Genomic DNA, 115,343 nt, shown 5'->3' with positions numbered 1-115,343 from the left:
CCGACGTTGTTAACCGTATGGCGCTCGCTTATCCAAAGGTGCGTTTTAGCTTAACTCACGAACAGAAAACGCTTTTTCAGACCAATGGCAGTGGTAATCTGAGCCATGTACTAGCGGCCATTTACGGTGTTCGCACGGCAAAAGCCGCTTTTTCTTTTTCAGGCGAATCGCTCGACTTTAAGGTGGAGGGCCTTGCGGTGCATCCGCAGATTTCCAGAGCAGGCAGACAGTATGTCTATATTTTCATCAATAACCGTTTTATCAAAAATTATCCGATTTTCAACGGAATCATGGATGGCTACCACACCTTGATGATGATCGGGCGTTATCCGATTTGTGTGCTCCATATCCAGATGGATCCATCGCTTGTCGATGTAAACGTTCATCCGGCTAAGCTGGAGGCCAGAATCAGCAAGGAAAAGGAACTGTGCGCACTGATCAGCGAAACGATTCGGGCAGCTTTTCACCGTGAACGACTCATTCCTTCTGTTTCAGGAAAACCTCATATGGTATCGGATAAACCAAAGAATGAACAGCAAGCCTTAGACTTTTCTCCGGCTGCCGTCACCGGCCCGGAACTTTCTAATAAAGAAGAATGGAAAGATGATGAAACGAACAGTTCCGCTTTTACGGAACACGTGCGTGAACCGGAAGCTGACCATTTCGCGGCTCAATCGGAATTTAATGAGATTGCGGCGGCTTTTCAAACGGAATCAGCAGTTGTGAATGAGGAAAGACCTGTGGACAATGAATCTGACGGTGAACCGAAGAAGCGGATGCCAAAACTGTATCTGATTGGGCAGATGCATGGCACCTATATTTTCGCTCAAAATGAGGATGGGCTGTATATTATTGATCAGCATGCAGCACAAGAACGGATCAAATATGAATACTTTCGTGAAAAAGTCGGTGAAACAGCACGCGAAGTGCAGGAACTGCTCGTCCCGATGACCTTTGAATTCAGTGCATCTGAATACGAAACCGTTATAGAATATCAACAATATCTGCGTGACATTGGCCTGAATTTCGAAGAGTTCGGTGCGCGCAGCTTGATCATCCGTTCCTGCCCAACGTGGATGCCGAAGGGTAAAGAAGAAGAAATGATTAATGATCTTGTTCATCAATTAATTGAAACTGGCAAAGTATCGATCAAGAAACTCCGTGAGAAACTTGCGATGATGATGTCTTGCAAGCGTTCGATCAAAGCCAATCATTATTTGCGCCAGGATGAGATCCAAGCGTTGCTCGACACACTCAGTAAAGCCAAGGATCCGTTCACCTGCCCACATGGTCGTCCGGTTCTCGTTCACTTTACACCCTACGAAATGGAAAAGATGTTCAAACGCGTGCAGTGAAGGGATTTTTAAGGGGGGGGGAAATGGATTTGCCCCCTGTCGGATACTGCAGAAATTGTGCGATGAGTCTTTCGTCAATAGTGATCGTACGGATACTGGACACGGTATTTGGTGGGAACAACCAGTCTTGTCAAGTGAGTTCGTGATCTTGATAGATTTGCGCATCACAGTTCGCGGTTGTATCCATAAAGATTTTGACTCCGTCTTAGCGATTGATACGTTTTAAAACTTATAAAGCACAACATTTCTAATTCAATGGCTTTATTCTTAACCGTGCAGAAGATGGAGTGAATCGACTGTAGGGTTATTTTGTGTGCTTTTTTGAGTCTCTTAATGAATCGCTGATTGTGTCTATGTTATAGTTGCCGACCGGTATCCACCAAGATAAATGATCCGGCATTATCACTTATCACCACGTTTTATGTAATTGACCATAGATTTTCCATATCTGAGGTTATGACCGGGTCGATGAAAATCATGGATGAATATTTCTGTTCGAACTGTAATGAACAAATGAAGTACTGGAATCTATGAACGTCCTGGTTGAATGCTTGATTGTGAGGTCGTGGATGAAACGAATGGAAATGATAGCCACGATGGTAAGTAAACAGACAATGAATGCAATCAGAGAGGAGTGGTAACTATGCGTGAAAAGGAAATTGAACTGAATTCAGATCGAAAATTGGTGACATAAAATATTGAGTCAAATAAGATTCTAGTGCTTGTCCTCGATGGTGTGCAAAACAAAGCGAAAGTAGCCGAAGCTGGTGAACATGGTTTCACAATTATAGAGACAGCAAAGGGAAAGGTTACCAAAATCAAGTATGGGGAAGGGGAATTATTTTATATGGATCTAAAAAAAATAATTAGTTTTAATAATGTGTTACTGTACTGCAATGCCGTGGGTGATCGCGCATCATAGTTGCGGGGGTCACCCACGAAAAGTGCGGATTCATGTGCTAAATAATTTGCTATAATACTACTACCAATATTAGGTAACTTTTTTTATTTGATCGTTGATGAGTGACATGTAATGACGAGTTAGAGCTGTCGATTATCAATAATGGCTTCATTGCCTTCAATTTCACTGAATCTCAAAATAAGAAAGAATGCGCATGGCGCTTACCCAACCTGAGTAGCGCAATCAGACCGGATACTGTATTTTGAAAGACTTCGACAGGTTTAAAGTATTGGTATCCCTGTCGGATTATTAAAAATTGCACAAGGGGTGAACATACAATAAGGATAAGCCAACCCAGCAGATGAAATTTCGTAGTTGCCATTTTTAATTGAATAGAAATTAATCTGGGCATCATCTGCTCCTTTCTTTGTTCTTATCGTAGTTTAGAATTCATGATTCTGTCAATCGTTCTCCATTAAATGCTAAATCTATTTATTGTAATTGAATCCCATAATTTATATATATATTTTTGCGAAAATAGAATAACAGATCTATTCTATCATCATTCCAGAAAATTGGTGTATAATATTCCCGAGGTTTGACGGATGATGTCTGCCTAATTAAAATGGCTGAGTGCCGAAACTGCGGCTGATTTTGCAAAATTCAGACGTTTGATCTTTTCGCTTTTTTAGCAGCCTATCGCCGTTTATACCCGTATTTAAAGTTTGGGGGGAATTACATATGCAAAAGAGATCAAAATGGGCAAAGTATCTGGCGCCGCTCGTCTTTGTCCCCGTGCTGATCCTTTCTTCTTGCTCAGGAGGTGGCTCTTCTGACTCTTCAGGCTCTTCAACTTCTTCAGGCTCTTCAACTTCTTCAGGGAAGACCGGTCTGGCGGCAAAGCAAGTGCTTCGCGTCACGACGACTGCCGATATCCCGACGCTGGACTATACGCAGGCGACGGACACGCAGTCAACCAATACACTGGCGATGGTGAACAGCGGTCTGACGCGGATGCATCTGGATAAGCTCGGGGCTCCAAGTGGTGAAGTGCAGCTGGATCTGGCGAAGAGCGCTAAAGCAAGCGCTGATAAACGGACGTATACGTTTACGCTCAGGAAAGGGATCAAGTGGTCGGACGGAAAACCGGTAACGGCGCAGGATTTTGTCTATGGCTGGCAGCATGAAAACGATCCGAAAGCCAACCCCGCTTATAATTTCCTGTATGCTTCGGCAGGAATCAAGAACGCGGAACAAATTGAAAATCCGAAAGATCCGTTGTATGGCAAGTATAAAAAACTCGGTATCAAAGCGATTGGAACCCATAAAGTTCAGGTCACCTTTGCAAAACCGGCACCGCCGTTCTTCCTAAGCCTGCTTTCGACGCCAGCCTTTTATCCGCAGCGCCAGGATTTTATTACCAAGCAAGGCAAAAAGTATGCCATGGGTCCGAAAAATCTATTATATAATGGGCCGTTTAAACTGCATGCCTGGAATAAAGGTAGCGGCTGGACGTATGTGAAGAACAACAGTTATTGGAATGCCAAAAAAATTCATCTGACGAAGATAACTGTTCGTGTCATCAAGGAAGAAGCGACACAGGTGAACCTGTATAAGGCGGGGGAGACCGACATGATTGAAAGTATCTCCGGTGATCAGGCCAAACAGCTCAAAAATAAGATTCCCGATCAGCTCTATTACGGCCTGACCTCGACAACCCGTTTCCTTTATGTGAATCAAAAAAATAAGTATTTGAAAAATGCTGCCCTGCGTAAAGCGCTCAGCGAATCGATCGACCGTCATGCATATTCATTTGTCGTAAAGCTGATGAAGGGCTCATTATTGCCTTCGAACTTTGTGGTTCCGAAATTCTTCGTCAGAGGTCCTCACGAGGAGGATTTCCGTGCCGGGACAGAAAATGGTTATCCGCTGGGCAGTACGGAACAGGCGCAAAAGGATTGGGCAACGGCCAAAAGAGAATTGAACATTAAAACACTCAATCTCAATTTCCTGACGCCGGATGGCGATCAGCTGAAGAATTACAATCAATATCTGGCTTCACAGTTCGAAAAACTCAAAGGCGTTCATGTGACGATCAATCAGCAGCCCTTTGCCAATTTCTTAAAACTACGGACAGACTTCAAATTTGATCTTTCATACGCCAGCCGGGCACCGGATTATCAGGACCCGATGACCTATCTGGATATGTTCACGACCGGACATCCGGAAAATTCGTCAGCCTGGTCAAACAAAACGTATGATAAACTGATTACCTCAGCAGAAAATGAGGCCAATGAGACCAAACGTTGGGATGACCTGGAAGCAGCAGAAAAAATTCTGATTCAGGATACGGGGATCATTCCGCTGGAACAGGACGGCCAGATTTGGATGCAGAAGCCCTATGTCAAGGGATTACAGTATCCGGTTTACGGACCGCGGGTTGACTTTACCGGCGTCTACATTAAAAAGCACTAAAAAATGAAATGAACAAAAAAGCCGAGCTAACATGATCAGTAAGCTCTGGAGGGCAGCATTCAGAACATTGTGCCTAGTTTCTGAACGTTCGACCAGATTCTGAAGTTCACTTCTTGTCAAATGGCGGGTGCCATCGCAATAGACTGTTTTATCTTTTTCCATTGCTGTTCTCCCAAGTATCAGTCGAAAGAACATTATATATATCGCGGTCGAAACCGTTTGACAATAATATAGGTTTGCGTTCATGTTATTTTTAAGTAATATTACTTTTGAGTAATAAAAAAAGGTACCTTATATTTTAGGCACCTTTTTTTATTATCGATTCTGGATATACTCCGATTGAACGGCGTCCGGCCAGCCACTTTTCATTGATCTCCATGAAGACTGAGCCCATGAGGCGAGTCACTGACTCACGTTTGGAAAAATGCGAATGAGTACCCCATCCCATGCGACGAAATTCTTCATTCAGTCGTTCCATTCCATATATTGCCCTGTTCTATTTATCATACATAAAAAAAGCAATGAGCGAGCGACCATGACCTCTTCAAACGGTACACACTTCAAGAAGTTCTTGATGAATTGGATGTCATTGAACAATTCCGGCAACGCGGTTCATGAGCCATCCATTGGTGAGATGACCAAAACCCAGATGCATCTGTTCAAGGCACTTGGGGTGACGATTCCATCATAGGTATAAATTCACGGGGAATGCAGGTTGATCGTTGATGAGTGACCTGTCATGACGCATTAGAGCTATCAATTGCGAATAATGCCTTCATTGCCTTCAATTTCACTGTAAGAACGAACGTAACGGAAACGTACCCAACCTGAAGGTACTGAGCTCTTTTGAGATTTAAGGTAGAAGTAAATATCTTGTTCCCGAGTCCTTTTTACAGCCTTAGTGACTTTAAATTTAGCCAGACTTGGAATTGTTGAGTTTACTTGACCAAAGCTCTTAGTCTTGTATTGAGTGTAAGGAACATGATTCCAAACAGTACCTGGAATGGCAACCCCGACGTAATTCATAAAGTTAGCAGGAATTGTTGTGGGTTGGGTAGTCGTTGCTTTTTTAACTCCGCCGGCAAATGAACCTACTTTTTTACCCCCATAGATGTAACCCCGATATTTACCATTCATCGTCACGACACGATAATAAACGGAACCGGTGTGGGTGACTTTATAACCGTAGGCACGGAAATAATAAGTTGAACCCTTATAAGCGTGGTTCTTCAGACGACCATAGTAATAATCAGCATCTGCACGAGTATAAGAAGCAAATTTTGCCATCTTGCTCTTGGAAGCCACTAGTTTAGCCCCTTTTACCGTGCCGGGTTTCGTATAAAGGGCGTGTTTACCCGTAGCAACCACGTTACGAGTGGATCCAGCTGTCTTTAAAGGCGTGTAGCCCACTTTAGTTGTTGCTGTATGGGAAGTATTAGGTTTATTGCATGCTGTTATAGTCAGTAAGCTCGCTACAGCAAGTACTGAAATCATTACTGATTTTGTCCATTTGTTCATATCTAAATCCCACCTATCTTGCCCTCATTATAACGCATAAACCGGTCAAGTCCGAATTTGTGTGTCAATTGATCTCAGTTGGAACAGGTCGTTAGCTAGGTGAAAGTGAAGACACTTTAGAATGAATCCTGAGACTGTTTTTTAGAGTGCTGTGCCTTCCACTTGAAATAGTCATCCATTGCCAAATAGCGCCATCCGGTCAACCACTATAATAAGTGGAAATATGCGAAAATCCGTAACACTTACTAGAAAAAATCAAAATCAGTTAAGGACTATTCTGGATTCAGAGAATCGATCATTTACCAGGTTGGTTCAAAAATGGATTAACCAGGAATTTCAACTTATTGAGGCGGATTTTGATTTTTCAGGGAATAAAAAATAAAATTTCTTTTTAGCTCCTACCTTTGTTTTGACCGGTATGACAACAACCGATTATTATCGTGTAATATATTAATCACTGATAAGTGTTACAAAGAGACACTAAAAATGGTTCATGGAATCCCAAGGATTTTCATGAACCATTTTTAGTCAACGACAATAAAAAATCCCACACCCTCGCTTGGGAGTGGGGAAATATTAGGTCATCTTGCAATACTCTCTCTATCAACTTATTTAAGCATCAATCAGATCTTTTTTACTCTTTCAAGCCAATCAATATCACGGCAAACTGCGTAATAAACGGCACGGTTGTTTAAGTCATTCTGATGCTCATTTTCGTATTTTCTTAAATCAGAAATTTTCCCATCAATTGCTTCAATTATGGCATCAATTAAAAATTGATTGAACATTTTAATTGATCAGCTCCTGATTTTGTTTCTCGAGATATTCAATTTCATGGACGACCGCCCAATAGATAGGGCCTGCTGGCAGATCATTGTGATGTTCTTCTTCATATTTTCTTAGATCAATAAGCTTTTGGTTATTGGTATTAATCATAATTTCTACAGAGCTCAGTTTGATTTTTGCACTCATTTATTCAGCAACTCCTTGCCCATAATTTGCCCATGTAGATTTGAAATGCTATGATTTTACTTGAAAATGGCATTCTCAAAAATGGCTCTACAAAGGGATTTTCATAAAATATGAAACTGTAAAAAAGGCTCTGACTATACGCCCTACGAAATGGAAAAGATGTTCAAACACGTGCAGTGACGGGGGTAGGGGGCAAAATAAATTTGCCCCCACAAAATTAATAGTTGAGGTAGGATTGAAGGTGTTGATCAATCTTTTTCACAGGCTGTTTAAGATTGATTGAGTCATGGTTTCGTATGATTAAAACGTCGATCTTCCGGGAATGTCCATTTTTATTCATGCGCGTCGGTGGTCTGTACTATACCGGCATAAATAATTAAGATTTTAAATTTTTAGAGACAAGGCAGATTGACTTGATAGGTGAGGGATATTGACGATGAGTAAACTGAAACACCCTAATTTAATTGCATTTTTTCTTATGTTTGTTGGCGCTGCGTTCAGCAGCGGGTTTCAAGGAATGGCTTATTGGGGACCAAGACCGCTCTGGTATTGGGTTGGCGCGGGGATCGCGTATGTCACGACGATTGCAGCCCTAATTTTGCTTGTAGCACTGAACAAAGCGAGGAAAGAAAATAGTCTGACATTAGTTACAAAGGTGATTGGAATTATTATCTGTACGCTGATTCTCTTGTGGACGACGTTTCTATTGATTGCAGGAGCTCCTAGATTATGAACGGAAATTTTTGTTTAAAGTCTAATCATTTACTGGTTTAATTGATGGAACACTCAGTCAGTATTTTTAGAAAGGATGCGTGCATTCCCATTGGATGATCATAATCATGAACGGCAAAACAATAACTTTGATCGTGTTTTTATCGGGAGACCAGGATGCATGTCCATCATCGTCATTTTAGCAGTACTTTTTCTGATCTATGCTATTTTTATTGCTAAATAAGAGTCAAAGCAGGCGCATCATCATGATTACAAAAGGATAACGAAAACATCATAGATAACGCAACATATATTAAGGGTTTCTTAAGAATTCTAAGCTAGGATAGAAACATGAAAACAATAACTTCCCCCTTTTTAAGGCGCTGCGGCGTCTTTTTTTCTTGTTCAGATTTTGTTCAGTGGGGCGTGCTATTCTTTGTTTACCGTATAGTGTCATTTCTTGAGCCTGAGAGGGCTCTCTTTTTTTGTACATTTTTTTCAACTCTGTCTCGAGACGGATGACAAAAGGTGATGCACGCGCTATGATTTTAGTAGCTTACTAGATTCCCTCAAGAGGCAGGAGAGAGATTCATTGATAAAGAAAATTAAAATCCTATTGATTTCAGCACTATTCGTTTTATCGGTCGTTGTGCTATCCGGATGTCAGGTGTTGGATTTTTTTACAACGCAAATTGAAGGAAGTTTAAAGGGACTCAATGTTACGATGCAAACCTATGACGCAGATGGGCAGCCGATTGATACAATAAAAGGTGTCTCAGGATCGATAAAGCGAGACAATAAGTTTGACCGCACGAATGAGAAGGGCGAAACAACAAAAGAATCTTCGGTTTTAAATATTACAATTGGCGGAAAGCAAGTCGTTCATGTGGGCAGCACATTGATTATGTATGAAAAAGGTTTGCAGGATGTCATGAATAAATTACCGCAAAAGATGCTCGTTGAAAACCAAGAACGCAGTGTGCCGTTTGTTAATCGAATGGTTAACAGCTATCACAATTATTTCGATGGACGATCGAAAGTAATTCTGATTCGTTCACAGCTTGGGAAACCAATTGCCACATTTGCAGGCAATCATGTCTCTTATTTTTCGACTGAAGTACCAAATTCGACCGGACTAATTATTGATGGGAAATATCTGTTTATTTATCGCTGTGATTTTACCATGTATGACACGCAGCTTTTGAAAAAATAAAGCTGCCAACATGAATGAACGCTCGTAAAGATGGACATACAGGTATGTAATACTATTGAGTAATTTTTTCAGATATTTTCATTGATCAAAAGAGTTAACTTACACTAAGGAACGTACGTTCACTATAATAGAATCATGAAGGCGGCGTTCATGAAAAGAGGCGATCGTATCGAATTGATTTATTAAGCATCAAGGAGTGGCAAGATGAGTCAAAGCCATGTGCGCTTTTTGAATGTAACCGAATCATATAGTAAAGCTTATTGTTATACGCGAGGCGGTAGTCGTATCTTTCACAGATCGGGCATCTTAGCGACTCACGTCATTCGATTGGCCTCGTGATCACCCGATCCAATGCACGCGTGGTTCGAATTGTGTTATACTGAACCCACATTTTATTTGGGAGTTATTTTATGAAAAGAACGACGATTGTCATTGTGGGACCGACTGCTGTCGGTAAGACAAAGTTAAGTGTGGCACTTGCTAAGCGCCTTCACAGTGAAATCATTAACGGTGACGCGTTTCAAGTGTATCGTGGGATGAATATTGGTACCGCGAAGGTAACGAATGAGGAAGCGGAAGGCGTGCCGCACCACCTGATTGATATTTGCGAACCAAATGAAGCGTATACAGCTGCGGAATATCAATGCGACGCTCGGCGAATGATCGACACTATTTCATCTGAAGGGAAAATGCCGATCCTAGTCGGCGGCACCGGGCTCTACATCAAGGCAGCGCTTTTTGATTATCAGTTCGCTTCAAGTGGGGCGAATCCGGAATATCGCCTTGAGTTGGCACGGATTGTGCGCGAAGGTGGCGGAAGGGAACTGTTTGATCAATTGGCGCGCGTGGACCCTATCGCTGCGAAACGGATCCATCCGAATAATCTTGTACGTGTGATGCGGGCATTGGAAGTTTACCATGAAACCGGGAAACCTTTTAGCGACCATTTGCCGGATGAATCGATTCAACCTCTTTATCCATATCTGTGCATCGGGCTGACAATGGAGCGTGAGACACTGTATGCGCGGATTGACGCACGCGTTGATCAGATGATGGATGAAGGACTGCTTGATGAAGCAAGGTCATTATATGAAAAAGGTCTAGGGGAAGCACAGGCGATGCAAGCGATCGGCTATAAGGAATTTATCCCCTATTTCGATGACACCTGTCCACTTGATGAAGCTGTGAATCAGTTGAAAAAAAATTCGCGTCATTACGCGAAACGGCAGCTGACATGGTTCAGACGGCAAATGTCTGTACACTGGTTCGATATGACCGAAGCTGTGCATAATTTCCCGGCAAAAGCTGAAGAAATATATCGCTTTATTTTGGATAACGAGGCGAATGAGTGATTATCGTCAACTAATCTCACATATATTGTATTGTTTTCGAAACGATCTTTGCAAATGATGGAAATTTAAAATATAATCTTAGGTGTAGATCTTTCTGATTGGACAATTAAATTCCTTCTCAGAGATAAAGATCAGATAAAAATAGAGTTCTATGCAGGATATCTTTACATTAAATCGAAATAGTCTTATTTAGAGAGAAAAGAGGAGGAATAAAATGAAACAGTCAATTAACATCCAGGATACATTTCTCAATCAGTTGCGAAAAGAAGGAACGTTTGTGACCGTCTTTCTTGTCAGTGGTTTTCAATTGAAAGGTAAGGTCAAGGGCTTCGATAATTTCACAGTGCTTTTGGATAGTGAAGGCAAACAGCAATTAATTTTCAAACATGCGATTTCCACGTTTACTCCTTCAAAACCTGTGAATTGGACCAGTCAAGACGAGTCATAATAGATTCTGGAAGGGCAGCGGTTGCGCTGTCTTTCTTTTGTTTCGTGGGGCTTTTTTTGGAGGGAATAAATTCGGTTCACCGAAATGCGCATCTTGGATCCGTCGATTCTGAATAGAGTGTGGCAATCATAAACTAAAGCAGTCCACACATCTTTTAATGGGTACTTGAAAAGCGGGCAATTATCACGGACACGTTCCAACCGGCGTAAACATAACAACGCAGGTACGCACGTGGTACTCGATCCAAAGAACAGCGAGGTGATCGGATTATGCGAGAAGCCTATACGTTTACGAAGAAAAGTCAGATTAATGTTGTATTCAATCAAAAAACAGAAAAAAACACAACCACACCCTTTCCAATCGATGAGCGCGTGACTCATGAGCCGCTTGAGAAACTGGAAGCCAAACTTGACCGATTGGTTGGTATGGATCAAATTAAACATATGGTACGCGAACTGTATGCGTGGCTCTATATATATCGCAAACGTGAGGAAGCACAGCTGAAGGTACGAAAACAATCCTTCCATATGTTGTTCAAAGGCAATCCGGGGACAGGCAAAACAACGGTTGCGCGTCTTTTGAGTGACTTGTTCAGGGAAATGGAGATACTGCCTAAGGGTCACTTGATTGAGGCGGAACGCGCGGATCTTGTTGGCGAATATATTGGGCAGACTGCGCAAAAAACGCGAGATCTCGTCAAGAGGGCGCTTGGCGGTGTTCTTTTCATTGATGAAGCTTATTCGCTATCACGTGGTGGAGAAAAAGATTTTGGTAAGGAAGCAATTGACACATTAGTGAAGCAAATGGAAGATCATAAAGACGAATTTATTTTAATTCTTGCGGGCTATTCCGACGAAATGGAGGAGTTCTTAAAAATAAATCCCGGACTCCCTTCACGATTTCCGATGATTATGTCTTTTCCTGACTACTCCGGAATGGAACTGCTGGATATCGCGAAACAAATGATCCGCGATCGTGAGTATACAATGACAGCGGAGGCTCAAAAAAAATTACTTCGTTTGCTTCAGCAAAAGGTCGCAAGCCTTGAGCCTCATTTCAGCAATGGACGTTATGTCCGAAATATTATTGAAAAAACAATCCGTCAGCAAGCAGTACGGCTCGTCAGAGAAAACAGCTTTGATCGTGACGCACTTCTGACACTTCGAGCTTGTGATCTGGCAGCAGAAGAACAATCGGTTATGTCTCATGCAGATGAAGCATGACCTGGAACTAAAGAGAGGTACCTATGGAAAACGTGATACTCGTAGCTTGTCAGCTCCCTTCTCAATCCGATGATCATTTTGAATCATCGCTTGAAGAGCTAGAAGCATTGACGAAAACGGCTGGTGGCCAAGTTGTTGCCGTCGTGACTCAAAAAAGACAAAAAATTGACTCAGCCACTTATATAGGAAGTGGTAAATTACAAGAACTTGAGGCTTTGGAAAAAGAATTAGACGTAGGAACGGTGATCTTTAATGGTGAGCTATCCCCGTCACAGCAGGGACGTCTCGGCGCATTGCTCTATGCAAAAGTACTGGACAGGACTCAGCTTATTTTGGACATCTTCGCCGTACGGGCACGCTCACGAGAGGGAAAACTTCAAGTTGAACTTGCTCAGCTTCAGTACTTACTACCGCGTTTGAGCGGCATGGGCGAGTCGCTCTCACGTTTGGGCGGCGGAATCGGGACTCGTGGACCTGGAGAAACAAAACTGGAATCAGATAGACGCTATATCAGAAGCAGAATGAAGGATATCAGTAATCAATTGAAAACGGTTGTACAGCATCGTAAACGTTATCGTGATCGACGAATGATGAATAATCAATGCCAGGTTGTTCTGGTTGGCTATACAAATGCGGGGAAATCAACCTTGTTCAATCAGCTGACTGCGGCAAGTACATACGCCGAAAATCAACTGTTCGCAACACTGGACCCTCTGACGCGTAAAATGAACCTACTGAATGGGTTTATTTGTCTTTTGTCCGATACGGTAGGATTTATTCAGGAGCTGCCGACACAACTTGTTGCTGCATTCCGATCGACACTTGAGGAAGTAACAGGCGCGCAACTTATTGTGCACGTGCTTGACGCATCTGATCCGGACTTGATCACCCACGAGAAGACGGTGCGCGCATTGCTCGAGGAGTTGGGCGCAGATGAATTGCCAATGCTGACAATTTACAATAAGAAGGATTTGCTTCAGACTCCATTCATCGTTCCCAAAGGTTCTTTGCTCGTGTCTGCGCGTGACATCAATGATCGTGATCGGATTCTCGCTGAAATTGAATCGCAGATTGTGCAGCAAATGGTGCCCTTTCACGCACTATTGGATGCCGATGAAGGTAAATTATTAAATGACATTAAACTGAACACGATCTTAAATAAACAAGTCTATGATGAAAACGCTCAGAAGTATGAAGTTGAAGGATTCGTCTACCCGGAGACGGCCATAGCATCGAAGTTAATTCATAATCAGGCTTCAACCAATAAGGAGTTATAAAAATGTTTGATGCACTAACGTTTGGAAAAGAATTAATAAGCATATCTGCGGCGGTCGAAGCGCAAATTGCAGAACAATTGAAAGCAGTTGATGCGATTGCTCTAGAAAATCAATACCGCGTTTTATCAAGTTTTAAGAAAAATAAAATAAGTGATGCCCACTTTAATGGCAGCACAGGTTATGGGTATGATGATTTTGGGAGAGAAGGTATTGAATCTGTGTATGCCGATTGTTTCGGAGCGGAATCAGCTCTCGTGCGTTCACAGATGATTTCGGGTACACATGCAATCACAACCGCACTTTTTGGTGTACTTCGGCCGGGCGATGAGTTAATGTACATAACCGGTAAGCCTTATGACACATTGGAAGGTGTGATCGGATTATCGGGAAACAGTCACGGTTCACTGAAGGATTTTGGTATCCAATTCAGATCGGTTCCGCTGAGGCAGGGGAGAATAGATACGCAGGCTGTGATTGATGCGATTGCCCCGAACACAAAGATGATCGGTATTCAGCGTTCCTGCGGCTACGCAAACCGTCCGTCCATAGCGATAAGTCAGATCGGTGAAGCAATTTCCTCAATTAAAAAGGCACACCCAGATGTTGTTATCTTTGTCGATAATTGCTATGGCGAATTTACTGAAACGCGCGAGCCGTGTCATGTTGGTGCGGATTTAATGGCAGGATCTCTAATTAAGAATCCGGGTGGAGGACTGGCAAAAGTTGGCGGCTATATAGTAGGTCGCGAGGCTTTGGTCTCGTTGTGTGCGGAACGGTTGACAGCGCCGGGATTGGGAAAAGAAGTAGGTCCATCGCTTGGTGAACTCAAAGATCAATATCAAGGATTCTTTCTATCACCGCATACGGTCGCCCAAGCGGTGAAAGGTGCAGTTTTCACATCAGCACTGATGGAAAAATTAGGGATGGAGACGTCGCCTTCATGGGAAAAAATGCGGACAGACCTTATTCAGAGAGTCACTTTCCATGACCCGGATCAAATGATCGCATTCTGTCAGGCGATACAAATGGCTTCCCCAATCAATGCTCATGTGCAACCCTACCCGAGTCCAATGCCGGGATATACAAGCGATGTCATCATGGCAGCGGGCACTTTTATTCAAGGCGCAAGTCTTGAATTAACGGCGGATGGGCCGATTCGTCCTCCGTATACTCTTTATGTTCAAGGAGGATTGACCTTTGAGCATGTCAAAGCGGCGCTGATGATTGCGGTTAATCATCTAATGGAAAAGGAACTGCTCGATCATGATTTAATCAAATTGTGACAATTCAATTAAAATCATAACAAATTGCCGTAAGATAAACTAACATTGATTGACAACAAATCAGCTGCCCGTTATAATGTGTTTAAGGAAGGGGCGTGAGGCGAAATGGCTGATAACGTACGCCGATCAATGCCTTTATTCTCCATGGGTATTGTTCAGAAATTAACTGGGCTGACGGCCAGGCAGATACGCTACTATGAAGAAAATGATTTAATTCATCCTGAGCGTAGTGAAGGAAATCGCCGCGTCTTTTCTTTTAACGACGTCGATCGGCTTTTGGACATCAAATCTCTTTTAGATGAAGGTGTCAATTTAGCTGGTATTAGGAGAGTACTCAGTGAAAAGCCTGTAGTGGCAAACCGACCTGCTGAAGGAAAGAAAGCAATGTCGGATGCTGAACTCATGAAATTCCTTAAGTCCGAGCTCGTGCAAGCAGGCAAGTTTGGCAAAACTTCGTTAATACAAGGGGAGTTATCACGGTTTTTTCGATGATATTTCTCTGTGTATATAATTTTAAAAACAGAAACTTATCTTTGGGGAGGATCTTGAATGGCAAAGTTTACAAAAGAAGACATTATTTCTAAGGTAAATGAAGCAAATGTTAAATTTATTCGTTTGCAGTTCACTGATTTTCTTGGGATTATTAAAAATGTTGAAATTCCCGTAAGTCAGCTTGGGAAAGCATTTGATAACAGTATTATGTTTGATGGTTCTTCAATCGAAGGATTTGTAAGGATCGAAGAATCAGACATGCTTTTGTATCCTGATTATGACAGCTTTGTCATTTTCCCTTGGACAGCAGAAAAAGGTAAAGTTGCACGTCTCATCTGCGACATTTACAAACCAGATCGTACGCCGTTCCCAGGCGATCCTCGCTCGGTTTTGAAAGCTCAGCTAGCTGAAATGGAGAAACTTGGATTCACTTCGTTCAACATTGGACCGGAACCAGAATTTTTCCTCTTCAAATTGAATGAATCAGGCGAACCGACTCTTGACTTAAATGATAAAGGCGGATATTTCGACCTTGCTCCTACGGATCTTGGCGAAAATTGCCGTCGTGATATCGTCCTTGAGCTCGAAGACATGGGCTTTGAAATTGAAGCTTCTCACCATGAAGTAGCTCCTGGTCAGCACGAAATCGACTTCAAATATGCAGATGCTGTTAAAACTTGTGACAACATCCAGACATTTAAATTAGTTGTTAAAACGATTGCCCGTAAGCACGGACTGCATGCGACATTCATGCCTAAGCCGCTGTTTGGTGTAAATGGTTCAGGTATGCACTCGAACATGTCTCTTTTCAAGGGTAAAGAAAATGCATTTTATGATGCAAATTCTGAAGATGGTCTTAGTGCGACAGCAAAGGCATTTATCGCCGGCTCTCTAGAACATGCGCGTGCATTCACTGCCATTACGAACCCGATCGTTAACTCGTACAAACGTTTGGTTCCTGGCTATGAAGCACCAAGCTATATTGCATGGTCATTGAGCAACCGAAGCGCTCTGATTCGTATCCCTGCAGCTCGCGGTCTCAGCACACGTATCGAAGTACGTAGCGTTGACCCTGCGACTAACCCATACCTAGGCATGGCTGCATTGCTTGCTGCTGGACTTGACGGTATTAAGAAAGGCTTGACACCTCCTGCTTCAGTTGACCGCAGTATTTACGTGATGGACGATCAGGAACGCGAAGAACTTGGCATTCATGAATTGCCTGCATCTCTTAAAGAAGCTGTCGATGCGTTTAATGCAGACGAAGTCATCACTGGCGCGCTTGGCGAACATACGGTTTCCCACTTCAACGATGCAAAAGAAATTGAATGGGATATGTTCCGCACTCAAGTACACCCATGGGAACGCGATCAATACATGGAACAATATTAATCAATAGATTTGCTGAAACCCCTTGAGCCATATGGCTTTGAGGGGTTTTTGTTTTGCCCTGAAAAAGAGGGGGGGCAAACGCTCAATTATTGGTTTCTTTTTGATTGCGCCCCGAATCTGCCCCGATTTTCAATAGTCTTTCTGCATTTTGTCCTTTGATGTGTAAATAAGATAACAATCACAGTATCTGTCTACTTCGTTGCTGCTCTGAAATCATCTACCGGCATTGGATAATTCATGGTTCAATAGGGAAAATTAATGTCAACTTGCATGAAAAAGGATGATCCCATTGATTTACATATATAATGATTTTGGCGGCACGCATACTACAGCACTAGCGGCTGCATATCATCTAAAAAAAATATCTCCAGATCATAAATTAACCAAAGCTGAAATCATATCTGTACCTTATTTTAATCGGCTTACCTCGGCTGATATGGGTACACTAATCTTTCATGGAATTGATGATGATGGAAATTCAGTTTATACGGTTGGCCGCGGATCATCAAAACATATGCTTGCAGCATTATCAAATTTAAGTTTATTGTTGCAGCAAAAATATAAGGGCAGTGAAAAGATTATTTTTTCGAATACATCACCAACGGTTCCATTTGCTATGACAATAGGGGGTCTGTGTTCACGTTGGCTAAAAATTGATTTTATCGGTGTACCGCTGTTGGTAATTGGTGCAAAGCAATGTTGTAACGACATCGTTCGGCTTGTAGCATATACAAAAAAAACTGCACGGACGACTCAAAAAACTGTCACTGTGTTACAAAATAATTCATTTAAATAATACTTCTCAATGCAGCATCCATTGGTGGTTTCTGACGCTGTCAGCGGTATTAATCACCATTTATTATGTTTAAGAATATTAAATAATGACCATGCTATTGTGGCATGCTTGTTAATAGTTAAGGTATGAAAGTTAGTCGAATAGGCATCAGGTTTTCAATAACGGGCTATAGTCAGGCGTCGTCATGCATTTTGCCTCCTAAAGGATGGATGTAAATGAAACAACCTGTTCAAACACAAATTGAGCAACCAACGTGGAAGCAAAGATTGAAAGTAATCAGGCTGTTTATGAATATATATCATAACAATCGCAGAAAGCAGTCAATTCTTCGCTCAATACACATTTCGTTTCATTATTGTGTGCTGATTTGGAAAGATGAGACAAGACGCTCCGCTAGATAAAAAATGGGTTACATGGTAGAGAAATTGATAAGGATCTACAACCGAAATTAGCTGGAGGTCCTTTTATATTTTCGACTATTTGTTGTCTAAATTTCATTGTTCTGTTTTGGCTTGCGTCAGATTAATCATAAATATAAATTCGTTTTCGCTTATGATGTTGATCTCTTGTCCTTGTGAAGAAAGTTTTTCTGCCTTGAGTTCTTTGCTGCTTTTTTGATTCGTAGGTGTCCGATGATCAGGGTTGCCAACCACGAGCAGCGTTGTTTGCTTAGTCACGCTGTTGCCGTTAATGCCACCAAAGTCAGCCACGATTTGGCATGCGTCCTGACGTGACATGGATTGAATCACTCCGGTAAACACTACGACTTGGTGAAAAAGCGGATGATGTTCGTCAAATTGCTTCTTAGCTATTATTGTGTCCGACGGCTTGAAGGCGCCTCGCAACTGATGAGAATGGAGCATAGGAATGCTTATGTAAGTGGCCGGGCCGGTAATTAATTGTCCGTTGCATTTGATCTAAACTATCAAGTTGAAATTCTTGCATCATGTTTTTAACGATTTCCGCGCAAACCAAAGCATCCTCAGAGGCTTGGTGATGATGAAATGCAATGTGGTAATATGAAGCAACTTGATCCAAACGATAGGATGATAAAGTCAATAGTTTCTTGGCAAGAATGTAGGAACAAAAATAATTGACCTCCGGATAAGGCAACCGATATTTATCCAGTGTCAAGCGCAAGACGCTCATATCAAAACTGGCATTATGTGCGACTAAGGGAAGGCCACCAATAAACGAGAGAAGTCTTGGATATAGCTCAGCCATTGTCGGAGCAGTGGTTATATCATCCTCATGAATTCCATGTATTTGTGTATTGTACGCATCGAAAAATTCTTCAGGATTAATTAATGAATAATAGGAGTCAACAACTTGTCCTTGGCTCACTTTTGTTAAACCAACGGAACATGGGGATGTGCGATGCGCATTCGCGGTTTCGAAATCAATTGCTACAAAAGATAAGTCCGTCATCAACAAATCCTCCACTCGTTTCAAATAGTTGGTTCATATCTATAACTATAATAACATGGCATTCAAAAATCGTAATCTCCCAAAATTTTTTAAGCAAAAATTAAGTATTCTTCGTTAAATTTTTGTAATACAGTTATTCATGGTTAAAGGGGGGACGTACCAGTTGTATAAACGGCTAAAGAGCTATATTATCATTGCATTTTTTCTCAGTATTGCTCTTCAACTTTTCGGTTGTTCCTTAAAATTGTTTGGAGAAACTGCATCTGGGCTAAACGTCAAAATAAATGTAAAAAGTGTGCCAAAGACCATTCATTTAGGTGAACATTTTGATCCGAAAAAAAATGTTACCGTGACTAATCAGAAAGGAGAAAAACAGTCCTTGAAGTCATTAAAGGTTTCAGGTCATGTGGATACTAAAAGAGTCGGAACGTATAAACTAACCTATACATTTAAAAGTGGTGGCGTCAGAACATCGCTTTCAAAAAAAGTTCAAGTAATCTATGAAAAGAAAGTAAGCATCACATTCAAAACGAAAAATGTTGAAAAGTCATCAATGGTTCGAGGAAAAACCACTGTTCATCAAACAGGCATTAAAGGTTCAAAACTTGTCCGTTATCAGGCAAAAATTGTTGGCAGTAAGGTTGTGTTGGGAAAGGCAATATCTGAAAAAGTGATTAATGAGCCGGTGACTAAGATTATCTATTCAGGAACTAAAATTCCCAAAAGTTATCGTATGAATGTTGCTGTCATTGGTCAATTACCGGAACTGCCTGCAGGGTGCGAAATTACGGCAGTTACAATGATGCTCCGCTACAAGGGAGCACGTGTGACCAAAGTGGCACTTGCAGAAGAAATGCCGCGTGCAACAAACGGTGATCCTAATACCGGGTTTGTTGGCAGTCCGTACTCTAAGTCAGGAATGACCATCTATCCACCTGCCCTAATGTATCTTGTGAAAAAGTATGCAGGAAATTCTGCGAATTTGACCGGAGCATCAACTGACAAATTGAAAGACTATTTAAGCAAAGATCATCCGATCGTGATCTGGGGTACATATGATGGTTTTTACTTTCACGCGTTGGTGCTTACAGGCTACACAGAAAATGGATTTTATTATAATGACCCATGGACAGACACAAAGCGCTGGATGAATAATGAACAGATGCTTATTCATTGGAATGCTCTTGATCGGCGAGCTCTTACTTATTAACACTTTTGACGGTGAAATGCGAAGAATGATGTACCTTATGCGTGATCGTGCGTGGTACCGCATAAAATATGCGTGGTACCGCATCATAAATACGTTGTTATGGGGGGTGAAAACGAGATAAGATAATAGTGTGTTAAAGCAATTCATTGCTTTGCCGACTGGATTTGAGGTGAATCCATGGTTGTGCCCTCAGCAAATCTTGCCCCAAATACTTAATCGTTCAAGCGTATTTTAAATACAAGTGCGTTTGGTGCAATAACGTTTTCCTCTCTAATTTTCCCATTCATGAAGATTAAAGATTTGCTTATCGCAACAATATTCACCTTAAATTCATTATTATATTTGTTAAGACCTTAGGCCTAGATGAATATCAACCTTAGTTTGATGATAGGTACTAAACACTGTGTTACTATTTATAGTGCATAAAAGCAATAACTCCCAAAACAAGTCTTAATTTTGCATCCCTAGATATAGGGATCTTTTTTTGTCTTAAAAATGGGTGTTTTTGCTGCTTCGCTAGCCTTTATGTAGTTTAAAGGACAATCATAAACTATAGAGATGAAGTAGTGAGGTGTTGACTGTTGACAAAATATGAATTGTTTTTCAGAAGTATTGCAGCACTCCTTGGAGCCGTTTCGGGTTATCTGTATGGAGAATGGTCATCTTTGATTGCTGTACTGGTCGCGTTTGTCGTTATTGATTATATTTCCGGTCTTATCGCGGCAGCTTACATTGGCTCCTTATCAAGTAAAATTGGTTTTCAGGGGATAGCTAAGAAGGTCATGCTTTTCACGATTGTGGCTGCCGCACATTTGTGTGATGTCATTGTCGGTTCAAAAAATATCATCATGGATGCGACGATCTATTTTTATCTCGCAAATGAACTTCTGTCGATTTTGGAGAATGCTGGTCGAATCGGACTTCCTGTTCCGAACCAAATCAAAAAATTGATTAGCGTTCTAAAAGAGAAAAGTGGAGGAGAATAGTTCTGGATATAAAAGGCGTTAGTCGGTTATGAATTATTCCTCAGGATCAAATTTAGATTGAAGGCAACATATCAGGCTGATTGAAGAAGTCGATGTGTTGTTTTTTAATAATGTCAAGAAGTCAATAATATTATTATGTAAACTAATTGGCAACAAACAACAGTGGGTGTGTCCTATTCAGTACATATCATATAATTGTTTTTTAGGATTAAATCAAGAAGGTCTATTTGCTTGAGTGAAAAAAGGATTTATAATTCTATGTAGGTTGATTAAGCTGTTTGAAAACAGGAGCAATAATTCGTTTTTGTAGCGTAAATAAAAGGAGTCTATTATGGAAAAAGACAGTGGCAGTCAAACGTACCGATTAGTTATATTAAGTATCTTTACTGCAATAATTATTTTACAAAATTTCTTGCCATTTTTAGGCTATATACCTGTTGGCGTATTTAGTCTCACAATTATCCATTTGACGGTCATTATTGTGGCCATTGTTCTTGGGCCAGCAGATGGGGCGATCATTGGTGGTGTGTGGGGGTTGACGACTTTCATACGCGCATTTACATTTCCGAGCAGTCCGATTGCACCGATTGTGTTTACCAACCCATTGATTTCAATCTTGCCACGTATTCTTGTCGGACTTGTCGCAGGTTACGTGTATCTCGGATTGAAGAGAACGAGGTTACAGCGTATCCCTTCGATGTCAATCGCAGCACTTCTTGGATCACTGACGAATACCCTATTAGTTCTAGGGTTAATCTACATCTTTTACAGTCACCCTTATGCGAACTATTTGCAGATTGATGTCAGTAAATTACTTCCGGCTTTACTCGCTGTTGTGTTAACAAATGGCCTTGCTGAAGCGTTCGCCGCTTGCCTTATTTCTCCGATTGTTGCGAATCCTCTTTTAAAAATAAGGAAAAAGTCTGGTTGATAACTGGTGACGAGCAGTACAATGATTCTACTCGGTCAATTTATGAGAAGCGTGAATATGATATAGTAATGAGCATCAGAAGACGGGTGGGGACAACTGTGAAGAGAGACGATGTGGCTGAAAATTTTGCGCTCCTATCCATAACAGTTGGGAAAGTAATGGCCGCCGTTGGTCAGACGCCAATGAAAAATTTGGACCGTGAGACACAAGATCAGCTAGTATTTCTCGGCAGTTTGATCCAGGTGGGCGCAGGTGCATTAATTGCGGAATTTTTTACTGATGATCCGGTCGCACAATTAGGGGTCGCTTTAAACTTAATTGGTTATGGCTCTTTTGCTATTCAATTTATTCGTGACGAAGATGATGATCGGAAATTACTTGTTCAAGCAATGTCCTCAAATTTGAAGGAAGTACTGGCAAATATGATTTTTTTAACTGATCCTAAGTTATGGAAAAAAATGTACCAGATCGTTGGCACATTTATGCTTTGCATCGGTAATTTTCTTCAAGCACAGGGAAGAAAGAGATTGTTGGATGAAAGCGACGATTATACAATCTTTGATCCAACAGTGACGGCGGGTACATGGATGGAAGCTGGAGGATCTATGGCGATTATGCTTGGTAATCTGGCGGAGACAGTCTGAGAAATAGCAAAAAATGAAAGGCACCTCCTCTTTTTTCACACCCGTTGAGGAAGTGCCTTTTTATACAATAGTATGAGTCTTTATCAGAAGCTGACATAAGTGCTCCTTTAAATAAAGGAGCATCGACTAGTGGCGCACCTTCGTATGAGCGGCATCAATCGAATCCGTCGCATCCTAAGAAAATGCGTCCTGCGGCTCAATGGACCTGGGCCGTCCATGGCCGTCGTGACAGCTCCTTACCGTTGTCAGAGGCTTGGCGAAGCCAAGATTTCTAGCAAGTAAAGAAAGTATAAGATCTTGAGCATGCTGAACCAGAAAAAATATCCAGACACGAAAGCGCGAGACGCCTGCGGGACCAGCGAGCCAGGGGAGACCCCGCAGATAAGAGCATGTATGAGGAGGCTCCCGGATCGCCCGCGGCAAGCGAGCAGCTGAAGTGTCGTTCAAGTCACAAGGTTGATGGATCAAAGCCGCGTGCAGAATGATAGCCAAGGACCGGGCTGTGCCCGGTTTTTCTAACAGGTAAAGAAAGTTTATCGTTTTGCCTTGCCGGTACGATGTTATGGTCATAAGATTCGGATGGACGATTAGGTAAGCCGCCCAATCTAAGAAAATAAACGGAAAAATTCCGCTTATTTAGAAAATGAAAGAAAAAATAGCTTAAATAGACGGAAAAATTCCGCTTATCGCATCGAAAAACGTGAAAATAGAGGGTTTTTCCGTGCATAAGCGGAAAAATTACCCTTATTTACCTGTAAAACAAGCACCATGATGCAAATAGCCGGAAAATCTCCGCTTATTTTATTCCGGCCACGTTTCTTAATCAAGGATCAAAATGATTCATGAAATAGAACTGTTTGTTCAAGACAAGCTTGATGATTCAAAACCGCATTTAGCGAAAGTCATCACATCCGGCGGAAGTAAAGACCGGGCGCTTTTTGCCCGGTTTCTAATAAAACTGTTTAAATTCATCAGTCTCAGAAGTTTAGTAATAAGGATATGGAAATAGAAAAGGCACTGAAAAAAGTAAAAAAGGGAAGAGAAATCGGTTGAAACGTCTGTATCTCGGGCGTGGACCGGGTCCAGGGCCATAAAAGTATCGGTCATTTTCATTCACATCTTCAGGTACCAGCATCACGACACCTTGATCATTTACATCTTCAATAATTCCTTCAATTCTTGAGCCGTCTGCCATCTGCGCAATGACATGATAGTTCATGTACTTGCGACATAAATCGTTAATCGATTGGTTATTTGGCGAACTGTTTGTATTTCGGTCATCCATCGTTTGCGGGACGAAAAACTGCTGCTCACTTGCGTTATAATTATCTGTCATATTCATCGCTCCTTTTCCCCTTAGTGTATTCACCCAGTTTTTAACCTGTGACAAATGCACATCAGGCACACCATTAGTTCATTGGAGCCGATGAGGTTAGGAGTATATTCATGAGCTTATTTAGGTGTAGTTTGCTCCTGAATACGTCTTTGCCGATATTGTGACCATTGGAAGTGGACAAAACAGCCGATGCAAAAGCCCAAAATCGCCACGAATGCCGCAAGGCCTACTATAACAGAAAAGATGATTGAAAGAACTGTCCAGCGCATAAGAGAACTTACAAAAGCGATTGATAAGCATGAAACAGCGATCGTCTGATTGAATTTCTGCTGATCCTTGTCTTCAGGAATATAAGCAGTGGCTGGTTTCCTCAAGAATTTTTTTGCAAGAACCATCACAGGATTGAAATGCAATAAGAGACCGGACAACCCGGATAGCAGAGGCACTAAGAGCAGCCAATAGTAACCGGTAAGCAGACTGAGAAGAGTGCTAAGGACTATTACCCATTGATTTGTTCTGACAAGTGGACGGGGAATTGAATGCGTTATGTCACTCATATTAATCATACCTTTCACGTAGGAATACATATATTATACACGCACTAGTGAAAAGGGCACAATAAAATCGCATCTTTATTACTGTGTTATAATGAAACACATGCTTAAACGAATTATTTGATTAATTCTATGATAAAGGTCGTGCAGATATATGAATAAACGCACACGTTGCGCTGAACGAATACATCAAAAAATATACTTATTGAAATGCCCGATCTGTGGAAAGTCGTTACGCGTTGTGGAACAAAAAAGTTTGATTTGCGCGCAAAAACATACGTTTGATTTGGCAAAGCAAGGTTACGTTAATTTATCGACGAAACAGGTTCATACTCATTATGGGAAAACACTTTTTGAGGCACGCAGAAAGATTATTGTTGACCACGGGTTTTTCAACCCACTCATTCATATTCTTTCAGAGCAAATCGGCAAACAGTTGAACTTACCCACGGATATATCAATATTGGATCTTGGCTGCGGAGAAGGGTCACATCTCGCCAAAATCTGTCAAATGCTCATTCATGATGCATCTCGCAGCGTAACAGGCTGTGGTATTGATATTGCTAAAGAAGGGATCCAACTCGCATCAAAATATTATCCCGAACAAATCTGGCTTGTCGGAGATCTTGCCCAACCTCCATTTAAGGAGCGTCAATTTAATCTTATCCTCAACATTCTCTCACCATCAAACTATCAGACCTTTGATCAGATGGTGAAGCCGGGTGGTTATGTGATTAAGGTTATTCCCGGAAGCGGGTATCTTAAGGAATTGCGCTCCTCAATCTATGAACATGATAAAGCACAGTATTCAAACGCAGACACTCGTACACTATTCACAGAACATTTTCCAGACACAATCACACAAAACATTCACTATGTAGCGCATTTAAATCGAGAAGGAATCCGCGATTTAATACGTATGACGCCACTTGCCTGGAATGTTTCTGAAGAAAAACGTACACAATGGCTTGAAAAAGAATCGGCGGACATCACATGTGAATTTGAATTGTTAATCGGTAAGGGGTGAATATTAACGGTCACTTTCGATCATGGTTTGTGGATAAACAAGTGTAAATGGTGACGAAAAATGATCTTTATTGATTGATTTTGATTGGAACTATGTTAAAATAAAAATTGTGGAGGGATGAGATATGTTGGCTGAAGAAAGACAGCAGATGATCCTGAAGCTTTTGACCGAGTCGCATGTTGTTAAATTGCGGGAACTTGTGCTCATGCTGGATGCTTCCGAATCGACAGTTCGTCGTGACTTGCACGATTTAGAGAACCGCCATTTTCTCCACCGCATTCATGGTGGTGCATCTCTATTGAGAAAACTCAACGAAGAGCCGGATATGGAGGCCAAGACGTTAAGAAATGTGCAGCAGAAGAAAATGGTTGCGCAATTAGCTGCTCAGAAAATTAACGACAATGATTGCATTTATTTAGATGCTGGGACAACTACATTAGAAATGATTCCATTTATAGTCGCAAATAATGTAACCGTTGTCACTAATGCCCCTGCTCATTGCGACCTGCTTATTCGTAAACATAAGGTTTGCTATTTGCTCGGTGGTTTGATGAAACCAACGACAAAGGCAATCGTCGGAAGCATCGCAATGAATAATATCGATCTTTTTCGTTTTGATGCCGCGTTCATTGGGGTTAATGGAATTGACCCGTCAATGGGTTACACGACTCCGGATCCGGAAGAGGCCGCATTGAAAAGGCGCGCGCATGATCTTGCTGATTGTTCTTACGTCGTTTCAGATAGTAGCAAGTTTGCAGAGATTTCATTTTGTAAGATGTTTGATTTAGGCGAGGCAACAATTATTACGGATGAAGTGCCGGAAAGATATCTTTCTTTAATAACAGACAAAACATCTGTTTGTATTGCAAATCAAGCAATGAAACTGTCATAATGAATAGCTGTCAACGATTCGCTCTGCAAAAAAACTCGTTACTGGTACTATGATGCATGAATGTGGTTCATGAATGCAATAAATTGAAATCGGTTTCTATAAAAAATTGGATCAATTATATTGCGCAACTAAGAAGTGAATATAGGCTAAAGGAGTGTAAAACTAATGCGAATTACAGATCTAATGATTGAAAACGTTATGGTCTTGGACATGCAAGCCACAACCAAAGAAGGCGCTATTGATGAATTAATTGCCAGCCTTGAAAAAAACGGAAGAATAAATAATCCGAAGCTCTTTAAAGAAATGATTTTGAAACGCGAGGCCCAGTCGAGCACGGGCATTGGTGATGGAATTGCCATGCCGCATGCTAAGACAAAAGCGGTGAATGAGGCGACTGTTGTCTTCGGTAGAAGCAAACAGGGTTTGGATTATCAAGCTTTGGACGGACAGCCTTCATACCTATTCTTTATGATTGCAGCGCCTGAGGGAGCAGATAATGTACATCTTCAAACGCTCGCTGCGTTATCACGACTCTTGATTGATCACGAATTCGTTGAACAAGTGAAGCATGCCCAGACAACAGGTGAGGTTGCTCAACTTTTTAACGAGAAACAGGCAGAGCATGATGCTGAAGAGGCGAAGGAAGCAGCAGAAAAGTCCACAGAAGCAACGCCTGCGTCCACTGGAGAAAAATTTGTTGTTGCTGTTACGGCATGCCCGACAGGTATTGCCCATACGTATATGGCTGAAGATGCGCTTAAAAAGAAAGCTAAAGAAATGGGAATTTCTATTCGTGTTGAGACAAATGGCTCAGAAGGCACGAAACATGTGCTGACAAAAGAAGAAATCGCACGTGCGGCCGGTGTCATTGTAGCCGCAGATAAAAAGGTCGAGATGGCGCGTTTTGATGGGAAGAGGGTACTCCAAACGCCAGTTAGTGATGGCATTCGTAAGCCTGAAGAATTGATCAACAAAGCGCTCGAAGGAACAGCGCCGGTATATCACGCTGAAGGCGGCGATTCTGAAGAAAACGCATCGGCAGGAACTACATCGATATGGAGCAAAATCTACAAAGATTTGATGAATGGTATATCGCACATGCTTCCATTTGTTGTTGGTGGTGGTATTTTACTTGCCATATCTTTCCTTCTGGAACGAGTGCTTGGGGCTGACAATACTATTTTTAAAATGCTCAGCGCTATATCCGGTGGAGATACAGGTGCATTTCACTTCCTGATCGCGATCTTGGCCGGATATATTGCGATGAGTATCGGTGATCGGCCTGCGTTGATGCCTGGTATGGTTGGCGGTTTCATGGCGTCTAATGCTAGTGCCGGATTCCTCGGCGGTTTAGCTGCTGGATTCCTTGCTGGTTGGGTTATTGTCTTGCTGAAAAAAGTTTTTCAAGGAATGCCTCGGACACTGGATGGCTTGAAACCGATTCTGCTCTATCCTGTTTTAGGCCTTTTATTAACCGGTGGTTTGATGTATTACATTTTTGATCCGATTTTCAAATGGATTAATACAGGTTTAATTGGAGCATTGAATCATTTGGGTACAGGCAATGCGATTGTCCTTGGTATTGTTTTGGCTGGTATGATGGCTGTAGATATGGGTGGCCCGGTTAACAAAGCGGCGTATACATTTGCCATTGGCGTGTTTACAAGTAGCGGAAATACAAACGGTTTTATGATGGCGGCAGTTATGGCCGGTGGTATGGTTCCTCCGCTCGCCATCGCATTAGCAACTTCATTGTTTAAGCATAAGTTTACTGAAGAAGAGCGTAAAGCAGGTATCACCAATTATGTTCTTGGGTTATCATTTATTACCGAGGGTGCGATTCCATTTGCGGCATCTGATCCACTTCGTGTGATTGGATCGAGTGTTGTCGGTGCTGCGATTGCTGGCGGTTTGACTCAGCTGTGGAACATTAATATTCCAGCACCTCACGGAGGTATTTTTGTAGTATTGCTCGGTAATCATCCAATTCTTTTCTTAATATCCATTATTCTTGGAGCAGTGATCTCCGGATTTATACTTGGATTATGGAAAAAGCCTTTGACGGAAAACAATTAATTATTAATTCACCAGATAAAATGGTGTGTCGGAAGCAGTCGATTATAACATCGACTGCTTTTTATGTTCACTTTCGTTATAAATTGAGATGTGTTGACGGATACTAATTAAGATATTGAAAGGAATAAGTATCTGGATGTGATACGGGGTGTATCTGAAAAAGATCTTAATTCGTCTATTTTGCATTTCATTCGCGCTGCTCGTCGGTCTTTTTTTACTCATGAGTATAGTAGCTCCGTTTCTTCTGGGATCAAGCGTTCATTATGGGAATTTTGCTTTTTCAGCCCTTGATCTTACGGGAATGCTGCTATTTTTTACTGTAGTGTCGTTCCTTTTTTTGTTGTCAACGGATCACCTTCTATCGAGATGTACCAACCGTAAATTAAATATGATGATTGTCTCGTTATTTGCCATAATCGTTCTTTTCGAATGTTTTCTTCTAGTAACATTTTCTGGGCTGCAGCCTCCTGAGATTGACGGAGGTCATGTGTTTATGAAGTCTTTGGATTTGCTACAGAACAAAAACGCTTATGATGATGGTATTTATTTCCAGATCTATCCAAACAATATTCCGATCACGCTTATTCGGTATGGTCTCTACTTGATCGCACCTGTTCATTCAAGAGAAATGCTGTTTATGCTGGATCACTTAGTGTGTATGATTGCTCTTAATATTGGTATTTATTATTCATGGAAAATCGTTTTGATGCAGCTCGGTCGAAAAATGACTGTATTGTTTCTCGTGATTGTGTTGTCATGCTTACCGATCTTCTTTTACTCGTTATATTTTTATTCAGATACGCTCATGATCATGATGCCGCCGCTGCTTATCTATCTTTGGCTGCGGTATGAGCGCGATAAACGATTGATCGACATCATTATGCTGTGTCTTTTACTCGCAGTAGGCTGTGTCATTCGGCAAAATCTAATTTTATTCTTGCCGGCGCTGACATTGTATCTACTTCTCAAATCCAATGTAAAAAAAGCGGTTTTTATTGTAATTGGTACGTTAGCCGCCTTATTCATCTGGCAAGCATCGACAAGCCAGCTAGCGCAGCAAGTGCACATAAATGCAAACCAGCAATTAAAAATGCCGACAACGCATTGGATCATGCTCGGACTTTCTGAGCAGGGGCGCTACAACTGGCAAGATTTCAGACGCAGTTATAATCAGCACACGCAAGCGAAAAAAAAAGAAGTGAACATGCAAGAAATAAAAAGGAGACTTACAAGAAAAAAAAGCGAACTACTTTATTTGTGGCTGGTAAAAGCATTCCGTGTGTATGTGGACGGATCAATGGGGTATTACTGGTATATGGGGAACACATCTGAGCACACACTGATGTACGATTACTTTTTTGGTGGACAGAGAAGACTGATACAATTTATTAGTCAAATCTTTCATTGTGTCAATTTATGGCTCCTCTTGTGCTCTGTCTTACGCTTTTTTAGACTGCATAAGATAGATACCAATTTGCTGATTCAGATCATGCTGTTTGGAAATTATCTCTTCTATATTTTTGTATGGGAAGCTGAGCCAAGATACGCATTGCTCTTTATATTTCCGATGTTAATTGGAAATTGCTATGGGATTAAAGAATTGGTCTCCTATTCACATGAAAATCAATTTATATTTAAGCGTTTGAAAACACGGGTAAGCGCGCAAGGTTTAGCCCATATCCTTTTTAGTATTCTTCTTTGTATCACTGTGGCCCATTTGGCACCATTGACACAGAAACCCGATGTACAGTACCGGTATGCAGTCAATCAAAATCAAAGAAAAGGAACGATGAACGCACATGTTTCTGCTACGAGTACTGTGCAACAAACATTTTATGCAGATCAGCCTTTTGATTATATTTCATTAGGCAAGGTAAGCGCACACGGTCATGGTGCCTATGAACTGGTCATCCATTCACTATCTGGGACACTTGAGGAGGAGAGAATTGTATTCTCAGACCGAGTGCTCGAACAGGGGAAGTTATCGGATATTAAGTTAGACCGCAAGCTCTCCGGTGACAAAAATTATCAATTATCCGTCTCAATGATTTCTGAAGGATCAAAGGATTTTTTGAATTTAGCGATCCATGGAAAAGGTTTATTTGAACAAAGAGACTTGTATCAAGGAGGCGCACTGTTTCAAAATGGCAGAATGAATGAAGGAAAAGATCTTCAATTTCGAATTTATCGACGGGAAACAAGACCTTACCTAAATAGGGCGATCTATTTTCTTTTAATGAGCATTCCTTTAGTCGCGATCCTTATCTTTGCGGATACATATCGTAAACCGCTCATTTCAAGTACGGCTCACTTGCATACAGATACAGATTCTGTATGACGCGCACCGTTTATTAATCGTGATTTTTTGTCTGAAAATAAATTTATTACCATTTTTTTATAAATAGATTTGGAGAAGCTGCATATATGGGTTAAACTTAACTATGGAATGACTTAAATAATTGGTAAATTAGGTGATTGAAAATGAAAATCGGATTAATTGGATTAGGAAAAATGGGCTATAATCTTGCATTGAATATGTCCGAGCACGGTTTTGAAGTAAAAGCTTTTGATCTCTCGACTGAGGCTGTCAAAAAAGCAGAGGCATCCGAAGGTATTGAGGGATTCGCATCGATCGAAGCGCTTATTAAAACGCTGGATAAACCACGTGTGTTTTGGATGATGGTTCCTGCGGGAGATCCTACAGAGCAGACACTCACAAATTTGTTGCCTTTACTTAGTGAAGGGGACATCATTCTTGATGGCGGCAATTCTCGTTACACGGATTCCCTTCGCCGCTATCAGCTCTGTAAAAAACAAGGGGTTTCCTTTATGGATGTGGGAACGTCCGGAGGCATGAGCGGAGCGCGAAGCGGCGCGTGTGTGATGGTTGGCGGTGATGAGCGTTCATTTAGCTATCTCGAACCGCTTTTTAAAGCGATATCCGTTGAAGACGGATATCTTTACACAGGAAAAGCAGGAAGCGGGCACTTCCTGAAAATGGTTCATAATGGCGTGGAATACGGAATGATGCAATCACTCGCAGAGGGGTTTGAAGTCCTTCAGAAGAGCGATTTTGACTACGACAATCAGGCCGTTGCGAAGGTTTGGAATCATGGCTCTGTGATTCGGAGCTGGTTGGTTGAACTGCTTGAAGACGCCTTTTCAAAAGATGGAAATCTTGAAAAACTGAGCGGTGTTATGGCTTCGTCGGGCGAAGGAAAATGGACCTTGGAAACCGCACTAGACATGCAGGTACCAACGCCGGTCATCGCACTGTCATTGTTGATGCGTTATCGTTCGCTTGAAAGCGACACGTTCTCTGGAAAAGTTGTAGCCGCGTTGCGCAACGAATTCGGCGGACATGCGGTTGTTACGAAATGACATGTTAAACAGTCGAAGCTTCTTTAATTCTTTATGAATCGACAATTCATACTACAAAAAAATGTCCAAATGGGATTATCCCATTTGGACATTTTAAATTGGAATTTATAAGAATCTGCGCACGACTGTTTTCATTGGCGGCATTTTTTCCAACTTGTGATTTTCCGTAATCGATTTTGCGGTAAATTTAGCATAGCCTTTTGCTTCGTCCATTACAATTTTCCCTGGCAGAGGCGCGGCGTTGACATCAACTTCTACATCGAGAATGACGGGTACATTTGATGCTTTGGCTTGTTCGAGTGCAGGTTGCAAGTCCTCGTAATTTTCAACCCGGAAGCCCTTGCCGCCACATGCCTCGGCAAATTTGGCATAGTCAATATCTCCAAAGTCAACCGCATATTTTAATTGACCGACAGATTGTTGTTCATATTTGATGAAGGCCAATTGCTTGTTGTTGAGAATAATCATAATGATCGGCAATTTATAGTGAACGGCTGTGACAAAGTCCTGCATGACCATCGCAAACGCACCATCGCCGCTGATCGCGATGGCTTGGCGTTCTGGAAATGCCTGTTTTGCGGCAATTGCACCGGGGAGACCACAGCCCATTGTACCCAGCCAAGCGGAAACGATGAAATCTTGCTTTTCTGAGACTTTGAGATAACGGGTTGACCAGACCGTTGATGTGCCCACATCGACAGAGTAGATGGTATCTTCTTCGGAAATTGATTCGATAGCAGCCATAAGTGCTTCAGGGGCAATAGGTGTCTGTTTCTTGTCTTGGTCTTCAGTCATCCACTTCCACCAAGTGCTCATCTTGCTTTGGCATGTCTTCAAGAATGGACGATCCGCAACGGGTGTTATATGTTCTGTCAGATTGGATAGGGCGTTCGCCGCGTCGCCGACGATGCCAACAGTAACAGAATATCGCTTGCCAATCTTAAGAGGATCGATGTCAATCTGAACACATTTCGCACCTTCCGGAAGATAAGCGGCGTATGGATAATCAGTGCCGATCATAATCAGCAGATCTGCGCTCTTCATTGCTTCATAAGCAGGTTTAGTGCCGATCTTGCCAATGTTTCCGATAAAGTTCGGATGATCATCAGAAATTGCACCTTTGCCGGGAAGGGTCACGGCTACGGGCGCAGAAATACGTTCGGCAAATGCTCGTAATTCTTTTTTAGCGCTTTTTGCACCAACGCCGGCAAGGATCACTGGGTTATTTGCGCTATTAATCAGAGCGACAGCGTCATTAAGATCATTTTGTACGAGACCAGGGATTTTCTTTTCGAAAACTGTTGAGAGCTGAGGCGCACCGTCTGAAATTTCACCAAGTGCAATATCATCCGGGATAGACAACACAGCTACACCGCGCTCTTGATAAGCGGTACGTATTGCTTGGTTGACAACCGTTGGGAAGCTCTCTGCACTGGTAATTTCTTTGTTATATACGGCAACATCTTTAAATAGTTCAACCGTATCGACTTCTTGAAAGTAATCTGTACCGGTTAATCTTGCTGGAATATGTCCGACTAGAACAAGCATAGGTACATGATCCATCTTGGCATCATACATACCATTCAGCAGGTGTATCGCACCTGGTCCGCCAATCGCGAGGCACACCCCAATCTTGCCGGTAAGCTTTGAGTACGCAGCAGCAGCCAGTGATGCAACTTCTTCGTGACGAACCGTATAAAATTTGATCTTGTTCTCCTCTTTGCGAAGAGCTTCCACCATCGTATCAATAGAATCTCCTGGGATACCATAGATGTGATCAATTCCCCAATTTTCGAACAGTTTGACTACAGCTTCACTTGCTTTAACCTTTCCCATAATTGTTCCTCCTTCAGAATCTTGCTTTTGTCTTGGAATCTAATTCATCACCAAATTTCAAGACTTCTTTTTATATAAATGTGACAAATAAATGAACCTTATGGGTACATTTTATGACTTTGAAAATAAAAAGCAAATAAAAATGCTCGCTCGTTCGACTAATTATCCGAATTTCTTCTTCTTCTCTTTTCAATGCTTAAGTTCTTATAATAGAAGATAGAGCAGAGGAGGTTTTTTCATGAGTTTTGTCTCAATCATTGCAACGAATCAATGGATTTCAGCAGTTAGTGATGGAAATTTGGTGGAAATTTCAACAGAAGGGGAGTGTCACGTTTGTCCAGGACAAAAAGCGAGCTTTATCCAAATATCAAAACAACAGTTCATTGCTTGTACAGGAAGTCGTTCGATACGAAACAAAATTAAGCGCAACTTTCCTTTTAGTGAAAACCCATATGTGTTTGATGATGACATTCTTGCACAGCTTAAGCAGGATGTGCAAACGGTACCGAATCAATGGCAGGATGTGCTGCTTGTTATTGGCGAAGCGGTTCAACAAATCGAGTGTCGCATGATATCAAATCAAGCAAATAGCGATTGGGTTGCCATTCATCCGCAATCAGGAAAAGCAGGAACATTGTTTATGGCGGGAAAGGGGATCGACGAACGTAAAATTAAACGCATCGCAGAAGAATTTAATCGCTTGATTCAAACGCATGGTCAAGATGATTGGAGGAATGTGATCCGTGCTCAGAATAGATTAAATCAATTCGTATCAACATTTGATCCAACGACGGGCTCACGCGTCTTTCATTTGTTGATAAAAAAATAAAGAGGCTGAGTAAGATTCAGACCTCAGCCGGAGAAAGAAACCCTACAGCAGGTCGAATCATTTTATTAGGCTGCGTTTTACAATTGGGTCATGAAGAAAAAACATGACTAAGAAACGAGTGGAACAAAATGAAAGCGTCGTTTGCCATCTTTAAAAATAGGCAATATTCTTTACTCTTTACTGCTTCTGTAACATCTCAGTTAGGGAGCGTCATTGGTATGACCGCATTAATTTTCTATTTTCTTGATCGATTTAGTCATCAGCCCTACTTGGCAACATTGAATGAGTTGATGTTCTCCCTGCCGTCACTACTAATTTTCTGGATCGTGGGCGTTGCGGCAGATCGAATGGATCGTCAGAAAATAGCATCTAACTGTGATTGGATAAGCGCTTTTCTTTCGATCGCATTACTCGTTGCGGTAGAGTTCGAGCATTTGAGCTGGATTTTTCCAGTTATCTTCTTGAGAGCAGCCGTCGCTAAATTCTTTGCACCTGCTGAACAGGCCATCTTACAAGGTATATTAAGAAAAGGCGACTATGCTGTCGCCGCAGGATTAAACCAAATGGTAAGCAGTATCTTTATGATTTTTGGAAATGGGTTAGGGGCACTTGTCTACTGGTACATGGGACCGCAAGGCGCAATAATAATTGACGCTTTATCATTTATTATTTCGGCAATTTTAATACGTCTGCCGAAAATTCGCGCAGAAGTTCGTTTGCCAAACGGCAGTTACAACGTAAAGTCAACAACGATTCGATCAATTTTTTCAGACTTTAATCAAGGCTTCTTTTATATTATAAAGGATAAACTGTTGACTTCACTTGTTGCCAGCTTCACAATCTTTGGTGTGATTAACGGTGGATGCAGTGTTATGCTCATCTTTATCTTAAAATATAAACTGGTTCCTCATTCATATGAGTTGTTTTCCGTTTGGGCGGGTGTTATTGCGGGATTCGGTATTTTAATTGGCAGCGTGGCGGCATCTGTGTGCGCTGGAAAATGCCGCTTCCGTTCGATGATCATTATCGGTTTACTTACAAGCGGCTTGTTCATGATTTGTGCGGGTTATGTATCAACTGTCTATCTTTTTTTTGTAATGATTTTTCTTTCAACACTCATGATTCCATTGGTAAATGTCGCTATTGGAGGGTGGATGCCTCATATTGTCGACCCCAAAATGATGGGGCGGGTGGAGAGCTGGAGCACACCGATACTGATGCTCTCTCAGTCATTGACTCTTGGATTTATTACCTTCTCTTATCCGAAAGTCTTGTCGATAGAATCACTGTTCTTAATTGTAGGAGCAATGACTGTACTTTCAGCGTTTTATTACTTGTTTTTTGTTCCGGCAGATACAATTGAGGAACGAGCTGCAATAGAGCCGATGGTGAAGGGCTCTTTAGAAACGCCCGGAGCGAAAGATTGATAAGAGAACGATCATGAACATGAAGAGGACAACGGTAACAGCAATGCCAAGAATCGGAACATTGCTGAGGAGTGAGCGTGATCCAAACGTTTCACCGAGAATAATGCAGGCCAAAATAATGCTGAATGAAAGTAACATGATGCTGAATGAGATGCGATTAGCGGCACGATCTACTTTAGCAAGCAAAAATTCTAGCTGAGGCAGTTTCATCTCCACCCGGGTCTTTCCCTTATAAAGATGTGTTAAGGTCTTTCGTAATAGAGAGGGGAGGCGCATGCTGTTTTCAACAACGTCATAGCCATTCATGAGAATTTTTTTTGACAGTTCACTGGGATCCAGGCGCCTGATAATTAGCCGATGTCCGTAAGGTTCGGCAAGTTCAAGTATATTGATGTCATCATCTAGTTTTGTTATCAGGCCTTCAAGCGTTATCAACGCCTTGCCAAGCAGTGTGTAGTTCTTAGGAATACCAATATGATGCTTTTTTGTCACGTCAAAAACATCACGAATAACCTTCCCAATGTGAACGTCCTTAAAGGGCAGGCGATAGTATTTTTCACGAAGGACATCTAGATCGGCTTTAAACTGACGTTCGTTCAAGTCGTCAGGGATCACGGCCATTGCCGAAATAGTGCGGTAAAGCAGTTCGGTGTTCCCTTTCATAAGTCCAATAATCAGGTCACCAAAATCACGTTTCATTGATTCATTCAAATACCCGACTTGTCCGAAATCAATATAGACAATCTTATTCTCGGGAGAAAAGAAAAGATTGCCAGGATGGGGATCACCATGGAAGATGCCACAGATTAATGCCTGATCAAGAAACGAACGCACGAGCCGTTCACAAATTAGTTTATTATCGATGCCTTTCGGATGGTCAGTAATCAATTCTCCATACTTATAGCCGTGAACATAGTCCAAAGTCAATACTTTCTTTGTTGAAAAATCGTGATAGACCTTTGGAATAATGACATGATCATCTTTACTGAAAAAGTCGTGGAGTTTTTCAGTTGTCCGCGCTTCCATGATATAGTCCAGTTCTTTACGGATCGCAAGTGAAAACTCTTCTACAAGGTCTATGATCTGATAGGTACGTGCCCATTCGTATCGTTTTTCAACAAGCGATGCAAGATCCCAAAGAATCTCAATATCGTTTTCTATCACCGCTTCAATATCCGGTCGTCTAATTTTTACAGCGACCTCTTCACCTGTCTTTAAAATGGCATGATGCGCTTGAGCAATTGAAGCAGCAGCCATGCAGGTTTCATCAAATTGAGCAAACACATCCTCAACAGATGAACCGAATTCTTGAGAGATAATAGTCTTGATTGTTTGTGGATCTACGGGTGTAACCCGATCCTGAAGATCCCGCATTGCCTCGGCGATCTGGCCCGGAAGAATGTCTGTTCTGAGACTCAAAAGCTGACCCAACTTGATAAAGGTCGGCCCCAGTTCTTCAAGCATTAACCGAATACGTTGACCTAGAGATTTTTGATCATTTCCGTTTCCTGAAAAATCAGAAACGATCTGTTTCGGTAATGATAGTAAGTGAAACAAACCGACATCTTTCACAATATAACCAAAGCCATATTTCACGAGTACAGAGACGATTTCTTGATATCTTTTAATATGGCGTATATGTTTTCCGATCATAGACTTCACCTATGCAGGTTAATTTTCATTGTTTGTTATTGTTTTCTTTAACTCAGACAGTTCGCTTTCTAAAACAGCAAGCTTTTCCTGCAATTGTGTGTATTCATCCTGGCTTACAAATCCGAGATCCTTAATTGCATCAATAACCTCCTGTCGCAAACCATTACGCCATTTGTCCGTACTGTCTTTTCCTTTGTCATTTAACGTTGTTAAGAGTGCTTTTGCTTCCTCAGCAGCTGCACCGCCGCTTTTTGAAAGATCATCGAGAAAGTTTTCAGCCTTTTCCTTGCTGGCAAGTGTTGCGCCAAGTCCAATAAGAAACCCTTTTTTCAGAAAATCACTCATTGTTCTTCCTCCTCGCACTTTCCTTCATTTTAACCGACTTTGTAGGTCATGTATACGAAGTCGGGTGAGTATTTCTTATAATTCAGTTGGAGAGTAAGAAAACTTGGCAAGCCTCCGGCGAAGGCTAAGACTTAGTTGCACTTACACTCGTTTCCTTGAATCTTTAATTTCTTTATACTTTCTGATCAGTGTTAGAAAACCGGGCAAAGAGCGCCCGGTCCTTACTTCCGTAGGATGCGGTGACTTTCGCGTTGCATACAGGACATATGTGTAATTAGTGAAAGATCCCTTACACTTAGCGAAAGTTCCTTACATACGAAAGCTCCTTTGCTCCAGATGTGGTTTTGCATCAAGCTTGTCTTGAACAGACATTTCTAGTTCATAAATCATTTTGATCCTTAATTAAGTAACGCGGTCGGAATAAATAAACGGAAATTTTCCGGTTATATGCATCCTGGCGCTGGTTTCACAGGTACATAAGGGTAATTTTTCCGCTTATGCACAGAAAAAACCTCCATTTTCACGCTTTTCGATTCGATAGGCGAAATTTCTCCGTCTATTCAAGCGATTTTTTCGTTTGTTTTCTAATTAAGCGGAATTTTTCCGTTTATTTCTCAGATTGGGGGCTTACCTGATCGCCCAATCGAACCTTATGACCTTATCATCGTACCGGCAAGGCAAAATAATAAACTTTTATACGTAAATAGGGCATTTTATATTTTCATTCAAGCGGGTCATGGATGTTTCTTTACTTGTTAGGAAAAATCAAGCTGTGCTTGGCCATAAACCATACTGATTTTTGTGTATGCTCCGATTGCTCGCTTGGGGTGATCCGGAAGCCTCCACGAACAGATGATTATCTTCGGGGGTTCACTGCCTCACGATCAACAGAGACGCTCCTGCAGGCATCTCACTTTTCATATCTTTAAAATGCCACTTATCTTAGTATCTGGACCAAAATCATCCTTTCTTGCTTATAGAAAAACCTCGGAAGATCACTAGTTTCTCCGAGGCTTTTGCATACATTGTTCTTTGAATCTGTGTATCAGATTATTTGATTGACCGGAAGACACCAACGACTTTCCCAAGAATAACACAATTATCAAGTAATATTGGATCCATCAGTGAGTTTTCCGGCTGAAGTCTTACATGGTCTTTTTCCTTAAAGAAACGCTTAACAGTTGCTTCGTCCTCATCGGTCATCGCAACAACAATTTCACCATTTTCAGCTGTATGCTGCTGTCGGACGATTACCTTGTCTCCATCAAGAATGCCTGCGTTGATCATGCTTTCGCCGGATACGTTAAGAATAAATGCGTCAGCATCCTCAACCATTGAACTTGGAATGGGAAAATATTCTTCAATATTTTCAATGGCACTGATTGGGAGCCCAGCGGTTACTTTTCCAATAACAGGAATATTTACTGTCTTTTCCGTAAATACATCATTGTCATGGTCCAACACTTCAATAGCTCTTGGTTTCGTGGGATCACGCCGGATATATCCTTTTTTTTCTAGGCGTGCAAGATGACCATGCACCGTTGAGCTCGATGCGAGTCCGACGGCGTCGCAAATTTCACGTACCGATGGTGGATAGCCTTTGCTCGCAACTTCATGTTTTATAAAATCTAATATAGACTGCTGCCGATTTGAGATTTTCATAATGCTTCTCCTTTTCCTTATCTTGTCAATAGTATACCATTCAAAAAAAACAGAAGCAAACATTTGTTCTAAAACCATTGACACAAATGCACGTTCGCATTAAGATAGTTACAACGAACAAGAGTTCTCGAGAACACACATTCCTTAGAGGGGGAAATTTTAAATGAATTTAGTTACGAATAAAAAAACAAAAGGTCTTTCGTTTCTTATCTTGTTTTGTATTATGACAGTTGTTTTATTTTTGACATTAACAAATACAGTTGCTGCTGATCAAAATAACTATGAAAAAATTACGGTTAAAGTAGGGGATTCACTTTGGTCTATTGCCACAAAATACCAAAATGAGAATCCAGGGCTATCAAAACAGGCATTCGTCAGTTGGACAAAGAGTAAGAATGGATTAATCCGTGACCACATAATTCCAAATCAAAGGCTTATCATTCCGGTGAAAAAGTGAGTTGTTAAATTTATGAGTGGGTTATTTTACGTTGGCAAAAGTATGCTTTTGTGATATACTGTTATATAACAAAGGGATTTAGATGTTCATGTATTGGTACAAACACTTTGTCCCTTTCTGATTTTTGGTGTTTGCGAAGTTTTTAACCGTTAATGATTTTAAAATTATTAATGGCCATTTTTCATCCTCCTTCAGAAGAAAGCTTTTCTTATTATTATAAGAACACGCTTTCTTTTTTTTTATCTATCTTTTGATGAAATGAACGATTTCAAGGAGTACAAGGTTGACCGGAAATCATGAGATAGTGTAAACTGAACTATGGATAATTGACACAAGGAGGAAGCATACGAATGCTCTGGTACATACTCGTGGGCGTCATTTGCTTGGCAGCCGGATTGATCCTCGGCTTTTTAATCGCCCGTAAATATATGATGAACTATCTTAAGAAAAACCCGCCGATTAATGAAAACATGTTGCGCGTGATGATGGCGCAAATGGGCCAGCACCCGTCACAAAAGAAAATTAATCAGATGATGAAAGCGATCAATCATCAAACGAAATAAGCAACGCTTAGGCGCAGCAAGGTTTTGAACGGTTTACATAAAACACGGATACGTCTACGTGTCTCGCTTATTTCATGAGTTGACGTCCTTCATCCTAATTAGAAATTTGATTTGATTAAGGGTTCAACTTTACTTTTAGCGCCATTTTCTGTTGAAAATAAACAGAAGGTGGTGCTATTTTTTATACAGTTAAGTTTGGATGCTATTTGTTAGGAAAGTCTGAACCTATGGCTGTATGGAAAGAACAAGAAATGAAACCGACAGAAGGGATTCTTAACTTTTTTTGAAAAGTGGCGGATCTTTCGGAAGAGCGAAATCTAAGATAACATGGTTGTAAAAGTTTAGGCCGTGAAGAATACATACGAAGAACAAGAAAATTTGCTGACTGTTGTACTACTAGAATTGAAAATGATTCTTTAACCCTTTTGTATAAACCATTCATGGGAGAATTGTATTACAATAGGAAGAAACAAGTGCGAGGATGGATGTTCTGTGATTAAAGTAGGTGTAATTGGAATTGGTTTAATTGCCGCAAATGCCTATCTTCCAATCTATGCGTGCATGGACGATGTTGATTTTTATTTCTGCACGCGTAATGAAAATACGCTCGATGAAATTCGCTCCAAGTATCGATGGAACCATCTTTTTACATCGATTGATGATTTGTTGAAACAAGGGATACAGGCTGCATTTGTGCATGCGGCGACGCCTGCGCATCCAACGATTATTGAGCGTTTGATTCACGAAGGTATAGCTGTATATACAGATAAACCGCTTACGGATCATTTTGAAAGCGCTGTATATCTGACGAAGCTTGCTGAAGAAAAACATGTTATGCTGACCACAGGATTCAACAGAAGATTTGCTCCACTGCTTACAGAAGCATCGCTTTTGCCTGATAAAACAATGATTATCTGTCAAAAGAATCGAGTGGACGCCTCCGGTGATTTGCGAACCATTGTATACGATGATTTTATTCACGTTTTAGACACTGTACGATTTATCATCGGGAAGCCAATTGATCCAATCTCTGTTCATTTTTCATGGAATAGTGAAAACCAATGTTCAGGAATACTCGCGCTATTTCGAAGCGGACATATTCTTGTGTCGGGAATCATGAATCGTGTAAGCGGCGCAAATGAGGAAACAACACAAGTGATGACTAGGCATGGGGAATGTGTCGTTCATAATCTTATGGAACGAGAATGGATAGAAGGCACTGCAAGACAGTTGAAACGATTTGATGATTGGACGAGCACACTTCACAAACGTGGTTTTGAACCAATCATTTCTGCATTCATTCAGGCGGTTAAAATGGGACAAAGTGAACCAATTGATAAAAGAGACGCATTGGAAACATACCGACTATGCGAATGGGTAACTAATCAGGGAGAGATTGAGTTGATTAATAGACGTTCAAATTAAGTTGGATAATCATTACGTATAGATGTCTAGACAATACGACGAATTGAGTGATAAACTAAAAGAAAAAAGGAAGCGATTGTATGGCGACTAAAATTGAAGGATGCTCTATTTACAGCAAGAATGAGTGGTTGGAAAAAAGCAGTCTGTTGATCGATAAGGAAAAGATTGTCAGTATTGGTGCAAATGAAACCGCAACCGCGAACCAAACGCTCCATTTTCCGGATACCTACAAGTGTTTGCCAGGTATGATTGACATGCATATTCACGGAGCAAACGGCGCAGATACAATGGACGCAACACCGAAAGCCTTGAGCACCATTGCCGCTGCGCTTGCTAAAGAGGGAACCACTTCATTTTTAGCGACGACTATCACACAATCGATCCCTGCAATTGAAAAAGCCGTTGTCAACGCAGGTGAAGCGATTGGCCATCAGAAATCGGGGGAAGCAGAGATTATCGGCATCCATTTGGAAGGCCCATTTATAAATAAGGAGAAAACAGGTGCACAACCAGAAGAATTTATTCTTGAACCAGATTGCGAGCTTTTCGATCATTGGCAAGATTTGTCGGGCAATCACATCAAAGAAGTAACACTTGCACCTGAAGCGAAAGGAGGTTTTGATTTTATTCGCCATTTGAAAGCGCAAAGTGTCGTCCCTTCAATCGGACACACCAACGGTATTGATGAAGATGTGATCCGAGCGATCGATGCAGGAGCTACTCAAGTGACACATCTGTATAACGGGATGAGAGGGATGCACCATCGCGAACCCGGCGTTCTGGGAGGAGCACTGCTTCATCATGGTCTTTATACGGAATTAATCTGTGATGGTCATCATGTCTGTCAAGGTATGGTAAATCTCGCATACAAGTTAAAAGGCAGTGATCGGATGATTTTGATCACTGACTCTATGCGCGCGAAGTGCATGAATAAAGGTGTCTACGATCTTGGCGGTCAGGATGTGTATGTAGATAACGGTCTTGCCGTGCTTAAAGATGGTACCATCGCCGGAAGTGTGCTGAAAATGAAAGATGCTTTGCGCAATATACTTGCCTTTACCGACGCGACACTCGCTGATGTGGTGCAGATGGGCGCGATTAACCCTGCGTTGCAGTGCGGCGTTTTTGATCGTAAAGGATCTCTCGAGGCGGGTAAAGATGCCGATTTAATTGTCTTAAATGAACAAAATGAGTTAGTATTGACGATTTGCCGAGGGACGATTGCTTATCAAAAGGAAGAGGTGCAATAAAATGCAGATTATCGCTGTTAAAGATATAAATGAAATGAGTCGTAAAGCTGCACAGATCATTCGTGAGGTTGTTCAGAATAAGCCTGACGCTGTGCTAGGACTCGCAACTGGTGGAACACCGGAAGGAACATATAAAGAGTTAGTTGCCGACTATCGCGAACATGGAACGAGTTATCATAAGGTTCACACGGTCAATCTTGATGAATATGCTGCCATTGATCCAAGCGACCCGAACAGTTACCACACTTATATGAAAGATCATTTCTTTAAATATATCGATCTCCCGGAGAATCAGCGGCATCTCCCCAATAGTGAAGATATATCGGAACAAGCGTGTGCTCGTTACGATGATTTGATCGCAAGTCTTGGAGGAGTGGATATTCAGCTGCTTGGGATCGGCCGTAACGGACATATTGGATTTAATGAACCAGGAACCCCTTTAACGATTGGCACACATGTAGTAAAATTAACTGATTCAACCCGGGACGCAAATGCTCGCTATTTCGGCAGTATTTCGGAGGTACCTGAGCGAGCCGTTACAATGGGCATCGGGACAATATTAAAAAGCAAGAAAATTATCATGGTTGTTTCCGGTGAAGAGAAGGCTGACGCAATGAGCAAGCTTGTTCGAGCGTCAGTCCCAGACAGCAGTTTTCCTGCTTCAGCCCTGGTTCAGCATCCAAATGTAACGGTGATCGCTGATGAACCTGCATTATCTCTAATTAAAATCAGCAAGGAATGATGGAATGATTGACCGTAAGTCTCCGGTGCCGATGTACTATCAGATTGAACGTTATATTGAACAGTTAATTGAGAGCAGGAATTTGAAAGCCGGCGATCAAATTCCTTCCGAACGAGAATTCACTGATCAGTTTCATGTATCACGAATGACTGTTCGACAGGCAATCATGGATTTAGTGAATTCAGGGATTCTGATTCGGATTAAAGGAAAAGGCACTTTTGTGTCCAATCAAGCTAAGATCGAAAAATCCCTGTTTGGACTTAACGGATTTTCAGAAGATATGATTGGACGCGGGATGAATCCCGGAAGCAAAATGCTGAGTTTTAAAAGGATCCGGCCAAGCGTCAAAATTGCTGAGCATCTCGGAGTGTCGGAAGTGGACGAGGTGTTTGAAATTAAACGTACGCGACTTGCAGATGGTAAACCGATGGCGATTGAAACATGCTATCTTCCGACGAAATTGGTTCCCAATCTTACCGAAGAGTTGGCAAGTCCTTCACTCTATCGATACATTGAACGCGAATGCGGATTAATGATCGATCACGCAGATCAATCGATTGAAGCTGCGATTGTCACTGCCGAAGAAGCAAAGATTTTGGAAGTACCTAAATCTTCACCGATTTTATTAATCGAACGCCGTTCATACTTAGAAAACGGTCAACCAATTGAGCAAACCAAATCGCTTTTTCGAGCCGATCGATATAAATTAATGATCACTCTGCCTAGGGGATAAGCATTGCAAGATGTGCTTATCTTTTTTATTGTATCTATCATGATAAGCGTCACTTATGAATGTAAATAGAATAAATAGAATTTACTTAATGAAAATGATCCATTATGATTAATATAAAGACATAGTCAAAAATCAGACAGGATGGTGAGACGATGGCAGCGGAGGTCGAAGCAAAATCAATGAAAAAAAATGATTTTTTCAAAGCCTTAAATACGTTCTCAAGCAATGGGAAAACAATAAACTTTTATCAACTAAGCGCATTGTCGGATTATGGTGATATTGAAAAGCTCCCTTATTCGATTAAAGTATTATTGGAAGCTGTTCTGCGCCAATGTGATGGCAGCGTGATTAAGAAAGAACATGTGGAAAATTTAGCGAGGTGGGGCACTGATAAACTGGATAAAAGCATTGATGTCCCATTTAATCCATCACGTATCATTCTTCAAGACTTCACGGGTGTACCAGCTGTTGTCGATCTTGCATCGTTGAGAAAAGCAATGGCGGATCTGGGCGGCGATCCTGAAAAGATAAATCCGGAAAAACCGGTAGATCTGGTCGTGGATCATTCAGTCCAAGTCGATCAATTCGGAACAAATCAAGCGCTTCTTTTTAACATGGATCGAGAATTTGAACGTAATGAAGAACGGTATAAATTCTTGAAATGGGCACAATCTTCCTTCCAAAATTTTCGTGCGGTTCCACCAGCTACCGGTATCGTTCATCAAGTGAATCTCGAATACCTAGCTTCCGTTGTTCATGCGATTAATGATAAAGATGGAGAAATACTTGCGTTCCCAGACACGTTGGTTGGGACAGATTCGCATACAACCATGATTAACGGACTGGGCGTTCTCGGATGGGGCGTCGGCGGTATTGAGGCTGAAGCGGGTATGCTTGGTCAGCCATCCTATTTTCCGGTTCCGGATGTCATTGGTGTACGTATTGTGGGCAGTCTGCCTAATGGAACGACCGCGACGGACCTTGCTTTGCGTGTGACTCAGTTGCTGCGTGAAGAAAGCGTTGTTGGTAAATTTGTTGAGTTCTTCGGACCGAGTCTCTCGCATATGTCTCTTGCCGATCGCGCAACAGTTTCAAACATGTCTCCGGAGAACGGAGCTACAGCAACGTTCTTCCCTGTGGATCAGGTGACCCTGGATTACTTGCGCCTAACCGGGCGCTCTGAAGAACAGGTGAAACTTGTCGAAGACTACTGTAAAGTGAACGGATTGTTCTATACGCCTGATGCGGAAGATCCGACCTTTACAAAGGTGTTGGAATTGAATCTGTCTGACGTGCATGCGTCACTAGCTGGCCCGAAACGTCCTCAAGACCGTATCGCCTTAACCGATATGAAAGAAGAATTTGAGGCGTCATTAACACGCCCATCTGGTAATCAAGGATTCGGCTTTCAGAAAAGTGAATTAAATAAAACAGCAAAAGTTGTCTACGAGAATGGAGCGCAAGAAGATTTAGACACAGGAGCTGTTGTAATTGCTGCAATCACGAGCTGTACAAACACAAGCAATCCGAGTGTCATGATCGGAGCCGGTCTTGTTGCGAAAAAAGCGGTGGAGAAAGGCCTCTCGGTTCCGAACTATGTCAAGACAAGCCTTGCCCCTGGTTCAAAGGTTGTTACCGATTATCTTGAGAAAGCCGGGCTGATTCCTTATCTAGAAAAATTAGGGTTTAATGTGGTTGGCTATGGCTGCACGACCTGTATCGGAAACTCCGGGCCGCTACCTGAAGCGGTGGAAAAAGCGATTGTAGACAAAGATCTCACCGTATCCGCAGTGCTCTCAGGTAATCGAAATTTTGAAGGACGCATTCACCCGCTCATTCGTGCGAATTATCTCGCTTCACCGCCTCTTGTTGTCGCTTATGCGTTGGCGGGTTCAGTTGATTTTGATGTAACGCATGATTCATTTGGTAAAGATCCGGATGGAAATGATGTTTATTTCAAAGACATTTGGCCATCAAGTGATGAAATTGAAGAAGTGATGAATCGTTCCGTAGGACCTGAAAGCTTTAAAAAGGAATATGAGAATGTGTTTACTGAGAACGAGCGATGGAATGCGATTCAGACAAGTGAAGGCGAACTGTATGATTGGGATACTGAATCAACTTATATTCAAAATCCACCATTTTTCGAAAATCTTTCTGCTGAACTAAATAAAATTAAGCCGTTAGAAGCGATGCGCGTCATTGGTAAATTCGGCGATTCGGTGACAACAGATCATATTTCCCCAGCCGGTTCCATCGCGCCAAAAAGTCCTGCGGGGTGTTACTTGCTTGATAAAGGCGTTCGGAGGTTCGATTTCAACTCATATGGTTCAAGGCGAGGCAATCACGAAGTTATGATGCGGGGAACCTTCGCCAATGTCCGGATCCGTAATCAGATTGCACCGGGAACCGAAGGCGGGTATACGACCTACTGGCCAACCCGGGAAGTCATGCCGATCTATGATGCCGCGATGAATTATAAGCAGAGCAGCACAAATTTGGTTGTTCTGGCCGGAAAAGACTACGGTATGGGAAGTTCTCGAGACTGGGCAGCCAAAGGAACCAATCTTTTAGGGATAAAGGCTGTGATCGCGCAAAGCTATGAGCGGATCCACAGAAGCAATTTAGCAATGATGGGCGTTCTTCCCTTGCAATTTGAACAGGGTCAAAGCGCTGAATCGCTTGGCTTGACCGGCGAGGAAGTCATTACGGTCTATGTAGATGAGAACGTTAAACCAAGAGATGCGGTTGAAGCTAAAGCGGTGAGCCCAGAAGGCAATGAGATTACGTTTAATGTCATTGTTCGTTTTGATAGTGAAGTTGAGATTGACTATTATCGCAATGGAGGCATCCTGCAAACGGTATTACGCAGAAAACTTACGGAATAAATTTATTGCTTTCAGTGTATTTTATTCGTCAATTGGGGCAGGATAATGATCGAAGGAGATCATTTTAGTGCCTTCAAACATTCGGATTATTTTCGGGGGAGTGGGTTCCGTTGGAAAGGTCAAAGATTGATCCTATGGTTTTCCCAAAGTTCTTTTACTAAAGAGTCTCTAGAAAAGATTCGTTTTGGATGAAAAAACTTCATATGACTTCTTCAACAAAAAAGAGGCTGTCCTTTTAATGAGGACAGCCTCTTTTAATTATCTAGAAAAAAATAACTAAATCTTCGCTTTTTACTAAAGCAAATTTTTTTAATGGGGGGGAAAAATTAGTTCATTTGCTTCGGCAGATCATATAAGAATGCGATTAAAGCGTGCAAACCGCGATCAAAGTTCTTAAGATGGAAATGCTCGTTCGGCGCATGAAAATTTTCACTGTCCAGACCAAATCCCATCAGAATCGGTGCAAGTCCAAGTTTGTCATGGAATGTGTTGACAATCGGAACCGATCCCCCTTGACGAGAAAGGATAGCCTTTGTCTTGAACGCTTCTTCCAAAGCATTATGAGCAGCTTGAAGAGCTGGGTGATTAACTGGCATACTGAATGGTTCCGCATGATCCAACAGTCTGACGTCAAGCTTTACGCCGGATGGCAAATGTTCATTGAGATGCTTTGTTAATAGAGCGCCAATGAGTGCAGGATCCTGATTTGGAACGAGTCTGCAAGTGATCTTTGCTGTTGCCGTTGACGGTATAACGGTTTTTAGGCCTTCACCTTGAAATCCGCCGAACAGTCCGTTCAATTCCAAAGTTGGGCGAGACCAAATCCTTGCGACCGTAGGATAGCCTTCCTCGCCATACAACGTATCAACACCAAGTTCATTTTTCAAAGCTTCATCATCCGAGAGTTTCTCGCAAGTCGTCCGTTCTTCATCGGTAAGTGGTGCCACCTGATCGTAGAATCCATCAACAGTTACATGGCCCTTATTGTCATGCAAAGTTCCGAGAAGCTCAACCATTGCGTGAAGCGTATTTTGTACGGCCCCGCCATAAACACCTGAATGCAGATCGCCTTTTGGTCCCTGAAGCTCAATCTCTAGGCCGCATAACCCACGAAGTGCGTAGCTGACAGCTGGTTGATCCATACTCAACATAGTTGTGTCTGACACAAGCAATACGTCCGCTTTCAACAAATCAAGATGGTCATCCACGAATTCATCGAGATGGGCGCTCCCAATTTCCTCCTCACCTTCGAAGCAGAATTTAATATTGACAGGAAGATCGCCTTTAGCCAATAGAATTGTTTCGGCCATTTTTGCCAACATAAAAACTTGACCTTTATCATCGCTTGTTCCGCGTCCATAAATGATATTGTCTTTAATAATCGGATTGAACGGATCTGTATCCCATTTATCAATCGGGTCAATCGGTTGAACATCGTAATGCCCATAACACAAAACAGTTGGTTTGTTTTCTGCTTTCAGGAAATCTGCGTAAACAACTGGATGGCCGGCGGTTTCCAGAATTTGAACATGCTCTAGCCCCCCGTTTTTAAGATCATTCGCCAACCACTCTGCTGCTCGTCTTACATCCGCTTTATGTGTTGAATCGGAACTAATACTTGGAATAGAAAGGAAGTCAGTCATTTGTTTCAAATAACGATCATAATTCTTTTTAAGTGTTTCAATAAGTTGTTTATCCATGGAAAATCCTCCCGTCTTAATTAACTTCTCCATTGTAGCAGATTGAACAATCATTCGACAAAATGTAAAAATGCAGGTTTTAAAAACAAATGTTGGGGAATGATAGATATATAATAAAAAATTCACACAATTAAATTTTATGAAAAAAAGATGATATACTATTCTTAACAAAAGGATGAGTAGAAAGGTGGGCTGTCTATGAGGAAACGTGATAGCATTAAAGAACTGATTCAGAAAAACAAGTCCGAAATTCTTAGGGATGAAAAACAATTAGCAAAAATTGAAGTCAAAATTGATAATAGACATACGGTTAAATAACAGAAAAATGAGAGCGCATTCAATAAAAAAACAGCGAAATGACGCTGTTTTTTTATTTTTCTTACGGCGTGCTATGTTAAAATGATATCAGTTCTCCTGACTGGTATAGAGGTGATTAAATTGGCACAAAGAGAAATTCAGGTTGTTCCCTATAACGAGGAATGGGCAGAATCCTATAAAAGAGAGGCGTTACGCGTGGCGCATGTGCTTACGCCGGTTTTAAAGGCGATTCATCATGTGGGAAGCACGTCAATTCCTGGAATTTTCGCAAAACCAACAATTGATATCTTAGCCGAGGTTAATGATTTGAATGCTGTTGATTTGTTAAACTCATCACTTTCCAAGCTCAATTATACAGCACTCGGTGAAAATGGAATTCATCAGCGCAGGTACTTTGTTAAGAAGGATGGGCAAGGCAGACATCTTTTTCATTTGCACATATTTGTAGTAGATACGGATAACGTTGTCCGGCATCTTGCATTTCGCGATTACTTGAGGACACATGATGAAGACGCAGCTTTTTATAGTACGCTGAAATGTCAACTGGCTCAACAATTCCCAGATGATCGTGAAAGCTATTGCACGGGGAAAAATGAACTCTGCAAACGAATTGAACAAATCGCGCTGCAATGGTGGTACGACGCATAAAATTAGTGCGTGAGGGAGGGGGTACAAGGTTATAAAAAAGAGAGTAGTAATCAGTATTTTAGCAATTATCGCGGCAATCTTTGTTGCGTTTCTCGTATTCTGGCATAGTGACAGGAATACGGCTCCACAAATCAAACCGAAACCGCTCAATTACAAGATTGTTGCGCTCGGTGATTCATTGACCGAGGGTGTGGGAGATCTTGAAAACCAAGGCTACGTGGGTGTAACAACAAAAGCGCTCAAGAAAGAGAAAAATGTAACGAACGTTACTATGCAAGATTTCGGTCATAGAGGGGACACGTCGGAAGATTTGCTGAAGAAACTGAAGCAGCAAAAAGTCAGTGACTCCATTAAAGCTGCCAATACGGTTTTTTTGACCATTGGTGGAAACGACATAGTTCATGTTTTTAAACAAAATTTTCTTGATTTGCATGAAAGCGATTTTGCAAAGCGTCAAAAAATATTTTCATCGAATTTGAACAAGATATTTTTGGAAATACGCGAATTGAATCCAGAAGCGCATATCTATTATTTTGGACTCTATAACCCGTTCGAGGATTACCTTGGAAAAGCAAACAAGGATTTTGTCCCGATCTTGAATCAATGGAATACCAACAGTAAGCGCATCAGTGCAAAATTCACACCCCTATCTTTTATACCTACTAGTGATCTATTTAAAGGCAAGACGGACCATCTTCTCTACGATGATCATTTTCATCCAAATAAAAAAGGATATTTGAAAATGTCTGATCGATTACTTCACTATATAAATGAAAATAAAGCAACCGATAAATAATTGGTATAGTCAAATCAGCACGAACAGGGATTGTCGGTTTCTAACCGGGGGCATATAATCAGATTATAAATCGTTTAGGGGGAAGCGGCAGTGGCTATGATTTTATATCAGGATCAATTTATTGATCGTGAGCAAGCAAAAGTGGATATTGAGGACCGAGGCTATCAATTTGGTGATGGAATTTATGAAGCGATGATGGTTTACAGCGGTCGTATTTTTCTCTTAGAACCGCATATGAAGCGTCTTGAACGAAGTGCTCGTGAGCTTAGTTTGTCACTACCCTATAGTGTTGGCCATCTTACTGAGAATATAAAGAAATTGATTGAGTTGAACAATTTGGAAGATGGGGTTGTCTATTTTCAAATTACGCGGGGGGCGGCGCCGCGTCAGCACTTCTTTCCGGATAATACGCCGACTGTGATCACAGGATCTGTGTCAGTACGAACACGTGACCTTACAAGCCGTCCTAAAGGTATCAAAGCATGTCTTGCTGATGACATTCGCTGGTTGCGATGCGATATTAAAACACTCAACTTACTTGGCAATGTTCTTGCAAAACAAAAGGCACATGTGTCTGGAGCCGGTGAGGCCATACTGCATCGTGAATCGACGGTGACAGAGGGATCGTCGAGCAATGTTTTTATTGTAAAGAACGGTCAATTGGTGACACATCCGGCCGACCATTTCATTCTAAATGGTATTACGCGATTGTTTGTTTTTGATCTTGCGAAGCAGCTGGATATTCCATATGTTGAACGCAAATTCACTGTCGATGAATTATTAGATGCCGATGAGGTATTTATCACGAGTACCAGTAATGAAGTGAATCCGGTCCTCCAAATTGATGATCAGATAATCAACAATGGGAAACAAGGTCCGATCTCAGAGAGACTGATTGCTGCATTTGATGCTGAAGTAGAACGAATCAGATCTTTTGCTCTTTCCTAAAAAACAAAAAAACGTCTCGCAAATTGCCGCGAGGCGTTTTTTTGTTGCACAAAGTATAAATATAGTAAAGGATGTAAGAAAACGAGTATAGACTTATGTCGAAGTTTTTATTCCATTTGCATGATCGGCCACCAGTGATGACCATTCTTTTCAAGCAATTCATCTGCTGAATTCGGACCCATCGAACCCGCTTCATAGTAGTCAACAGGTACTCGGCGCTTTTTCCATGAATCAACAATGGAATCAACAATTTCCCAGGAATAAGCAACCTCATCCCAACGCGTGAAGTTCGTTGAATCGCCATTAATACAGTCTGCCATCAGCCGTTCGTAAGCATCTTGCATATTCTCCATGGCAAGTTCGCTATTTCGGAATTTCAATGAAATAGGAACGGTATTCCCGGCATTTCCATTTTCCTTCACATTTAATTTTAATGAAAGACCTTCATCCGGAGAGATATAGATGACGAGTAGATTTGGCCCGACGTGATTAATGTTATGGAAATATGGATTTTTCGGCAGCTTTTTAAATTGAATCACAATTTGTGTTGATTTCTTAGCCATACGTTTTCCGGTTCGTATATAGAATGGGACGCCTTGCCATCGATAATTATCAATTAGGAAGCGGGCTGCGACAAACGTCTCGGTTTCGGAATCACTGCTGATGTTGTTCTCGTCAATATATGCGGGAAGTTTCTCACGCTCGGGTGTTATTCCTCTTGCATATTGACCACGAACAATTTGCTCCACGATATTATTAATGTTCATTGGACGTATTGCTTTAAGCACCTTAACTTTTTCATAGCGAACATCATTTGTTTCTAACCGGGTTGGCGGTTCCATAGCCACGAGTGTTAAAAGTTGCATAATATGGTTTTGAACCATATCCAATAAAGCGCCTGTCTGATCATAATAATTCGCACGGTCGCCAACGCCCAAAGTCTCGCTCAGCGTAATCTGCACATTTGAAATGTAGCGGCGGTTCCATATCGCTTCGAAAATCGGATTGGCAAAACGCAGCACTTCAATATTTTGAACCATCTCTTTTCCGAGATAGTGATCGATTCTGTAAATTTCATCTTCTTTAAACGCGTGGAGCAGGCTTTCGTTCAGTTCCTTCGAAGATTCTAGGTTATGCCCAAATGGTTTTTCAATAATGAGCCGTTTCCAACCGGGAGTTGCCGAGATGCCTGCTTTTTTCAAATTCTTCGCTGCTTCCGCAAAGTAGCATGGAGCGAGTGAAAGGTAAAAAATTCTGTTGCCATGCAACTGATAGCGGGTATCAAGCTCGTCACTGAATTTTTTTAAAGTGGCAAAACTTTCAGGTCGTGTAATATCAAGACGTTTATAATAAAAACGGGCTAAAAAGTGCTTGCGCTGTCCTGCTTCGGAAGGAAGCGAGTCATTAATTAAATCCCGAAATGACTCGTCCGTATGAGCGCGGCGCGCAAGACCGATTACTGCAAATTCTTGATCCCTGGTGTAAAGTCTATAAAGAGCAGAATAAAGTTTCCTTCGCGCTAAATCTCCTGTTGCTCCGAAAAGAAAAATTAAAACCGGCTCTTTTGACGTTTCAATCATTTTTCATTTCCCTCGTTCCTCAGTCATTATGTTTAAATGTTATCACACTTTTAGACTAATGTGTTACACTTTATTCCTGTTTCCTATGAAATGAATGTGAACAATGTCATTATTGACGGAATGCAGTGGTTTCAATCCGTATTTCACGATGCCTCCATTGCATTTCATGTCTGTACATGTTAAGGTAAATTCATGTGTTTAGGTAATCATAGGGATGGAAGAGGTTTACTTTTGAAAACAACGATGAAATCTCGTTCAATGTTTAGTAGGCATTTTCCGTCCGTCGCGGGGAATGCCTAATCATTTGTTTGATAAAACTAAACATGAAAAAGGAGATAGTATAGCTTAATGAAATTTGCAGAACTCGAAATTAGTGAAGAAATTAAAAAGGCGACCGAACGGATGGGGTTCACGGATATGACCCCGATTCAAGAGCAGGGAATTCCGGTTGCTCAAACAGGTGTGGACTTAATTGGTCAAGCACAAACGGGCACAGGCAAAACAACTGCTTTCGGTATACCGATGATTGAGGCGGCGGATCCTCAGAATTCAGATATTCAAGGTGTAGTTATTACGCCTACGCGTGAACTTGCTATTCAAAACGCGCAGGAACTGAGTTCACTTGGTTTTTATAAAAAAGTTAGAACGGTCGCTATTTATGGCGGACAGGATATTCAACGACAGATACGTGATCTGAAGAGGCGTCCAAGCATCATTTCAGCGACACCGGGTCGGCTGCTTGACCACATCAAAAGGCGGACAATTCGTTTGGATCAGATCAAAATGATTGTTCTTGATGAAGCAGATGAGATGCTGAACATGGGATTTATTGACGATATTCATGAAATTCTTGAAAGTACCCCGCAGGATCGTCAAACCCTCCTTTTCTCAGCAACAATGCCTAAACCTATTCAACTGCTTGCTGAGAAATTTATGCATGAACCAAAGAAGGTTCAAGTTAAAGCTAAAACACTTACAGTTTCTTTAATCGAACAGAACTACGTAAAGGTTAGAGAAGCTGAGAAGTTCGATGCTTTGACTCGTTTCCTCGATCTTCAATCACCGGAACGAGCGATTGTCTTCGGAAGAACGAAGCGCAGAGTTGATGAATTAATGCGTGCGTTGCAAAAACGCGGCTATGAGGCAGAGGGCATCCATGGCGATTTGACTCAATCAAAGCGTGACCTAGTGCTTCGCCGTTTCAAACAAAATGAAGTGAAGCTGCTGATCGCTACCGATGTTGCCGCACGCGGTCTTGATGTCAGCAATGTGACCCATGTATACAACTTTGACCTGCCGCAGGATCCGGAAAGCTATGTGCATCGAATTGGTCGTACGGGACGTGCAGGAAAGTCCGGTATGGCGCTAACCTTTATTACGCCAAGCGAATTCCCGCATCTTCGTTCAATTGAACGTCTGACGAAGCAGCCGATGAAACAACTTAATGCGCCGAGCTATGAAGAAGCACTCGTGGGCCAGCAAAAAGTAGCGGTTGATAATTTGAAGGAGACGCTTGAGTCCGGCAATTACCACGCATACGCAGCCAAAGCTCAAGAATTGCTCAATGATTTTGACGCAGCTGATCTGGTGGCTGCCGCTCTGAAGATTATTACGAAAGAACCGGATACGACGCCGGTTCGGCTGACACGCGAGTCTCCTGTTATGGTGAAACGCTCCTCAGGCCGTCAACAGCAAAGAGGCGGAAAAGGAAGAAATTATCATTCCCATGATCGTGATCACAGGCAGGGCAATAATTACAGAGGAAGAAGCAAGCAAAAGTCACAACGTTATTAAGTGAAAATTTTACCTGAAAAGAAGCCAATTGGCTTCTTTTTTTTACACTGATAAGCAAGCATCCATAAAAGAACATAAGGCAATGAATGAAAAAATGGTTTGGTAAGAGGGGAACTTTAGCTGAACACCCGTACTCTGTTGATGCGCATATCCAAAGGTTTCAATAATAACAGAATCCTTTAAATCATAATAGTTAGAAAAGTAAAAAGAAAATTAATCTAAATGGTTGTAACTTTCAGAAAAAAGGTGTAGAATAGTAAAAAGTGCAAAGGGGGCAATAAAGATGAACAATGATCACTCTTTCCAGGAGAATACGAAGGCGCTTGTTGTTTACAAAGAACAACAGGCGAAGGTCTCGGTTGTCGAAATGTATGCCCAAATGATCCTTGATGAAATGGAATTCAATCAAAAAGTGAATCAATTACGTGAACAGATTGATGCGAGTTTGGATTCAAGGAATGAAGCACTTTTTATGAAACTCACTGCTGAATATATGGACTTAACCCGCTGAGTTTGTTCGATTGCGGGTTCAATAGAAGGAAACGTATGGTTGTTGCCGGTGAAGGTGGACGATTGATATTTCTTCACACATCATTTATTTTATTTGTTTCCACGATTTTTCAAAACACATACAACGAAAAGGGAGTCCATGTTGGACTCCTTTTCCGTTGTATGTGTTTATTTCAGGTAAAAAAAACATGTGATTTTTGGTTATGCAAAAGATAGTGCATCAAACACGCAGTGCCAGTGAGAACCCGCAGATTCCTGCCTGTCTGAGGAGGCTCGCGCTGCGCCCGCGGCAAGCGAGTAACCGAAGTGACGATTCAGTACAATAAAGACATGAACCAATAACACATGGCTGGGGATTAAGGACCGGGCGCTTTTTGCCCGGTTTTTCTTATATTCTGATATGAGTAAAGCGGAAGAAAAAAGGCTTGGCAAAGCCAAATGTTCTAAAGCTGTGATTTATTTGACTGACTGATTTTTCCGAGCTTTAACCGGCCATTCCGCGAGAAACATGCCGACCAGTATCAGAATAGATCCTGTTAATTCACTTGACCCGAACTGTGAGCCTTGAAAGAGAACAGAAGTCCATGCGGCAAAGACCGGCTCCATTATATAAATAATACCAACATGAGTGGCTGGTGTTTCTTTTTGCAATGCCGTTTGCAGAAGAAACGCGAAAGCCGTTGCAAATAATGCCATGAACAGGATTACGATAATGACATCGGTTTGAAGCAAAATGCGCATATTAAATGCTTTGCCTCCTTCAAAAAAGATTCCGACAACAAATGCCAAAAATGCGACTGCACTGAGCTGCACAATGGTCAGAGATAAACTATTATAGCGTTCGGTAACTTTTGCCGTGAAGATAATGTGCAGGGCGAAGGTTACAGCGCTGACAAGAACGATCAAATCACCCTTGTTTAAAGAGAATTGACCTCGCGTGGTGAGGAAAAACAAACCTATTGCAGCAAAAACAACACCAGCAATCGCAGCCGGCCGCGGCGCATTCCGCAATAAAAGCGCGGAAAAAATTGGGACAAGCACGACACTTAGCCCTGTAATGAATGCAGCATTCGAAGCCGACGTGTAAAGCAAACCAATTGTCTGGCAGACATAACCCGCAAATAAAAAAACGCCTAAAAGCATGCCGGAACCCACTACAGACCAACTGTATCGGCGGACGACTGATTTGCTCTTTTTTCTGTACATAAATTGCCATAATGCGAGAAATAAGGCGGCGAAAAAAAAGCGCCATGCGTTAAACGCTAACGGTGTCAGCTTATCTAGAATATTTTGAACAATAATAAAAGTTGTACCCCATATGAAAGTGATTCCAACCAGGACGGAATCAGCAAGTAACACGCGTTTCAGTTTCAAAAGTTGTCCTCCTTTTTTTGTTTCTCATTGATTTGTTTGCGAATTGCTAGACGGGCCAGTGAATCAGCATTTTTATTTTGCTTTTCAGGAATCCATTTGCAAAAGAACAGGTCGAAGTTTTCGATCAATCCCATGGCTTCATTCAAATATGGAATGAATTGAACATTTTTAACATACCGCTTCTCTAATGCTTGATTTACGAGCTGAGAGTCCGTCCTGAATGAGACGATTCGATAGCCCTTATCATGTGCGTAGTTGAGTGCAGCAACGCATGCGGCAAATTCGGCTTCATGATTGCTTGAGAGTTCTCCAAAAGAGATTGAGTGCCTGATTTCTGTCCCATTTCCTTCGTTTATGTATATTCCGCCTCCCGCAAGACCCGGATTGCTGACTGCCGCACCATCAAATGAAACTTCAATCACATTCGTCACATCCTCATCGATCAATACATACTAATTAATTTGTCATGCAATAGAATTTTATGTCATTTTAGCATTGCTCACATTATGTTATCATAATAGAAGAAAAATGGCTGAACAACTTTAATAGTGAATGGGTGATTATGAGAAAATGTCAGAAACGTCGAAAACAGTAAAGTCGGACATTGAGATAGCCCAAAGTGCTGTACTCAAGCCGATCAGTAAGATCGCCGATCAACTCGGTCTAGATGAAAGCAGTTGGGAACCTTATGGGCGTTACAAAGCCAAAGTATCAGTAAATATTCTGAGTAAAATGAATGGTAAAGCTGACGGCAAGGTAATTCTTGTGACTTCGATTAATCCAACTCCGGCAGGCGAAGGAAAGTCCACGGTTACTGTTGGATTAGGTCAAGCTCTGAACAAAATTGGAAAAAGAACCGTGATTGCTTTACGTGAACCGTCCTTGGGACCGACAATGGGAATGAAAGGCGGAGCAGCTGGCGGAGGTTATGCTCAGGTAGTGCCAATGGAAGACATTAATTTGCACTTCACCGGCGATTTTCATGCAATCACGACTGCTCACAACGCGCTCTCAGCATTCCTTGATAATCATATTCATCAAGGGAATGCACTTAACATCGACGCCCGGAGGATTGTTTGGAAACGCGTGCTTGATCTGAATGACCGCGCGTTGAGACACGTCATCGTCGGGCTCGGCGGACGGACAAACAGTGTGCCCCGCGAAGATGGTTTTGATATTACAGTAGCCTCGGAAATCATGGCAATTCTTTGTCTTTCAGAAGATATTGAAGACTTGAAAAAAAGGCTTAGCCGAATGTTGATTGCATATACCTATGAAGGCGCACCAGTGTTCGTTCGTGATTTAAAAGTTGAGGGCGCACTGACCTTGCTTCTAAAAGATGCGATTCATCCAAATCTTGTACAGACTTTGGAAAATACGCCGGCATTCGTTCATGGCGGTCCATTCGCTAATATTGCGCATGGTTGCAATAGTGTTCTCGCGACGAAAATCGGAGCCAAATTAGGCGACTATCTGATTACGGAGGCGGGATTCGGTGCGGATCTCGGCGCAGAAAAGTTTCTCGACATTACGACGCGTGCCGGACATATTGATCCAAGCGCCGTCGTTATTGTGGCAACGATTCGCGCACTCAAGATGCATGGGGGATTAACAAAAGACGAGCTGAAGCATGAAGATCTTGATGCGCTTGCCCGCGGTATGGAAAACCTCGCTTGCCATATCGACACCATTAAATCATTTGGTCTTCCCTATGTCGTTGCAATTAATCATTTCATTTTCGATACAGATCGTGAAGTTGCTTATGTTACGGATTGGTGTGCGGCAAATGGACATCCTGTCGCTTTATCCAAGGTTTGGGAACAAGGTGGGGAAGGCGGAAAGGAACTCGCTCAATTAGTTGTAGAAACCATCGAAAAAGAAGAAAATCATTTTAAACCGCTTTATGAACTGAATGATTCGGTAGAAGATAAAATCAAAGCCGTTGTCACCAAAGTGTATGGCGGCAAAGACGTGGACTATTCGCCAAAGGCTCGAAAACAATTGAAATCGATTAAGCAAAACGGTTGGGACCAATTCCCAATTTGCATTGCCAAAACACAATACTCACTTTCGGATAATCCAAAATTACTTGGCAGACCAAAAGACTTCACGATTCATGTGCGCGAACTAAAAGCATCTGTAGGGGCAGGTTTCATCGTTGTGATGACCGGCAACGTTCTAACGATGCCGGGTCTCCCGAAACAACCGGCAGCTCTAAATATGGATATCGATAAGGACGGAAACGTGGTTGGGTTGTTTTAAGCGGATGTTAATAAATAGATAAAATTAAAAGCCGGCGCAAAGATAATGCGCTGGCTTTTTACGTATTACAAATTATGATCGAATTAATTTTGTTACTGCTCAACAGCATGTGCTGCAGCCGCTGTTCCAGCAGCGTGTCCGGTGACAAATGCTGAGGTAATATTGTAACCCCCGGTGTATCCGTGAATATCGAGAATTTCGCCGCAGAAAAAAAGCCCCGGCATTAATTTGGATTCCATTGATTTCGGGTTCACTTCTTTTAGTGAAACTCCGCCTCCCGTTATAAACGCTTTTTCAATCGAGAGCGTGCCTGAAATGCGAACGGGAAAGTGTTTTAATGCTTCAGTCATTTTACGAACATTTTCTTTTGAAAGGTCGTGAAAAGTCAAATCTGGAGATAACTCGATTTGCTCCAAGAGGAACATAAGATATCGTTCAGGTACAATACCTTTCCAAATGTTTTTAATGGCTTTTTTTGGCTCGTTTTTGGCAAGCCCAAGCAGCCGTGTAGTCAATTCATTTTCATGAAGATCCGGCTTGCTGTCAATGAGCACGATAACATCTTTTGTTTTGAACTTTTTTAAAGCCTTGACTACGAACTGACTTAGCCTAAGAACGGCAGGTCCAGATAGTCCAAAATGAGTGAAAATTATATCCCATCGATGCGTCTGAATGGCTTTTCCCTTCGGATTGACCAGTGTTACGGAGACATCAGACAATGCGAGTCCTTGGAGTGTTTTTTGTTGGATAAAGGGTTCATCGGATATAAGCGGAACCTCAGTAGGGTAGAGTTCAGTGATGGTATGACCTGCAACCTTTGCCCAAGCATATCCGTCCCCAGTGCTGCCGGTACTTGGAACGCTTTTTCCTCCAACCGCAACAATGACTGAAGCTGCCGAAAATTTCTGACCGTTCTTTGTTTTAACACCGGTGACGCAATCCGAGTAGAGAAGAGTCTGAACAGGCGTGTTCGTCTTAATGGTTATCTTCAGTGCTTGCATTTCTCTTAGAAGTGCAGTCACTACTGATTTTGCATTATTGGAAACCGGAAACATCCGTCCGTGATCTTCTTCCTTTAAATCGACCCCTAAATGTTCAAAAAAACGGATAATATCCTGATTATCGAAGGATGACAGGGCGCTGTATAAGAAACGTCCATTTCCGGGAATATGCTGAATTAGTTCATCAATAGGCATCGCATTGGTGACATTGCACCGACCGCCCCCGGAGATTGCCAATTTTCTACCCAATTTATCACCTTTATCAAGCAACAGTACATGGGCACCGTGCTCTGCTGCGGCAATTGCAGCCATTAATCCTGCAGGACCGCCGCCTACGACAATCACATCAAAATCCATTGTTGTTCGTCCTCACTTTAGCATTTTTCTATCGTAACCATAACAGAATTTGACTCATTTTTCATCTTTGACCTAAAAAAGAAGCGTATGTGATAATTGTCACAGCTAATTTAATCTGATAGGATAAACAAAGGAATGAAGTGATCGGATCGTACTGATCAATATGAGGTGATTAAATTGACAGAGAAAAAACAATTTCGAGTGCTCTTGTACTATCATTATGCAACGATTGATGATCCAAAGCTATTCGCGCAGGAGCATCTCCGCTTTTGCAAAGAGCTTGGATTGAAAGGCCGTATTCTAGTTGGGGGAGAAGGTCTGAATGGGACGGTTTCCGGCACAGCAAAACAAACGCAGATCTATATGGATACATTGCATCAGGATCCGCGATTTGCGAATATGCCGTTTAAAATTGATGAAGCAGACGGCCACGTTTTTAAGAAAATGCATGTTCGGCCACGTAAAGAGATCGTCGCATTCAACCTTGACAATGATATTAATCCGCATAAACTGACGGGTAAGCATTTAAAGCCTAAGGATTTCCTTGAGACGATGCGGGATGAAGATGTTCTCCTTATTGATGCTCGAAATGATTATGAAACGCAAATTGGGCATTTCCGCAACGCAATTTTACCGAATATCCGTAACTTTCGCGATTTGCCTGAATGGATTGAGAAAAACCTTTCTGATTTTAAAGAGAAGAAGGTGCTCACCTACTGTACAGGAGGGATTCGCTGTGAGAAATTTAGCGGCTATCTGCTTCGCGCCGGCTTTCAAGATGTCAGTCAGCTTGATGGCGGTATTGTCGAATACGGAAAAGATCCGGAAGTTAAGGGAAAGCTCTACGACGGGAAATGCTATGTCTTTGATCAGCGTATTTCCGTTCCGGTAAACCGTACGGATGAAGATGTTATTGTTGGTCATTGCCATCATTGCGGGAAATCATGTGATCGAATCGTGAACTGTGCCAATCCTGAATGCAATAAGCAAATCATATGCTGCGAGGAATGTGAGATAACACATCATCGATCGTGCAGCGAGGCTTGTTATCATCATCCGCGAAATCGTTATGTACAGGAGTCAACACAGAACCACTCTTCAGAAGCGACAGTGTGAGAAAAGAGTAAACGGTATTAGCGTTCCTTTAACATTTTTGATTATATGCTTCTTTACCATCGTTAAGAAACCGGGCTTGCCCGGTTTTTTTTAACACTGATAAGCGCCCAATCTGAGAAATAAACGGAAAAATTCCGCTTATTTAGAAAATGAATGAAAAAATTGCTTAAATAGACTGAGAAATTCCGCTTATCGAATCGAAAAACGTGAAAATGGAGGGTTTTTCTGTGCATAAGTGGAAAAATTACCCTTATGTACCCGTAAAACAAGCGCCAGGATGCATATAACCGGAAAATCTCCGCTTATTTTATTCCGGCCGCATTACCTAATTAAGGATCAAGGGTGATGATTCAAAACGGTATCTGGAGCAAAGGAACTTTCATATGTAAGGAACTTTCGCTAAGCACGCATACGTCCTGTATGCAACGCGAAAGCCACCACATCCTGTGGAAGTACGTCCTGCAAGCAACGCGAAAGCCACCGTATCCGGCGGAAGTAAAGACCGGGCGCTTTTTGCCCGGTTTTTCTTATGGAAAAACGTGTGTGTTCCATGGGTTTTACACGTGTTTAATACGTGTTATACTAATGGTGAGGTGATTCAAATGGTCAAAGATCAGTACGTTTATCCTGCAATCTTCACAACGGAAGCCAGTCAGATAACCATTGCTTTCCCGGATCTGCCTGAATGCACTGCCACAGCGAAAGATAGTGAAGAAGGATTCACCCACGCAAAGGAAGCACTCGCCATTTACATTTATCATCTTGAGGAAAAAGGCGAAAAGGCTCCTGAGCCCTCAGAAGTTACGTCAATCCACGCTGAACCTGAACAGTTTGTGACGCTGATTGATACATGGATGCCTCCATTTCGGAAAAAAATGGAAAATCAGGCAGTGAAAAAGACGCTGACGATCCCTAAGTGGTTAGACGATGCAGCGAAGAATGCCAATCTTAACTATTCCAGAATTTTACAGGATGCACTTAAAGATGAGCTTAACATGGATGACAACAATAACTCCTATTCCGTTCAAGACAAACTAAATAAACAGTTGAATAAGGTGAAAAAGAGTTTAAAAGATTTATCAAGAATACGCGTTCATGTAAACATGGCTGATGAAGATGGAAAAGAAAAACAGAATGAATCGGTAACCAAGTCACTGAAAACAGAAATTGATCATTTAAAACAGGAATTGAATGATGTTACAGACCGCTTAAAAAATTCCGAGGAATACCAACGACTATACGAAAAAATCAATCGTTTGCTTGAAAAATTGAATCGGTGAATGAGAGGTTTACGAGAACAGGGAGCCTTCGCGGGCTCTTTTTTGCGTGGACACTACAATTTCATTTGACGAGTTTCTCTCATCTCTACTACAATGAGATGATCTGAGTAGTTACCGGAATATTTTGGAGGCAGCCATGGTAAAGAGTATGACAAATAAAAGATTAGTGCTTATCGGCTTAATGATTGGTACTTTCTTGACTGCGATCGAAGGAACGGTCATCAGTACGGCAATGCCGAAAATAATAGGTGATTTACAAGGAATACGTATCATGGATTGGGTTTTTTCAATCTTCATGCTTACTTCTGCGGTAACGGTGCCTCTATTTGGAAAATTGGCAGATCTCTTTGGTCGAAAGCGTATCTTTACGATGGGTACATTGATTTTCTTGACTGGATCCATTCTATGCGGATTCGCTTGGTCGATGCACACGCTGATCATATTTCGCGGGATTCAAGGGATTGGCGCGGGCGCAGTGATGACACTAAGCACAACCATTATTGGAGATATTTATCCTGTGGAACAACGGGCAAAGATGTTTGGCATGATGGGGATGATCTGGGGGATCGCTGGTATACTTGGTCCGCTTGTGGGCGGTTTCTTTGTCGACACTCTGTCTTGGCATTGGATTTTCTTTATTAATCTTCCCTTCGGCATTGTTACAATCGTTTTTGTTTCGATGGGGCTTAATGAACATTGGAATCGTGAACGCAAATCGATTGACTTCGCGGGAGCGGGAGTTTTCGCGAGCGCCATGATCTTTATGCTTATTGCGCTGCAGCGGGTTGGCGAAATGGGTTGGAACAATTCATTGAATCTGATCTTTTTTATCCTATCCATTCTACTACTCTGGTTGTTCACATTTATTGAGAAGCATGCAGAGGACCCAATGATTCCACTTTCAATTTTGAAATCACCAATTGTGCTGGTGACAAATATACTTGCGCTCATCGCAAGTGCCGTACTCATCGGGAATGATATTTATATGCCTATGTGGATTCAGGGACTGCTTGGCTATAGTGCGATGGCTTCCGGTTTTGTACTGACACCAATGTCCCTCGCTTGGATGGCAGGTTCATTTTGGTGTGACCGACTACTTCCTAAATTAGGATTAAGGAAAAGTGAGTGCCTCGGCGCGTTATTCATTCTTATAGGCACATTATGGATGACATTGCTAGATCGTGGAGGCAATCACTATACGCTCTACATTTTAACAGCGATACTCGGTTTAGGCTTTGGGATAACGTTAACATTGACGACAATCGCGGCACAGTCCGCCGCGGGGAGCGGACTGCGCGGAACAGTTACTGCATCCAACCAATTTTTCCGTAGTATCGGGCAGACAATCGGCGCAGCATTCTTCGGCATGTATTTTAACGCCCAAGCAAAACAAGCCATTCACGAAGAGGGGGGCGCGCACTATTCAATTGATCAGTTGAATCAGCTTGTCCATCCTGAAGGGCACGTACAGCTGCATACATCCATGCTGCGCGTGCTGCGCGAAATTCTCACAATGAGTATTCATAGTCTATTCGTCGTATTTTTCGTGCTTGCGTTGATTGCATTCGGTATCGCCTTGTTGTTGCCAAAAAAATTGGACAAAAATCAAAATGTGTAGAAGGAGGTACCGGCGGCAATTCGGATTCCTTCCATTTGCCGGCCATCTGCGAGAGCAGATAGAGCCAGATAATTTGGCCGCGTAGCATTGCTCATTAGAAATGCCGAGGTCACGGCTCCGATACGTCGAAATTTATTCAACTCGGCTATAATCTGGTTTGCCGGCAGGATACCAATTCCATGGCCATAGTACATGCCATCGGACAGATCCACGACGTTTTCACCTTGCCACTGCGGTGTTTGAGGGCTGACATCAGGATTTTTAAAATAACGGACATCACCGGGAATACCACCACCGACTCGCGGCGTATTTCTTAACGGAAAGAAAGGATGGTTTTGCCAGTCCCAAAGATAGAGATGCTGGAAGACTTCGTCGAATCGTTGTTTCGGAATAGTTTCAATTAAAGCTTTATAGAAAATAATCATCATGGCAGTTGCACATTCGAAGGCGTACGCTTCACCATTGACAAAAATATCATTAACGGCTTTTGAAGCCGCCATTCCAGGCTTTAATTCAAATCCTCCATCACCGGTTAACGTCCAATAGTAATCGTTACATTCAGAATAGTAAAAGGTTGCAAAAGACGCGCCACTCGCAAGCAGTGCGTGTGCGGCTTCAATTGTCTCATTTCTCAGCTTGATTTCAAAGTGAAGCTCATGTTGTGAGGGATAGGCAAACCATTCATGAGACTCTGCCATGGCTCTGAAAATAGCTGGGGCGAAACGACCGTTGACAGCGAAACTTCCGTAATCATCGGCTGAAAGTTGTTCGTTTGCGGCGATGATCATAGATTATACCTCCCATGTGCAGGTGTACTGATGGATTGAAGCTGCTCTTTAATTGGTTGAACGACCCAGCCACGCCAAATCTTCGGCTGCTGTTTCCGAAGCAGACTTGAGTAAGCGGACAGACTAATTTGTAAACGAATGGGTAATTTAATGAACTCAAAATAGTTCTTTTTTTCATTGGACAGAAGCACTTGAATGGGTTCGCCGCTCCTTGGAGAAACAATTTTTCCGAGGTATTTCGCACTGTAGTGAATACGATAGGGACGGCCTCCGGGTACAGCGTCATTCGTTTCACCTGTATACACCAAGAAGTGCGCATTCTCTTCATACCACGTTTCAAAAGCGAGCATGGCTGATTGATTGTCAAGCGCATGCCGTACTTCGGGAATGAACGCGAGCGTGCGGCGAGCATAGTTGCTCTCGACAGACTGATCGGATAAGAGATAGTTTGACAGATAGACGAGACAGATTGGATCCGCCGTTTCCCACATGGCGCAAATCAAATAATGGCGTTGACTTTTATTCTTGTATCGATATAAGACAAGATCAACCATCTCTTTAAGCCAATTTTCATGGTATGTGTGCAAGAAATTGATCGCTGTCTGGTCGATCACTTGTGTAAAATCGGTTGATACAATATTTTTCCAACCGGTATTAAGCATCCAATGCATTGCACCGACTACTTCATCATGCTGAGTGGCAAATGAGGCAACTTTAGTTACACCTATATCAGCTCCCTGCAGCACATTACGGATCTGTGCCAAAGCAATGCGAGCGCGAGGATCGAGATCCTCATCACGTGTTTCCAATTGCTCTCTAAGCATATAAAGTACCGGGAACTCTAACTTTGGATCATTGATCCATGTTAATGCGCGTTCGCGATCGTTTTGACAGATTTGATTCCACTCATCAATTAATGCATCTGGTTGTTGATGCCTCAATTGATTTAGTGGATTGCTCTGCTGCTTATCAGCGTTCATCGCGATCCCCCCCAAAGTATTAAACCTTGTATCATGCTTATGTGCGGCCATATGAATTATTCGCGCTTACCTTCTTAAATAAAAAAGTTAGTGAACAGTAAGGAAAACATAAAAAGATCTCTTTCTGATTCCTGGAATTTATGTCGTATCTGAAACGAGCAGATTATGATAAACTAGAAATCAGCAATAGAAAAGTGGAGTGATCAGCTGTGAGACAATATTTGGATCTTTGCCAACGAGTACTTTCCGAAGGTCATGAAAAAAGCGATCGTACCGGAACCGGAACAATTAGTGTATTTGGACATCAAATGCGCTTCAATTTACAAGACGGTTTTCCGTTAATGACGACAAAGAAGCTGCATTATAAATCAATTATTTACGAACTGCTTTGGTTCCTCAAAGGTGATACGAATATCAAGTATCTGCAACAACACGGTGTACGTATTTGGAATGAATGGGCGGATAAAGAGGGGAATCTTGGTCCGGTTTATGGTCACCAGTGGCGCTCTTGGCCGGGGAAAAACGGAGAAACTGTTGATCAAATTACCAACCTCATTAATGAAATAAAAATGAATCCCGATTCCCGCCGATTAATTGTGACGGCTTGGAATCCGATGGATATACCGGATATGGCACTGCCGCCATGCCATTGCCTCTTTCAGTTTTATGTCAATGATGGTCGTTTAAGCTGTCAACTTTATCAGCGCAGCGCGGACATTTTTCTTGGAGTACCGTTTAACATCGCTTCATACGCGCTGCTCACGCATATGATCGCGCATGTTACCGGATTAAAAGTGGGGGATTTTGTCCACACGCTTGGTGACGCGCACATCTACCTCAATCATCTTGATCAAGTCAAGACTCAGCTTGAGCGTAAACCAAGAACACTGCCAAAGCTCGTAATCAAGCGCTCTGTTTCATCAATCTTTGATTTTGATTATGATGATTTTCAGTTTATTGATTATGATCCTTATCCCGCGATTAAAGGCAAGGTGTCGGTATGATTTCCTTTCTACTCGCAATGGACCGTAATCAGCTGATTGGTATTAAAAATGAATTGCCTTGGCATCTGCCGAATGATCTGCGTTATTTCAAGAAAAAAACGCTTGGGCATCCCGTTGTTATGGGGAGGAAAACCTTTGATTCCATTGGTAAACCCTTACCCGGGCGTGAAAACATCGTTCTGACACATAACCCGTACTTCTCTGAAGATCATGTAACAACATTTTCATCAGTTGATGCATTTTTGAAAAGTGGTACAGCCTATGGTCATGAATACTTCATCATCGGCGGTGCCGGAATTTTTAAAGCCTTTTTGCCATTTGCGGATCGGCTTTATATCACTCATATTGACGCGGAATTTGAAGGCGACACCTACTTTACAGGATTCAATTCAGACGAATGGCGTTTAGTAAGCCGCGTTCCCGGCGTCCTAGATCGGAAGAATATATTTCCACACGAGTTCGACGTTTATGAACGCACATAACCATTAGGAGCTTGATATAATGCGTATCAACCCTCACCTCTTTAGCTATCCTGCATAAACTATTAAAAAGGTGACGGAGTTGATAAAAATGATCATATCAGGTCTACAACTTTGGTTATGTTATGGAATAATTGGACTGATCATGGGGTCACTGTTAGGTCTGCTTCCGTTTTGGTGCACTTGGCGGCCCAAACATTTTGCCGCTTTTTTCCTTTTTTTGGTTGCTTGGCTGCCTGTTGTTATTTTGGCGTTAATTCTTGCTCCGCTTGCGAACAGATTTCGGTTTATGCAGGAGAGCGATTGTTGAAAAGAGGCTCCTAATTCAGGGAGTCTCTTGTTCTACACATCTCTGTTTCTAATACATAGTTGATGGGTTCTTACTTATTCAAGTATAAAAGGTTGGGATAATACTGTGCCTTAGTCGAGTACAAATAAATTTAATTTCTTGACAAATATATGAAATTGCTTTAAAACCTTATAATAAGCAGGTAAAATAATAGTATTACGTGCTTCTAAGAACGACCGGATCACACAGCCAGTGAGCAGAAGATTGGATATTAAGCACTTTTCGTGCGAAAATAAATGTGTGAAAAGATAAGTACTCATTGAAAATCTTATTGTATTACTGTAATGGGTGAACGAAAATAAATGTCAATTGGAGCGCTTGTTTCATTGCGGCTTTACGCGGCTTTGAGAACAATTGCGATATAGAAAATAATTGACAAAAAAGGAGAATGAAAAAGGTATGGCTTCTAACGTATCAGAATTGACCACCTATATGGCTTACCTCGAAGGTGAATGGAAAAAAAGTTCATCTGGAGAGACGATCGCCATTCAATCCCCTTACCTGAGAAAAACGATCGGATATGTTCAAGCGGTCACACAGGATGAAGTGGATTCTGCAATCACAACAGCTCATAAGGCACAAAAAGAATGGGCTAAGCTGTCTTTAAGTGAACGCGGCGCTTATTTAGAAAACTGGGCTGACGAACTTGTGAAAAGCAGCGAGGATATTGCGACTGCCGTTATGCAAGAAGTGGGCAAAGGGTTTAAGGATGCTCAAAAGGAAGTTGTCCGCACCGCGGATTTAATTCGCTATACCGTGCAAGAGGCATTGCATATGCACGGTGAAAGCCTGAAGGGAGACGGCTTTCCCGGCGGCGATCAAAAGAAAATTGGCATCGTTGAACGTGCGCCGTTGGGTGTCGTGCTTGCGATCGCACCATTTAATTATCCGGTTAACCTTGCCGCATCGAAAATTGCACCGGCTTTGATGGCTGGCAACGCTGTACTATTCAAACCGGCGACTCAAGGATCGATCAGCGGTATTAAAATGATTGAAGCGCTTGATAAGACAGGTCTTCCAAAAGGCTTACTTAGTCTGACAACAGGACGCGGCTCAGTGATTGGCGATTACCTCGTTGAACACAAGGGAATCAATATGATCAGCTTCACCGGCGGTTCCGCTACCGGACGTCACCTTTCAAAACAAACAGCAATGATTCCGCTTGTTCTTGAACTAGGCGGCAAGGATCCGGCACTTGTTTCTGATGATGCTGATATGGATGTTGCCGTTAGCAGTATTATGAATGGCGCATTTTCATACTCAGGTCAGCGATGCACAGCAATCAAACGTGTGCTCGTGAATGAAAAAGTTGCTGACGAACTCGTTTCACGTTTGAAAACGGAGATTGAAAAACTCACTGTAGGTTCACCGGAAAACAACAGTACAATTGTTCCTTTAATTGATGACAAATCGGCTGACTTTGTTCAGGGGTTAATTGATGATGCCTTGGCGAAGAATGCGACACTTATTACAGGAAACAAACGGAAAGAGAACCTGATTTATCCTACGCTTCTGGATCACGTAACAGAAGACATGGATATTGCATGGATCGAACCATTTGGTCCCGTATTGCCGGTCATTCGTGTAAAATCCGATGAAGAAGCAATTGAAATTGCAAACAAGTCCGAGTTCGGCTTGCAAGCAAGTATCTTCTCACAAGATATTGATCGTGCACTCGCAGTCGCACGACAAGTTGAAGCAGGTACGGTTCAAATTAATGGCCGTACGGAGCGGGGACCGGATCATTTCCCATTCCTCGGTGTGAAAGCTTCCGGTATGGGTGTTCAAGGTATCCATAACAGTATCTTGTCCATGTCCCGTGAACGTGTGACTGTCTTAAACTTAAAATAATGAATTATTATCAAAAGGAATCAGCTGAAGCTGATTCCTTTTTTCACAAATTAAAAAAGTATAGCGTTTTGCCTTGCCGGTACAACGATAAGGTCACAAGATTCGGTTGGGCGATCAGGTAAGCGCTCAATCTGAGAAATAAACGGAAAAATTCCGCTTATTTAGAAAATAAATGAAAAAATCGCTTAAATAGACGGAGAAATTCCGCTAATCGAATTAAAAAACATGAAAATGGAGGGTTTTTCTGTGCATAAGCGGAAAAATTACCCTTATTCACCTGTGAAACAAGCGCCATGATGCATATAACCGGAAAATCTCCGTTTATTTTATTCCGGCCACGTTACTTAATTAAGGATCAAAATGATTTATTAGAAAACTTGGCTTCGCCAAGCCTCTGGCGAAGGCGAAGACTTAGTTGCGACGGCCATGGACGGCCTAGTGTCCGGTGAGCCGCAGGACGCGGCGTTTTTTCGGACCGCTTACACTCGTTTCCTTTAAATGTTTTCTTATACTTTCCTACCAGAGGGTGTTCAAAAAGTCCGGGAAAAAGGTACTGAGGATCTTCTGCTAGAAACGTGTACGTCCTGTACACAACGCAGAAGTCACCGCATCCTGCGGAAGTTCTGCGTCAGCTTGTTTCTCCGCTCCTCACGTATTATTTGCATACGCTCTGGTGCTCGAAACTGCGCTTCCTTGATCTTCTCGGCTCTTTTTGTCCTCCTTTTTGAACAAACTCTACCAGTGTGACATAGAAATGTCTGTTCACGCACAAGGTTGATGATTCAAAACGGTATTTGGAGCAAAGGAACTTTCATATGTAAGGAACTTTCGCTAAGTGTAAGGAAATGGAACTTTCACTAAGTACGCATACGTCCTATATGCAACGCGAAAGCCACCACATCCTGTGGAAGTACGTCCTGCAAGCAACGCGAAAGCCACCACATCTTGTGGAAGTACGTCCTGCAAGCAACGCGAAAGCCACCGCATCCTGCGGAAGTAAGGACCGGGCTTGACCGGTTTTTCGAAGGTGCGCCCGACATTGGTGACAACTCGGCGATGAAACATCTGATACAGAGTCGGCAGTAGGAACTGTTAACCAAAGCAAGGGCGTCAACGTGAGGTGGAATCTGGAGGAAGACAGAGGCTAACTCCTGAGGTGACGCCGGTTTGGATCATTTCAAAGGCTTGGCAACGCCAAGTTATCGAATATTTCGATTCCGATTGCCTTAAATAGGAAAAAGCACACCTGCAACGGGTGTGCGAAAAGCATAGAGATTCAGATCAATAATAGAACTGTCCGGGTCCTTGCCCGTAGAATCCGCCGCCATATGGTGGCCGAGGTCCCTGCCCGCAATAAGGTCTCGGTGGGCAGTAAGGGCACGGACGAACGCCAATAATGGATCCAAGTCCCACACCGAGCAATCCGCCGGCAAAACCCCCTAGGAATGCCTGAGGTCCAAAGCCGAGGCCGAAGAAACGTTCATCATTTTCATTTCCGCTTCTTGTCTCATTGGGTGTCTGGTTGCTGTCCAAAGGTTTTAGATAGACATTATTTTGGTCAAATGATTCGATGATTCCAACGTGAACAGATCCGTCATTGCATTGAATCTCGACTGGCTGGTTGATTAGATTTTCCCAGTACTGTTGATATGACATGGTCTAACCTCCTATGATCGGTAAATCGAATAAACACTAGTCATGGTTAAACAAAGGCCTATTTGTAGACTATGCAAAGTATTGAAAAATGTTTGGGCTTTTATATTAGGGGCGATTAACTCACTTATTCTTTGTCATTGCTTATAGACAATATCGGGGAGGCGCCGAATGTGCGTTAAAATAAGGTCAATTGAAGACAAGGATCAATTGGATGTTCAGAGACAGATGGAGCTTCGTTGGGGCGAGCGAATGATGGCAATCCACGGCGAACTGATCGATGTGACGATCTTGCCGGGGTTCCTTGCATATATAGACGAGCAATTCGCCGGCTTGTTGACGTACCGAGTGATGGAAAATGCGATTGAAATCATTTCACTGGATAGCTTCAAAATCAATTGCGGCGTTGGTTCTTCTTTAATCCAAGCAATGTTGCAAGTCGCAAAGGAAAGGAAAACAAGCCGGCTGTATTTAACCACAACCAACGACAACACGCATGCCCTGCATTTTTACCAAAAAAGAGGATTCACCATCTCTGCATTGAGGATTGGAGCGGTAACTGAAGCAAGAAGATTGAAACCCGCGATTCCTGTATACAACGAGGACGGTATTCCTATAGAACATGAGATTGAGCTCACCTATCGTTATTAATGAACGCATTGCTTTTCGATCTTTAAAGAGTTAAAATGAATTGAGTATAAAATAGAGGAGTGGAAACTTTTATGATTCTGTCTGATTGTCTGCAACTTAAATTGGCTTGATAGGGGCGAGTTTGCCTTCTTCACGAGTTAAATCAGGCTAATCGGTTGCGGCAATTAATCAGGGATGTTTCTGTTTCTTACGGTTGAATCATGAACTTAGGAGAGGCGAAGCGTTATTGCTTCGCCTTTTTTTCAAGTGGATGCGGAAAAGACTCTAATCTGCAGCTTTCTCGATCGGCCACAAATTAGGGGAGTGAATATATGTTACTTATTGAAGCGAAAAATGTCGCTTTCTCATACGGAGATAAGCTGATTTATAAAGAAATGAATTTTAGGCTTTTGGAAGGTGAACACATCGCGCTTGTTGGGCATAATGGCGCTGGGAAATCAACCTTTCTTAAACTTTTACTTGGTGAACTGCTGCCGGATGGCGGAAACATAAGCAAAAGGCGGAATATGAAAATTGGCGTTATCGAGCAGCATCTTCATTTTGGAAATGGAAAAACTATTTATGAGAGCCTGCAGGATGCATTTAAAAAATTGTTCGATGCGGAACGCGAAATGAACGCACTGGCAGTTAAAATGCAGCAGCCGGACGCAGATTCATCCTATATTGACCAATATGGTCAGCTTCAAGAACTGCTGCTCGCAAGTGATTTCTATACGGTCGACGCGCGAATTCATGAGATGGCCGATGGTTTAGGCTTGTCTGCAATCGGCCTTGATAAAGATGTCAATCAACTGAGCGGTGGTCAATTAACTAAATTATGTCTGGCTAAACTATTGCTGGAGAAACCGGATGTTCTGCTCTTAGATGAACCGACAAACTATTTGGATGTAGTGCACATCAAATGGTTGACGAACTATCTAAACAATTATTCACACGCTTTTATCGTTATTTCTCATGATACAGATTTTTTAAATAACATTGCTCAATTCGTGTATCATTTGGAAGATCAACAGTTGATACGTTATGTCGGAAATTATCAATCCTATCTCAAACAGCATGAGGCGCGCAGAGAGCAGCAGGTCGTTGCCTTTAGACAGCAGCAACGAGAAATCAAAAAGCTTGAGACTTATATACAGAAGAATAAAGTGCGAACCGCGACGGCAAAACAGGCGAAGAGTAGAGAGAAGCAGCTAGACAAAATCGATCGATTGGATCCCCCCTCCCAAGTGAAAAAGCCTACCTTTCACTTTAAAGTGGATAGTCAGCCTGTTCGAATGATTTTTACAGCGGAAAAATTAAATGTCGGCTATGAACGCCCGCTCTTTCCTCCTATCTCTGTGAAAATTGAACGTGGCGAGAAGATTGCGATTGTGGGGCACAATGGTATCGGTAAGACGACACTTCTCCGAACATTCTTAGGTGAGCTCGAACCGCTTTCGGGAAAAGTTGGTCAGGGAGATCGCGTAAAACCAGGTTATTTTTCTCAACTCTCTGCGCCACCGCATCTGACACCTTTAGAATGGATGATGGACCAATATCCTGAGACGCCTGAAAAAGTGTTGCGCCAGCATTTGGCTCAATGTGGCGTTTACGCCGAGCACATGCGTCAACCAATGGATACACTGAGCGGCGGCGAGGAGACAAAAGTGCGTATTGGCAGACTGATGCTGCAAAAAAGCAATGTGCTGATCTTTGACGAACCAACAAACCACCTTGATGTTTCCGCAAAAGAAGCACTGAGCAATGCACTTGAAGCCTATGAAGGCACAGTGCTGGTTGTCAGCCATGAACCCGCATTCTATGAAAAATGGATCACCAGAGTGTGGAATATTGAAGAGTGGTCAAAAAAAGTAAACGTACGAAAATAAGCGGATTACATGTGAAGCTGCTTAAGAACAGGTCTGCCATCGATCTTTTTCTTTTAAACGAACGATGGCATTAGATTAGGAGGATGAATATGGTTGACCCAACACCTGTTGATCTAGACGAACAAACCTTAAACGCTGTTGCCCAAATATTCAAGGCAATTTCAGAACCGACACGTGTGCGCATTTTATTTTTACTTTCTCAAACAGAATGCTCGGTTTCGCAAATCTCGGAATTTCTTAATTTGCAGCAATCAACTGTGTCACACCAGCTCAGTTTCTTGAAACAGTTACATCTCGTTAAGTCACGTAGAGATGGCAAAGTGATGTATTATTCTGAAGAAGATGAGCATGTCATGAATCTGCTTACTCAAACAATTGACCATACCAGGCATCGCTATATCAGAGAATGATTAAAAACAGGCGCAGATGGCGTGATGTATGTCGATTCGCTTTAGGATGTTCCGACATAAAGTATTAGAGAATATCTTGTGAATGGGAGCGAATGCGTAATGCTCAACCAATCTGTTTATTCTCAATGTCGTAATTTGGTGAATCAACCGGTCGAAATTCGTTGCAATGATGGTTCGGTACATCGAGGTGTTCTGACTCGTGTCGACGAGCGCAACGCTTATTTGCAGCCTGCCGGCAGCGATATGTCAAACAATCCCGGATTATTTCTTTGGGGAGGCTGGGGTTGGGGTTATCCTATTGCTTTGGCATCAATCGCTGCAATATTGGCGTTAGGATTTCTCTGGTAACGATAAAGGAACAGGAACTGAGAAGGTGTCGCAAAGGTCTATTTTTGACTTTGGGGCACCTTTTTAGAGTGAGATACAAGGCATAGGTAATGAAGCAAGGTGCGGATTCCTGCGGGAGCATCCCTGCTGATCGCGAACAATCGAAGCGCAGTACACGTTTCATTTCAGAGACCTTTTGGTACATCCACTTCTGACTTGAAAAGGATTGTTAGGATTTTTTAAAGAAAAATGGTATGCTGTGAAGTAAAGTACTGATTTGCTACCAAAGAGGTGATTCTCAGTGAACAAACGAGAAGCCATGGTTTTATTGAAGAATAAAGGTTACAAACACACGGATAAGCGTGAGGATATACTCGATCTTTTCGATCGGAAGAATGGCTATTTATCAGCAAAAGATATTCAGTCAGAGTTAAAGGGCGACTATCCAGGTATTAGTTTCGATACAATCTATCGTAATCTATCCTTATTTCAGGATCTGATGATTCTTGAAGAGACAGAACTGGATGGAGAAAAGATATACCAATTCCACTGCACCGAGCATCATCACCATCATCTTATTTGCCTGCGTTGCGGCAAAACACGAACGATTGATGTCTGCCCGATGCAAGATTTGTCACAAATTGATCCTGAATTTCAAGTGACCGGACACAAATTCGAAATATATGGTTATTGCAAAAGCTGTCGCGATAAAATGGCGAAGGAAAAATTTGAGGGCGGCATTCATGATTCAATAACAGTAAGTCCGAGTACGTGATAATTGGTTAAGATTGATTTTACGTCAGGCACCTGATCCTTTTGGCAGCAAATGGAGATGACCACAAAGGACTGGGGCTTATTTTTGCCCTTTATTTTAATCAAATAATCTATGACAAATCCAATTAAAAAACCGACAAAACTTGAACACACCCCCCAGACAATGGGTCCCAGTTGCAAGCGAAATCCCACACTTGCCCCTATCACTCCGAAAATGGTTGCAATAATAAATCCGAATTCTGCCTTTGTCATTTTTTCATCTGATTGCATGATTGGTTTAGATAGAATAGGATCTAGAACAAAACAAGCAAGGTTATTTTGTTCTATTTGATTTTTCTGCAACTCTGTTAATACCAGTTCAACAGCTAGTGACGGTTGAAAAAGGCAGATGATGTTACTCATTAATCAAATTCCCCCTATTCCCCAATAACACGCTGTTTTTATGCGCTTGCCAATCTCGATTCAAGTACTCGCGTTGTTCGTCGTCAAACAACTTATTGGTATCGATCGTCTTTAAGTAAGCATCATAAGCAGCTCCAAAAATTAGGGAGGGCATAAAAAGCAGCCACTCGGGATTGAGTACCTTAACTGCCTCCTGAAAATCGGTAATGCCATCAGTCAAAATTAAGATATATTCACATTCATGGCAATTAACATAAATTGTGAGCGACCATGACAGAAGCAACAGTGATGTTATGAGACGACGGGCATAAAGTTGACCAAGACCAGGGAGAAGAATGGACCAAATCGCGGCGACCCAGGGGACTCGTTTGTCAAGATAACATTTTTCAAAGGTGCGCAGATCAAGCGGTTTTATATTTAGAGGCTGTGCACTTGTCAATGTGGAGAGCTGATTTAGTTTAAGAGCAGATCGGTAACTGTCTGAAATGCAGAAAAAGTAAAAAGGAATATAGATCAGTATCCAACGTGTATTTATTACACTTATTGAGCGGTCAAACTCCCCCATGAAGCTATAGACCATAGCCAAGTTCAGCTTAGAATGAACATTGATAATAATTTCAAAAAGGAAGAGCACATTCCCTTTGATATGCATATCCAGCAGCATATGCCCGAAACCTGGAAATGCCGCAGACCACCAAGCAACCACAATCGGCCGATGGTAACATAAATTTGTAGATCCAAGAAAATTAAGTGCGGCTCGTTTTCTCCTTGCCATCTTATAACCTCAATTCATAGAATAACTGAACACCAGCATTAACTACTGTTATTATTTGTTTCATCAATTATAGACTGTTCATTCTTAGCTTTCCTCAGAGGTATTGATTCATACATAAAAGTCGAAATTGGTATTTACCGCACGATAACAGAAATCCCTATTTGTGTTGTCAATACAGATAATGAAAAATAATAGTTAATTTTTAAAATATTGACAAAGTATTACCGGACTAATATACTTGGTTTGTTTAAGGCTGTTACCATATCTAGGCGGCAGCGGCAGCGACTGCTGCTATCAGTAAACACGAGTTGTCTTATCTAAATAATCCTGGGCTTAAATCCAGTTCAACCTGATTGATGAACTGGATTTTGTGATGTTTGAGGGAGATGGTATAATGATCATTCCAAGCCGTTTATATGAAGGGGACACGATCGGTGTGATCAGTCCCGCCGGACCGCCGAATATGGAGCACCTTGAAGTGGCAACCGACTGGTTGAAACAGCTCGGCTTTCAAGTGCGCTTAGGGAAGAATGTTGCAAAAAAATACGGTTACTTGGCTGGTCCCGATGATGAGCGTTTGGATGATTTCCATAGAATGTTTGCCGACGATTCCGTTCGTGCGGTGATCTGCTCTAGAGGCGGCTATGGTACGGCACGTTTCGCAGATCGAATTGATTATGATTTGGTCCGCAGCCACCCCAAGGTGTTTTGGGGCTATAGCGACATTACATACCTGCACACAGCAATTCGTCAAAAAACAGGATTGGTTACATTTCATGGCCCAATGCTTGCTTCGGATCTTGGTGATAATGACGTTCCATTGCTCTCGAAACAACTGTTCTCTCAGCTTTTTCAGCCGATGTCTCTGCGTTATGATGAACATCTGTCGCCTCTAACCATATATCAAGGAGGTACAGCTGAGGGAATGCTCGTCGGGGGAAATCTTACACTGCTTGCGAGCTCGCTTGGTACTGATTTTGAGATTGAAACTAAAGACAAATTACTTTTTATAGAAGATATTGGCGAAGCGCCATATCGTGTGGACAGTATGCTTAATCAACTGCGGTTAGCAGGAAAATTAGATCAAGCAGCGGGGTTTATCATTGGTGACTTTCACCAAAATCAAGCGGATAATGGGGACGCGACTCTTACTTATCAAGAAGTGTTCCAAACCTATTTAGGTGAGCTTGGAAAACCAATGGTCAGCGGTTTTATGATCGGACATTGTGCGCCGAATTTCTCAATTCCATTTGGTGTTGACGCGATGCTTGATGCAGATCGGAAACAATTGTGGATTCAGCCGGGCGTGATGTAACACTCATTATCTATCGCTTTTAATCGAGCAACATTTTCACAAATCAATTTGAACGTAAGGGGGAGACTAATGATTGATTTGAATGATGATTTATACAAAGCAATCATGGACATTGTCTATAAGCTGGATGGCCATATTGCCATTGAGGCTATTGGATCGGACGGATTTGCTCTGGGATACAAGGAGAATGTTCCTATGCTTTCTGCAAGCTTGATTAAATTGCCGATATTGCTGTACGTATACAAAGGATTAAATGGCAGTTCAGACATGCTTAATCAAACCATCACGCTTAGTAAAAATCAGATTGTGGGCGGTTCAGGAGTGCTTCAAGTATTGTCTGCGCATGAATGGAAAGTCAAAGATCTCCTCGCTTTGATGATAAACGTTTCAGATAATACCGCAACGAATTTAATAATGGACTTCTTTGGCATTGATCCTATTCAGGCATGGATCGAAGAGCAGGGATTAGTGGAAACACGAGTTGAACGAAAAATGATGGATGAATTCGCGCAACAAGAGGGACGCACGAATTGGATAAGCGCGCATGACGCAAATTGGATGATCCGCCGTATCTTTTCAAAATCTGATCCGTTGCCGGATGAAGTTCAATCGTGGCTGGTTCATCAACAATTCAGAGATAAACTTCCTGGTTTATTTGATGAAAAAATACAACCGGTTACCGTTTACAACAAAACGGGTGAGATGGAAAACATTGATCATGATGCGGCTTATTTCTATTGCAACGGACATTCAATGGCGTTAACCGTTATGACAAGCGGACTTGAAAATAGACAAGATGCTTTATTTGCTATTCAGAAGATCGGTAATCTGGCTGCTCACTATTTAATTGAACTCTCGAAATCAGTCGGATGATGACAGGATAGTGCGTGATCCAACTAGTAAAAAAACACTATTTTTTGAAATATTATAATATTGACAAATAAAAGATTGTCTTATATACTTTTGTTAATCCTTGAAACTGTTCACGATTTGAGTTCCTGCAGCCATCCAGTTGCCAGCCCCTCAAATCATCTGAATAAGTAAGGAAGGAACCATCATGATCTACTGCAACGATACTGTTTTTGTTATTGGCGATGCCAAGTCATCGCAAAAGAATCCGATAACAATTCGTTTTAATCAGTTTTTTATTGGATTGGTCATTGATCGTGCAAGCGGAAGAATTGTGGATGCAGAGTGTTCTGCTACGATTAACCTAACGGCTCGCTTTGTTCATTCTTTACTAACCGGACGATTAATCAATGATCCTACAATCGTGGACGAAATAAGGCAAAGATACTTTGGCTCATCACAAAAAGCACTAATTGTTGCTTTTGGGGACGCGGTGAAGAAGTATAATCAAATAGTTTAGTATGCCGCTTTGTCTATAAAACTAGGCAAAATCCAGCTCTCAATCTACGAGAAGCTGGATTTTGTGCTTTTTAGTTCATTGTCGAATAAACACGAATATAATGTTCAGAATTTCAAGTTAAACGGATCTCTTTATTTAGTCTACATAGAAAGGTAGGTTTGCTATGCTGCAATTTGTTTGCAAAAGGTTTCTAGCAATGATTTTAACCCTGTGGGTGATTGCTACTTTGACATTTTTGCTGATGCATTCAATTCCAGGATCACCTTTTAATAGCATGAACGGCAAAGTTCTGAGTGACGCCGCGGTAAAAAATATGGAATCTCATTATCATATTGATCAGCCGCTCCCGATTCAATATCTAATTTATCTTAAATCAATTGCAACATTTACATATGGCCCGTCAATAAAACAACCCTCCCAAACTGTAAATGACTTACTCGGGAGAGGTTTCCCGGTATCATTTGAGCTTGGTATGTGGTCTCTTGTGGTTGCTGTTCTTTCCGGGGTTTTACTTGGGGTTTTTGCTGCCTTGAAACATAATGGCTTGATTGATTATATTGCCATGACTGTTGCAGTTTTTGGTATTTCCATTCCTAATTTCGTACTGGCTACTCTTCTAATTCAAGAATTGGCTGTTCATTGGCGCCTGCTTCCCGCAGGAACGTGGCAAGGTCTCTCTTATATGATTATGCCGATCATCGCTCTTGCAACTGCTCCAATGGCGATCATTGCCCGACTGATCCGTTCCAGCATGCTTGAGGTTCTGACTCAGGATTACATCAGGACTGCGCAGGCTAAAGGATTGTCACCTTTTTTAATTGTTACAAAACATGCATTAAAAAATGCTCTTCTTCCTGTCGTTACCGTTCTCGGTACACTAGCCGCAAGTATCTTGACCGGTACTTTCGTGATTGAGAAAATCTTTGCGATACCAGGCATGGGCAAATATTTTGTTGACAGTATCAATTCAAGAGATTATCCGGTAATCATGGGAACGACAATGTTTTATAGTGCACTATTAATCGTTATGCTGTTCCTGGTTGATATTGCTTATGGCTGGCTTGATCCACGGATCAAAATTAATAAGGAGGGCAGATGATGGCGAATACAAACGGGATAAAGGTTCAGTGCGCAGCGCAAAATGTTCCAAGAGAATGGTTTCGTCTTTTGAAACGGAACAAGCCAGTACAACAGAACCTTTCGCGTCCAAGTATCTCTTATTGGCAAAATGCGTGGATTCATTTACGTAAAAACAAGTTAGCCATGTTGGGCATGTGTTTTTTAATCCTGCTTGCCGTATTTGCAATTTTCGGTCCGATATTTTCACCTTACTCGGTCACGGCCCAACACTTGACGCTGCAGAACTTGGCACCGTCGGCAAGCCATTGGTTCGGCACCGATGAACTCGGTCGAGATGTCTTTACCCGTACATGGTACGGTGCGCGAATTTCATTATTTGTCGGGGTCGTTGCGGCGCTTGTCGATCTTCTTATTGGTGTCGCGTATGGCGGATTATCCGGGTACATCGGTGGAAAGACAGATTTAGTGATGATGCGAATTATTGAGATTCTTTACGGTCTCCCCTATTTGCTTGTTGTCATTTTGCTTATGGTGGTTATGGGACCAAGCTTATTGACCATTATTGTTGCTCTTACAGTAACAGGGTGGACAGGCATGGCGCGAATTGTAAGAGGACAAATGTTTCAATTGAAAAACTTTGAATTTGTGACAGCTTCCAAATCTTTTGGGAGCAAACCGTGGCGTATTATTCGCAAAGATCTTATTCCAAATACAATGGGACCGATCATTGTCCAAATGACGTTGACCGTTCCGTCTGCTATTTTTTCTGAAGCGTTTCTCAGCTTTCTTGGGTTAGGTGTGCAGGCGCCGTATGCAAGCTGGGGTGTTATGGCTAGTGACGCCTTATCAGCACTATTAGCGGGTTTTTGGTGGAGATTGTTCTTCCCGGCATTATTTATTTCCTTAACAATGTTTGCTTTTAATATCCTTGGAGACGGCTTGCAAGACGCGCTGGACCCGAAATTAAGGAGATGACCACCTTGGCAAAACAATCGGACAAGCTGCTTGAAGTTAATAACTTACATGTGTCCTTTAAAACGCATGGTGGTGAGGTTCATGCAGTTCGTGGTGTTGCGTTTGATATTAAACAGGGAGAGACACTTGCAATTGTGGGCGAATCCGGGTGCGGAAAAAGTGTGACTTCTTTGGCAGTAATGGGATTGCTTCCAAAGCCCAATGGGAAGATAATTGATGGCTCCATTCGATTCAAAGGTACTGAAATGACCACGTTAACTCCGAAAAAGATGCGCCGTATTCAAGGCGTTAATGTATCCATGATCTTTCAGGATCCAATGACGGCACTTAATCCAACCTTGACCATAGGATCACAGCTGACTGAAGGCATCATTCATCAGAAAAAGGTATCAAGGAAAGAAGCTCATCAAAAAGCGATTGAGATGCTTCATATGGTCGGTCTTTCGAATGGCGAACAGCGAATGAAGCAATATCCGTACCAATTTAGTGGTGGTATGAGGCAGAGAATTGTGATTGCCATGGCTCTTATTTGTGAACCGGATCTGATTATTGCTGATGAACCGACAACAGCACTGGATGTAACCATTCAGGCGCAAATTTTGGAATTATTTGATCATATTCAAGAAGAGACAGGCGTCTCCATGATTATGATCACTCACGATCTTGGCGTTGTCGCGAAGACTGCAGACCGTGTGGCAGTTATGTATGCAGGGAAGATTGTGGAGATGGGCAGCAAGCGCGATATTTTTTATAGAGCGAAGCATCCGTACACTCAAGCGCTTCTTAACGCCATCGTCCGAGTCGATATTCCCGCTGATACACTAAAGCCGATCGAAGGAGCGCCGCCGGATTTATTCGCACCCCCTGATGGTTGCGCTTTTTGTGAACGGTGCCCGTTTGCGATGGAGGTTTGTCAACATGTTCAACCGCCAACATCTATGGTTGATGAAAATCATGCTGTTGATTGTTGGCTTTTAGATAAAAGAGCTGATACCATTCGGCAAAAGGTTGAAATATTATAAAAAGGCAGGAGGGTTTCATTTGAAAAAGTTGCTTAGAAATGTGTTTTTGCTCGGCATGGCAGTTTTGCTTGTTTTCGCATTCAGCGGATGTACCGCGAAGCCAAATTCAACGAGCAAGAAAGCGAACGGAAAACAGGTTTTAAAACTCAATAACGGATCGGAACCAACTTCTTTCAATCCGCCAATCGGGTTTGATTCTGTGTCTTGGAATGCATTAAACAACTTAATGGAAGGTTTGACACGTCTCGGTAAGGATAATGAGCCGCATCCTGCATCGGCAGAGAAGTGGGACGTTTCTTCAGATGGAATGACCTATACATTCCACATTCGTAAAGACGCGAAATGGGATAACGGTGATGATTTAACTGCCGGAGATTTTGAATATGCGTGGAAACAACTGTTAAATCCCAAAACGGCATCACCTGCAGCCTTCTTGGGCTACCTAATCAAAGGCGGCGAAGCGTATAACCTGAAAAAAGGCTCCGCTGATGATGTACAAGTGAAAGCGACAGATGACAAAACATTAAAGGTCACCCTCAATGCACCACAGTCTTATTTTCTCAATATGATTTCTAATCCTGCCTTTTTTCCGGTAAACAAAAAAGTTGCAGAAAAGGATTCGAAATGGTATGCCAATGCCAAGACATTTGTTGGAAACGGACCTTTTAAACTGGCATCATGGAAACATGATTCAAATATGGTATTTAAGAAGAGCGGCACTTATTGGGATAAGAAAAGTGTTAAGCTTGATGAAGTCGACTGGGCCATGGTCAATGATACAAATACTGAATATCAAATGTTTAAAACAGGGGAACTTGATACTGCGAGTGTACCGCCTGACCTATCTGATCAACTCTTTAAAGAGGGAAAGGTTACTGTCGGTCCACAAGCGGGCACCTATTTCTTTAGTATGAATGTGAAAATGAAACCATTCGATAATGCCAAAATCAGAAAAGCCTTTGCACTTGCCGTTGATAACAAAAAAATCGTTAACTACGTTGTTAAGCAGAAAAATGATCCGGCATACGGTTTTGTTTCTCCCGGATTTAAGGATCCAAGCGGAGAGGACTTCCGTAGCCATAACGGCAATCTTTATAAATACGACCCTTCAGAAGCTAAAAAACTGCTTGCGGAAGGGATGAAAGAAGAAGGCTATAATAAGCTGCCGCCAATCACACTGACCTACAATACAACCGATATTAACAAAGCTGTTGCAGAAGCGGTTCAAGAAATGTACAAGAAGAATCTCGGTGTATCGGTGAAATTAGCCAATATGGAATGGAACGTTTACGGCGTTGATCAAAAGAAAGGCAAATTCCAATTCTCACGCGGCTCTTTCTTAGCCGATTACGGCGATCCAATCAACTTCCTGGAAAATTTCATTACCGGCATGCCAATGAACAGCATGCAGTGGAGCAACAAAGAATATGATAAATTGATCAAAGAAGCAAAGAACGAGAAAAATGATGCGAAACGCTATGCATTGATGTATCAGGCTGAAAAACTGCTCATGAAAGAAATGCCGCTCTTCCCAGTATATTTCTACAATCAGTCCGAATTGCAAAACAGCAAAGTTAAAGGAATTGTTCGGCACCCAGTAGGCTATATGGAACTGAAGTGGGCGACAAAGTCTAACTAACTTAAGTCTCCTGATTAATTGGAATCCTTAGAGTTGATGATTCTCAAATCAGAAGAAGCCGTTTTCCTGAACACGGAAAACGGTTTTTCATTGAAGAAGATAAGAGAACACCTTTTTTGATTTGCGAAAAATTATAATGAATATTTGTTCACTTGAGAATGCAAAACGAATAACAATTAAGCAATTTAACTTGAGGTTATGCAGATAATACGGAGGGCACCTTGGTATGAAAATTGTAAACGTACAGACAGATAAACTATCTATTCCTCTCATTAAACCATTTAAAACCGCACTTCGAACAGTCGAAAAAGCAGAGAGTATGATTGTACGCTTGACTTGCGATGATGGAACGATTGGTTTTGGCGAGGCTCCGCCGACACACGTAATCACTGGTGACAGTCTCGGTAGCATCAACTATACGATTATGGAGGTACTGCGCCCCTTAATTATCGGACTTGAAGTTGAAAAGAGAGAACATATTCACCAAGTCATAGATAGAGCAATCCTCCATAATACAAGTGCTAAAGCTGCTGTCGACATTGCGGTTTATGATTGCCTTGCGCAGAAAGCAGGTATGCCGCTCTATCAATTTCTTGGAGGAAACGCCAACAGGCTGGAGACAGATTTTACAGTTAGTGTCAATAGTGTCAATGAAATGACGCGGGATGCGCACGAAATCGTTAAACAAGGATTCACCACATTGAAGATAAAGGTTGGGAACTCAACGATTAATGAGGATCTAGAAAGAGTTGCCGGCGTTCGTCAAGCAGTTGGCAACCAGATTAAATTAAGACTGGATGCCAACCAGGGTTGGCGTGCGAAAGATGCAATAGCCATTATTCGAAAGATGGAGGATATGGATCTGGGTATCGAGTTGATTGAACAACCTGTTCCATCATGGGATTTCGAAGGAATGAAACTCGTAACTGAACACGTGGATACGTCGATTATGGCTGATGAAAGTATTTTCAACCCCAAAGACGCGGCACGACTGCTTGCAATGCACGGATGCGATATTATTAATATCAAATTAATGAAAGCCGGAGGTATCGCAGAAGCGGAAAAAATTAACACTCTGGCCGAAACATACGGTGTTGAATGTATGGTCGGATGTATGGTTGAGTCTAAAGTCTCAGTGACTGCAGCCTGCCATTTTGCGGCTGCAAAAGTAAATGTGACACGCTGCGATTTGGATACACCACTCATGTTTGCTTCGGAACCCATTGAGGGAGGCGCAAACTACAGACAAAGTCAAATCACTTTGTCTGATGCTCCGGGTTTGGGCATCACCGGAGTTAATTTTAAAAAGATAAAGAGAGGAGAGGGAAATTGAGGAGAAGAATCTCTGTTCCTGTAGCGACGGTTTGGACGTCACCAGATTCTGTTCGGCCAATTGATATGCCTGCTGTTTTGAACCCTCCCGATATGGACGGCTGGATCTCCGGCATGACTCGTGAAGAAACCATCGCACTATGTAAAGAAAAGAGAACGCAAACACAGATACTTTTCAACGAACCGATTATTATCGATGAACAAGTAGGAGACTGGGCAAAGGTCTGTATTCCAAATCAATACTTTTCAAAGGATCGGCGCGGGTATCCCGGCTGGATGCCAATCAGTCATTCGATTGACTGTGATGTATCTGAATCACTTGAACCCGTCATGGTGCAAAAGAGGTTAGCAACACTTTACAGCAAAGATAAACAGGCGCTTATGGATTTGAGCTTTGGAACGTTTCTCTCATTAATTGGAGAGAACGATATGTTTGTTCAAGTGGCCACTCCTTTAGGAGCCTTTATTCTTAGAAAGCAAGATGTTTCTTTTCCTGAAAGGAGATCGCCGCTTACCGGTGCTGAAGTTGTTTACTATGCGAGTCAATTCATCAATCTTCCTTATTTATGGGCTGGAATGAGTGCCTATGGATATGATTGTTCGGGCTTCAGTTACTCAATGCTTCGCGCGGCAGGCTATCTCATTCCTCGCGATGCTGATGATCAATCGATGCATGGGGAAGCGATTGATCAAAGAGATATTCTGCCCGGTGATCTGCTGTTTTTCGCTTATGAAAAGGGGAAGGGTTTTGTACATCATGTCGGTATCTATTACGGGAATGGAAAAATGATCCATTCGCAGACTCCCGGAAAAAAAGTCATTGTGACCACACTTAAAGGAACAATTTATGAAGAAGAACTATGCGCGATTAGGCGTTATTGGAAGGAAGGATGAATGGTGGGAAATGTACCTCTTCTTAAAATAAGCCAGCTAAAAAAGTACTTTGAAATAGATCGATCACAAGTTCTCAAAGCTGTTGACGATGTCAGCCTTTCCATTCAGCCTGGTGAAACATTTGGAATTGTGGGTGAGTCAGGTTGCGGCAAATCCACACTTGGCCGCACAATTATGGGTCTCTATGATAAAACCGGAGGGGAAATTGAGTATAATGGTCAGAATGTGGATCAGATGAATGCTGATCAACGATTCCGTTTACATCGCACTATGCAAATGATTTTTCAAGATCCATATGCATCATTAAATCCGCGTTCGACAGTTCTCGAAATAATCGCAGAACCGATGGAAATTCACAAGACCTGCAAAAGTGCAAGAGAGCGCAAGGAAAAAGTAGAACAACTATTGGAAGAGGTAGGATTAAATCGAAATTATTTAAACCGTTATCCGCATGAATTCAGCGGAGGACAAAGGCAACGAATCGGTATTGCTCGTGCTCTTGCCCTTAATCCTGAATTTATTATCGCTGATGAACCGATATCAGCGTTGGACGTTTCTGTTCAAGCTCAAGTAGTTTTTCTGCTGAAGCAACTTCAGTTAGAGAAAGGTTTGACGATGCTGTTCATCGCTCATGACCTTTCTATGGTTAAGTATATCAGTGATCGAATTGGCGTTATGTATCTCGGCAATCTTGTTGAAATGACTTCAAGCCATAATCTCTATGAAAATCCGCTTCACCCATACACACAGGCACTGCTTTCGGCAATTCCGATTCCCGATCCGGATATTGAAGAAAAGAGGGAACGGATCATACTAAAAGGAGAACTTCCAAGTCCGATTAATCCTCCAAGTGGCTGTGTTTTCCGCACCCGATGTCCATTTGTTATGGATATTTGCGCAAAAAAACGTCCGGAGTTTGTGGAAGTAGAAAAGGGACATTATTCGGCTTGCCACCTGCATGCCCCTAAAAATGAGCGAGTGATCGTACATATGCATAAGAGAGCTGAGTAAGGTTGATCTTGAACGATAGAGGTATTTATTGACAATTATTTGATATAGCATTAAAATGTAGCTGATTCTGTACATCGCTTTTATAGATTAGTGCTTGATAATTAGTAGATGTTGATGCTTCTAGAGCCTCTCCAATATTGGGAGGCTTTTTGCACAGTTGTGCAATGTCTGATCTGATTTTGGGGAATAATAATGAACGTGAGCTTTACAGGTGTTTTCTAATCGGGGGTTATATTGATGGAGTCAATGAATTTTATTCGCGCGGCAGCCGCATGCCCAGTGACTCGAGTCGCGGATGTCCACGCAAATGTGGCGAATATAAAGGTATGTATTGATAAAGCAGTTCATGAGCATGCGAAGTTGGTTGTTTTTCCAGAACTATGCGTTACTTCTTATACATGTGCGGATTTGTTTCTACAGAAGCAGCTGCTCGATGAAGCGGAACTAGGTGTGAGGGAGTTATGCGCTTATAGTGCGGGCAAAGATATTCTGATTGCTGTTGGAGCCCCGCTTTATGCTCAGACGGTTGTCTACAATTGTGCATATATCTTATTTGACGGCAAGCTTTTGGGGATTGTTCCAAAGAGTTACATACCGAATTATGAAGAATTTTATGAGCGGCGCTGGTTTACTTCCGGCAAAGGTATCATCAATCATACTGTGGATATGTCTTTTCAAAAAGATGTCCCCTTTGGTATTGATCTGCTTTTCCAGAGCGGTGCATTGCAAATTGGATTTGAAATTTGCGAGGATCTGTGGAGCGTTGTACCTCCAAGCAGCTATCTAAGCCTTGCCGGTGCTCAAATAATTGGAAACCTTTCTGCTTCAAACGAAGTGGTGAGTAAGTCGGGTTATCGTGAAGCGCTTGTGGCATCTCAGAGTGCAAAATGTATGGCATCTTATATTTATTCAGGAGCGGGTACAGGCGAGTCTACGACTGATGTTGTCTTTGGAGGCGAACTGCTGATCGCTGAAAATGGGACAATGCTGAATAAAAACAAGCGTTTTCAGAGAGACAATGAAATTAAGACATCAATCGTTGATATTGATCGATTGAATTTACAAAGAATAAAGAATATCAGCTTTAGAGAAGCAACTTCTACTATGCCCTGGACAGCTCGAAAAATCAATTATTCCTTTGAGCATATGGATTACGGAGTGTTTGATCGGGAAATTGATAAGCATCCGTTTGTTCCTGCTGATGCGAAGCAAAGAGAGCAGCGTTGCAGTGAGATCTTCAGCATACAAGCAGCGGCACTCGCAAAGCGTATGGAACATACAGGTCTGAAGAATGCCGTGATTGGAATTTCCGGAGGTCTTGATTCAACCCTGGCTTTGCTTGTGATTGTAAAAACCTTTGATTTACTCGGTTATGACCGGAAAAATATTATAACGGTTACTTTACCAGGCTTCGGTACGACTGACCGGACCTATCAGAATGCCGTTTCACTTTGCAAAAAGTTGGAGACAGACTTCCGCGAAGTGAATATCGTGGCTGCTTGTCTACAGCATTTTAAAGATATTGGCCATGATCCTGCAATTCATGATGTGACTTATGAAAATGTGCAGGCTCGTGAACGCACACAAATATTGATGGATATCGCTAATAAAGAAGGGGGACTCGTTGTAGGGACAGGGGACCTCTCTGAACTTGCACTCGGCTGGAGCACCTACAATGGTGATCACATGTCGATGTATGCTGTGAACTGTTCCGTCCCAAAAACACTTGTTCGCTATTTAGTTCGCTATGTTGCTGAAGAAGAGACACGTGAGGAAATCGCCGCGATTCTTTTTGATGTTCTTGATACCCCTGTAACTCCTGAATTATTGCCGAAGAATGGCGAAGGAAAAATTGCGCAGAAAACAGAGGATATTGTCGGACCATATGAACTGCATGATTTCTTTCTTTATTATTTTGTACGCAGCGGATTCACACCTGCAAAAATACTATTTCTTGCAAAAATTGCGTTCAAAGATTCTTATGATGAAGCAACGATTCAGAAATGGCTTCAAACATTTATTCGCCGCTTTTTCTCAATGCAATTCAAGCGTTCTGCGATTCCTGACGGACCGAAAGTCGGAACCGTCAGTTTGTCACCACGCGGTGATTGGCGTATGCCGTCAGATGCAAGCCGTAATCTTTGGACAACTGAACATTAAAATAGGTGAAAGCGAGGTACTTATGTGATTCGCCGTTTTTTCTCTTATTACAGACCCTACAAGAAATTATTCATTCTCGACTTTTCTTGCGCAGTTCTGCTTGCGCTGCTTGAACTTGTTTTTCCGATGGCGGTGAATCAAGTGATCGACCGACTGCTTCCTGGGAAAGATTGGTCGATTATTATGCTCGCCACAGCAGGCCTGCTTTTGTTTTATATTATTAATACCTTGATGCATTATGTGGTGACCTATTGGGGCCATATGCTAGGAATTAATATTGAAACCGATATACGCCAAGAACTTTTCGAGCATATTGAAAGACAATCTTTTCATTTCTTCGACAACAACAAAACTGGGCACATGATGTCACGCCTCACAACGGATCTATTTGATATTGGTGAGACTGCTCACCATGGTCCTGAAGAAATTTTTATTGCGATTATGTCACTACTTGGTGCGTTTTTCCTGATGTTGACGATCAACTGGAAGCTCGCGTGCATTACGTTTGTTCTCGTTCCCATTCTAGGTTCTTTTATCATTATGTTTAACATAAAAATGACAAGAGCCTCGGATCAAATCTATCAAGATATCGCTGTCTTTAATGCTAATGTTGAAAATGCTGTCGGCGGTATTCGTGTTGTCCAAGCATTTTCGAATGAAGATTATGAAAAAAAGCGTTTTCGAGAAAATAATAAATTATATCGAAAAGCGAAGCTATTTTCCTATAAAATTATGGCGACGAGTGTAACAACAAATTATTTTTTCATGCGCCTCATTACGTTATTCACATTAATCAGTGGGGCTTGGTTTGTCATTCATGGCGAACTGAGCAGTGGACAATTTGTCGCCTTCTTATTGCTTTCAAACATTTTTGTTCAACCGATTCAGAATTTTAACGCCGTTATTGAACTGTATCCAAAGGGTATTGCCGGATTCAAGCGTTTTCTGCAATTGAAAAGTTTAGCCCCTGAAATTGTGAACAGTGAACAGGCGATTACTGTTCCATCTATTGAAGGGCGAATTAATTACACTAATGTCAGCTTTGGGTATGAAGGAAAGAAACAAGTGCTGAATCATATCAATCTGCACATTCATTCTGGAGAGACTGTCGCATTCGTTGGACCTACGGGTGCCGGAAAAACAACATTATGCAGCTTACTTCCACGTTTTTATGATGTGACCGAGGGCAAAATTACGATTGATGACATTGATATTCGTGATTTTAAACTCTCTTCGTTACGCAGTCATATTGGGCTAGTGCAACAAGATGTATTTCTTTTTTCCGGTACACTCCGCGAAAATGTTGCGTATGGAAAATTAGATGCAACCGATGAAGAAATTTGGCACGTGATTCGCCTCGCGCGATTGGAGAAAACTGTTCTCAATATGCCTGACGGTTTGGATACGGTAGTCGGCGAACGTGGAGTGAAACTTTCCGGCGGACAGAAGCAGCGGCTTTCCATTGCACGGATGTTTCTCAAGGATCCGTCAATAGTTATTCTTGATGAAGCAACTTCGGCTTTGGATACAGAAACAGAGGCGGCGATTCAGCAATCTCTAGAGCAATTGGCGAAAGAGCGTACAACACTTATCATTGCACACCGTTTGGCAACAATCAAAAACGCAGATCGTATTATTGTTGTAACCGAGCATGGAATTACTGAGCAAGGAACACATGAACAGCTCTTGAAACGTGACGGAGTTTACAGCCGCTTGTATGAATCTCAATTTACAATGAACATGTAATTATAAAACAAGACAAAGTAGGAGTTGTTCTGCATGATGAATTTTGCTGTTGTTGGCATTCGGAAGTTTTTCGATAAAAGTCATTCAGCAATTGAAATTTCAGGAGAACGTCAATGAGCACCATTCGCGAACTAAGAACTGTGACGGAATGGAAGGCTGCTTTTCCGGTTATGAATCAGCTCCGAACAGATTTAGATGAAGAGACCTATCTTGAACTTGTGATGCAGGCGACTAGAAATGAGAGTTATCATCTATTTGCTGTTTTTGAAGGAAATTATCTGGTCGCTGTTACTGGTTTTATGCCAATGACAACGCTATACAGCGGACCGTCGGTTTGGGTGTGCGATCTAGTCACAGATCAGCAGTATCGCTCGCAGGATTATGGGGGGCAGCTGCTTCAATTCATTGAGCAGTGGGCAATGGATCATGGCTATTCGAGTGTTTTGCTTTCGAGTGAATCGCAGCACGAATCTGCATATCATTTTTATATGGAAAAAATGGAATTTGACCGTTCCGGCCATGTATTCAAAAAAGTGATCGAGTCATAAATTTTAGAACCTTCTTCAATTTGATCGTTCAAGGGAATGAAGTAGTGCCGACAATTTAGTGTCGGCATTTTTTTCAAAAATAGTTGAAGGGAGCGTCTTCATTGTACTCTTTGAACAAAGGAGACAAAATAGGTATTTACTCTCCATCGTCGCCAATTACAGCAACATCGCCAAAACGCTTTGCGCGTGCGAAACGGTTTCTTGAATCAAAGGGATTCCAAATCGTAGAGGGAAATTTGACTGAAAAATGGGATCATTATCGTTCAGGTTCCATTAAGGAACGCGCTGAAGAATTAAATGCCTTGATTCGAAATGACGACATAAAAATGATTATGTCAACTATAGGTGGCACAAATTCAAATTCTCTCCTGCCATATATCGACTATCAAGCATTTAAAGAGCATCCCAAGATCATGATTGGTTATTCAGATGTGACCGCTCTTTTACTTGCGATATACGAACAAACAGGTTGTCCGGTATTCTATGGACCTGCTCTTGTTCCGTCGTTTGGAGAATTTCCGCCTTACGTGGATGAAACATTTAGCTATTTTGAAACAATGTTCCAAGAACATACATCTTTTCCTATGAAGATACCCATGCCTCGTTATTGGTCTGATGAAGGTGTGAATTGGGAAGTACAAACTAGGGAAAAGGAGAGACGTCCTAATCATTGGTACGGTATAAATGGCGGAAAGGCCACGGGAAGACTGATCGGTGGCAACCTAAATGCGATGAATGGATTTTGGGGAAGTCCCTATATGCCGAAAATACAAAAAGGGGATATCTTGCTCATTGAAGATTCTATGAAAGCAGCCTCGCAAGTGGAGAAGAACTTCTCATTGCTGAAGGTCAATGGTGTCTTTGAACAAATTGGCGGAATACTGCTCGGCAAGCATGAGCGATTTGATGACGAGGGAACCGACAAGCAACCAATTGACCTGCTGCTTGAGGTATTGAATGGAACCAAATTGCCAATTATTGCTGATTTTGACTGTTGCCACACGCATCCGATGCTTACGATGCCGATCGGATCCCAGATTCGCATCAATGCGAATAAGGATGATCCATCGGTTTGGATCAATCATATCTCATTTAGAGGAGAAAATTTCCGAAATGAATAAAGCTTGTGAGGACTATTGGAATCTTTTTTGGAAAGACAACAAACACCCCGTCTCGGTGTCTGCATGGCAGTTTGGCGTAGATCCGGATCAGCTGGCAGATTTAGTTGCGAAAGGGATAAAGACAGCAACTTGTTCTGCCTACGTGTTCTATGAACGTGAGCATGAAGAATTACCAAAGGTCGGCGACTATAACATTATTTTAACTAGTCAGGACAAACCCGTTTGCATTACTAAAACAATTGAAGTGGCGATTATTCCAATGAATCAAGTTTCTGAGCAGCACGCTCGGGAAGAAGGCGAAGGAGACCGGACTCATGACTATTGGTGGAAGGTTCATCAAGATTCTTTTACAAAAGAGCTCTCATCAATTGGTCAACCATTTAAAGTGGACATGCTTCTTGTTTGCGAGCGTTTTACTTTGGTTGATATAAAGTGATGTGATGCGACACGATCATAAGCAGCAACCCGCGTTTAAGTAAAAAAATCCCCCTGTTCATATAAACAGGAGGAAAAGGACTATCAAAGAGCCACAGAATAACTAGTTTAACGGTTATACACTAGCTAGGTTTAAGAATCAGACCTTCGCAGTTTCAAGCAATGATTTTGCGCATTTGTATTCCAAACCATGAGCGTCGGCAACTGCTTTGAAGGTTACATAGCCATCCAATGTGTTCAGACCTTTAAGCAATGCTTCATCTTCGAGACACGCCTTTGCATAACCTTTGCTGGCAATTTTCGCAGCGTAAGGAATGGTTACGTTTGTCAGTGCGAGTGTCGATGTGTTTGGAACAGCACCAGGCATATTGGCAACGGCATAATGAATGACACCGTGCTTCGTATAAGTCGGATCATCATGTGTTGTGCTGTGGTCTGATGTTTCAACCACACCGCCTTGGTCAATCGCAACGTCAACGATAACCGAGTTTTCCTTCATGTTGGCAACCATTTCTTCAGTGACAAGCTTCGGAGCTTTAGCGCCTGGGATCAGAACCGCGCCGACAACAAGATCAGCTTCCTTAACTGATTCAGCAATATTATAAGGATTTGACATGACTGTGTTCAGCGAATTACCGAAAATATCATCGAGGTCGCGCAATCTGTCAGCACTGATGTCAAGAATAGTGACATCAGCACCGAGTCCGACAGCAATTTTCGCTGCGTTCGTTCCAACGATACCACCGCCGATGATCGTTACTTTTCCGCGGGATACGCCAGGTACGCCGCCAAGCAAGATACCTTTTCCTGCATTGTCACTAAATTTTTCAAGGTACTGAGCACCGATTTGAACGGCCATTCTTCCGGCAACTTCACTCATTGGTTGGAGGAGAGGCAGCACGCGATCCGCGCGTTGAACGGTTTCGTAAGCGATTGAAACCACTTTGCTGGCAACAAGAGCTTTTGTTAATTCAGCGCCGACTGCTGGAGCGAGGTGGAGATAAGTGAAGAGAATCAGTCCTTCATGGAAGAATTGGTATTCTTCTGGTTCTGGCTCTTTTACTTTGATCACCATTTCAGCGGACCAAGCTTTTTCTGCTGAAGTGATTACTGCACCTGCTTCTTCATATTGTTGATCGGAAAATCCTGCGCCTGCGCCGGAAAGTGTTTCGACATAGACCACATTGCCTTCTTGAACAAGGTGGTACGTACCTGCAGGGGTGATTGCGACGCGACGTTCGTTGTTCTTCAATTCTTTCGGAATACCGATAATCATGAATGAATTCCTCCTAGTTAAAAAATTAAAACCAATGATTGAATAATCAGTAACCTCGATCAAGACCAATAAAACAAATGATTCATCAGATCGGGTTTGAGTTATTCCTTACTTAGAATGTTACAAATAATAAGAAATCATTTCATCATACGTTTTGTCTAGTCTTTTGGCAAATAACTTGACATTTGATGTACGTGTTAGATAATATGACATTATATGAAATGAAATGAGACGTACATGGGGGGCTGTGCATGGACGAAATGCCATTTAGTGTGAAAGATGTGCTTGAACGACCGCTTTTCCAACGAGCAATACTGCTTGCGGGCGCTCATGGATTATACCGGGAAGTACGATGGGTTCATATTCTTGAGATTACACATGCCGCTCCCTATGTCAGCAAACATGATTTGATTCTTACAACTGGTCTGTGGCTGAAGCGTTCGGTCAAATCAGGACTGGAATACACACGTCAGATTATTGATCATGAAACATCCGGACTCTGTATTGAGTTCGGAACAACCATTGATGAAATTCCTGACAAAATTATTGAGCTTTGTGACCAACACGATTTTCCACTTATTCTATTTCGTCAACCAATACGGTTCGAGGAGATCACTCAAGACATCCATTCTTATTTGATCAATCAGCATTTCGGGCTTCTTAAAAATTTGGAACACTTTTCACAGCAACAGCAGCAGCTGATCTTACAGAGTACGGATATTCCCGCCATTCTTCGGCTGCTGCAAAGCTATTCTGACGGGCAGATTGTCTATCTCTCAACAATTGAATCGAATAAGTTCTATCCTTCTGTGACGTCGGAGACTGCGGAAACAATTAATACATTTTGCAATAAGAAAATGAAAGATTTCGATCAAATTCAAGAAACCGAAATATGGAAGATGGATGAGACGCATTATCTCTTGATTCAGCCGGTTGTATGTTTTGGACAAGTGTTCTCGTGCGTCGGCATGATTTTGCATCAGGCTCATCCTACTGAATATATGAAGCTTCTTATCGATTATACAGCGAAGGCGGTAGCAACCGTTCTTCTCCGCACACAGTTTCTTGAAGAGAAGATATTAAGCAATCAAAATGAACTCATTCAAGATATTCTTAGTCGGCAGATCGAGAGTGAAGAACAGGCGCAAATGAGGATGGGGCTGCCTTCCCCCAATGGCGAACGGTATATTTTTGTCGGGGGAATTATCGAATTTGAACATAATGTCATTGAAGCAGGACCAGAGCGGATGGAAGCGAGAAATCAAGATATTCTTGTCCTGATCCGGTCGCTTTTAAAAAGATATCAGATGCACCACTTGCTAATGATGAAGAACAATCAAATCTTTTTACTATGCGCGAAGGAACGTGTCAATAAAGACTCTCTAACTAGCATTAACAAAAACATTCAAGGTTTGATTGACGGTTTGGATAAGTACATCAAACAGGCGTTGCCTAGTCTTCGTTTTCATGTAGGTATTGGAAAATCAAGGACACGGCTGCTAGATGTATGGATCAGCTTTAAAGAAGCCTATCAGGTGATCGAAATTTCGCAAACCGTGCCGGCGATGAAGCAACGCAATTTTTATGGGAAGATGGGGATATATCAGTTACTAAAAGCTGTTCCTGATCCGATTCTTTCCGAATTCATAAAGGATCAGCTCGGGCAATTAATCGACTATGATCATAAGCATCATTTAAATCTGGTGGATACCCTATCTATGTATTTTCAGTGTATGGGTTCAAAGGGAGAGACCGCGAAAAAGTTGTTTATTCATCGTCAGACATTGTACAATCGACTTGAGAAAATTAGAGACATATTGGGCGAGGATTTCTTTGAACCAGAACGGCGTCATTGTCTGGAAATGGCATTGCTCGGGCATCCGCTCATAGAGGAATTCAATACGAACGTCCATCCCTTTTAAATCAAAAGATATTAGAAAACGAGTCGTCTTGCTTACTCATGAGCTTTCTTGTTGCTATACTTAATGAATCCGGAGCTATTGACCTGTCTGTGCGTATTCAGAAAGAAGGTTTTCTATGGGCTACCTTCGTATTTACTGGAAAACATATAGAGTAAAATTTGTTTTTGCACTCTTTTTCCTGTCGCTTGAAGCCTTGGCGGACTTGATGCAGCCGGCACTAATGTCACGGATCGTTGATCAGGGCGTTGGCAAGGCAGATTTGCCGTTTATTGAACAGTTTGGGCTTTTGATGCTCACAATAACGGTGATTGGTGCATTTTGCGCGAGCGCGCGCAATGTGCTTTCAGGTAGTGTTTCTCAGCGCTTCGCTCAGGATCTGCGCCAAGATTTATACATAAAAATACAGAGCTTCTCTCAAGCTCAGATCGATCATTTTGGCAACGCGTCATTGATCACCCGTCTCACGAATGACGTCACCCGTGTGCAAACCTTCGCCAATGGCATGATGCGCATTATGGCGAAAGCGCCGCTCGTTGGAATCGGCAGTCTTATTATGGCGATTCATTTGAATGCAAAACTCTCGTTGGTATTGCTAGGAATCGCTCCGATTATAGCAGTGCTGATTTTTTTAAATATGAAAATCAGTTATCCTTTTTTTCGAAATGTACAACGTGCACTTGATCGTGTTAATCGTTCGATGCAGGACTATTTAGCCGGAGTCCGCGTCATTAAGGTCTTCAATCGCTCCGCGTACGAGCAGAAAAAGTTCCAATTAAATAATAACGAATTGGGTGAGCTGTCAGCTGCTGCCTCTAAAATCGGCAGCCTTTTTGCTCCTGCAATTAATTTGGCAGTGAATGGCGGAATTCTTGCCATTCTGTGGTTTGGAGGACTTGGTGTAAATTCCGATTCCATGCAAGTAGGTACGATCATCGCTTTTACTAACTATATGATGCAACTTCTTTTTGCGATTATGATGATGAATAACGCCTTTAATATGCTTGTGCGTGCAAAAGCCTCGGCAGAGCGGATCGGACAAGTAATGAATGATGAGCTGGATCAGCGTTTTCAGACGGGGAGCCTCGAGCTATGTGCACCCGAAAAGAAAGGGGCAGTTCAGTTTCGTCATGTTACCTTTTCCTATCAAAAACCTGAGGGTCAAGATCCTGTATTGAAAGACATTAATTTTGATCTTGATTCTGGGGAGACGCTCGGTATTATTGGTCCGATTGGATCAGGAAAATCCACACTTACGCAGTTAATTCTTCGCTTCTACGATCCGGACAAAGGCACGATAGTATTTAATGGCAACGATATCAAAAGGTATAGCGAAGGTGAGCTGCGAAAAAGAGTCGCAATTGTACCTCAGCGCACCTTTTTATTCAGCGGCTCGGTCATTGGCAACATTCGCTGGGGAAATGAGCAGGCAAGTGATGAAGAAGTCTATGAAGCGGCTCGAATCGCAGACGCGGATGGATTTATCCGCCGCCTTTCACATGGCTATGATTCAATGATTGGTCAAGGAGGAGTCAACTTGTCCGGCGGGCAGAAGCAGCGCATTTCCATTGCGCGTGCACTGATTCGTAAGCCGGATCTTCTGATTTTGGATGACGCGACGAGTGCTGTAGACGTGCGTACCGACAAACTGATCCGAAGCCGCCTAAAGCAGGCACTAAATCAGTTAACTTGCATCATCATCTCTCAAAAGGCTGCCTCCATTAAGGATGCGGACAAGATTATAGTGATGAATCATGGAGCCATTGAGGCAATAGGCACGCATAAGGAATTATTATCATTTTCGGCATTCTACCGCGGTATATATTCTATGCAAATGGAGAGAGGCGGAATCCAAAATGACTGAAAAGAAGCGTTCTAGAGATCATATCAGTGTACCAATGCCTGGAAGAAGCGGTAGAAGAAGGGGAGCGGGGCGGTTCGCCCCTGTTGAAAAGCCGGAAAAAATGTGGGCTACATTAAAGAGGCTCGGCATATATTTCGTTCGCGAAAAACGTGCGCTCATCATTGTTTTTTTCTTTGTTCTGCTTGATTCGATTATTTCCTTGTTGATTCCTTATTTTATCGGAATCGCGATTAATCAGATTGGCACTGAAGCACATTCGGTTAAATTTTCGATGCTGATCACTATAATTTTTGTTCTTGGTATGTTCTATTTGATGGATGGTGTGCTGACTTTTTTTCAAGGCTGGCTTATGGCAACCACAGGTCAAAGAATCGTAATCAGCATTCGTAAAAGTCTATTTTGGAAATTACAGAAATTGCCGATCTCTTTTTTTGATCACAATAACCATGGAGAGATCATGAGTCGGCTAACAAATGATATTGAAAATATTGATGTCACACTTTCGCAATCCACGGTGCAACTGATGAATGATGTGATTATGATTTCCGGATCAGTTGTTATGATGCTCTGGATCAGTCCTTCGTTAACGCTTGCCAGTATGATCATGGTGCCGCTTGTTTTTATTTTGACCAAAACAATTGCCACTAGAACCTCCAAACTCTTTGTAGAACAACAGAAAGAGTTGGGCACCTTGAATGGCCGAATCGAAGAATCAATTTCCGGATTGTCCGTAATCAAGGCATTTAACCACGAAAGTCAAGAAATTGAACAGTTCACACAAATCAATCAACGCTTAACAAATGTCGGATTGCGCGCGCAGATTTGGTCTGGTTACCTGATGCCTTTGATGAATGTAATCAATAATTTAGGCTTTGCTGCAGTCGCTTCCTTCGGTGGTTTTTTAGCAGTTAAAAACATGATCACCGTGGGTATGATCGCCAGTTTTCTTACTTATTCAAGGCAATTTTCTCGTCCGCTGAACGATGTAGCCAGTATTTTTAATACATTGCTCTCTGCAATAGCCGGTGCTGAACGCGTTTTCGACATTCTTGATCGAAAGGAAGAATTGCCGGATCCAAAAAACGCTCGGACAATTAGCCGAGAAAATTGCAGAGGAGAGATTGATTTTCGCAACGTTTCATTTGGTTATGATTCGAAGCACCCCATCCTAAAGAAAATTTCGTTTCACGCGCATCCCGGTGAAACGGTCGCATTTGTCGGACAGACAGGCGCCGGAAAAACAACCATAGTCAATTTAATGATGCGGTTTAATGAACCGATTAGCGGTTCCATTTGCGTCGATGGTACGGATATTAAGAAGTATTGCCGTTCCGGCTACCGCAGTTTATTCGGTATGGTTCTTCAAGATACCTACCTCTTTCATGGCAGTTTTAAGGATAATTTACGTTATGGCAGGCTTGAGGCAACAGACGAAGAGATAAAACGTGCGGCAGTGGCAGCGCATGCAGACTCATTTATCATGGATTCTGAGCATGGCTATGATACGATTCTGCAGGGGAATGGGGAAAATTTAAGCGAAGGACAGAGACAATTGCTTACCGTTGCTCGAGCATTGCTCGCTGATCCGGCCATTCTAATTATGGATGAAGCAACGAGCCATGTAGATACACATACGGAACGTGAAATTCAAGAAGGAATGGCGCAGTTAATGAAAGGACGAACCAGCTTCATTATCGCGCATCGCCTCTCCACAATTCGTCACGCAGACCAAATTCTTGTTGTGCATAATGGTATGATCACTGAACAAGGGAATCACGAGCAGCTCTTGAAGAAAAATGGGCTTTATTGCAAAATGTACAAGGATCAATTTTCAGTGTAAAGGGAAGTGTTGAATTAGAGGAGCAGGAAATACAGAGCGAGAAGGGCATCAAAATGAGAGAAAAAGCAATCCTAATTAGGTTCCCTGTTACTCAATAGTCGATAAGGTTTTATAGGTGAGTTGTCTTCGCCTCTTCTTCAGACAACGTATGTTGCCACTTTATTGCTTTTAAATAGAGCGACATAAAGTCTTCGGTAGTCAATTTATGGCTTTTAATGAAAGGGAGCGTCACATCCCATTGCGCCTGTTCGAATTTAACAACTGAATCGAGACATATTCTTAAATCATTTTCGTTGCCAAGCAAGGCTTCGAATACTTCCTGATCCAAAGGAAGCTTAGTTAAAATCTCTTGCATAGGCTGGCTGAGAATCTGATCCAGCGAGGAGAAGATACCAGTAATAAAATAGTCGGAACTTTGATTTATAAGTCCAAGTTTAATAGCTATGAGCTCCAACATCTTCCCGCGAATCAGCGAACGCTTCACGAGTTCGGCATTTTCAACTTCCTGCGCACCGGTTAATAACATAATGTGCGTCCATTTAATCATATCTTCTGTGCCGATCCTGATCAGTGCTTGGCCAACGGATTTAATTCGATACTTTGCTCCGTAGCGGATGGTATTCGCCACACGCAATAATTTGTAGGTTAATCCAAGATCTTCTTGAACGAGTGTACTGATCCGAATGAGATCAGGCTCAGGCTCACGCAACTCTTTGAGAATTCGAATTAAGTTGGCTTGTTGATAACCAATTTCCTTCGCATTGATCATAAGCGGCTTGCTGAAGAAGTACCCTTGAAAGAGATCATAGCCCATCGCAAGTGCGAAGCGGTAGTCCAACATTGTTTCCAATTTTTCCGCCAAAAGAATCTTTTGACCGCGATACTTTTGGATGAAACGCATCTGATCCTTAATTCTTGTTCTTGAGAACTCTACTTTAATCATGTCCGCGAGCTCAATCAATTCCTCATAGTCTTTACGTCCGAAAACGAAGTCGTCCAACGCCAAAGTATATCCGTCCTTTTTCAGCAAGCGACAAGCGCTAATCACTTCACGACTTGGGGTGACACGCTCCAATATTTCCACGATAATTTTCTGTTTAGGTAACAGCCGAGGCAACTGCTGTACGAGAAAATCCTCCGGAAAGTTGACGAATCCCTTTGTCCCCTCAATCAACTCATCGAAACCGATCACGAGTACGGAATTTGCAAGGAGTGAAGCGGTTGCATGTCCGTCATTTGTTGTCCCATGAAACGAATTCGTACCACTCTCTCTATATAACAATTCATAACCAAAAAGACGCATCTCTCGATCAAAAATCGGTTGTCGGGCTACATAAATATCCATTAGATCATCTCGCAATAAAAGTGTAATCATGCCATTGACCCAAACGGACCTGTGAGGAAAATGGTGTACCAGATAGCCGAGAACAGCAATATCCAATCCATTCTTAAGTTGCTAGGCGTAGATCATAATTCCTATGCTACCATGTTTTTTTGCGGTCCACAATCACTTTATAGCTCTTCGCGGTTGAGAAACTCATTAACCCACTTAACAAATTCCGATCGGTCATAGTCACGATAAAGGTTCGATGCGAGGCGGACAGGGTCGCCAAAAAAGAACCGTTCGTACAATGTTTGTCTACCTGCGAAGGAACTCATCGCCAGGTCCCACGCTAATCGAAATAATTTAACTTTCTCATAACCATTACGATCTGCAGATTGTAAATAATTCCGCAACACATCACCAATTTCTGATTGGAAATCCCTTTCTGTAGGAATGGTAACTAATCCGCTTGCGCCAATCAATTGTACAATTTCAACAAATCGCGGATAAATTTTTGGATACACGTTCATTGCGGCAAGCAGCGGCTTTCGATCCGGTACCATTGTACCCCATGTATCGATTGAGGCGTGAACCTCTGATGCGGTGAGCAATGCTTTGAGCGTTTCAAGTGCTACAATTACTTCAGCAATTTTTTCCTGAACATGCTGGTATTCAGCAATATTAATAGCATCAACTAATGACTGAAGAACGCCGAGAATAAACTCTGTTTTCACAATATTTCTTGAGGTCACTTGATGAACTTGAAGTGGCATAAAACCACTGTCCGTATAAAGCCTGCTTGCAATATCGGTATTACCATGCAGGAATACCCTATCCCAGGGAACAGTGACGTGATCAAAAAGAACGATTGAATCTACTTCGTCAAATCGTGAACTGAGCGGATGATCATAATGACTTTCTCCAGCGGCAAAGGATTCACGGCAAATAAATTTTAGACCAGGTGTATTTGAGGGAATGGAGAACGCATACGCATAAGCTTCATCAAAATGAAAGGCACCGGTCGGAAAAACAAGCAGTTCGTCAGTCATTCCGCCTTGTGTTGCGAGTAGTCGTGCACCGTGAATGACAAGTCCGTCTTTGTTTTCATCAATCACTCGTGCAGCAACAGCGTCCGACGCATTTTCAAAATAGAGTGAGGATCGGTTCACCTGGGGCTGAATAAACGTATGGGTAAGTGAGAGATCATGTTCTCTGCAATTCAAATAGAAGGCACGCATATTGTCTGAACCTTGTTTGTCACCAAAAAGATCGGCACAGGCAGCAAAGGTCATCACAACGGTATTCATATAATCGGGTGAACGGCCCATCATACCGGCAGTTTCCCGTGCCCAAATCTGAAATGCTTTTCTCTGTTTCACAAGGTCTTTTATCTTTTTTGGTTCCAAATATGCAGTACCCACTCGCTCCCCAGTACTTGGCGATTTGAACGTCAGAATGTTACGGAAAGATTTCTCGTGCTGCATATCATAAAGCTTTGCCTGGCTTTTCATGACATTTTTAAAGGCGGGGTGTTCAGAAAGGTTGCCTGATATTTTTGCTCCGTTAATCCAGACATTATTGCGAAGACGATCAATTCGTTCCAGATACGTTTTACCATCGATGCAGCCCATGCGCAGTCCCCTCCGTCTAATCATTGTTTTTTAAACTATGATTAGATGACGGAGGAAATGACTCAATAAAACGAATTGAATTTCATCGTAAATGTTCTCCAAGCCTTGCTATTGCTGTAAAAAGAACGGAAAAAAAGTAGTAAGTCATAAAAATATAACATGCGGAGAGCAACGAAAAACCAATTGAAAAAGCATTGACATGATGCGTCACTCGTGACAGAAATGTAGTTGGATAGAAGATATCCCAGGAGTTCAAACGTAAGAAGCGGCCAATGTACATCGCGCAACCGCTCGTGATAAAGATCAAAGACATAATGATCGAAACAATAGGAGACGCGAATTTTTGTAGAAAGCGATGATGGATGATCCACATCGAAAGCATGCCGGAGCAGGTACCGACAAAGGTACCGATGCCAATATGAATGAGACTTAACCAGGATAAGAAATCACTGGAATAAACAATCGATTTTCCTGTTGTATAAAAATAAATGCCTTGAAGATGGATGAAATCGGTGACCAAATACGGCGCATTTGGGAAGAAGACCAGCCATAATAATCCGAGCATCCATGTTCTGAGCCAATCTCGTGCGCTATCTGCTAAGCACATGCAGACAGCAATGAAGAGTGGAAGAAACGCCAAAAGAAGGTTCCAGAGCATCATAACATGTATCGTTCGCTTTGTAAGAGCGAACAAGAGTAGACTGAAAAGTATATAGAAAACAATACAATAGAGTACTGGATTAGGTGAAAAATGTTTTTTTGGAAACATGCGATCGAAATCCCTTCCGCGATGGTTAGCGACTCCTTTGGATTATATTAACCAAGGACAAGTTTTACTCTTTTTCTTCAATTGAGACATCATACTTTGAAATTGACAGTCCGAATTGAGAAGAGTTATCTTTAAAAAGACATAATATGTTCACATTAGAAGCGATAATAGGTGATAAAGGTGACAGTTTCATATAGGCAAGATTTTTATAACGTGATTTGTACGGCGATAGATCATGCCAAAGTAGTTGGGAAACGATGTGTCGTTAGTGAAGTAAAAGCGATAGAATCAATTGATCCGCTCGATTTTTATCATACTGCCGCGAAGCAGTATCGTGGTGAACGCTTTTTTTGGGAGAGCCAGTCAACTGGATTTGCTCTAGTAGGAGCAGGAGTTGCGGTTTCTGCAACCGCAGAAGGTGATAATGATACATTGGTGCGAGATATTCTGAAACAGCTCCGGAACACCGCGACTGTGACAGGCATTAGCGGAATCGAGGGCACTGGACCGCTTTTATTTGGCGGTCATACGTTTGATTCAACGAAGCAGTCGTCCAAAGAATGGGCTTCTTTTGGCTGCTGTTATTTTTTTCTCCCAACATTCTTAGTGACAAAGCAAGAGGGACAGTACTATCTGACACGCACAGTAGTTTGCGAACCAGGTGATCACGCAGATGAGCTGATGCGGCAGATTCAGCAAAGTGAAGACACTATATTCCGCAACGTGAAAATGACCCATTGGGAAAAACAACCATGGAATCCGCTTCTCGAACAAAAGGATCAAGATCTAGATGAATGGACGCACACGGTTGACGATGCCATTCAAATAATGGAAGAGCGCGCAATAAAAAAGATTGTGCTGGCGCGTACTCGAAAGATGATCTTCCAAAATGAGCTCTCAAGTGACGAACTCATACGGAGTTTACGCGAGCAACAAGAAAATACATGTGTCTTTTGTCTCGAAAAAGAGTCGGCAGCATTTCTCGGCGCAACACCGGAACGGTTAATTAAAAAAAGTGGCCGACGCATTTATTCAGCGTGCCTTGCCGGATCGGTTTCTCGCGCTAAAACGGATGAAGAGGATTCACGCCTCGGTGAGTGGCTGCTCAACGACCGGAAAAATCGAATGGAGCATCAGTATGTGGTCTCAGCAGTACGCGATTCGCTCACTGATCTTTGTGAACAGCTGACCATTCCAAATCAACCAGTATTGATGAAAAACAAGAATATCCAGCATCTATACACATCGGTTGAAGGACTATGCGCTGAATCAGCTTCCGTTTTTGATTTTGTTAAACGCCTGCACCCGACGCCCGCGCTCGGCGGACTGCCGCGCAAAGCAGCTATGGATTGGATCCGTGAGCACGAACGATTGAATCGCGGCTTCTATGCTTCACCAATTGGCTGGTGTGACGCACAAGAAAATGGCGAATTTGACGTTGGCATACGGTCGGCGTTAATTAACGGCAGGAACGTGCTTCTATATGCTGGTTGCGGCTTGCTGAAAGATTCGATTCCAAAACAAGAATATGAAGAAACAGCGATTAAATTTAAGCCGATGCTCAATGCACTCACGAGGAGGAACTCATGAATCATCAAGAATTAGTGACGCGCTATCTCTCCGCATTTATTCATACACTATCGGAGCACAATGTACGGACAGTCGTTATCAGTCCGGGCTCGCGATCGACGCCGCTCGCGGTGCTCTTTGAAGAACATCCCGACATTCAGACATATTTGGATATTGATGAACGCTCTGCCGGATTTCTGGCACTTGGACTCGCAAAAGCCTCTGCTCAGCCCGTTGCATTACTCTGCACATCTGGAACAGCCGCGGCTAATTACTATCCGGCGGTGATTGAAGCTTATTTTTCGCGCGTTCCTTTAATTATTATTACTTCGGACAGGCCTTACGAACTGCAGCATGTCGCGGCGCCGCAAACCGTGGATCAGCAGGGGATGTACGGAAGACATGTCAAACACTACTCTCAGTTGGAATTATCGGAGCATGATTTAAGCCTACTTGATTATAATCAAGCTCTAGCTAGTCGAGCGGTCGCTATTTCAGTTGGGCTTCCTAGAGGACCGGTACATCTTAATGTTCCGCTTCGAGAACCGCTAGTCCCGGGGCGATTAAACCAAAGTTGCGCAACGAACGCGACTCCCGTTCATCAGGGCGTGCTCGCGCTTGGCCAAAACCAACTGAAGGCAATTTCAGAACGCATTATGTCCGCAAAAAAAGGCGTTATTATTTGCGGAATCACGGATACGGACGCGCGTACGTTCGGCATCATCGAACTTGCTGAACGTGCAGGTTTTCCTGTTCTCGCCGACCCACTTTCACAGCTTCGACGAGGAACGCATTCAATGGAAACAATTATTGAGACTTACGATACATTTCTGCGCAATGAACACATCGCATCCGCATTCGATCCGGATTTGATCATCCGATTTGGCGCGCCGCCGGTGTCCAAAGCCATTAAACTCTGGATGGAACACCAAACCTGTGCCAATTTTGTTATCGATGGTGGAATGGAATGGAGAGATCCGATTTGCATGGCTACGGAAATGATCTATTGTGATGAACAGCGCTTTTGCGAGGATTTGCTGCCGCTGATTAATAAAAAAGATGGTACGGAATGGCTCCATTCATGGCTTACCATAAATAGTACAACGAAGACAGTGCTCTCAAGCATAAGCGGCGAGCAACTATTGAACGAGGAAAAAGTATTCTTGAAACTGGCTGAATGGCTTCCTGAGAAGGCGAACCTGTTTGTTGGCAACAGCATGCCGATCAGGGAATTGGACAGCTTCCTGTTCACTCACTCTCAATCTGCACAGATTTTTGCAAATCGCGGGGCTAATGGTATTGATGGCGTTGTTTCGACAGCAGTTGGTGTTGCCCTATCAAGACAACGCGCAATCCTTGCGATTGGAGATCTTAGTTTTTTTCATGATATGAACGGTTTGCTTGCAGCTCGTCAAAATCAAGCGAACCTGACGATCATTCTCGTGAACAATGATGGTGGAGGAATCTTCTCCTTTCTTCCACAGGCATCGGAAAAAAAGCATTTTGAATCGCTTTTCGGTACCCCTCATGGGCTTGATTTCGCTCACGCTGCAGCACTTTATGACGCACATTATACCAAAATAAGTGATTGGGGAGCTTTTGACGCAGCACTCGACGACTCTCAGTCCATTGATGGTTTGAACATCATTGAAGTGCCGACAAAACGGGAAGACAATGTTGAAAAGCATCATTTGCTGCAAAGACTTCTCGACGAACGTTTCAGGGAGGAAGTTATTTATGAAAGCTGAACTTCGCGGTGTGACCTATCATTATGAGCGGAGAGGAACGGGGGAACCACTGCTTTTTCTGCATGGATTTACCGGGAGTATGAAGACTTGGCACTTTCTTGAAGCACGGTTCGTTCGAGACTACCAACTCATTTTTGTCGATATTATCGGACACGGTCACTCTGAGAGTCCTAAGGATTTCCGGCGGTATGCGATCAATGAGGTGGCGAAGGATCTGACAGCACTGCTTGATTTACTAAATATTGATAAAGTGCATTTGATTGGTTACTCCATGGGCGGCAGGCTTGCGCTCACTTTTGCATGCCTGTTCCCGGAACGCATCGCCAGCTTAATTTTGGAGAGTTCTTCGCCGGGATTGAAAACGGAGGCAGAACGAATGGCGCGTCGTTTGCGCGACCAAAAGTTAGCCGAATCGATCTGTGAAGACGGCATTCCCGCTTTTGTCAACCGTTGGGAGAACCTCGAACTTTTTGATTCGCAAAAATGTCTCCCTGAATCAAGTCGCTCAGCTCTGCGAGAACAGCGGCTTGCAAACCTATCGAACGGACTATCTAATAGTTTAATTGGTATGGGCACCGGAGCACAGCCGTCGTGGTGGAAACATCTCGCCACTTTACAGGTACCGGTTCTCTTAATTACCGGAGCGTTGGATGCAAAATTTTGCAAGATTGCGTCTGAATTATGTGATCGTTTGCCGGATGCCGACTGGCAAGCGGTTCCGGATGCAGGTCATGCGGTTCACCTTGAACAGCCATCGGACTATCAGGAACGTATCCATACCTTCATCCAATGCCAAGCGCTGAGGTTACGAGAGGAAAATATAAAATGAAGCTTCATTCTGTCACGATTCGTGCCATATCAGCGCCTCTAAACGTACCGTTCATCACTCATCTACAGCAAGTGACGCGCAGAGAAGCGCTGATTATTGAAATAATGGATACCGATGGACGGATCGGGTACGGCGAAGCGGATCCCTTTTCCAGTCCGTGGTATTCAGAAGAAACCATTCAAACATGTCTTCATATGCTTAAGGATTTCTTGATTCCTATTTTGTTGCGCCAAGAATCGTTAAATCCTGATGAACTCGATCAAGTTTGGAGCGGAGTACGTGGCAATCACATGGCCAAGTCGGGGCTTAGTCAGGCCATGTGGGATTTGTATGCAAAGCAGAAAGGTGTGTATCTTGGCACACTTTTCGGCTCTGCACAATCAGAAGTTGAAGCCGGTGCGGTTATCACAGCAAGGGAGCCCGCACGCGCCGTTGATCAGATTGAACGGCTCATGTCCGCGGGGTACAAGCGCTATAAGATCAAAGTATCGCGCACAAATGATATGGTTTTGTTGTCAGGCATTCGCAGGCATTTTCCCAATCTCGCTCTTATGGCGGATGCGAATTCGGATTACAGCCTTGCCGATTGCGATCGTCTTCGTCAGTTGGATCAATTCAATTTACTGATGCTTGAGCAGCCGCTCGCTTATAATGATTTGGCGGATCATGCCTTCCTTCAAAAAATGATGGATACGCCGATTTGTCTCGATGAGAGTATATGTTCCTATCAAGATGCCGCAAGTGCGATTCAATTAGGAAGCGCGAAAATTTTCGCAATGAAAATGGCGCGGATAGGCGGCTGGACGGCAGCTGTAAGCATTCATGATTTATGTGTGCGCCATTCCATCCCGCTCTGGTGTGGTGGAATGATCGAATTCGGCATCGCCAAAGCGCATAATATTGCACTTGCATCTTTAAAAGGATTCACATTGCCTGGCGACCTGTTTGCTTCCAACCATTATTGGAAACAAGATCTTGTGACACCTGAAATTACCATTGATCAAGGTTTGATTCACGTTCCGGATCAGCCTGGCATTGGTTTTGCTATTGATCATCAAGCGTTGAACGAGATGACTGAGTGTGTTGAGACTTTAAAAAAATTATGAAAGATGAAGGATAAATAATAAATTTTTTGACAAACTTAAGAGATAAATAGGATACTAGAATAAGTATTTAAGTAAGTTATCCTATTTTTGGAGGACTATAAGAATGCAACTACGAAACGCTCTCTTTGATTTTGACGGAACACTTGCGAATACGCTACCGCTTACAGTTCACGCCATGCAAATTTTGTTTAAAAAGTACGATGGACGAACCATCGACCACGATGGCATTGTTTCCATGTTCGGACCACCGGAAGAGGGCATGATTGCCAAAAATCTCGAAAATAAAGCAGCGATTCCAGAAGCGACAGAGCTTTATTTTGAAGTGTACGAGAAAGAACATGAACGATTTGTAGAGAAGAACGCTGAAATTTTCAACCTCTTGCATTTGTTAAAAAAACAAGGAATGAAAATTGGATTAATCACTGGAAAAGCACGTCGCTCCTACATCATTTCCGAAGAAAAACTTGGATTTAAAGGCGTATTTGACAGTGTCATTACCGGCGATGATGTTGCGGTTCCAAAACCGGATCCGGAAGGAATTAAGCGAACACTTGAGAAATTTAATGCTGATCTGAACGCATCCATCTATGTCGGTGATGCGAACGGTGATACTTTAGCAGGAAAAGCAGCGGGGATTCATACCGCTGCTGTACAGTGGCTTGAAGTCTCACAATCCAATAGATTTCCGGCAAACCCGGAATTCTATTGGACAAAAGTCAGCCAGTTTGTTGATCTCCTTAAAAACAACGACTAATTCGCTACTCTAAAAACGAATCGTGTTGGCATCAAAATCGAAAAAGTTCGTTTTTACAAAGTGATCGATGGCATCCATTTGCAGCGCCGGATGATCATTGATCAGTAGTGTTGGTACGCCGAATTCCTCCGCATACTCAGGCAAAAAGTTGATTGGAGCAACACCAAGCGACGTGCCCAGAATCAGCAAACGGTCGGCTTGACTCACTGCCTGTTCAACGCCTCGTAAACCTCGAACCGCTTCGCCAAACAGTACAATATCTGGTTTTAATACCGTTCCGCATGGCTTGCCTTCTTTAGATAAGGCAGTACAATGCGGAATTTTTTCATTTATCAACGTTCGCGTTTCATAAACGGACGCGCACTTAGGGCAGATACAACGATTGAATGCTCCGTGGACTTCGATGACCTGTGAACTGCCCGCCTTCACATGCAAACCGTCTATATTTTGCGTGATCACCGTGACTTGGTGCGCGCGTTCAAGGTCTTTCAACCAATAATGAACACGATTCGGCAGCGCTTCGAGTAATAGATTCGCATCAAACAGTGACCAATAGAATGTCCAGAATTCGGCGGGATGGGTTCGGAAGAAATGCATCGACAGACAACGTTCCACATCTGCATTTTGATAAAGACCATTCGTTCCGCGAAACGGTGGAATTCCGGATGGTACGCTGATTCCCGCCCCCGTAAGAATGGCGAGCTTTCGATCATTACGAATTTGTTCATTAAGTGTTAGCATCATAAACCCTCCAGTAGTTTTTGAATAATTAGCGAACGTTTATTCGTTATGCTATAATGATGGACAGCAGGACTGTTCAGGAACAACGAACGATGCATGAATTGAGGTGGTTTAAATGATTGGACGTCAGAGCGTAAGCGACCTTTTAAATCAATTGAAGAGCGATCCGAATATCGTTCATTGGCAAACCATTCCCAAAAGAGAAGCTAGATATGCGCCTTTTCCTCAATCACTTGACGAAAGGCTGAAAGACGCGCTTGTTCGCCGCGGTATTCAGTCGCTCTATACCCACCAAGCAGAAGCCTATGAAGCGGTCAGTGAAGGAAAAGATGTCGTACTTGTGACGCCCACAGCCTCAGGTAAAACGCTGTGCTATAATTTGCCGGTTCTCGAGGCTATGATTGAACATCCGGAAGGCAGAGCTCTGTATTTCTTCCCAACTAAAGCGCTTGCTCAGGATCAAATGAATGAGATGGCTGAGCTTATAAACGAACTCGGTCTGCCAATAAAAAGTCATACCTATGACGGAGATACGGCGGGCTCAATCCGTCAGACGATCCGCCAGTCCGGACAAGTTGTGATGACGAATCCGGATATGCTTCATGCTTCTATTTTACCCCACCATACAAAGTGGGTCTCGCTATTTGAAAATCTTCAGTTCGTCATTATTGATGAGCTGCACACATACCGAGGCGTTTTCGGCAGTCATGTCGCCAATGTGATCCGACGTTTGAAAAGAATTTGTCATTATTATGGCAGTCATCCACAATTCATTTGTACATCGGCAACCATTGCCAATCCGAGAGAACACGCTGAAGCGTTGACGGGACGACGGATGTTTCTCATTGACCGCAACGGCGCGCCAAGTGTGCGCAAGCATTTTCTTATCTATAATCCGCCGGTGACGAATAAACAATTGAATGTGCGCGAGAACGAGAGCTATGTGGTGACTCGGCTTGCGACCAACTTTTTAAAGAATAAAATTCAAACAATCGTTTTTGCGAAAAGCAGATTAAAAGTTGAGCTTCTTGTCAGTCATCTGCAAAAATTAAACAGCGGAAGGCACGATCGAGCGACACTATGCGCCTATCGAGGCGGGTATCTCCCACTTGAACGGCGCAGAATTGAACGGGGATTACGCAGTGGCGATATTATGGGTGTAGTTAGTACAAACGCGCTCGAGCTCGGTGTGGATATCGGGCAGCTGCAAGTATGTATCCTAACCGGTTATCCTGGAAACATGGCAAGCGTTTGGCAGCAAGCGGGAAGGGCGGGAAGAAGACAGGACGACGCAGTAATCATTATGGTAACTTCCTCCAATCCGCTTGACCAGTACATGGCCGATCACGCGGACTATTTTTTCTCAAGAAAACCGGAGGACGTCCGTATCAATCCTGATAATATCATGATTCTTATGGAACATATTAAATGCTCCGCTTATGAACTGCCCTTTAAAAGAGGAGAGCTGTTTGGCGGGGAGGCAGTCGATGAACTATGCGACTATCTCACTGACGAGGATGTGCTCCATTTTCAACGAGAAAAATGGTACTGGATGAGTGACGGTTTCCCTGCGAACAATGTCAGTTTACGATCTGCCGCGCAAGACTCATTTGCGATTGTTGATATAACCGATCAGGGGCATGCAAAAGTAATCGGCGAGATGGATCGTTTTGGAGCAATGACCATGCTTTACGAAGATGCGATCTATATTCATCAAGGGACACAGTATCATGTCGATGATTTGGATTTGGAAGAACGTAAAGCGTATGTGCGCAAAGTCAATGTCAATTATTACACAGATTCAGACTTAGCTGTTCAGCTTGATGTTCTGGCGATGGACAAGCATGCTGATTTTGACAACGATAAATTAGAAAAAGGTTATGGCGACGTCTCTGTCCGCGCACTACCAACAATTTTCAAAAAGATTCGGTTTGAAACCTATGAAAATATCGGATGGGGAAAGATCCATCTTCCAGAGCTTGAAATGCATACGAACGCGGCGTGGATCAGCTTTGATCCGGCGCTCTTAGATCTTTATGGTAAAGATGTCTTTCAGGGGGCGCTTGTTGGACTCAGCCACTTGCTTCGTCACGCGGCACCGCTATTTGTTATGTGCGATCAATCGGATCTTTCCGTTATTCCAAAGATCAAGGCGCCGCATAATGAGAAGCCAACGGTTTTTTTGTACGACAAATACCCGGGCGGTATCGGCCTTAGCGAGAAACTTTATCAGGAAATGCCTAAGCTACTGGATAAGGCAAGTGAAATGGTGGAAAATTGTGCTTGCGAATCCGGATGTCCGTCCTGTATCGGCTTTGTCAATGAAGGCAAGGCAGCTAAATTGACGCTAAGGCGTTTGCTAAGGGAACGATGACTGTGTCACTAACTAAGAAATTACAACTTTACCGCAAACAGCTGCATGAACAAAATGCTAGGACCGCGCAAAAATCCGATCATGATTCCGGCTGCTCTGAGAATAGGGAGCAGGTACAAAATAAAGAGATTCAGCGAGCGGCAGCCGCACTCGGCGCCTCGATCCGTCATTTTGATGATCAATTTGTACTCGTTCATACCGAGTTCCTTCCGCTTAGTATGAAAATCGGTCCTTATACTTTAAACGACTTGAAGCCGATCGTTGACATGTGGCAATCGGATTTTTCTGATCATCCATTATCGGCGCGTGGCCTGCACGCGGATGATCTGCTTTTTTTTGATACGGAGACAACAGGACTAGGCTCCGGCACAGGTCAGATGATCTTTTTAATCGGTTGGGCCCGTGTCACCTGTAATGGGCTCGAGTTAAAACAATATTTCTTGCCGGGTCCCGGACATGAAGCTGCCTTTTACGATGCCTTTTTAAATGATTGCGGTTCCCTAAAAAATTTAGTGACTTTTAATGGAAAAGCGTTCGACTGGCCGCGAGTGAAAACGCGCCACCAATTCGTGCGCGATCAAGTACCAAAACTACCGGCTTTCGGACATTTCGATCTTTTGCATGCCTCGCGTCGATTATGGAAAAAAAGATTGGAATCGGTACGTCTTCAAACAATTGAAACCGAGATTCTGTCCATGAAGAGACCTGTTGATGTGCCGGGAAAAATGGCGCCTTTTCTCTATTTTCAATTTCTGAAACATCCGGACGCACAGTTAGTAAAAGGAATTATCGAACACAACCGCAAAGATGTGCTGACATTAATTAGTCTCTATATTCACTTATCAAACAAAATTCTTGGTAAAATTGAGTGCGATCCAGAAGAACACTATGAAATTGCTCGCTGGTCGGATCAGCTCGGAAATCATGCGAAAGCACGTCAACTATGGGAAACACTAATTAATGGCAAGTCTTTGTATCAAAGTCCGGCCAAGGTGCGACTTGCTGAGCTGTGTAAACGTGAAGGTAACTATGTATACTCCTTGAATTTGTTTCGGTCCGTCATCCGAGAATGCGGAGATCAAGATGGCTCGCTGTGTATTGAAGCCGCAAAATTATTGGAACATCGGTTTAAGGATTATGAAAAAGCGATCCATTATACCCAAAAAGCTATTGATCGCCTTCACAAGAGTCAGGGTTCTGATGAGACAATTGCGAAGACTGAGGCAATGTATGCAAAACGATTAAATCGTCTTGATCAGAAACAATTCGAGAAATTTTCTTGAGAAATAAGGATATTACCCGGGCAAGCGCAAAAAACGCCTAAAATCGTCACCGCTCGTCCCTTTAGACGTTCAATTGGCAATTATTCGACAACAAGCGATGCGTTTGATCCCCACGTAATCACCATCTTATTTTGAAAGGAGGGGGAATGTGATGCATGAAGATGGATCAGTTGTTCTTGTTACTGGTTACAAAGCTCATGAGTTAGGTGTTTTTTCAAACGATCATCCCGGGATTCCGGTTATTTGTTACGCATTGAAGAAAAAAATACGCGAGTATGCAGAAAACGGCGCAGACTGGTTCGTGATTAGCGGTCAGACCGGAGTAGAACTTTGGGCAGGACAGGTGTGCCTCGAACTAAGAGACAATGATAAA

Annotated in this window: 102 protein-coding genes (2 of these 102 running past the window's edge); 75 read left to right on the top strand and 27 right to left on the bottom strand. The window is 42.4% G+C overall.

Translation table 11 applies throughout. The features are described from left to right. From mutL to BM003_RS01675, 3 genes are all read left to right on the top strand, one after another. Positions 1 to 1,355: the 3' portion of a DNA mismatch repair endonuclease MutL gene (gene mutL / locus BM003_RS01690; protein WP_093669416.1), read on the top strand. It extends 511 nt beyond the left edge of the window; only the last 1,355 of its 1,866 coding nucleotides appear in the window; its start codon lies off the left edge, out of view; its stop codon occupies positions 1,353 to 1,355. 697 nt (positions 1,356 to 2,052) lie between these two features. Further along, entirely contained in the window at positions 2,053 to 2,277 is a 225-nt protein-coding gene (locus BM003_RS01685; RefSeq protein WP_281242856.1) for an XtrA/YqaO family protein, read from the top strand. 720 nt (positions 2,278 to 2,997) lie between these two features. Beyond that, positions 2,998 to 4,731 carry a peptide ABC transporter substrate-binding protein gene (locus BM003_RS01675; RefSeq protein WP_093669413.1) on the top strand — a complete coding sequence of 578 codons (1,734 nt, stop codon included), beginning with the start codon at positions 2,998 to 3,000 and terminating at the stop codon, positions 4,729 to 4,731. A gap of 298 nt (positions 4,732 to 5,029) precedes the next feature. On the opposite strand, the gene BM003_RS18180 is transcribed toward BM003_RS01675, so the two are convergent. From BM003_RS18180 to BM003_RS01665, 4 genes are all read right to left on the bottom strand, one after another. Further along, entirely contained in the window at positions 5,030 to 5,179 is a 150-nt protein-coding gene (locus tag BM003_RS18180; RefSeq protein ID WP_425441033.1) for a hypothetical protein, read from the bottom strand. A 308-nt stretch (positions 5,180 to 5,487) separates the two neighbouring features. Next, positions 5,488 to 6,249 (bottom strand): hypothetical protein, encoded by a 762-nt coding sequence (locus tag BM003_RS01670; RefSeq protein WP_093669412.1) that lies wholly within the window; start codon positions 6,247 to 6,249, stop codon positions 5,488 to 5,490. A gap of 623 nt (positions 6,250 to 6,872) precedes the next feature. Further along, entirely contained in the window at positions 6,873 to 7,037 is a 165-nt protein-coding gene (locus BM003_RS17480; RefSeq protein ID WP_177184579.1) for a hypothetical protein, read from the bottom strand. Position 7,038: 1 nt separating this feature from the next. Beyond that, entirely contained in the window at positions 7,039 to 7,221 is a 183-nt protein-coding gene (locus BM003_RS01665; protein ID WP_093669411.1) for a hypothetical protein, read from the bottom strand. A gap of 436 nt (positions 7,222 to 7,657) precedes the next feature. On the opposite strand from BM003_RS01665, the gene BM003_RS01660 reads away from it, so the two are divergent. From BM003_RS01660 to BM003_RS01615, 10 genes are all read left to right on the top strand, one after another. Continuing rightward, positions 7,658 to 7,954, top strand: coding sequence for a hypothetical protein (locus BM003_RS01660; RefSeq protein ID WP_093669410.1), 297 nt, complete (start codon positions 7,658 to 7,660; stop codon positions 7,952 to 7,954). Between the two features lie 570 nt (positions 7,955 to 8,524). Next, positions 8,525 to 9,145 (top strand): DUF5052 family protein, encoded by a 621-nt coding sequence (locus BM003_RS01655; RefSeq protein WP_093669409.1) that lies wholly within the window; start codon positions 8,525 to 8,527, stop codon positions 9,143 to 9,145. Positions 9,146 to 9,555: 410 nt separating this feature from the next. After that, a complete protein-coding gene (gene miaA / locus BM003_RS01650) occupies positions 9,556 to 10,497 on the top strand; it encodes a tRNA (adenosine(37)-N6)-dimethylallyltransferase MiaA (protein ID WP_093669407.1) in 942 nt (313 codons plus the stop codon). 214 nt (positions 10,498 to 10,711) lie between these two features. Further along, positions 10,712 to 10,945 carry an RNA chaperone Hfq gene (gene hfq, locus BM003_RS01645; RefSeq protein ID WP_093669405.1) on the top strand — a complete coding sequence of 78 codons (234 nt, stop codon included), beginning with the start codon at positions 10,712 to 10,714 and terminating at the stop codon, positions 10,943 to 10,945. Positions 10,946 to 11,214: 269 nt separating this feature from the next. Then, positions 11,215 to 12,168, top strand: a complete 954-nt coding sequence (locus BM003_RS01640; protein ID WP_177184578.1) for an AAA family ATPase — start codon at positions 11,215 to 11,217, stop codon at positions 12,166 to 12,168. A 23-nt stretch (positions 12,169 to 12,191) separates the two neighbouring features. Continuing rightward, complete coding sequence (gene hflX / locus BM003_RS01635; RefSeq protein WP_093669401.1) at positions 12,192 to 13,445, top strand: GTPase HflX; 1,254 nt, start codon at positions 12,192 to 12,194, stop codon at positions 13,443 to 13,445. Positions 13,446 to 13,447: 2 nt separating this feature from the next. Continuing rightward, a complete protein-coding gene (locus BM003_RS01630; RefSeq protein ID WP_093669399.1) occupies positions 13,448 to 14,728 on the top strand; it encodes a methionine gamma-lyase family protein in 1,281 nt (426 codons plus the stop codon). A gap of 105 nt (positions 14,729 to 14,833) precedes the next feature. Continuing rightward, positions 14,834 to 15,220, top strand: a complete 387-nt coding sequence (locus BM003_RS01625) for a MerR family transcriptional regulator (RefSeq protein WP_093669397.1) — start codon at positions 14,834 to 14,836, stop codon at positions 15,218 to 15,220. 57 nt (positions 15,221 to 15,277) lie between these two features. After that, positions 15,278 to 16,612: a type I glutamate--ammonia ligase gene (gene glnA, locus BM003_RS01620; RefSeq protein WP_093669395.1), complete on the top strand. Its 1,335-nt coding sequence runs from the start codon at positions 15,278 to 15,280 to the stop codon at positions 16,610 to 16,612. Positions 16,613 to 16,901: 289 nt separating this feature from the next. Next, positions 16,902 to 17,408, top strand: coding sequence for a DUF3189 family protein (locus BM003_RS01615; RefSeq protein WP_093669393.1), 507 nt, complete (start codon positions 16,902 to 16,904; stop codon positions 17,406 to 17,408). A 494-nt stretch (positions 17,409 to 17,902) separates the two neighbouring features. Here the strand turns inward: BM003_RS01615 and BM003_RS01610 are convergent, their stop codons facing one another. After that, entirely contained in the window at positions 17,903 to 18,271 is a 369-nt protein-coding gene (locus BM003_RS01610) for a BRCT domain-containing protein (RefSeq protein WP_093669391.1), read from the bottom strand. After that, positions 18,213 to 18,836, bottom strand: a complete 624-nt coding sequence (locus BM003_RS01605; RefSeq protein WP_093669389.1) for a 3'-5' exonuclease — start codon at positions 18,834 to 18,836, stop codon at positions 18,213 to 18,215. Before BM003_RS01605 ends, BM003_RS01610 begins: the two co-directional genes overlap by 59 nt. A gap of 163 nt (positions 18,837 to 18,999) precedes the next feature. Between BM003_RS01605 and BM003_RS01600 the strand changes: the two genes are divergently transcribed. The 4 genes from BM003_RS01600 (at position 19,000) to BM003_RS01585 (ending at position 22,607) form a co-directional block, all read left to right on the top strand. Next, a complete protein-coding gene (locus BM003_RS01600; RefSeq protein ID WP_177184576.1) occupies positions 19,000 to 20,046 on the top strand; it encodes a C39 family peptidase in 1,047 nt (348 codons plus the stop codon). A 581-nt stretch (positions 20,047 to 20,627) separates the two neighbouring features. Further along, complete coding sequence (locus BM003_RS01595; protein ID WP_093669385.1) at positions 20,628 to 21,032, top strand: phage holin family protein; 405 nt, start codon at positions 20,628 to 20,630, stop codon at positions 21,030 to 21,032. Between the two features lie 331 nt (positions 21,033 to 21,363). Next, the gene (locus tag BM003_RS01590) at positions 21,364 to 21,963 is read left to right on the top strand and encodes an ECF transporter S component (RefSeq protein ID WP_093669383.1); all 600 of its coding nucleotides are present in this window, start codon (positions 21,364 to 21,366) and stop codon (positions 21,961 to 21,963) included. 98 nt (positions 21,964 to 22,061) lie between these two features. Further along, complete coding sequence (locus tag BM003_RS01585) at positions 22,062 to 22,607, top strand: DUF6944 family repetitive protein (protein ID WP_093669381.1); 546 nt, start codon at positions 22,062 to 22,064, stop codon at positions 22,605 to 22,607. A 985-nt stretch (positions 22,608 to 23,592) separates the two neighbouring features. Here BM003_RS01585 and BM003_RS01580 read toward each other — a convergent pair. Both BM003_RS01580 and BM003_RS01575 read right to left on the bottom strand, forming a co-directional pair. Beyond that, positions 23,593 to 23,943, bottom strand: a complete 351-nt coding sequence (locus BM003_RS01580) for a hypothetical protein (protein ID WP_245733981.1) — start codon at positions 23,941 to 23,943, stop codon at positions 23,593 to 23,595. 116 nt (positions 23,944 to 24,059) lie between these two features. Further along, positions 24,060 to 24,500 (bottom strand): DUF4395 domain-containing protein, encoded by a 441-nt coding sequence (locus tag BM003_RS01575; RefSeq protein ID WP_093669379.1) that lies wholly within the window; start codon positions 24,498 to 24,500, stop codon positions 24,060 to 24,062. Between the two features lie 151 nt (positions 24,501 to 24,651). Here BM003_RS01575 and BM003_RS01570 point away from each other — a divergent pair, with 151 nt between their 5' ends. The 5 genes from BM003_RS01570 (at position 24,652) to gnd (ending at position 31,873) form a co-directional block, all read left to right on the top strand. Beyond that, the gene (locus BM003_RS01570; RefSeq protein ID WP_093669377.1) at positions 24,652 to 25,524 is read left to right on the top strand and encodes a putative RNA methyltransferase; all 873 of its coding nucleotides are present in this window, start codon (positions 24,652 to 24,654) and stop codon (positions 25,522 to 25,524) included. Between the two features lie 124 nt (positions 25,525 to 25,648). Further along, positions 25,649 to 26,416: a DeoR/GlpR family DNA-binding transcription regulator gene (locus tag BM003_RS01565; protein ID WP_093669375.1), complete on the top strand. Its 768-nt coding sequence runs from the start codon at positions 25,649 to 25,651 to the stop codon at positions 26,414 to 26,416. Between the two features lie 165 nt (positions 26,417 to 26,581). After that, the gene (locus tag BM003_RS01560) at positions 26,582 to 28,492 is read left to right on the top strand and encodes a PTS fructose transporter subunit IIABC (RefSeq protein WP_093669373.1); all 1,911 of its coding nucleotides are present in this window, start codon (positions 26,582 to 26,584) and stop codon (positions 28,490 to 28,492) included. Between the two features lie 493 nt (positions 28,493 to 28,985). Further along, positions 28,986 to 30,830: a glycosyltransferase family 39 protein gene (locus BM003_RS01555; protein ID WP_177184575.1), complete on the top strand. Its 1,845-nt coding sequence runs from the start codon at positions 28,986 to 28,988 to the stop codon at positions 30,828 to 30,830. Positions 30,831 to 30,973: 143 nt separating this feature from the next. After that, positions 30,974 to 31,873 (top strand): phosphogluconate dehydrogenase (NAD(+)-dependent, decarboxylating), encoded by a 900-nt coding sequence (gene gnd, locus BM003_RS01550; protein WP_093669369.1) that lies wholly within the window; start codon positions 30,974 to 30,976, stop codon positions 31,871 to 31,873. A gap of 105 nt (positions 31,874 to 31,978) precedes the next feature. Here gnd and BM003_RS01545 read toward each other — a convergent pair whose 3' ends face one another. Then, positions 31,979 to 33,709: a pyruvate oxidase gene (locus tag BM003_RS01545; RefSeq protein WP_093669367.1), complete on the bottom strand. Its 1,731-nt coding sequence runs from the start codon at positions 33,707 to 33,709 to the stop codon at positions 31,979 to 31,981. 238 nt (positions 33,710 to 33,947) lie between these two features. Between BM003_RS01545 and BM003_RS01540 the strand changes: the two genes are divergently transcribed. Both BM003_RS01540 and BM003_RS01535 read left to right on the top strand, forming a co-directional pair. After that, positions 33,948 to 34,538, top strand: a complete 591-nt coding sequence (locus BM003_RS01540) for a hypothetical protein (protein WP_093669365.1) — start codon at positions 33,948 to 33,950, stop codon at positions 34,536 to 34,538. A gap of 128 nt (positions 34,539 to 34,666) precedes the next feature. Then, a complete protein-coding gene (locus tag BM003_RS01535) occupies positions 34,667 to 35,965 on the top strand; it encodes an MFS transporter (protein ID WP_093669363.1) in 1,299 nt (432 codons plus the stop codon). Here BM003_RS01535 and BM003_RS01530 read toward each other — a convergent pair. The 3 genes from BM003_RS01530 to lexA all read right to left on the bottom strand — a co-directional run bounded on the left by BM003_RS01530 (position 35,939) and on the right by lexA (position 39,628). Further along, a complete protein-coding gene (locus BM003_RS01530) occupies positions 35,939 to 37,618 on the bottom strand; it encodes an ABC1 kinase family protein (protein ID WP_177184574.1) in 1,680 nt (559 codons plus the stop codon). The two genes, BM003_RS01535 and BM003_RS01530, sit on opposite strands and share 27 nt — an antisense overlap. A gap of 18 nt (positions 37,619 to 37,636) precedes the next feature. Further along, positions 37,637 to 37,963: a phasin family protein gene (locus BM003_RS01525; RefSeq protein WP_093669361.1), complete on the bottom strand. Its 327-nt coding sequence runs from the start codon at positions 37,961 to 37,963 to the stop codon at positions 37,637 to 37,639. 1,050 nt (positions 37,964 to 39,013) lie between these two features. Then, on the bottom strand, positions 39,014 to 39,628 hold the full coding sequence (gene lexA / locus BM003_RS01520; protein WP_177184587.1) for a transcriptional repressor LexA: 615 nt from the start codon (positions 39,626 to 39,628) through the stop codon (positions 39,014 to 39,016). A gap of 160 nt (positions 39,629 to 39,788) precedes the next feature. On the opposite strand from lexA, the gene yneA reads away from it, so the two are divergent. The 7 genes from yneA (at position 39,789) to acnA (ending at position 47,683) form a co-directional block, all read left to right on the top strand. Continuing rightward, entirely contained in the window at positions 39,789 to 40,082 is a 294-nt protein-coding gene (gene yneA / locus BM003_RS01515; RefSeq protein ID WP_093669357.1) for a cell division suppressor protein YneA, read from the top strand. A gap of 350 nt (positions 40,083 to 40,432) precedes the next feature. Next, positions 40,433 to 40,645 (top strand): YneF family protein, encoded by a 213-nt coding sequence (locus BM003_RS01510; protein WP_093669355.1) that lies wholly within the window; start codon positions 40,433 to 40,435, stop codon positions 40,643 to 40,645. A 492-nt stretch (positions 40,646 to 41,137) separates the two neighbouring features. Further along, complete coding sequence (locus BM003_RS01505) at positions 41,138 to 42,070, top strand: Gfo/Idh/MocA family protein (RefSeq protein ID WP_177184573.1); 933 nt, start codon at positions 41,138 to 41,140, stop codon at positions 42,068 to 42,070. Positions 42,071 to 42,150: 80 nt separating this feature from the next. Beyond that, a complete protein-coding gene (gene nagA / locus BM003_RS01500; RefSeq protein ID WP_093669351.1) occupies positions 42,151 to 43,320 on the top strand; it encodes an N-acetylglucosamine-6-phosphate deacetylase in 1,170 nt (389 codons plus the stop codon). A 1-nt stretch (position 43,321) separates the two neighbouring features. Next, positions 43,322 to 44,062, top strand: coding sequence for a glucosamine-6-phosphate deaminase (gene nagB / locus BM003_RS01495; protein WP_093669349.1), 741 nt, complete (start codon positions 43,322 to 43,324; stop codon positions 44,060 to 44,062). A 4-nt stretch (positions 44,063 to 44,066) separates the two neighbouring features. After that, complete coding sequence (locus BM003_RS01490) at positions 44,067 to 44,795, top strand: GntR family transcriptional regulator (RefSeq protein WP_093669347.1); 729 nt, start codon at positions 44,067 to 44,069, stop codon at positions 44,793 to 44,795. Positions 44,796 to 44,974: 179 nt separating this feature from the next. After that, a complete protein-coding gene (acnA, locus tag BM003_RS01485) occupies positions 44,975 to 47,683 on the top strand; it encodes an aconitate hydratase AcnA (RefSeq protein ID WP_093669696.1) in 2,709 nt (902 codons plus the stop codon). A gap of 326 nt (positions 47,684 to 48,009) precedes the next feature. Here acnA and BM003_RS01480 read toward each other — a convergent pair whose 3' ends face one another. Continuing rightward, a complete protein-coding gene (locus tag BM003_RS01480) occupies positions 48,010 to 49,383 on the bottom strand; it encodes a dipeptidase (protein ID WP_093669345.1) in 1,374 nt (457 codons plus the stop codon). Positions 49,384 to 49,581: 198 nt separating this feature from the next. Here BM003_RS01480 and BM003_RS01475 point away from each other — a divergent pair, with 198 nt between their 5' ends. From BM003_RS01475 to dat, 4 genes are all read left to right on the top strand, one after another. Beyond that, positions 49,582 to 49,701, top strand: a complete 120-nt coding sequence (locus BM003_RS01475; protein ID WP_093669343.1) for an FbpB family small basic protein — start codon at positions 49,582 to 49,584, stop codon at positions 49,699 to 49,701. Between the two features lie 120 nt (positions 49,702 to 49,821). After that, a complete protein-coding gene (locus BM003_RS01470) occupies positions 49,822 to 50,349 on the top strand; it encodes a GrpB family protein (RefSeq protein ID WP_177184572.1) in 528 nt (175 codons plus the stop codon). A gap of 31 nt (positions 50,350 to 50,380) precedes the next feature. Next, positions 50,381 to 51,145: an SGNH/GDSL hydrolase family protein gene (locus BM003_RS01465; protein WP_425441032.1), complete on the top strand. Its 765-nt coding sequence runs from the start codon at positions 50,381 to 50,383 to the stop codon at positions 51,143 to 51,145. Between the two features lie 90 nt (positions 51,146 to 51,235). Then, a complete protein-coding gene (gene dat, locus BM003_RS01460; protein ID WP_425441030.1) occupies positions 51,236 to 52,093 on the top strand; it encodes a D-amino-acid transaminase in 858 nt (285 codons plus the stop codon). A 107-nt stretch (positions 52,094 to 52,200) separates the two neighbouring features. Here dat and zwf read toward each other — a convergent pair whose 3' ends face one another. Then, positions 52,201 to 53,673 (bottom strand): glucose-6-phosphate dehydrogenase, encoded by a 1,473-nt coding sequence (gene zwf, locus BM003_RS01455; RefSeq protein ID WP_093669337.1) that lies wholly within the window; start codon positions 53,671 to 53,673, stop codon positions 52,201 to 52,203. Between the two features lie 348 nt (positions 53,674 to 54,021). On the opposite strand from zwf, the gene cshA reads away from it, so the two are divergent. Both cshA and BM003_RS01445 read left to right on the top strand, forming a co-directional pair. Next, on the top strand, positions 54,022 to 55,467 hold the full coding sequence (gene cshA, locus BM003_RS01450) for a degradosome RNA helicase CshA (RefSeq protein WP_093669335.1): 1,446 nt from the start codon (positions 54,022 to 54,024) through the stop codon (positions 55,465 to 55,467). A gap of 283 nt (positions 55,468 to 55,750) precedes the next feature. Then, a complete protein-coding gene (locus BM003_RS01445; RefSeq protein ID WP_093669333.1) occupies positions 55,751 to 55,978 on the top strand; it encodes an IDEAL domain-containing protein in 228 nt (75 codons plus the stop codon). 455 nt (positions 55,979 to 56,433) lie between these two features. Here the strand turns inward: BM003_RS01445 and BM003_RS01435 are convergent, their stop codons facing one another. After that, a complete protein-coding gene (locus BM003_RS01435) occupies positions 56,434 to 57,351 on the bottom strand; it encodes a DMT family transporter (RefSeq protein ID WP_093669329.1) in 918 nt (305 codons plus the stop codon). Next, positions 57,348 to 57,773 (bottom strand): reverse transcriptase-like protein, encoded by a 426-nt coding sequence (locus BM003_RS01430; protein WP_093669327.1) that lies wholly within the window; start codon positions 57,771 to 57,773, stop codon positions 57,348 to 57,350. The genes BM003_RS01435 and BM003_RS01430 overlap by 4 nt, the downstream gene beginning before the upstream one ends. Before the next feature lie 148 nt (positions 57,774 to 57,921). Between BM003_RS01430 and BM003_RS01425 the strand changes: the two genes are divergently transcribed. Next, a complete protein-coding gene (locus BM003_RS01425; RefSeq protein ID WP_093669692.1) occupies positions 57,922 to 59,613 on the top strand; it encodes a formate--tetrahydrofolate ligase in 1,692 nt (563 codons plus the stop codon). A gap of 92 nt (positions 59,614 to 59,705) precedes the next feature. On the opposite strand, the gene BM003_RS01420 is transcribed toward BM003_RS01425, so the two are convergent. After that, complete coding sequence (locus BM003_RS01420; RefSeq protein WP_093669325.1) at positions 59,706 to 60,971, bottom strand: BaiN/RdsA family NAD(P)/FAD-dependent oxidoreductase; 1,266 nt, start codon at positions 60,969 to 60,971, stop codon at positions 59,706 to 59,708. 177 nt (positions 60,972 to 61,148) lie between these two features. Between BM003_RS01420 and trhO the strand changes: the two genes are divergently transcribed. The 3 genes from trhO to BM003_RS01405 all read left to right on the top strand — a co-directional run bounded on the left by trhO (position 61,149) and on the right by BM003_RS01405 (position 64,985). Continuing rightward, positions 61,149 to 62,087 (top strand): oxygen-dependent tRNA uridine(34) hydroxylase TrhO, encoded by a 939-nt coding sequence (gene trhO, locus BM003_RS01415; protein ID WP_093669323.1) that lies wholly within the window; start codon positions 61,149 to 61,151, stop codon positions 62,085 to 62,087. A gap of 602 nt (positions 62,088 to 62,689) precedes the next feature. After that, positions 62,690 to 63,367, top strand: a complete 678-nt coding sequence (locus BM003_RS01410) for a type II toxin-antitoxin system HicB family antitoxin (protein WP_093669321.1) — start codon at positions 62,690 to 62,692, stop codon at positions 63,365 to 63,367. 136 nt (positions 63,368 to 63,503) lie between these two features. After that, a complete protein-coding gene (locus BM003_RS01405; protein WP_093669319.1) occupies positions 63,504 to 64,985 on the top strand; it encodes an MDR family MFS transporter in 1,482 nt (493 codons plus the stop codon). Here BM003_RS01405 and BM003_RS01400 read toward each other — a convergent pair. Continuing rightward, positions 64,973 to 65,773 carry a protein-glutamine gamma-glutamyltransferase gene (locus tag BM003_RS01400; protein ID WP_093669317.1) on the bottom strand — a complete coding sequence of 267 codons (801 nt, stop codon included), beginning with the start codon at positions 65,771 to 65,773 and terminating at the stop codon, positions 64,973 to 64,975. The genes BM003_RS01405 and BM003_RS01400 overlap by 13 nt on opposite strands. Further along, positions 65,770 to 66,753 (bottom strand): hypothetical protein, encoded by a 984-nt coding sequence (locus BM003_RS01395; RefSeq protein ID WP_093669315.1) that lies wholly within the window; start codon positions 66,751 to 66,753, stop codon positions 65,770 to 65,772. The genes BM003_RS01400 and BM003_RS01395 overlap by 4 nt, the downstream gene beginning before the upstream one ends. Before the next feature lie 209 nt (positions 66,754 to 66,962). On the opposite strand from BM003_RS01395, the gene BM003_RS01390 reads away from it, so the two are divergent. The 3 genes from BM003_RS01390 to BM003_RS01375 all read left to right on the top strand — a co-directional run bounded on the left by BM003_RS01390 (position 66,963) and on the right by BM003_RS01375 (position 70,436). Continuing rightward, positions 66,963 to 67,757, top strand: coding sequence for a thymidylate synthase (locus BM003_RS01390; RefSeq protein ID WP_093669313.1), 795 nt, complete (start codon positions 66,963 to 66,965; stop codon positions 67,755 to 67,757). Continuing rightward, the gene (locus BM003_RS01385) at positions 67,754 to 68,239 is read left to right on the top strand and encodes a dihydrofolate reductase (protein WP_093669312.1); all 486 of its coding nucleotides are present in this window, start codon (positions 67,754 to 67,756) and stop codon (positions 68,237 to 68,239) included. Before BM003_RS01390 ends, BM003_RS01385 begins: the two co-directional genes overlap by 4 nt. A gap of 745 nt (positions 68,240 to 68,984) precedes the next feature. After that, positions 68,985 to 70,436, top strand: coding sequence for an NADP-dependent glyceraldehyde-3-phosphate dehydrogenase (locus BM003_RS01375; RefSeq protein WP_093669308.1), 1,452 nt, complete (start codon positions 68,985 to 68,987; stop codon positions 70,434 to 70,436). Between the two features lie 1,281 nt (positions 70,437 to 71,717). On the opposite strand, the gene BM003_RS01370 is transcribed toward BM003_RS01375, so the two are convergent. Then, the gene (locus BM003_RS01370; RefSeq protein ID WP_093669306.1) at positions 71,718 to 72,092 is read right to left on the bottom strand and encodes an LSm family protein; all 375 of its coding nucleotides are present in this window, start codon (positions 72,090 to 72,092) and stop codon (positions 71,718 to 71,720) included. Positions 72,093 to 72,260: 168 nt separating this feature from the next. Here BM003_RS01370 and BM003_RS01365 point away from each other — a divergent pair, with 168 nt between their 5' ends. The 5 genes from BM003_RS01365 (at position 72,261) to BM003_RS01345 (ending at position 76,120) form a co-directional block, all read left to right on the top strand. Then, complete coding sequence (locus tag BM003_RS01365; protein ID WP_093669304.1) at positions 72,261 to 72,740, top strand: GNAT family N-acetyltransferase; 480 nt, start codon at positions 72,261 to 72,263, stop codon at positions 72,738 to 72,740. Between the two features lie 311 nt (positions 72,741 to 73,051). Then, positions 73,052 to 74,608 (top strand): ABC-F family ATP-binding cassette domain-containing protein, encoded by a 1,557-nt coding sequence (locus BM003_RS01360; RefSeq protein ID WP_093669302.1) that lies wholly within the window; start codon positions 73,052 to 73,054, stop codon positions 74,606 to 74,608. Positions 74,609 to 74,697: 89 nt separating this feature from the next. Further along, positions 74,698 to 75,018 carry an ArsR/SmtB family transcription factor gene (locus BM003_RS01355; RefSeq protein WP_093669300.1) on the top strand — a complete coding sequence of 107 codons (321 nt, stop codon included), beginning with the start codon at positions 74,698 to 74,700 and terminating at the stop codon, positions 75,016 to 75,018. Positions 75,019 to 75,117: 99 nt separating this feature from the next. Next, on the top strand, positions 75,118 to 75,366 hold the full coding sequence (locus BM003_RS01350; RefSeq protein ID WP_093669298.1) for an LSm family protein: 249 nt from the start codon (positions 75,118 to 75,120) through the stop codon (positions 75,364 to 75,366). A 280-nt stretch (positions 75,367 to 75,646) separates the two neighbouring features. Beyond that, entirely contained in the window at positions 75,647 to 76,120 is a 474-nt protein-coding gene (locus BM003_RS01345) for a Fur family transcriptional regulator (RefSeq protein WP_093669296.1), read from the top strand. Here BM003_RS01345 and BM003_RS01340 read toward each other — a convergent pair. Then, entirely contained in the window at positions 76,087 to 76,521 is a 435-nt protein-coding gene (locus tag BM003_RS01340) for a hypothetical protein (RefSeq protein ID WP_093669294.1), read from the bottom strand. The genes BM003_RS01345 and BM003_RS01340 overlap by 34 nt on opposite strands. Next, positions 76,514 to 77,296 carry a hypothetical protein gene (locus tag BM003_RS01335; protein WP_093669292.1) on the bottom strand — a complete coding sequence of 261 codons (783 nt, stop codon included), beginning with the start codon at positions 77,294 to 77,296 and terminating at the stop codon, positions 76,514 to 76,516. Before BM003_RS01335 ends, BM003_RS01340 begins: the two co-directional genes overlap by 8 nt. 394 nt (positions 77,297 to 77,690) lie before the next feature. Between BM003_RS01335 and BM003_RS01330 the strand changes: the two genes are divergently transcribed. The 15 genes from BM003_RS01330 (at position 77,691) to BM003_RS01260 (ending at position 93,944) form a co-directional block, all read left to right on the top strand. Continuing rightward, positions 77,691 to 78,611: a S66 peptidase family protein gene (locus BM003_RS01330; protein ID WP_093669290.1), complete on the top strand. Its 921-nt coding sequence runs from the start codon at positions 77,691 to 77,693 to the stop codon at positions 78,609 to 78,611. Positions 78,612 to 78,680: 69 nt separating this feature from the next. Beyond that, entirely contained in the window at positions 78,681 to 79,484 is an 804-nt protein-coding gene (locus tag BM003_RS01325; RefSeq protein WP_093669288.1) for a serine hydrolase, read from the top strand. A gap of 187 nt (positions 79,485 to 79,671) precedes the next feature. Next, positions 79,672 to 79,980 carry a DUF3870 domain-containing protein gene (locus tag BM003_RS01320; protein WP_093669690.1) on the top strand — a complete coding sequence of 103 codons (309 nt, stop codon included), beginning with the start codon at positions 79,672 to 79,674 and terminating at the stop codon, positions 79,978 to 79,980. A 163-nt stretch (positions 79,981 to 80,143) separates the two neighbouring features. Continuing rightward, entirely contained in the window at positions 80,144 to 81,079 is a 936-nt protein-coding gene (locus BM003_RS01315; RefSeq protein ID WP_093669287.1) for an ABC transporter permease, read from the top strand. Further along, positions 81,079 to 82,035, top strand: coding sequence for an ABC transporter permease (locus BM003_RS01310; protein ID WP_177184571.1), 957 nt, complete (start codon positions 81,079 to 81,081; stop codon positions 82,033 to 82,035). Before BM003_RS01315 ends, BM003_RS01310 begins: the two co-directional genes overlap by 1 nt. A gap of 5 nt (positions 82,036 to 82,040) precedes the next feature. Beyond that, positions 82,041 to 83,057 carry an ABC transporter ATP-binding protein gene (locus BM003_RS01305; protein WP_245733979.1) on the top strand — a complete coding sequence of 339 codons (1,017 nt, stop codon included), beginning with the start codon at positions 82,041 to 82,043 and terminating at the stop codon, positions 83,055 to 83,057. Between the two features lie 55 nt (positions 83,058 to 83,112). After that, positions 83,113 to 84,696 carry a peptide ABC transporter substrate-binding protein gene (locus BM003_RS01300; protein ID WP_093669688.1) on the top strand — a complete coding sequence of 528 codons (1,584 nt, stop codon included), beginning with the start codon at positions 83,113 to 83,115 and terminating at the stop codon, positions 84,694 to 84,696. A 226-nt stretch (positions 84,697 to 84,922) separates the two neighbouring features. Then, on the top strand, positions 84,923 to 86,029 hold the full coding sequence (locus BM003_RS01295; protein WP_093669281.1) for a mandelate racemase/muconate lactonizing enzyme family protein: 1,107 nt from the start codon (positions 84,923 to 84,925) through the stop codon (positions 86,027 to 86,029). Next, positions 86,026 to 86,922, top strand: a complete 897-nt coding sequence (locus BM003_RS01290) for a C40 family peptidase (RefSeq protein ID WP_245733977.1) — start codon at positions 86,026 to 86,028, stop codon at positions 86,920 to 86,922. Before BM003_RS01295 ends, BM003_RS01290 begins: the two co-directional genes overlap by 4 nt. Then, positions 86,923 to 87,933, top strand: a complete 1,011-nt coding sequence (locus tag BM003_RS01285; RefSeq protein ID WP_093669279.1) for an ABC transporter ATP-binding protein — start codon at positions 86,923 to 86,925, stop codon at positions 87,931 to 87,933. A 237-nt stretch (positions 87,934 to 88,170) separates the two neighbouring features. Continuing rightward, on the top strand, positions 88,171 to 90,093 hold the full coding sequence (locus BM003_RS01280) for an NAD(+) synthase (protein ID WP_093669277.1): 1,923 nt from the start codon (positions 88,171 to 88,173) through the stop codon (positions 90,091 to 90,093). A 24-nt stretch (positions 90,094 to 90,117) separates the two neighbouring features. Continuing rightward, complete coding sequence (locus BM003_RS01275; protein WP_093669275.1) at positions 90,118 to 91,839, top strand: ABC transporter ATP-binding protein; 1,722 nt, start codon at positions 90,118 to 90,120, stop codon at positions 91,837 to 91,839. 113 nt (positions 91,840 to 91,952) lie between these two features. Then, on the top strand, positions 91,953 to 92,387 hold the full coding sequence (locus BM003_RS01270) for a GNAT family N-acetyltransferase (RefSeq protein WP_093669273.1): 435 nt from the start codon (positions 91,953 to 91,955) through the stop codon (positions 92,385 to 92,387). Positions 92,388 to 92,488: 101 nt separating this feature from the next. Next, positions 92,489 to 93,508 carry a S66 family peptidase gene (locus BM003_RS01265; protein ID WP_093669271.1) on the top strand — a complete coding sequence of 340 codons (1,020 nt, stop codon included), beginning with the start codon at positions 92,489 to 92,491 and terminating at the stop codon, positions 93,506 to 93,508. Continuing rightward, positions 93,501 to 93,944, top strand: a complete 444-nt coding sequence (locus tag BM003_RS01260) for an ASCH domain-containing protein (RefSeq protein WP_093669269.1) — start codon at positions 93,501 to 93,503, stop codon at positions 93,942 to 93,944. Before BM003_RS01265 ends, BM003_RS01260 begins: the two co-directional genes overlap by 8 nt. Positions 93,945 to 94,082: 138 nt before the next feature. Here the strand turns inward: BM003_RS01260 and ald are convergent, their stop codons facing one another. Further along, complete coding sequence (ald, locus tag BM003_RS01255; RefSeq protein WP_093669267.1) at positions 94,083 to 95,219, bottom strand: alanine dehydrogenase; 1,137 nt, start codon at positions 95,217 to 95,219, stop codon at positions 94,083 to 94,085. Between the two features lie 251 nt (positions 95,220 to 95,470). Here ald and BM003_RS01250 point away from each other — a divergent pair, with 251 nt between their 5' ends. The 3 genes from BM003_RS01250 (at position 95,471) to BM003_RS01240 (ending at position 100,842) form a co-directional block, all read left to right on the top strand. Beyond that, positions 95,471 to 97,141, top strand: a complete 1,671-nt coding sequence (locus tag BM003_RS01250; protein ID WP_093669265.1) for a PucR family transcriptional regulator — start codon at positions 95,471 to 95,473, stop codon at positions 97,139 to 97,141. Positions 97,142 to 97,256: 115 nt separating this feature from the next. After that, complete coding sequence (locus BM003_RS01245) at positions 97,257 to 99,002, top strand: ABC transporter ATP-binding protein (protein WP_093669263.1); 1,746 nt, start codon at positions 97,257 to 97,259, stop codon at positions 99,000 to 99,002. Further along, complete coding sequence (locus BM003_RS01240; RefSeq protein ID WP_093669261.1) at positions 98,995 to 100,842, top strand: ABC transporter ATP-binding protein; 1,848 nt, start codon at positions 98,995 to 98,997, stop codon at positions 100,840 to 100,842. Before BM003_RS01245 ends, BM003_RS01240 begins: the two co-directional genes overlap by 8 nt. 109 nt (positions 100,843 to 100,951) lie before the next feature. Here BM003_RS01240 and BM003_RS01235 read toward each other — a convergent pair whose 3' ends face one another. The 3 genes from BM003_RS01235 to BM003_RS01225 form a co-directional block, all read right to left on the bottom strand. Next, positions 100,952 to 102,187, bottom strand: coding sequence for an EAL and HDOD domain-containing protein (locus BM003_RS01235; RefSeq protein ID WP_093669259.1), 1,236 nt, complete (start codon positions 102,185 to 102,187; stop codon positions 100,952 to 100,954). Between the two features lie 167 nt (positions 102,188 to 102,354). Then, positions 102,355 to 103,797 (bottom strand): 4-hydroxyphenylacetate 3-monooxygenase, oxygenase component, encoded by a 1,443-nt coding sequence (gene hpaB, locus BM003_RS01230; protein WP_093669257.1) that lies wholly within the window; start codon positions 103,795 to 103,797, stop codon positions 102,355 to 102,357. 82 nt (positions 103,798 to 103,879) lie between these two features. Continuing rightward, positions 103,880 to 104,566 carry a DUF1361 domain-containing protein gene (locus tag BM003_RS01225; RefSeq protein ID WP_093669255.1) on the bottom strand — a complete coding sequence of 229 codons (687 nt, stop codon included), beginning with the start codon at positions 104,564 to 104,566 and terminating at the stop codon, positions 103,880 to 103,882. A 180-nt stretch (positions 104,567 to 104,746) separates the two neighbouring features. On the opposite strand from BM003_RS01225, the gene BM003_RS01220 reads away from it, so the two are divergent. The 5 genes from BM003_RS01220 (at position 104,747) to BM003_RS01200 (ending at position 110,572) form a co-directional block, all read left to right on the top strand. Further along, positions 104,747 to 106,156 carry an isochorismate synthase gene (locus BM003_RS01220; protein WP_177184570.1) on the top strand — a complete coding sequence of 470 codons (1,410 nt, stop codon included), beginning with the start codon at positions 104,747 to 104,749 and terminating at the stop codon, positions 106,154 to 106,156. Beyond that, the gene (menD, locus tag BM003_RS01215) at positions 106,153 to 107,883 is read left to right on the top strand and encodes a 2-succinyl-5-enolpyruvyl-6-hydroxy-3-cyclohexene-1-carboxylic-acid synthase (RefSeq protein ID WP_093669251.1); all 1,731 of its coding nucleotides are present in this window, start codon (positions 106,153 to 106,155) and stop codon (positions 107,881 to 107,883) included. The genes BM003_RS01220 and menD overlap by 4 nt, the downstream gene beginning before the upstream one ends. Then, the gene (gene menH, locus BM003_RS01210) at positions 107,873 to 108,712 is read left to right on the top strand and encodes a 2-succinyl-6-hydroxy-2,4-cyclohexadiene-1-carboxylate synthase (RefSeq protein WP_093669249.1); all 840 of its coding nucleotides are present in this window, start codon (positions 107,873 to 107,875) and stop codon (positions 108,710 to 108,712) included. Before menD ends, menH begins: the two co-directional genes overlap by 11 nt. Further along, positions 108,709 to 109,818 carry an o-succinylbenzoate synthase gene (menC, locus tag BM003_RS01205; RefSeq protein WP_093669247.1) on the top strand — a complete coding sequence of 370 codons (1,110 nt, stop codon included), beginning with the start codon at positions 108,709 to 108,711 and terminating at the stop codon, positions 109,816 to 109,818. The genes menH and menC overlap by 4 nt, the downstream gene beginning before the upstream one ends. A gap of 103 nt (positions 109,819 to 109,921) precedes the next feature. Next, a complete protein-coding gene (locus BM003_RS01200) occupies positions 109,922 to 110,572 on the top strand; it encodes an HAD family hydrolase (RefSeq protein WP_093669245.1) in 651 nt (216 codons plus the stop codon). Positions 110,573 to 110,581: 9 nt separating this feature from the next. Here the strand turns inward: BM003_RS01200 and BM003_RS01195 are convergent, their stop codons facing one another. Next, positions 110,582 to 111,313: an SIR2 family NAD-dependent protein deacylase gene (locus BM003_RS01195; RefSeq protein ID WP_093669243.1), complete on the bottom strand. Its 732-nt coding sequence runs from the start codon at positions 111,311 to 111,313 to the stop codon at positions 110,582 to 110,584. 115 nt (positions 111,314 to 111,428) lie between these two features. Here BM003_RS01195 and BM003_RS01190 point away from each other — a divergent pair, with 115 nt between their 5' ends. From BM003_RS01190 to BM003_RS01180, 3 genes are all read left to right on the top strand, one after another. Continuing rightward, a complete protein-coding gene (locus tag BM003_RS01190; protein ID WP_093669241.1) occupies positions 111,429 to 113,687 on the top strand; it encodes a DEAD/DEAH box helicase in 2,259 nt (752 codons plus the stop codon). 2 nt (positions 113,688 to 113,689) lie between these two features. Further along, a complete protein-coding gene (locus tag BM003_RS01185; RefSeq protein ID WP_093669239.1) occupies positions 113,690 to 114,970 on the top strand; it encodes a ribonuclease H-like domain-containing protein in 1,281 nt (426 codons plus the stop codon). 151 nt (positions 114,971 to 115,121) lie between these two features. After that, a protein-coding gene (locus BM003_RS01180; RefSeq protein WP_093669237.1) for an SLOG family protein crosses the window boundary here: on the top strand, positions 115,122 to 115,343 show its beginning. 369 nt of this gene lie beyond the right edge of the window; only the first 222 of its 591 coding nucleotides appear in the window; it begins with the start codon at positions 115,122 to 115,124; its stop codon lies off the right edge, out of view.

Source organism: Sporolactobacillus nakayamae (assembly GCF_900113325.1).
Classification (GTDB): Bacteria; Bacillota; Bacilli; order Bacillales; family Sporolactobacillaceae; genus Sporolactobacillus; species Sporolactobacillus nakayamae.
Note: the sequence above shows the minus strand (reverse complement) of the source record. Positions and strands in the feature narration are given on the sequence as shown.

Excerpts from the sequence above, each read along its gene's own strand:
- BM003_RS01675 (WP_093669413.1), top strand. The coding sequence starts at position 2,998 with ATGCAAAAGAGATCAAAATGGGCAAAGTATCTGGCGCCGCTCGTCTTT.
- BM003_RS18180 (WP_425441033.1), bottom strand. The coding sequence starts at position 5,179 with ATGGGATGGGGTACTCATTCGCATTTTTCCAAACGTGAGTCAGTGACT.
- BM003_RS01670 (WP_093669412.1), bottom strand. The coding sequence starts at position 6,249 with ATGAACAAATGGACAAAATCAGTAATGATTTCAGTACTTGCTGTAGCG.
- BM003_RS17480 (WP_177184579.1), bottom strand. The coding sequence starts at position 7,037 with ATGTTCAATCAATTTTTAATTGATGCCATAATTGAAGCAATTGATGGG.
- BM003_RS01665 (WP_093669411.1), bottom strand. The coding sequence starts at position 7,221 with ATGAGTGCAAAAATCAAACTGAGCTCTGTAGAAATTATGATTAATACC.
- BM003_RS01660 (WP_093669410.1), top strand. The coding sequence starts at position 7,658 with ATGAGTAAACTGAAACACCCTAATTTAATTGCATTTTTTCTTATGTTT.
- miaA (WP_093669407.1), top strand. The coding sequence starts at position 9,556 with ATGAAAAGAACGACGATTGTCATTGTGGGACCGACTGCTGTCGGTAAG.
- hfq (WP_093669405.1), top strand. The coding sequence starts at position 10,712 with ATGAAACAGTCAATTAACATCCAGGATACATTTCTCAATCAGTTGCGA.
- BM003_RS01640 (WP_177184578.1), top strand. The coding sequence starts at position 11,215 with ATGCGAGAAGCCTATACGTTTACGAAGAAAAGTCAGATTAATGTTGTA.
- hflX (WP_093669401.1), top strand. The coding sequence starts at position 12,192 with ATGGAAAACGTGATACTCGTAGCTTGTCAGCTCCCTTCTCAATCCGAT.
- BM003_RS01630 (WP_093669399.1), top strand. The coding sequence starts at position 13,448 with ATGTTTGATGCACTAACGTTTGGAAAAGAATTAATAAGCATATCTGCG.
- BM003_RS01625 (WP_093669397.1), top strand. The coding sequence starts at position 14,834 with ATGGCTGATAACGTACGCCGATCAATGCCTTTATTCTCCATGGGTATT.
- glnA (WP_093669395.1), top strand. The coding sequence starts at position 15,278 with ATGGCAAAGTTTACAAAAGAAGACATTATTTCTAAGGTAAATGAAGCA.
- BM003_RS01610 (WP_093669391.1), bottom strand. The coding sequence starts at position 18,271 with ATGCTCCATTCTCATCAGTTGCGAGGCGCCTTCAAGCCGTCGGACACA.
- BM003_RS01605 (WP_093669389.1), bottom strand. The coding sequence starts at position 18,836 with ATGACGGACTTATCTTTTGTAGCAATTGATTTCGAAACCGCGAATGCG.
- BM003_RS01590 (WP_093669383.1), top strand. The coding sequence starts at position 21,364 with ATGGAAAAAGACAGTGGCAGTCAAACGTACCGATTAGTTATATTAAGT.
- BM003_RS01580 (WP_245733981.1), bottom strand. The coding sequence starts at position 23,943 with ATGACAGATAATTATAACGCAAGTGAGCAGCAGTTTTTCGTCCCGCAA.
- BM003_RS01575 (WP_093669379.1), bottom strand. The coding sequence starts at position 24,500 with ATGAGTGACATAACGCATTCAATTCCCCGTCCACTTGTCAGAACAAAT.
- BM003_RS01570 (WP_093669377.1), top strand. The coding sequence starts at position 24,652 with ATGAATAAACGCACACGTTGCGCTGAACGAATACATCAAAAAATATAC.
- BM003_RS01565 (WP_093669375.1), top strand. The coding sequence starts at position 25,649 with ATGTTGGCTGAAGAAAGACAGCAGATGATCCTGAAGCTTTTGACCGAG.
- BM003_RS01560 (WP_093669373.1), top strand. The coding sequence starts at position 26,582 with ATGCGAATTACAGATCTAATGATTGAAAACGTTATGGTCTTGGACATG.
- BM003_RS01555 (WP_177184575.1), top strand. The coding sequence starts at position 28,986 with ATGAAGTCTTTGGATTTGCTACAGAACAAAAACGCTTATGATGATGGT.
- gnd (WP_093669369.1), top strand. The coding sequence starts at position 30,974 with ATGAAAATCGGATTAATTGGATTAGGAAAAATGGGCTATAATCTTGCA.
- BM003_RS01545 (WP_093669367.1), bottom strand. The coding sequence starts at position 33,709 with ATGGGAAAGGTTAAAGCAAGTGAAGCTGTAGTCAAACTGTTCGAAAAT.
- BM003_RS01540 (WP_093669365.1), top strand. The coding sequence starts at position 33,948 with ATGAGTTTTGTCTCAATCATTGCAACGAATCAATGGATTTCAGCAGTT.
- BM003_RS01535 (WP_093669363.1), top strand. The coding sequence starts at position 34,667 with ATGAAAGCGTCGTTTGCCATCTTTAAAAATAGGCAATATTCTTTACTC.
- BM003_RS01530 (WP_177184574.1), bottom strand. The coding sequence starts at position 37,618 with ATGATCGGAAAACATATACGCCATATTAAAAGATATCAAGAAATCGTC.
- BM003_RS01525 (WP_093669361.1), bottom strand. The coding sequence starts at position 37,963 with ATGAGTGATTTTCTGAAAAAAGGGTTTCTTATTGGACTTGGCGCAACA.
- yneA (WP_093669357.1), top strand. The coding sequence starts at position 39,789 with ATGAATTTAGTTACGAATAAAAAAACAAAAGGTCTTTCGTTTCTTATC.
- BM003_RS01510 (WP_093669355.1), top strand. The coding sequence starts at position 40,433 with ATGCTCTGGTACATACTCGTGGGCGTCATTTGCTTGGCAGCCGGATTG.
- nagA (WP_093669351.1), top strand. The coding sequence starts at position 42,151 with ATGGCGACTAAAATTGAAGGATGCTCTATTTACAGCAAGAATGAGTGG.
- nagB (WP_093669349.1), top strand. The coding sequence starts at position 43,322 with ATGCAGATTATCGCTGTTAAAGATATAAATGAAATGAGTCGTAAAGCT.
- BM003_RS01490 (WP_093669347.1), top strand. The coding sequence starts at position 44,067 with ATGATTGACCGTAAGTCTCCGGTGCCGATGTACTATCAGATTGAACGT.
- acnA (WP_093669696.1), top strand. The coding sequence starts at position 44,975 with ATGAAAAAAAATGATTTTTTCAAAGCCTTAAATACGTTCTCAAGCAAT.
- BM003_RS01480 (WP_093669345.1), bottom strand. The coding sequence starts at position 49,383 with ATGGATAAACAACTTATTGAAACACTTAAAAAGAATTATGATCGTTAT.
- BM003_RS01475 (WP_093669343.1), top strand. The coding sequence starts at position 49,582 with ATGAGGAAACGTGATAGCATTAAAGAACTGATTCAGAAAAACAAGTCC.
- zwf (WP_093669337.1), bottom strand. The coding sequence starts at position 53,673 with ATGATTGAAACGTCAAAAGAGCCGGTTTTAATTTTTCTTTTCGGAGCA.
- cshA (WP_093669335.1), top strand. The coding sequence starts at position 54,022 with ATGAAATTTGCAGAACTCGAAATTAGTGAAGAAATTAAAAAGGCGACC.
- BM003_RS01445 (WP_093669333.1), top strand. The coding sequence starts at position 55,751 with ATGAACAATGATCACTCTTTCCAGGAGAATACGAAGGCGCTTGTTGTT.
- BM003_RS01425 (WP_093669692.1), top strand. The coding sequence starts at position 57,922 with ATGTCAGAAACGTCGAAAACAGTAAAGTCGGACATTGAGATAGCCCAA.
- BM003_RS01420 (WP_093669325.1), bottom strand. The coding sequence starts at position 60,971 with ATGGATTTTGATGTGATTGTCGTAGGCGGCGGTCCTGCAGGATTAATG.
- BM003_RS01410 (WP_093669321.1), top strand. The coding sequence starts at position 62,690 with ATGGTCAAAGATCAGTACGTTTATCCTGCAATCTTCACAACGGAAGCC.
- BM003_RS01405 (WP_093669319.1), top strand. The coding sequence starts at position 63,504 with ATGGTAAAGAGTATGACAAATAAAAGATTAGTGCTTATCGGCTTAATG.
- BM003_RS01400 (WP_093669317.1), bottom strand. The coding sequence starts at position 65,773 with ATGATCATCGCCGCAAACGAACAACTTTCAGCCGATGATTACGGAAGT.
- BM003_RS01395 (WP_093669315.1), bottom strand. The coding sequence starts at position 66,753 with ATGAACGCTGATAAGCAGCAGAGCAATCCACTAAATCAATTGAGGCAT.
- BM003_RS01385 (WP_093669312.1), top strand. The coding sequence starts at position 67,754 with ATGATTTCCTTTCTACTCGCAATGGACCGTAATCAGCTGATTGGTATT.
- BM003_RS01375 (WP_093669308.1), top strand. The coding sequence starts at position 68,985 with ATGGCTTCTAACGTATCAGAATTGACCACCTATATGGCTTACCTCGAA.
- BM003_RS01370 (WP_093669306.1), bottom strand. The coding sequence starts at position 72,092 with ATGTCATATCAACAGTACTGGGAAAATCTAATCAACCAGCCAGTCGAG.
- BM003_RS01365 (WP_093669304.1), top strand. The coding sequence starts at position 72,261 with ATGTGCGTTAAAATAAGGTCAATTGAAGACAAGGATCAATTGGATGTT.
- BM003_RS01360 (WP_093669302.1), top strand. The coding sequence starts at position 73,052 with ATGTTACTTATTGAAGCGAAAAATGTCGCTTTCTCATACGGAGATAAG.
- BM003_RS01355 (WP_093669300.1), top strand. The coding sequence starts at position 74,698 with ATGGTTGACCCAACACCTGTTGATCTAGACGAACAAACCTTAAACGCT.
- BM003_RS01350 (WP_093669298.1), top strand. The coding sequence starts at position 75,118 with ATGCTCAACCAATCTGTTTATTCTCAATGTCGTAATTTGGTGAATCAA.
- BM003_RS01340 (WP_093669294.1), bottom strand. The coding sequence starts at position 76,521 with ATGAGTAACATCATCTGCCTTTTTCAACCGTCACTAGCTGTTGAACTG.
- BM003_RS01335 (WP_093669292.1), bottom strand. The coding sequence starts at position 77,296 with ATGGCAAGGAGAAAACGAGCCGCACTTAATTTTCTTGGATCTACAAAT.
- BM003_RS01330 (WP_093669290.1), top strand. The coding sequence starts at position 77,691 with ATGATCATTCCAAGCCGTTTATATGAAGGGGACACGATCGGTGTGATC.
- BM003_RS01325 (WP_093669288.1), top strand. The coding sequence starts at position 78,681 with ATGATTGATTTGAATGATGATTTATACAAAGCAATCATGGACATTGTC.
- BM003_RS01315 (WP_093669287.1), top strand. The coding sequence starts at position 80,144 with ATGCTGCAATTTGTTTGCAAAAGGTTTCTAGCAATGATTTTAACCCTG.
- BM003_RS01310 (WP_177184571.1), top strand. The coding sequence starts at position 81,079 with ATGGCGAATACAAACGGGATAAAGGTTCAGTGCGCAGCGCAAAATGTT.
- BM003_RS01300 (WP_093669688.1), top strand. The coding sequence starts at position 83,113 with ATGGCAGTTTTGCTTGTTTTCGCATTCAGCGGATGTACCGCGAAGCCA.
- BM003_RS01295 (WP_093669281.1), top strand. The coding sequence starts at position 84,923 with ATGAAAATTGTAAACGTACAGACAGATAAACTATCTATTCCTCTCATT.
- BM003_RS01285 (WP_093669279.1), top strand. The coding sequence starts at position 86,923 with ATGGTGGGAAATGTACCTCTTCTTAAAATAAGCCAGCTAAAAAAGTAC.
- BM003_RS01280 (WP_093669277.1), top strand. The coding sequence starts at position 88,171 with ATGGAGTCAATGAATTTTATTCGCGCGGCAGCCGCATGCCCAGTGACT.
- BM003_RS01270 (WP_093669273.1), top strand. The coding sequence starts at position 91,953 with ATGAGCACCATTCGCGAACTAAGAACTGTGACGGAATGGAAGGCTGCT.
- BM003_RS01260 (WP_093669269.1), top strand. The coding sequence starts at position 93,501 with ATGAATAAAGCTTGTGAGGACTATTGGAATCTTTTTTGGAAAGACAAC.
- ald (WP_093669267.1), bottom strand. The coding sequence starts at position 95,219 with ATGATTATCGGTATTCCGAAAGAATTGAAGAACAACGAACGTCGCGTC.
- BM003_RS01250 (WP_093669265.1), top strand. The coding sequence starts at position 95,471 with ATGGACGAAATGCCATTTAGTGTGAAAGATGTGCTTGAACGACCGCTT.
- BM003_RS01245 (WP_093669263.1), top strand. The coding sequence starts at position 97,257 with ATGGGCTACCTTCGTATTTACTGGAAAACATATAGAGTAAAATTTGTT.
- BM003_RS01240 (WP_093669261.1), top strand. The coding sequence starts at position 98,995 with ATGACTGAAAAGAAGCGTTCTAGAGATCATATCAGTGTACCAATGCCT.
- BM003_RS01235 (WP_093669259.1), bottom strand. The coding sequence starts at position 102,187 with ATGGATATTTATGTAGCCCGACAACCGATTTTTGATCGAGAGATGCGT.
- hpaB (WP_093669257.1), bottom strand. The coding sequence starts at position 103,797 with ATGGGCTGCATCGATGGTAAAACGTATCTGGAACGAATTGATCGTCTT.
- BM003_RS01225 (WP_093669255.1), bottom strand. The coding sequence starts at position 104,566 with ATGTTTCCAAAAAAACATTTTTCACCTAATCCAGTACTCTATTGTATT.
- menD (WP_093669251.1), top strand. The coding sequence starts at position 106,153 with ATGAATCATCAAGAATTAGTGACGCGCTATCTCTCCGCATTTATTCAT.
- menH (WP_093669249.1), top strand. The coding sequence starts at position 107,873 with ATGAAAGCTGAACTTCGCGGTGTGACCTATCATTATGAGCGGAGAGGA.
- menC (WP_093669247.1), top strand. The coding sequence starts at position 108,709 with ATGAAGCTTCATTCTGTCACGATTCGTGCCATATCAGCGCCTCTAAAC.
- BM003_RS01200 (WP_093669245.1), top strand. The coding sequence starts at position 109,922 with ATGCAACTACGAAACGCTCTCTTTGATTTTGACGGAACACTTGCGAAT.
- BM003_RS01195 (WP_093669243.1), bottom strand. The coding sequence starts at position 111,313 with ATGCTAACACTTAATGAACAAATTCGTAATGATCGAAAGCTCGCCATT.
- BM003_RS01190 (WP_093669241.1), top strand. The coding sequence starts at position 111,429 with ATGATTGGACGTCAGAGCGTAAGCGACCTTTTAAATCAATTGAAGAGC.